A 115,343-nucleotide genomic window follows, 5' to 3' on the forward strand; every position below is an offset into this window, starting at 1 on the left:
AGAGTTGGTCTCCCTCTTTCTGGAATTTGCCACCTTTGAAAAATTACCTGAAAAGATGACTAATTCGGTCGGACAAATGCTAAAAGAAAAGAATTATTTTCACGGCTTTGTAGCCAGGGATAAGGATGGCTCCATTATCGGGTATGCGACTTACTTCTTCGCTTATTATACATGGACAGGTAAATCCCTGTACATGGATGACTTATATATCAGGCAGGCATACAGAGGAAAGGGCATAGGTACACTCCTTATCAATGAAGTGATCGCTTATGCTAAAGAAGAATGCTGTAATGGCCTGCGCTGGCAGGTTTCGGAATGGAACCATCCTGCGATAAAGTTTTATGAGGGTCTGGGTGCGACAATTAATGAAGTGGAACGAAATTGTGACTTATTATTTTAAGCCATAATTTAAACTCAAAATATAAACCATATAACAAAATATACTATGGAGAGATTACTGGATAAGGAAATAGTGGATAAGATATCGGCAACAGTGGGGGTAACTAGTAACTTCGACCCCGAACTGTTCCAGAAAATGAATGTAAAACGTGGCCTTCGAAACGAAGACCATACCGGGGTAGTTGTAGGACTTACCAAAGTGGGCGACGTTGTGGGATATGAGCGCAGTGAGGATGGCAAGCTGACACCGATCCCCGGCAAACTTATATACAGGGGAATCAGCCTCGAAGACATAGTCAGGGGTGCCCAAAAAGAAAACAGGCTGGGATTTGAAGAGGTAGTCTATCTTATCCTTTCGGGAAATATGCCTAAAAAGGAAGAATTGAAAGAATTCTCGGAACTGATGAGCTGCATTATGGATCTGAAACCGAAGATTGTAATGCATATACTCGACCTCGTAGGAAGTGACATTATGAATTATCTTTCCCGTTGTGTACTCGAATTATATACATTCGACGACAAACCGGATGAAACCACCCCCGAAAACCTGATACGCCAATCGCTGAACCTTGTTGCCACTTTCCCTACCATTATCGCCTATGCACACAATGCATTAAGGCACAGCAACGGCAAGTCTCTCCATATCAGACATCCGCAAGCGAACCTATCACTTGCCGAAAACTTCCTGTATATGATGAAAGGACACCACTATACACAGTTGGATGTGAAAATCCTCGATCTCGCGCTTATGGTACATGCCGATCACGGGGGAGGTAATAACTCCACCTTTACGGTACGTGTCACCAGTTCGACAGGCACGGATACCTATTCTGCCATCGCTGCGGGTATAGGTTCACTGAAAGGACCTCTGCATGGAGGCGCAAACCTGAAAGTCATCGATATGATGAAAAACATTAAGGCCAATGTGAAAGACTGGACAAGCGTTGAAGAAGTAGACTCCTATCTGCTAAAAATATTGAACAAAGAAGCTTATGACAAAACAGGCCTTATTTATGGCATAGGACATGCCATATATACAATATCCGACCCGCGAACCATGCTGCTCAAAGAAATGGCACGCGACCTTGCTATAGAGAAAGGACGGGAAGAAGAATATAATTTCTACAAATTACTTGAAGAAAGAGCTATCCTCAACTTTATGGAGAAGAAAGGAAAGAATGTCAACAAGCAGGTATGTGCCAATGTGGACTTCTATTCGGGCTTCGTATACGATATGATAGGCCTGCCTCAGGAAATATACACTCCATTGTTTGCGATGGCGCGTATCGTGGGCTGGTGTGCCCACCGGATCGAAGAACTCAACTTCAAGCAAAAGCGCATTATCCGCCCAGCATACAAGAATGCCGCCGACATAAAAGAATATATACCTATTGCCGATAGAAAATGAAACAAACGGTATTAATTATCGCTGCTATATACGGTATGCTCTCGGTAATACTGGGAGCATTCGGCGCACATGCATTTAAAGACATACTCACACCGGAAAAACTTATCAGTTTCGAAACCGGAGTACGTTATCAGATGTACCATGCCATCGTATTACTGGTTATAGGCCTAACCTTGTCGTTTACATCGCCACTGGAGAAATGGGCTGCTATCTGTATTATTACAGGAGTCCTACTTTTTTCATTCAGCATTTACTTTTTATCCTTTGCCGGACATTGGGGTATAAACCTGCGTTTCTTAGGCCCGGTAACGCCTCTGGGAGGATTATTCCTGATTGCAGGATGGCTGTTATTGATTATATTTTTTATTAAAAATAAAATTTTCTGATATTTTTTCCATTTTGATGTAACCAAATTAGAAAGGGATGCGTCATACCTATAAATAATCATTTCAAAAAAGAATATTAAGATGAAAACACTATTGTACACAATCGGTATTACGCTATTAGTTTTAAGCGCCCAGTCCTGTTCATTCAATTCGGTGAGAGGAAACGGAAACATAACAGAGAATGAAGTCAATATCTCAGATTACAAGGAGATAGAATTTAGCGGAGGCTCAAGCATTGTTTATGAGCAAAAACCAGATGCCGCACCATATCTAAGGATAGAAACAGATGAAAATATTTTTCCTCTGCTGATTGTAGAATCCAATGATGGCATTCTTTCTATCAGAAATAAGGAAAATGTGAGCCCTACCAAATATAATATTTATACCAATTCGTCAGCTCTGGCCCGGGTGAGCGCCAGCGGTTCTATCAAGCTCCACATCAAAGGTAAACTGGAAACTACCGACTTGGTGTTGTCTGTTTCGGGTAGTGCGAATATCCTTGGTGACAGCATCGTAGCACAAAGCGTGACTACAAAAGTTTCCGGCTCAGGAGATATTACAATGACCGGTAAAGCAAACCGGATAGAAAGCAGTATATCAGGTAGCGGCAAAACAAATACGATGGATATGCAAGCCGACACGGTTACATGTTCCGTATCAGGTAGCGGTAATTTCTCCGTATATGCCGAAAAGTTGCTGACTGTAAGAGTATCGGGCAGCGGCAATGTACAATACAAAGGTAATGCACAGGTAGACCAGGCCATCTCAGGCTCGGGAAAGGTTGTTAAAGTACAGTAATAGAGTAATAGTATATCTCAAAATAAAAAGGCCGTAAAAAACAAATGATTTCACGGCCTTTTGTTTTTTTAGGAGGCTTCACATTCCTATCTGAGTCTTGATGTAATGATTCGCATCATCTTCTGTCAAAAAATACAATAAGCCTTTAAACTCAAACGGGAACTTCTCAACAGGTATCGGAAATGATCTCGACTCTTTCTTCTCCATCACGAAGTTTTCATGAGTGGTCGGTATCTGCTGCTTCTCATCAGCATTACTTATCCGGAATACCTTTACTGACAATCTTTTGGGGTCTACTCTGTATAAAATATCCCCAACTCTTAAAGTTCCTTGTAATCTCATAGCGGCCTTCACTTTAAAAGATGAAACATAAATGGTGTATTAATTAAAAGGAACAAGGGATATAAATTGTTCATTCAAAGCGTCAATTTAACACTATATTTTTATGCAAACGAATTTATTTATCAATATATTTTCACATTTTCACCGTCCATTTAAAATATAACAGGTATTCATCGGATATTTCCAAGAGAACTTTATCTATGCATATAGCTGAAAGCTATGTGTTCTTTGAAAGATTGAACAAGCTCCCTTGTCCCAAGAAGGGAAATAAAAAGACTGAAAAGACTGTTACATATTTTCAATTTTTAAACTTTAAATTCTCGTATCAATCTTTCAAAGAGCGCTCAGGTATAAGCTGGCAGCTTTTCCTGTATAGATAAATGAATTTCATATTTACAATTTATTACGGTTTTACTCTTTTCGAAATACAAAATAAAGGGAAGAAAAGCCTGATAAAGCCAATTTCTGAAAACTTGAATTATTTATTCTTTAATTCAAAAAAAACTTTGTACCTTTGCGCCGTTCTTTTTTGAGTTATATATACAGACGTGGGAAAGTTTAGCTTATATAATATACCTCTCAGAGGTTTGTCGGAAGGAAAGCATGAGTTCAGGTACGACTTGGATAAAAGCTTTTTCGCTCTGATTGACGACGGTACAGCCGACGTTAAAAAGGGAGATTTGAAAGTTGTGGTATCTTTGAAGAAGACATCCGTTACTTTCGAACTGAATTTTGATATAACCGGAACAGTCCATGTTCCATGTGACAGATGTCTGGATGATATACCGATGGATGTTGATACAAAGAACAAGCTGATCGTTAAATTCGGAAAAGAATACTCGGAAGAGAGTGACGAAATAGTCATTATACCGGAAGAAGACGGCGAGATTAATATTGCATGGTTCTTATATGAGTTTATTGTATTGAGCCTGCCTGCCAAAAAGGTACACCCTCCGGGCACATGCAATAAAGCGATGTCTTCTAAGTTAAATAAACATAGGGCTAAGAGTGCAGATGATGATCCGGACGACGATTCAGATGATGATATATCACTGGATGAAGATGATTCATCATTTACCGATTCCCGTTGGGATGGCCTTAAAGATGTCCCTGTAGACGAAGATTGAATACTATAATAGAAAATTGATTTTTCTAATTCAGATAAATAAAAATAACTAAATAAAACAAGAAAATGGCACATCCGAAGCGAAAACAGTCGAAATCAAGAACGGCTAAAAGAAGAACTCACGACAAAGCAGTTGCACCTACATTGGCTGTATGTTCTAATTGTGGTTCTTGGCATGTATTCCACACAGTTTGTCCTGAGTGCGGATACTACAGAGGCAAATTAGCTATAGAAAAAGGAGCTGCAGTTTAATTTATATTTTACTAAAACTCCAGGCCCTGCATAGGGCATTTTTTTTATTAAGTACTCACAAAACCAGAAAATAATAATGATTCGAGCCGCAATTACCGGTATTGGCGCATATATCCCCAAGGATATTCTGACCAATGAAGAATTAGCGAAAATAGTTGATACTACCGACGAATGGATTATGTCGCGTGTAGGTATCAAAGAACGTCATGTATTAGGCAAAGGTCTCGGCACTTCTGTTATGGGAGCCGAAGCAGTAAAGGAGTTGTTGGAAAAAACAAATACGAAGCCGGAGGAAGTTGAGGTTGTAATTTTTGCCACCACTACTCCCGACTTTATATTTCCGTCTACAGCAGCAATGACAGCCGAAGCTTGTGGTATAAAAAATGCTTTAGGTTTTGATATACAGGCTGCATGTTCAGGTTTTATCTATGCACTGGAAATCGGATCTAATTTCATTCGCTCAGGACAATACAAAAAAGTGGTGGTGGTTGCCGGAGATAAAATGACCGCAATAACCAACTACAAAGACCGCACTACCTGTCCTCTGTTTGGTGATGCCGCAGGAGCTGTGATGTTGGAACCTACTACTGAAGAAGTCGGTATAATGGATTCCTCGTTACATATCGATGGTGTGGGGATACCACATCTGCATATGCGTGGTGGAGGTTCGGTTTATCCCGCTTCACACGAAACTGTGGATAATGATATGCACTATGTATATCAGGAAGGTCAGGTTGTATTCAAGCATGCAGTATCACGGATGGCAGACGCTTCCGTAGAAATAATGGAACGCAATAATTTGTCGAAAGAGGACGTGGCATGGCTTGTTCCTCATCAGGCGAATATCCGTATCATTGAAGCTGTAGGTAACCGTATGGGATTGTCTGCCGATAAGGTGATGGTGAATATACAGAAATATGGCAACACTAGTTCGGGTACTATTCCTGTGTGCCTGTATGAATGGGAATCGAAACTGAAAAAAGGAGATAATATCATCCTTGCAGCATTCGGTGCCGGATTCACATGGGGTGCATTATATCTGAAATGGGCATATTGATAGAAAATCATAATATTAAAAAAGGACAACCTGATGGGTTGTCCTTTTTTTGTGCTTAATATATGGTTCTATTTCTCTCTGATAATAATATTGATGGGTGTACCCGACAGGTCCCAGTTGTCCCGTATCCGGTTCTCCAGGAATCGTTTGTAAGGGTCTTTGATCCATTGTGGCAGATTGCAGAAGAATACAAACGTGGGAACCTGTGTGTTAGGTAACTGCGTGATATATTTTATTTTAATGTATTTTCCCTTGTTCGATGGCGGTGGAGTGTGCTCGATGATAGGAAGTAATACCTCGTTCAGTTTGTGAGTAGGTATCTTTGTCTTTCTGCGGACAAATACTTCTTTAGCAGTTTCCAGCACTTTTAGCACCCTTTGCTTAGTTACGGCCGAAGCAAAAATTATAGGGAAGTCGGTAAAAGGAGCCAGGCGTTCGCGTATAGCATGCTCGAACGTTTTGATAACGATCTGTTCCTTATTCTCCACTAAGTCCCATTTGTTTACACAGACAACCAGTCCTTTTCGGTTTTTTTGAATCAGGGAGAATATATTCAAATCCTGACTCTCTATACCTTGTGTGGCATCGAGCATCAGCACGCATACATCTGAGTTTTCTATCGCTTTAATGGAGCGGATAACCGAATAGTATTCGAGGTCTTCGGTAACCTTTCCCTTCTTGCGTATACCTGCCGTATCCACAAGGTAGAAATCCATATTGAAGCGGTCGAACCGGGTATATATAGAGTCACGGGTAGTTCCTGCTATATTGGTTACAATATTCCGTTCCTCGTCCATCAGAGCATTTACAAAAGAAGATTTTCCTGCATTCGGACGTCCGACAATGGCTATACGCGGAATGTCTTCGAGGTGTTCTTCCTCACTTTTCTTTGTAAACTTGGTGATGATCAAATCCAGCAAGTCTCCTGTTCCTGCTCCGTTGATGGCTGAAATGTTTACCGGATCTCCTAACCCCAAAGCATAGAACTCTGCCGATTGGTGGTGCAGGTTAAAGTTATCAGCCTTGTTGGATACCAATATGATAGGTTTCTTGGAACGGCGAAGCATATTGCCTACACTTGAATCCAGATCGGTGAGCCCATTCATTACATCCACAAGGAAAAGGATAACATCTGCTTCCTCTATTGCTATGGATACTTGTTTGTTTATCTCGCTTTCGAATACGTCATCCGAATTGACAACCCAACCTCCGGTGTCTACCAGAGAGAATTCCTGGCCGCCCCATTCCGTTTTTCCGTACTGGCGGTCGCGGGTTGTTCCTGAAGTTTCGTCTACAATAGCTTGCCGGCTTTCGGTCAAACGATTGAATAATGTTGATTTACCCACATTGGGGCGACCGACTATAGCTACTAAATTTCCCATAATATACTTGTACTCTTTAAATTTTGCTGCAAAGGTACGCATTTTTATCGGAATCTGAGATAAATAAAAAACGGCTTGTAAAATACAAACCGTTAAAAAATATTCTTCAGATTCTGTTATTTAAATATATATTTGGCGTTGAGCCACACAATGGTATCTCCTGTATTGGTCATAGCAGCTGTTCCTGAGAATCCCGCCAGCCGGGCCACTATCTCCGGTGTGAGAGGGAAATCATGATATGAGGTCGTATCATTCCCTGTCTTAGGGCTTATATAGCGGGCATAGCCTTTTGTCCTGTATAAGGTATCCATATTTCCCATAGCAATAAACAGATCTTTATTTCCGCCTTTCAGAACGAAAAGAGAGTCGTCTTTGAAATGATAGGTTGATACTATTTTATAATATCCCATCGAATCGACATATGTTACTTTGTCTTCATTGAAATAAACACTCATCTCTTTAAACAGGTCGGCATTGTATACAGAGTTCATTTTTCTTGTATAAAAAGCGTTTCTTGCACTATCGATTCTACCCATTGTGTCCAGCGCATATGTAATAGGTTTTGCTCCTCCGGTTGCACCTACATACGCCTGAAAGTCACTTATGTCGTTTGTTCCCGTCCATCTTTTAATCGGACTTATCCCATCGTCACTTCCGCAAGCAGCAAAAGCAATCATTACGGGAAGTATTAAAAATAAAAGCTTTTTCATTTCTTTACTTCTTTTCGGATGTAAAGATAAATAAAAAATTGCCTTATCAGCTTATAATTCTTAGTCCGGATATAGTATAACTGAAAAACTGTGGTAGGAGCGAACGAAGATTCGTAATCACAGTAAAGCAGATCAATAAATATTTACTATTTTTGTAAGTTAACAAAAGTTGTGTGTTATCAGAACAAAAAGTATGAATCAACCAAACATAAATATAAAGAACAAACGGGCTAGCTTCGACTATGAGTTTATCGAGACATATACTGCCGGGATTGTACTTACCGGAACAGAAATAAAATCGATACGTTTAGGAAAAGCCAGTCTGGTGGATACTTTCTGCATATTCGAGAAAAACGAATTGTGGGTTCGCAATATGTATATTGCCGAGTATTTCTATGGTTCTTATAATAACCACTCGGCACGTCGTGACCGCAAATTGCTCCTGAATAAGAAAGAATTGAAAAAAATGCAACGCCTTGTAAAAGAAACCGGCTATACCATTGTTCCTACCCGTGTTTTCCTTAACGACAGAGGGCTTGCAAAGGTAAATATAGCCGTTGCCAGAGGTAAAAAGCAATATGATAAACGTCAGAGTCTGCGTGAAAAAGACGATAAGCGGGCGATGGACAGGGCGATGAAACAATAATATATCAAAGATGGATTTATTTAGATCGATGCAAAAAAACAGTGATGCTTCATCGAAAGTATTGAAAGTTGTTTTTGCTTCAATTATACTTATATTGGGAGTATATTGCTTTCTTCTCAATCGGCTGTATCCTGTATATATGGACGATTGGGCATATGCATTCAGCGCTTGCGACGAAAGTGAGATTACTTCTGTTTGGGATATCTTTGTAAGTCAGTATTGTCATTATTTCACATGGGGAGGACGCTGTGTAGGCCATTTCATAGCTCAGTTTCTACTCTGGATAAATCCTCTATGGGCCGATATACTCAATGCTGCTGCATTTATACTCCTGCTACTGTTTATCTATGCTATAGCAAATAAGAATAACAAGACAAATATCATATTCTTCATTGTATTGCTTGTGTCGGTATGGTTTTTACTACCCGATTTGTCCCAGAATTTATTCTGGATAACAGGTAGTGCCAATTACCTTTGGGGATCGTTGATTATCCTGATGTTTATCTATCCGTTCGTCTCTTATTATTTAGATGCTCGGGAAAGGAATAATGCAGCATTCAGAAGTGTCTTTTTATTGTTATTCGGTGTTATTGCCGGATGGACCAACGAAAATACATCGTTAGCCTTTGTCGTCTTTCTGATTGCATTGGTTTTGATAATGAGGTATCAAAAGATTGCTGTTCCCAAATGGATGATATTCGGTATCATTGGATTTATTATCGGATGCATCATATTGCAAGTTTCACCGGGGAATAATATAAGGCGAAAGTTTGAACTACTGAATGTGCACGGATTTGAAGATGTTAGTCTGTCTTTCTATTTTTACCGTTTCGTTACAGTTATCAAACTGGCATATATATACTTGTTTTTGCCGATGGCTGTATATGCAGGTGTGTTGCTGATATACTTGAGGAAAGGGCCAAAAGATAAAATAGAGCGGAGGAAAAAATTAATTCTGTCTTTCCTGTTTCTGGGGGTAGCACTTATTGCCACAGTGGTTATGTCGGGCGCGCCATACTTTCCGTCTCGGGCATGGTGTGGTATCTTTATTTTCCTGATAGTTGCTATTATGATATTATATGCTAATATAGATATATCGTTCCTGCCTTTGAGAATAATAAACTATATTCTGGTTATAGTCGCACTTGTTACATTTATTTATTCGGCAAAAGAAACATATTCCGAGATGAAGTTGTTTGATATGCGGTATAAAGAGTGGGTTGTAGAAATAGAACGGCAGAAAAAAGAAGGAATACAAGATATAGTAGTATACACTGATTTCAACTCGGAAGCATCTCCTTTCGCTGCTTTCACGCTAAAAGAAGCCTATGTGGGAGAGGGGCATTTCTGGATTGAAAAGTTTGGTTTATATATGGGAGTCAATACCATAAGGATAAAGAAAATAGAAGATAAAAATGAGTAAAATACACGATATACTGAAGGATAGAATACTTATCCTCGACGGTGCCATGGGCACCATGATACAACGCTATAAACTGACAGAGGAGGATTTCCGCGGAGACAGGTTTAAAGATTCGACTACATTACTGAAAGGTAACAATGACTTGCTTTGCCTTACCCGTCCCGATGTGATAGAAGCTATCCACCGTGAATATCTCGAAGCAGGCGCCGATATCATTGAGACCAATACGTTTAATGCGACTTCCATATCCATGGAAGACTATCATATGTCCGATTTGGTAAAGGAGATAAATACAGAAGCGGCCAGACTGGCAAAGAAAGCCGCCGTCGATTATACGAAGCGCAATCCTGATAAACCACGGTTTGTTGCCGGCTCTATAGGACCTACTAACAAGACAGCTTCGATGAGTCCCAAAGTTGAAAATCCGATATTCAGAGCGGTGACTTTCGATGATCTGTATTATGCTTACAAAGAGCAGATTGAAGGACTTGCAGACGGAGGCGTGGATTTATTGCTTATCGAGACTATCTTCGATACATTGAATGCCAAAGCGGCTTTATTTGCAGCCGATGAGGTGAGGAAAGAACGCAATATTGACCTGCCGATAATGATTTCTGTTACTCTTTCCGATAAGGGGGGACGGACATTGTCAGGGCAGACAGTCGGCGCATTTGTGGCATCGGTCAGTCATATCGATTTCTTATCTATCGGACTTAACTGTTCATTCGGAGCATCAGATATGAAGCCATTCCTGAAAGAATTGGGACGCATAGCTCCTAATTTTATTTCAGCCTATCCGAATGCCGGACTGCCAAACCAGTTTGGAGAATATGACGAGACGCCCGAAATAATGGCAGGCCAGATAAAAGAATATATTGACGAAGGTCTTGTAAATATTCTGGGTGGATGTTGCGGTACAACCCCCGATCACATTGCAAAATATGTAGATCTCATACAAGGTGCGACTCCGCATAAACCTGCCCGGAAGCCTGAATATATGTGGCTGTCGGGACTGGAATTACTGGAAGCAAAGCCGGAGATCAACTTTATAAATATAGGGGAGCGTCTCAATGTGGCGGGTTCCCGCAAGTTCCTCCGTCTGATAAAGGAAGAGAAATACGAAGAAGCGTTGACTATTGCCCACAAGCAGGTGGAAGATGGCGCACAGGTACTAGATGTGAATATGGATGAAGGTCTGCTGGATGGAGTGAAGGAAATGACCACTTTCCTCAATCTGATGGCATCCGACCCCGATGTGTCACGCATTCCTGTAATGATAGACTCTTCGAAATGGGAGGTACTCGAAGCCGGACTGAAATGTGTGCAGGGTAAGCCGATTGTAAACTCTATTTCGCTAAAAGGTGGAGAAGAAGATTTTCTTCGCCAGGCACGACTGGTTAAGGCTTATGGTGCGGCAGTCATTGTCATGGCTTTCGACGAAACAGGTCAGGCCGATACATTTGCCCGCCGAATCGAAATCTGCAAAAGGGCTTATAATCTATTGGTCAATGACGGATTCAATCCATTGGATATTATTTTCGACCCCAACATACTTGCTATCGCCACCGGTATAGAAGAACATCGCGGCTATGCAGTCGACTTCTTAGAAACGATAACATGGATAAAAGAAAACCTGCCGCATGCCAAAATCAGCGGAGGAGTAAGTAATCTCTCATTCTCGTTCCGTGGAAATGATTATGTGCGTGAGGCTATGCATGCCGTATTCCTTTATTACGCCATTCAGCGGGGTATGGATATGGGTATCGTAAATCCGGGGCAATCTGTTGTATATGATGATATTCCTACCGATCTGAGAAATCTTGTGGAGGATGTTATCTTCAATCGTAGGGCAGAGGCAACGGATGAACTGATTGAATATGCCGAAAAGATAAAGAATGAAAATACAGGACAGACAGAGCAGAAAGTGGAAGAATGGCGTTCTTATCCGCTCGATGAACGTATCCAATATTCTCTGATAAAAGGTATCAGCGACTATTTGGAAGAAGACCTGACGGAAGCGCTTCAGGTATATCCGAAGGCCGTAGATATTATTGATAAACCGCTGATGGATGGTATGAACAAGGTAGGCGATCTTTTTGGTTCCGGTAAGATGTTCCTTCCGCAAGTTGTAAAAACTGCCCGTACAATGAAACGTGCAGTGGCTATCCTGCAACCGACTCTGGAAGCACAAAAGGCATCTTCGGCAGGAAGTAATAAAGCCGGGAAACTGGTTATTGCCACAGTGAAAGGTGATGTGCACGATATCGGTAAGAACATCGTATCTATTATCCTTGCTTGTAACAACTATGAAGTAATCGACCTCGGGGTGATGACTCCGCCGGAAGTGATTATTCAGAAAGTAAAAGAAGAACAGCCCGATATACTCTGTCTGAGTGGTCTGATAACCCCTTCTCTGGAAGAAATGAGCATCGTTGCGCATGAAATGGAAAAGGCAGGCTTTACCATTCCGCTGATGATCGGCGGGGCCACTACATCTAAGCTGCATACTGCAATTAAGATAGACCCGAAATACAATAACGGTTCGGTGGTATATGTCAAGGATGCTTCTCAAGCGCCTGCGGCTGTGGGTAAGTTGATAAATCCGAAAACAAAGGAAGACTATATAAAAGATGTACGCACCGAATATGCTTCATTGCGTGATACGGCGGGTGATAAGAAAGCGGATTTACTTCCATTGTGCGAAGTGCTGGATAAGGGCATGAAACTGAATTGGGGGGATTATAAAACTCCCGAACCACAGGTGAAAGGACGTCAGACGCTGAAACATATTCCCGTTGAGACTATTGTACCTTATATAGACTGGAAGTTCTTCTTCCACTCATGGAATTTGTCGGCACGCTATGCCACCGTGCAGAATATAGATGATTGCCCTTCATGCAAGGCTACATGGCTGAATTCTTTTCCTGAATACGAAAGGGAAAAAGCTGCCGAGGGTATGCAATTGTATAAAGATGCCAAGGCATTGCTCGATCAGTTGGTATATGACAAGGCCGGTTATATCAATGCTGTATTCGGCGTTTATGAATCATATAGCGATAATGAATCCCTGTATATCGACGGCATACGTTTCCCGATGCTGCGCCAACAGAAGAAAAATGACAAAAAGGAGTACCTCTCTCTATGCGATTTCGTTGCACCTAAGTCTTCAGGAAAGAAAGACTATGTAGGAGGATTTACCGTAACGGCAGGGGTAGGTGCGAATGAACTGATGAGCGAATACGAGCGTCAGGGCGATGAATATAAAGTATTGCTTCTCAAGTCGGTTTTAGACCGTCTGGCGGAAGCAACTACCGAATGGCTGCATGCCGAAATAAGGCGGAAGTACTGGGCGTTCGCACCCGATGAAAATATAAGTGTAAATGATATGTTTACACTTAAATATCAGGGAATCCGTCCGGCAGTGGGCTATCCGTCCATACCTGACCAGTCGATCAATTTCCTGCTGAATAAGGACTTGTTACAATCCGAAGAAATAGGTGTAGAGCTGACCGAAAACGGCGTGATGCTTCCGAATGCTTCGGTGAGCGGTATCATTATTTCACATCCTAAATCCAAGTATTTCAATATAGGCAACATACTCGACGACCAGTTACAGGCATATATAGAAAGAAGGGGTGAGGATGCTGAGCAGATTCGCAAGTTTCTGAGTGCAAACCTGATATGATTTAATGAAAGAATCTTCCGGTTATATATTGAAGGATAATAAAGTAAGGCTGTCGCTTATGCTTCTGGCCGGGCTTGTTATGTTTGTCCTGATCTATATATTGAATAGCTTGTATCCTCTCTATGCCGATGATTGGAATTATAGCTTTGTTCACGGGGAAGAAGCTACCAGAATAAAATCGTTCTCAGATATATTCACCTCGCAATACAATCATTACATGACCTGGGGCGGACGCAGCGTAGTCCATTTTATAGCTGAAACAATGCTGATGACAGGCTTTTTCTGGACGTGTGTACTAAACTCGCTTGCATTCGTTGCATTCGTCTATGTGATGTACATGATAGCTAACAGGGGTAATAAACCGAATCCCGTGCTGTTCTTCTTATTTAGCCTGCTTATCTGGTTTGCCCAGCCCGCTTTCTTTGCTACTATCCTGTGGAAGACAGGGGCGGCAAATTATCTGTGGGGAACGCTTATTATACTCTTGTTTCTGTATTCATATTATGCATGCTACCGTTCGCGGGAGGCCAATAATAATATCGCGAAAGCCGTTTTTTTCTTCCTGTTTGGTATTATTGCCGGATGGACGAATGAGAATATGTCAATAGCGCTTATCTTCTACATTATAGCTTCATTAGCCCTGTATAAATATGAGAAAATAGGAATTCCTACATGGGCTGTAACAGGGCTTGCAGGGACAATTCTCGGATGCTTTATTATGCTGGCCGCTCCGGGTAATTATGTCCGTCTTGAGGATGTTACAACCTCTTTCGGCCAGACTGAGATAATGTATAAAGACATATTCCTGATGGGTATTAATTATATATTGACCCATATCTGGAATCATCTGCTCATTATATTTGCTGTATATCTGGTACTATTATTCGTATATAATAAGTTTCCCAAAGAGAAAGATGATAAACAGAAGGTAATATACAGTTCTATCTTGTTTATCCTTACGGCGGCTGTTGCCCTTGCGGCAATGGTAGTTTCTCCAATCTTTCCCGAAAGGGCATTGTTCGGTATCATTGTCCTACTTCTTATACCGGTAGGGATTATGCTGGCCAATATAGACTTCAGGGCGAACTATTTAAAGGTTACTGCTGTTATTGTCTTCGTCGCATTGCTGGTGATATATGGCTTTCAATATAAAACGGTATATGATAACCTGACTTATGTGACATCTTTCTGGACTGAACGCGAAGCATATATTGCCGCACAAAAAGGGAAAGGAGAGTATGACATTGTCTTTACCAAGAGGTTCGAGTTGCCGGAGGAATACTATATATCCGACCTTTCGGATGATCCCGGATATTGGGAGAATGAGTGTTATTCACGTTTTTACGATATACAATCAGTTCGTCTGATAGAACCTGATTCAACTAAGTAGTTTTATCATTATAGTTATGGAATTTATAGACCTCCTTTCATATACTTTTTTCCAGAATGCCCTGCTGGGTAGCCTCTTTGCCAGTATCGCCTGCGGTATTATAGGCTCCTATGTGGTTATACGCCGTCTTGTATTTATCAGCGGGGGAATAACGCATGCTTCGCTCGGAGGTATCGGTATGGGTTTCTATTTCGGGTGGAATCCGATATTTGCCGCGATGGTCTTTTCCATCTTGTCGGCTTTTGGTATCGAATGGCTGTCGTCGAGGCAGGGAGTGAGGGAAGATTCGGCAATCGGCTCTTTCTGGTCGTTGGGAATGGCCGTGGGGATTATCTTTATATATCTCAAACCCGGCTTCGCACCTAATCTTTCCGATTATCTCTTTGGCAATATACTCACGATAACAAAGCCTGATATCACTTATCTGGCCATCTTGTCCATAGTCCTGATTATTGTCTTTTTGCTCTTTGGCCGTCAGATACTGTTCGCGGCTTTCGATTCCGATTTTGCTAAGACACGCAATCTGCCCGTCAACCTGATAAAGTATGCCATGATGATGGGGATTGCCATTACAATCGTACTTTCTATCCGCTTGGTAGGTATTGTGTTGCTGATGTCGATACTTACCGTTCCTCAGATGACAGCCAACCTGTTTACGTCCAACTTTGTAAAGATGATTATTCTTTCCATCCTGATCGGATTCTTCGGGTGTATTGTAGGCCTGTTCATGTCTGCGGTATTGGATGTTCCGTCAGGGGTATTTATTATCTTCACGCAGATAATTGTATTCCTTATATCGCGCTGGATAGTGAAAGCCATTCAGAAAAGCAGGCGGGAAAAGGCTCTTTCTTAACCCTTTCCTATCACATCTTTAAACGATATATTCTTCACACTCGACTTGCGAAAAAGCAGCGCTCCTATACAGATGCCTATCGCCAATGTAAACAGTAATGACATGGTAAGCATCAGGTTGTGCGACATCTCTATCAGTATATGCGGGTTTTGTTCCACTGTAGGCAGGTCGGTAACCTTTATTCCCGCCAGCATCGTTTTATAGGCAAACATACCCGGAATCATTGTAATACAGGCCGGCATGGTAAATACTACCGGCGGGCTGTCTACCCTGTGTGCCGCGAAAATGCCGATCAGCCCTATCAGTACCGAACCGGCTAATGTAGCCGTTATCATCCCGAAATCGAGCTGTATAAGGATGAAGCGGAGGGCATGCCCCATACCGCCAAGCAGTCCGGCAACCCACAACAGGCGTTTAGGCGAGCCGAACAGTATTGCCCAACAAAATCCGACGAGAAAAGCAATGATAAAGTCGCGGAATATATTTATGATTGTCAGTTCTTCCATTTGCTAATTTTCTGATTAAAAATTACCTATTCCCAACAGTGTAATACACAGGGTCATACCTGCTGCGATACAAAGCAGAATAAACCCGCCGAATAAAGCCCGGTTCAGTGCTGAAGGCAAATAGCCTTCTATCAGGTCTATGACGCAATTTATCAGAGGTACACCCGGTATCAGGTATAGAACTCCGGTTGCCATTGCTGCTTCGGGATGCTCTCCGAATCCGTATAATCTGCCGAGCCCGGCTATCAACGTTGTGATAAAAGCCGCGATAGATATGCATATCATCGGATTGAATTTCTTCTTGGCGAAGAAAACCCTTACCAGATAACCGATAAATGCAGCAACGAAAGCTACCAGTGCATTTTTTTCGTCCCCTGCCGAGAACAGACAAAGACCTCCGCACGAAAATCCGACAGCTACAGCCACTACAATATCTTTGTAGTTAGGCTTGGCTTTTATCCTGGTAAACTCCCTTTCCACGTAAGATATGGGCAGGTTCTCCTCCTGTACTTTCCACGACATGTGCGATACGGCTGTCAGTATAGCCAGATGTACATTGTGTGGAGGAGAGTTTTTATAGCAGGTGACGGAATTGGAAGGGTCGTTCTTGTCTTTCACTGTAACTGTGAGGCCATTGAAAGTAGGGCTCATATTTATATCGAACTCCCATGTCGTGGCCAGCCTTCCTATATTGCTGCTGAGACGTCCGCAATGCGCACCCGATGCCAGCAGGAATGTCCCTATATCGAGTATAAGATCGGCAAACCGCTGTGCTGATATTTTTTCTTTTTCGTTTATTTTTCTAAATTCCGGCATTGTTAAGGTCTCAGACCTTTTTATTACTTTGGTAGGTATAACAACCAAAGACTGTTATAGACTAAAAGTATATTATTAAATACTTTCTTTTACTTATATATAATTCTGATGCAAAGATAAGAATTTTCAGTTAAGAGTTAACAGACAACAGTTAACAACTTGTATTTCGCCTGTTTGTAACTCGTTAGCATGCTCCCTGCAATCGTTTGCAAGTTAATTTCGACTAAAATAATGAGGAGCCAGATATATTCTAACTCATTATTATGTAGATTTGTTTAGGACAAAGCCATGTACAAAGTGCATAAGTCTAAAAACCATAAAAAGCATCATTCATGAGACTAAAACTACAAATAGATTACCATACCGATTGGGGACAGACTGTATATGTTTGCGGTTCAGTGCCTGCTTTGGGTAATTGGGAGAAGGATAAAGCCGCGGAAATGAAAAATATTTCTCCATCCATATGGGAGCTGGAGATCGAAGCCGGTGATGTCACCGACATAGAATACCAATATCTGGTAAAAGACCAAAGCAACATAGTAGCTCACGAATGGGGAAGCCCGCACTGGTTAAGGACAGAGACTGATAAACAGTTCGATGTGCAGGATGTATGGCGGGGGGTACCTCAACAGAAATTCCTTTACACATCGTGTTTCTCGGAAAGTTTTTTTGCTCATGGTGACAATGCGAAAGTCAAATATTATAAGAAGACTATCCTTATTAATGTTACCTGTGTGAATGTGAAGAAAAATCAGAAACTGATACTTTGCGGAGCCTCGAAAGCATTAGGAGATTGGAAACCTGAAGATGCACTGTCTCTTACGCAGGTAAGATTCGGGAGCTGGCAGGTAGCAATCAATGCACCACAGATAAAAACCACATTGGAATACAAACTTGCGATCTATGATAATAGCACGAAGAAAATTGTACATTGGGAAGAGGGTTTCAACCGTGTCTTATCACCATTGCCTTCCTCTCCGGCAAAAGAAGATCTGGTTAAGGTGGAATCCATCGCCTACCGTTATGGCTGGCTGAACTGGAAAGCGGCGGGCGTATCCATCCCCGTATTTTCATTACGTTCGAACGACAGTTTCGGTATAGGTGAGTTCTCTGACCTGAGAAAGATGATCGATTGGGCTGTGGCGACCGGACAGAAAATAATACAGGTATTGCCGATCAATGATACTACTATTACATACACCTGGATAGATTCGTATCCTTACAATGCGATCTCCATTTACGCATTGCATCCCATCTATCTGGGGCTGAAAGCATATCCATTGAAAGATGAGAATCTATATAATAAATACGAAAGAGAAGCAGGCGAACTCAACGTTCTGGAGAATGTCGATTATGACAGGGTTCTGGCTTTGAAATGGCGTTATATAAAAGATCTTTTCACCCAATCAGGCACAAATACATTAAAAAGCAAAGACTACCTGGCCTTTTATGAGCAGAACGAAGAATGGTTGTTCCCGTATGCCTGCTTCTCTTATCTTCGGGATAAATATGAAACCGCCAATTTCAGAAACTGGAAGACAAACAGTGCTTTTGATAAAAAGAAACTTATTAAACTGGCCGAAACAGACAAAGAAGCAAAACATCATATCGAATTGTCATGTTTCACACAATACTTGCTCCACAAACAACTGGTAGATGTAAAAGAGTACGCACACCAGAATGAGGTCGTTCTCAAGGGTGATATCCCTATCGGTATCAGCCGCGATAGTGTGGAAGCATGGATGGAGCCGCATCTGTTCAACCTGGATGTACAGACGGGGGCGCCACCTGATGACTTTTCGTTTTTCGGACAAAACTGGGGATTTCCTACATATAATTGGGAAGAAATGGCAAAGGATGGTTACCGTTGGTGGCTGAAACGCTTCCGCAAAATGGCAGACTATTTCGACGCTTACCGTATCGATCATATTCTGGGATTTTTCCGCATCTGGGAAATACCTTTGTCATCTGTTCAGGGATTGTTGGGATATTTTAGCCCGGCTCTTCCCCTTACGGCCGATGAAATCCGTTCTTACGGCCTTTGGTTCGATGAGGACAGGATGCTGAAACACTATATTCATGAAAATTTCCTGGGTAATATATTCGGCAGCTATGTTCCCGAGGTAATTGAAAAGTACCTCCAGTCTACCGGATGGCAGCGTTTCGAGCTGAAAGAAGAATTCGATACGCAGGCCAAGATTAAGGCTCATTTTACCGGCAGGGAGGATGAAAAATCAAGTTTTATCCGGGATGGTTTATACAGCTTATGTAACGAAGTTCTGTTTGTAAGAGACAAACGCGAACCAAACAAGTTCCATCCGCGTATAACCGCACAGTACAACTATTCGTACAGGGACTTGGACGATAGCGCCAAAGAAGCGTTCAACAGGTTATATAATGAATTTTTCTATCGCCGCCATTCGCAGTATTGGCGCGATCAGGCGATGACTAAGCTGCCTACTCTTATTTCTTCGACTTCGATGCTTGTTTGCGGTGAAGATTTGGGTATGGTACCTGAATCTGTGCCTTCGGTGATGAACGAACTTCAGATATTGAGCCTCGAGATAGAACGGATGCCAAAAGAACGGGAGGTATTGTTCAACGACCTGCATCACCTGCCATACCTGAGTGTTTGCACAACATCTACCCACGATATGTCGCCTCTCCGCTTGTGGTGGAAAGAAGACAGGCAGCTGACCCAGCAATATTACAATCAGGTATTGTGGAAGCAGGGCGCTGCTCCCGAAGAATGTACATCTGATTTGTGCGCACAGATTGTAAGTAATCATTTATATTCTCCGGCTATGCTTGCTATCCTGCCACTTCAGGACTGGCTGTCGATAGACGATAAACTGAAACGTCCGGTTGCTGAAGATGAGCGCATAAATGTCCCCGCTATATCGCAACACTATTGGCGGTACAGGATGCATCTTACCCTGGAAGAATTACTTGAAGCTACAGATTTTAACCGGAGGGTTAAATCGATGGTAGGTTCATCGGGGAGGGAATAGATGTAATGGAAGAGTGAAAAATTAGATAATATCATACTGGTGACTGATGACTGAACAGGTGTTACTTTTTTATATAACTTTATCTATATTATTAGCCGTTAGCTATTAGCTTATAGCTCTTTGAAAAGATAATTAGCAGATTTGAAACATCGTTCAACGGAACGAAGCGTAGTTAAAATTAGTATATTAGCAAATGAGTGAAAGGTTGTAACTTTTGTAACCTTTTAACAAGTAATGAGTTTTAAGTAGTAAGTTGAAAGTTATATGAGATACGAGTAGACAAGACACGAGATACAAGTTGTTTACTGACGACTATTCACTGACGGGATATTTCGCTCTGATCGGTATGACAAGTTAATTATTAATTTTTCATTCTTAATTATTAATTGCTTTCCGTGTTACCTTTGTTACCTTTTAACTAAATGTAGTTAACGGATGCAAAAACGAGAAGGTGAGAACGATGAAAAAACTGTCAGATATGTCAGGTTTTAACTAAATGTAGTCAATAAACGTGAATTAAATGTCGGGGTTAGACTTTGCATTTTTGCGAGAGAATATTGTTTCAATTGTCTGTTAACTGAAAAAATGCAGGCGCGACAAAATCGACGTAAATCAAATATAAATTATATAGTACATGAAGAAAATCTATTTAGTATTATTACTTGTTTTTCTGAGTTTATCGGTTTTTGCAATCGATATAAAGACAGTAGATCCTGCTTTTTGGTGGTCAGGGATGAAAAATCCTGAATTGCAGGTATTGATACACGGAGAAGGTGTGGCTAAATCGGACGTAAGTATTACCTCAAAATCGGTAAGGCTGAAAGAAACTGTAAAGCTGGAAAGTCCTAATTATCTTATCCTATATTTCGACTTATCTGAATCTCAACCGGAAAAGTTCGATATTGTGTTACAGCAGGGTAAGGACAAAAAAATAATTCCATATGAAGTAAAAGAACGGAAATCAGGCTCTGCCGACCGTGAAGGCTTCAATGCTTCGGATGTGCTTTATCTGATTATGCCCGACCGTTTTGCAAACGGAGATACATCGAATGATGTGATTGCAGGGATGCGTGAAGCTAAAATAGACCGTAACGGACAATATGCCCGTCACGGCGGAGATTTTAAAGGAGTAAGCGACCGTGTGGATTATATACACGATCTCGGTGTAACTGCCATCTGGTTCAATCCGGTGATGGAGAATGATATGCCGGAGGGTTCATATCACGGATATGCAACAACGGATTATTATAAAGTAGACCGGCGTTTCGGTTCTAATCAGGAGTTTGCAGACTTAGTGGATAAGGTTCATGCTAAAGGGATGAAAGTGGTGATGGATATGATTTTCAATCACTGTGGCAGTGAACATTTCTTCTTTAAGGACAGGCCATCTAAAGATTGGTTCAATTATCCTGACGGATATGTGCAGACTTCATATAAGACGGTTACACAGTTCGACCCGCACGTATCAGCATACGACTTTAAGAGATCCGCGGATGGTTGGTTTGTAGAGACTATGCCCGATTTGAACCAACGTAATCCGCATGTAGCCAAATATCTTATCCAGAATAGTATCTGGTGGATAGAATATGCCGGTATCGACGGTATTCGCCAGGATACGCATCCGTATGCCGATTATGACATGATGTCGGACTGGTGCAGGGAAGTTACAGAAGAATATCCCGATTTTAATATTGTAGGCGAGACATGGCTTAATACCAATGTAGGAGTAGCTTATTGGCAGAAAGACAGCAAGCTGGCTTATCCGAAGAATTCGTACCTGCGTTCGGTGATGGATTTTCCTCTTACAGATATAATGAACAGTGCATTCGATCAGGAAACTACAGATTGGGGGCAAGGCCTGTCGCGCATACATGAATATCTGGCTCAGGATATAGTTTATGCCGATCCTATGGAATTGCTTATCTTCCTTGACAACCATGATACATCACGTTTTTACAGGACCGAAGAACAAACTTCGAATCTGAACCGTTACAAACAGGCTCTTGCATTCCTGTTGACTACCCGTGGAATCCCGCAAATATATTATGGTACTGAAATATTAATGGCTGCCGATAAAGGAGAAGGAGACGGGTATCTGCGTCGCGATTTTCCCGGAGGATGGCAGGATGATAAGACGGATCTGTTCGTTTCGGCTAACAGAACGCCGCAACAGAACGAGGCTTTCGACTACCTCCGTAAATTATTGCAATGGAGAAAGGGGAATGAAGCTGTGTCAAAAGGAACTCTAAAGCATTTTGTGACAAATAATAGTGTTTATGTTTATGAACGTAAATACAATGATAAGTCCGTTGTTGTATTCCTGTCAGGATCGGATAGTGAAAAAACGATAGACCTTTCGCCATATAAAGAAGTGTTGCCGAAGAGTCAGGCAAAGGATGTTATAAGTGAAAATATTGTAAACTTAAGTAACGGGTCTTTAACATTGCAGCCTCGAAGTGTCTTGGTATTAGAATTTTGATTACTTTTATACAAAGTAAATTCAAAATTTGGAGACGATGAAAAAAGGGCCGTTAACAATTAAAGATATTGCTAAAGATTTGAATATATCGCCCTCGACCGTGTCGAGGGCTTTAAAAGATAATCCTGATATAAGTCTCGAAACCAGAAAACTGGTACAGGACTATGCGAAAAAATATAAATATAAGCCAAATGCGTTGGCTTTGAGTCTGAGAACACAGCATACCAATATTATAGGAGTTATCGTTCCTGAATTGGCAAACCATTTCTTTTCCGGAGTATTATCGGGAATGGAGACTATTGCTGAGGAGAAAGACTATCATGTGATTGTATGCCAATCGTCGGAAGATTACCTGAAAGAGATACGGAATGTGCAGACTCTTATCAAAGCCCGTGTATGTGGCGTGTTGATTTCGCAGTCGAAAATGACTACAAAATACGACCATTTTCAGGAGTTGATAGATAATGATATACCGGTCATCTTTTTTGATCGTATTTGTACTGGAATTGACTCGGATAAGGTAGTGGTAGATGATTATTCGGGAACATTTACCGCTGTGGAATATATGATAAAGACAGGTTGTAAGCGTATAGCCTTTTTTTCGGCCCCGTTGCATCTCGAAATATCCAAGAACAGGAGAAATGGCTATCTGGATGCATTGCGCAAATACCATCTGCCCGTAGATGAAAATCTGATGCGTATAGCTGATACCAAGCAGCTCGGTTATGAGAGAGCAATGGAGATCTTGCAGGAACCTGACAGGCCGGATGCATTTATGGCGATGAACGACTATACAGCCTCGGGTATATTACTGGCTACAAAAAAGCTTGGGTTGAAAGTGCCGGAAGAGGTTTCAATCTTCGGCTTTTCCAATTCCAATATATCACAGGATACCGATCCCATGCTTACTACTATGGATCAGCATCCCAAAAAAGTAGGGGAGGAAGCGATGCAGCTTATGTTGGAGAAAATAGAGAATCCGGAAAATATATCGCGAAAGAACAGACTGATAAAGACCTCTTTAATAGCAAGGCAAACCACACGGGAACTGCCCGCCGAAGGAGGAGATTGATTAATACATACTAAATTATACCATGAAACAAAAACCAACACTTACCTTTTGGCAGATCTGGAACCTCAGTTTCGGATTTTTAGGCATTCAAATAGGATATTCATTACAGAGTTCGCAGACCAGCCGTATATTGTCGGCATTGGGTGCCGATCCTCATCATCTACCTTTATTCTGGCTTGCGGCCCCTATAGCCGGGCTGATTGTACAACCGATTATAGGTATGTCGAGCGATCGCACGTGGACAAAGTTGGGACGGCGTATTCCGTTTATCCTCGGAGGAGCAATAGTCTCGTCTATAGCTATGTTCTTTATGCCTAATTCGGAGTTCGTTGCAGCTATAATGCCTCCTGTATTTTTCGGGGCATTTATGTTATTGTTCATGGATTGTGCTTTTAATGTTTCTATGCAGCCTTTCCGTTCTTTAGTAGGTGATATGGTAAACGACAAGCAGCGGAATCTGGGTTATTCCACCCAAAGTTTCCTTACCAATGTAGGTGCGGTTGTTGGCTCTTTCCTACCTTTTATCCTTACATGGATTGGTATACAAAATATACCCGCCATAGGAGAAAAAGTAGCACCATCGGTTATCTGGTCATTCTATATAGGGGGGACGGCTCTATTGCTGACAGTTTTATGGACAAGCTTCAGGGTTAAGGAATATCCTCCAAAAGAATACGAAGAATACAATAACATCACTGAGGAAGAAAAGCTGAAGCGGTCTTTTATAGATATTCTTAAAAGTACGCCTAAGACAATGCTTCAATTGGCAGTTGTGCAGTTCTTCTCCTGGTTTGCCTTATTCCTGATGTGGGTATATTCCATTGGAGGAATAGCCGAAAATGTGTGGCATACGACAGATCCCCTGTCTCAGGCTTATAACGATGCCGGCAACTGGAATGGTGTACTGAGTGGGGTATATGGTGTTTTTGCAGTTGTATTTTCTGTTTTTATGGCTCGGATAGCAGATAAGCTGGGACGGAAGAAAGTATATTCGTTCGCGCTGCTTATGGGAGCGTTAGGGCTGGCTTCGATGTATATCTTCGATGATAAATATATGCTGCTGGTATCTATGCTCGGTGTGGGGATTGCCTGGGCGGCTATACTCGCGATGCCTTATGCCATCCTGTCGGCTGCGCTTCCAGCCAGTAAAATGGGTGTATATATGGGAATATTCAATGCAACTATAACTATTCCGCAGATTGTAGCGGGTATAACAGGTGGATTGATATTGAAATATGTTGTGGGAGGAAGCTCTGTTTCTATGCTGGTAGTAGCAGGCGTATCTATGTTGTTGGCAGCAATCTCTGTTGCATTTGTACAGGATAAGAATTCAGAGATACAACCGGAGAGTATAAAGTAATATCCATTTAAAATATAATTTATGAGAAATAAACTATTATTTGTGGTCGCTTTAATAGCCCTTATGAGCTATTCATGTAAACAAAAGCCACAGACAGCAATTGATGAACCACAGGAAAAGTGTACTGTACAGCATCCCGATTGGACGCGCAATGCCGTTATTTACGAAGTGAATGTAAGACAATATACCAAAGAGGGCACATTTGCAGCATTCGAGCAACATCTGCCACGGCTAAAAGAGTTGGGCGTCGACGTGCTTTGGTTTATGCCGATACATCCGATATCAGAGAAGAACCGTAAAGGAACTTTGGGCAGCTATTATGCAGTAAAGGACTATAAAGGAATAAATCCTGAGTACGGAACAAAAGAGGACTTCAAGCGGCTTGTCGATAAAGCGCACGAAGCCGGATTTAAGGTGATACTGGATTGGGTGGCCAACCATACAGGTTGTGATAATGTATGGCTCTCTGACCATCCCGACTGGTATGTAAAGGATGAGGCCGGAAATCCAAAAAGTCCATATGACTGGACAGATACTTACGAGTTGAACTACGATAATAAGGATATGCGTGCGGCAATGACGGATGCGTTGAAGTATTGGGTGACAGATTTCAATATCGACGGCTATCGCTGTGATATGGCACATGAAGTGCCTACTGATTTCTGGAACGATGTACGCCCTGCACTAGATAGTATCAAACCTGTATTTATGCTGGCTGAATCTGAAAACTATGACTTACTGGAGCATGCTTTCGATGCTAATTATTCATGGGAGTTGATGCATATGATGTCCGACGTGAATAAAGGAACTAAGACAGCCGAAGATATTCAGGCATACGTTCAGAAACTGGATAGCCTTATGTGTCCGGACGGGTATAAGATGAATTTCCTTACTAACCATGATGAGAATTCATGGAATGGTACCGAGTTTGAACGTTATGGAAAAGGAGTGGAAACTTTTGCCGTGCTCACTTATACTCTGAATGGCATGCCAATGATATATACAGGGCAGGAAGTTGGTTTGAAGAAGCGTCTTTCTTTCTTCGAGAAAGATATGGTACCATCGTGGACAACCAATGCAACCACCGCTTTTTACAAGAAGCTAAACGAACTGAAACATACTCACCCTGCCCTTCGTGCAGGAGAGATAGGTGGTAAGCTAAGATTTTACACATCATCTGCAAGTAAAGATATCTTAATCTATTCGCGTGAGGCGGCAGGTAAAGAGATAATGGTAATGTTAAACCTGTCCGGAAAGAACGTTACCTATCAGAGCAATGACGCTTTGAACAGGGATAACTATGTAGACTATTTCTCAGGGAAGAAGGTCGACAAATTGCCTAATACCCTGAAAGCATGGGAGTACAGAGTATTTACCCGCTAAAATGAAATTATAGCAATAATAAAGGCTCAGATGATAGATTATTCTGAGCCTTCATTATTCTTAATAGCATATATTATAGCTCTTTGGATACCTTATCCAGATGTGCCCTGTAGTTCTTTTCCGATTGTTCGATATTCGGATTCTTCATTACATCATAGAAATGAAAACTATCAAGAGGTTTTAAGCCTACGAATGCATTCATCCGGTGGAAGCCGAACATAACTCCTTTATCTACGCTATGTTGTTTAAAGAACTCATCCTCCAGGGTAAATGCTTCAACCGGAGCATTCCATGTCGTTGTCAGCATATATTTACGTCCTTGTAACAGGCCGCCTGTACCATAGTTTCGCGTAGGGTTGGCGGAGCGCCTGCCGTCACTGAAATAGATACCGTTCTGGTGACCTGCGGTAAAAACCTCGTCTATATACTTTTTCAAATCGTTCGGCAACTGGAACCACCAGATGGGAGTATGGTAGATAATGACGTCTGCCCATACAAACTTTTCTACCTCTTCTTCAGGTTTATAGCTGTCATTGATATCTGTAGTTTTTACTTCATAACCTTTATTATTTTTGAAGTAATCTACTGTCCAGTCTGTGAGTGTTTTGTTGAACTCTCCTCCCGAATGAGCAAACTTTGGTGCTCCGTTTATTACAAATATCTTTTTCATAATTGCTTTTCTTATTTTTAATTTTCTACTACAAAATTATAACCTTTTTATTGATAAATAAAATAATATAAATTATATATTTGCATCATAATTATAATAAATAAGTATTATGGTAAATCTGGAATGGTTCAGAACATTTAAAGCAATATACGAAACAGGTTCATTAACCTCGGCTGCCAATAAGCTCTACATATCCCAGCCCGGTGTCAGTCTTCATCTGAATTCTTTGGAAGCACATGTCGGGAATAAATTATTTGATAGAGGGACACGTAAGATGTTGCCGACCGAGTATGGGAATATGCTCTATAATTCGATTGTAGATGCCGTGAAGAAACTAGAGGAGGCTGAAGGGCATTTTTACAGGAATGCAGATTCAGTAAGGCCGAGTATCAGCATTGGAATGTGCTTTGAAACGTTCCAGTATGTGCTCGAGCCTTTTATCAGCGAGTTACCTTTCAATCTTATTACAAAGTTTGGAGTATATCAGGATATGCTGAATGATTTGGATAAGGGCTTACTCGATTTTGTTATTTCACCGCAAAAAGACGAAACGTTTAATATTCAGTATACGCCTTTTTCGAAAGAGCGGCTGATACTGATAGCGGGAAGTAAGAATGATGTATCCGGATTCAAAGAGGTTGTAAATACCGGCAATACCGAAACCGCTGAAGACTGGCTGAATAAGCAGGTCTGGTTTGGAACGACAGGGGATATGGAGCATCTCCGCAATTTCTGGCTGCATAATTTCAAGAAAAGGGCCGATTTTAAGCCAAACTATATTGTTCCCAATATGAGTTCGATTATACGTTGTATATCTGGTAAGGAAGGATTTGCTGTTATTCCCGATTTTTTATGTCGCAAGCAGTTGGAAAAAGGAAATATCCAACTTGTGTGGGAAGGTTTCAGCCCAATAGAAAATACGCTGTACTTTGCCCAAAGAAAAAAAACGATTTATAAAAAAGAATTGGCATTGTTACAAGATGTTTTTCTCAAACATATGGCCATCGATGTCAAAGATCAAATCTTACTTTTACAGGATACAGGCAAGTAATAAAGTAAGAACACTGTATAGATAAAATTATACAGTGTTCTTTACATATTTGGGGATATTTTTCTTTATCCTATCGCCAATAAGGCTACGCCTTCAAGCACTGAGTCACCGGCGTTCACATATATTTCAGTTACTTTGCCATCCATAGGTGCTTGTATCGCATTTTCCATTTTCATGGCTTCAAGCATAGCTACTGTCTGGCCTTTTTTCACTTCATCGCCCACATTTACCTGAACTCCGATAACGATACCCGGTAGTGGTGATTTCACTGTACCTGCGCCGCCTCCGGCAGGTTTGTTAGCACTTGGGGCAGCAGCTGTTGCTTTTGGTGCAGCTGCCGCAGGCGCTGGTGCTGCCTTAGCAGCAGGACGGGCAACGAAATTTACATCCTCGTCGCTGTTTACCAGCTCTACCTTGTAGTTAGTTCCGTTTACAGCTACTTCTGCAAGGTCGCCTTCCATTTTGTTTACGGCTACGATATATTCCTGGCCGTTGATTCTGTATATGAATTGTTTCATGATGATTTTCGAATTTTATTTTCTTACTGGCATTTGAAGCATAGCCTCCCTTTTGTCGGCCCAAGGCAAATAATCTTTCGATACATGTTTTATAGTAAGCACATTGCTTTCTATGTCATGCTGATGCTGTACATCATATATAGCCAGTGCTATCGCCGCCAATACTTCTTTTGATATATTCTGATCGCTCATTGTTATATTATTTTGAAGGATTACAGAGGTAGGTTGTCATGCTTTTTAGCAGGATTAACTTGCTTTTTGGTTCTCAGTTGTTCCAAAGCGCGGATCACACGGAAACGTGTATTACGCGGTTCGATAACATCGTCGATATATCCATAACGTGCAGCATTGAAAGGATTACAGAATAGTTTGTTGTATTCAGCTTTCTTAGCAGCAAGTGCTTCAGCAGGGTTTTCAGCCTCTTTGATATCTTTAGCATACAATACTTCAGCAGCACCATCAGCACCCATTACTGCGATTTCGGCAGTAGGCCATGCATAGTTGATGTCTCCGCGAAGTTGTTTACAGCTCATCACAATGTGAGAACCACCGTAAGATTTACGAAGAGTCACAGTTACTTTAGGTACAGTAGCTTCACCGTAAGCATAAAGAAGTTTTGCTCCGTGAGTGATTACGCCGCCGTATTCCTGTCCTGTTCCCGGAAGGAATCCCGGAACGTCTACTAATGTTACCAACGGAATATTGAATGCATCGCAGAAACGCACGAAACGAGCAGCTTTGCGTGATGCATTGATGTCAAGCACCCCAGCCAGATATTTAGGTTGGTTTGCTACCACACCTACCGATTGTCCGTTCATACGGGCAAAACCGATAATGATGTTTTTAGCATAATTACCATGTACTTCAAGGAATTCTCCATTGTCTACTACCGCTCCGATAACCTCAAACATATCGTAAGGCTTGTTCGGATTGTCAGGGATAATTTCATTCAATGAATCTTCCATTCTGGCAATCGGGTCGGTACATTCTTTGCGAGGAGCTTCTTCCATATTGTTTTGAGGAAGGAAGCTATATAAGTGACGGATAAGAGCAAGTCCATCGTCTTCGTTTGCTACAGAGAAATGAGCAACACCTGATTTTGTTGTATGTACACTTGCACCACCGAGTTCTTCCTGAGTAACGTCTTCACCTGTAACAGTTTTTACCACTTTAGGTCCTGTAAGGAACATATAAGACGTACCTTCTGTCATCAGTGTAAAGTCGGTAAGAGCCGGAGAGTATACAGCGCCACCGGCACAAGGTCCGAAGATACCTGAAATCTGAGGGATAACACCGGATGCAAGGATGTTGCGTTGGAATATTTCAGCATAACCCGCCAAAGCGTTCACACCTTCCTGAATACGTGCGCCACCCGAGTCGTTGATTCCGATTACCGGAGCACCTACCTTCATTGCCATATCCATTACTTTGCATATCTTCAACGCCATAGTTTCTGACAATGAACCACCGATTACAGTGAAATCCTGTGCAAAAATATAAACCAGACGGCCGTCGATAGTACCGCAACCTGTAACAACACCGTCTCCCAGAAATTTTTGTTTGTCCATTCCGAAGTTTGTACTGCGGTGTTCTACGAACATGTCAAATTCTTCGAAACTTCCTTCGTCAAGGAGGATAGCTATACGTTCGCGTGCTGTGTATTTGCCTTTATCGTGCTGAGAATCGATTCTTTTCTGACCTCCACCCAGACGGGCTTTAGCACGAAGTTCCATTAGCTCTTTTACCTTTTCAAGTTGGCTCATGTTTTAATATTTTAGATTCTAATAAATTAATCTGTTCAACATAAAAATGACCTTACATCATCATCGGGTGAGTAAAGTCATTCTTACTTTATTTGTTTGGATGTTCACACAGTTCAGTGAGGACGCTTCCTGTTGATTTCGGATGAAGGAAAGCTATACTCAGGCCTTCTGCACCACCGCGAGGAGCTTTGTCTATCAATTGTACACCTTTCGATTCCATTTCGGAAAGAGCGTTAGCTACTCCGTCTGCTACGCTGAATGCGATATGATGGATGCCTTCTCCTTTTTTCTCAATAAATTTAGCAATTGTACTATCAGGGCTTGTTGGCTCCAGAAGTTCAATTTTCGTTTGTCCCACTTTGAAGAATGCAGTTTTTACTTTTTGGTCTTCTACAACTTCAATGTTATAACATTTTAGACCTAAAACACCCTCGTAATAAGGTAGTTGTTCTTCGATGCTTTTTACAGCAATACCTAAATGTTCAATGTGTGAAATATCCATGATTTTATCTGAATAAAAAGTTATTATTTAGTTCCGCGCAAAGGTACTATTAAATTATAAGACAACGAAATTAAAATTGTAAAAAAACTTCGTTTTTGCACAGAATACCAAAAAGTGTGCAATGTTCATTTTTCTTTTTCTAAATGTTTGTTTTTTAACATTAAAGTATTACTTTTTTCGCGAAGTTTGTTGCGGTCAGTTGATAAAAATCTAGATTTTTCCAGTTGTATTTATTTTTTAATTCTGATTGCATTTCTTAAAAAAAGCAACAATATTAACGAAAGCAATTAAAAATTAATAATCATTAGTATCCGTTTAGGCAAATTTCTCAAAAATCCGATAATCACGATTGGCGTTAGCTCGGGATAGAGTAGAAAGAGCTATACTCTTTTCAAAACCCAAACGATGCGGTTTCTGGTAGTACGCATCGTCCAAAATGCACAAATCACGCATACTTTCGCAGTTTGAGAGTTGACCGTATAACATCATGAGTGGTTGATTCCAGAAAAAAAATCAATCAATTGGGAGAAAGCATATTTGTCTTGATTCATAACAGATTGCTTCAGTTGCCATATTACCTTTATTACTTTTTCTATTATCAAGCTCAGAATACCAATATTAGTAACAGCATTAGGAGCCAGACTCCAAACTTTATATAACTTTATGATGTTGATTTATATGAATCTCAAATTTAAGAATCATGGCAAACAATCCTGAAAATATTCTTAGCATATCGGACATCGAGAAAATAATAGAGGGTGAAGATATCGTAGATATATACAACCATAATCTGGCCGGAATCAGAAAAAATTGCGTTTATGCAATGTTACTCTGTATTCCCCTATTGATTATAGCTATATTTTTCAGTAAAATAAATTATGTCAATTATATCATGTGGTTGCTGGCTACTCCGGTAATCATCCTCTTCGGAAAACAATTCTTCATTAAAGCATGGGTGCAAATCCGCCACTTCACAACGAATGTAGATACATTGGTGGCACTGAGCACAGGTACAGCCTATGTTGTAAGTGTGTTCAATACTTTTTATCCTTCTTTCTGGACTGATAAAGGGCTGCAGGCACATGTATACTTTGAAGTATCAGCGGTGATTGTCGCATTCGTCCTATTGGGAAGATATCTGGAGTATAAAGCAAAAAGGAACATTACTGTAGCCATCAAACAACTGATAGGGTTACAGCCTGACACAGCCGCAGTAGTCAAAGAAGGACAACTGGTAAAGACTGCGATAAAAGACATCCGTATAGGAGATAAAATATTCGTAAAACCGGGCGAAAGAATTGCGGTAGACGGGAAAATTACCCAAGGTAGTTCTTTTATCAACGAAAGCATGATCAGCGGGGAAGCAATGCCCGTGGAGAAAAGTGAAGGAAAAAAAGTGTATGCAGGAACAATCAATGAAGCCAACAGCTTTTACTTCGAGGCATATAAGGTAGGTAAAAACACTCTGATCGGCCAAATCGTAAAAATGGTACAAGAGGGGGAAAGCAGCCGCCTCCCGGTTTCAAAAGCGGTGGATAGGGTTTCATCTATATTCATTCCCATTGTAGGGATTGTTGCCATCCTTACATTTTTGACATGGCTACTACTATCTCCCGAAGATGGCTTTACACAGGGACTTTCTTCGATGATAGCCGTATTGATAATGGCCTGCCCATGTGCATTGGGACTTGCAACCCCGACCGCGATTATGGCAGGAATAGATAATGGCGCGGCTAACGGCATCCTGATAAAAGGAGATGAAGCCCTCGAAAACGCCCGGAAACTAACAGCAGTTGTTCTGGACAAAACAGGAACAATAACCGAAGGCATATTCCGAGTTACAGATATGAAATGGCTGACAGGAGCTACGCCTGAACTGAAGGGTATATTATATGGTATCGAATCGTATTCGGAACACCCGCTTGCCGATGCTGTAAAAAACTATATAAGAGACGACATGCGAATAAAACCCGAGATGACAGTATCTTCTTTATCGGGACGCGGACTCATGGGAGAAACCGCGACCAATAAATATTATGTGGGAACATCTAAACTCTTGGGAGAATACAACATAAAGATTTTGGATAAAGAGAAAGAATGGATAGAACGGGAAACCGAAAAGTCAAATACAATTGTCCTCTTTGCAAATGAGAGTTCTCTATTAGCTATTATAGCTATAACCGATGCGGTAAAAGAAACGTCTATGAATGCTATTGAAAGAATGAGGTTGGCAAGATTGAAGCTGTATATGCTCACGGGAGACAGCAAACGCTCAGCCGACATGACTGCCAGAAAAGTGGGAATAGATACGGATAATGTTATGGCCGGAGCTTTACCGGCAGGCAAAGCAGCCTTCGTAAGAGACCTGAAGATACAAGGTGAAACTGTGGCCATGACCGGAGATGGCATCAACGATGTAGGTGCATTGGCAATAGCTGACGTAAGTGTGGCTATGGGCAAAGGCAGCGAAATAGCGATGGAGGTGGCACAGGTCACAGTCACCTCATCCGATCTGAATAAACTGATACAGACGATAAACCTATCTAAAATAACTACGAGAACGATACACCAGAATCTATTCTGGGCCTTTATCTTCAATGCTATCGGGATACCGGTTGCGGCAGGCATACTATTTCCCGTAAACGGTTTTCTGCTAGACCCTCTGTTTGCGGGCATTGTTATGGCATTGAGTTCGGTGAGTGTCATCTGCAATAGCCTCCTTTTGAGAAGAAAACCAATATAAAAAATTCGATACGCTTATAAACAGAACAGCATAAAGAGAGCTCTTCGACATATTAACCCATATCCAAAAAAACAAGACCGCTCTTTCGAGCGGCCCTGAAATAGTAGTTGTAAAGTGTAAAACTTTCCTTAATTTGCAGATGTGCAATAGTTGGCTTGTTTATCCCACCAGATCGAAGTACTTACATTATCTTTTCCTCCCAAAAGCTGAACACCTTTATCATATTCAGTTTTGTTTATCTGAATCTCATTCTGAGGATATTGTACACGTCTGATAAAATTTGCGGGTTTCTTAATATCCTTATCGCTATTATTATACAGCAATTGATCACGCAATACCGGTACATCCATACGAGGCAAATTCAAACGACGCTTATCGTTCCATGCTTCCATAGACATATCAGGGAACAAAGCAAAATACTTCTGTGTAATAATTTTTTCCAGTTGGGTATTACCCGCTCCGGCAATGTCCTCAAATTTAGCGCTAGTTCCTGCCTGATTCTTATCCATAGAAGTAAGATATTCGGTTACCCCTGAGACACCCCATGTAGTGAATGATGCCTTTACCCCCTTTTCGTATTCCTCTTTGGCATTTCCTGTAATGAATCCGCGTAATGCTGCCTCGGCTTTCAGGAAACAAACTTCTTCGTATAAGAATAGGTCATACGGGCGAGCCTTGTATGGAGCTCCAGCCTGTATAAGAATACCCAATTCAGAATACAATACTGTTTTGTATTGCCCTGTACCATATTCATTTGAAGGTAATCCCGCTGGGATTCCTTTCCAGTCTCCATTTTCATATCCAGGATCGAACATAACCGGTCCGCGCGGATCTACTTTTACCGGATGAACAGTTGAAACAGGAGTTGCAGTCCCAGCATTCAATGCGGCTCTTTTGTTTGATACACCTGTCGGCCAATCGAAACCTCCGATACCTGTCAATAGTTTTTCAAACGACGTCGTCATCATTAAAGGACCGCCCCAAGAAATCTGAAACATTGTATAATTATAATCCTGTCCCCAGTCGCCATTCGCCTTAGGTGGTAAATAAGCATTATCTGCAGGACTATCCAACACTCCGGCAGCAATAGCCGCCTTGGCCTGCTCTGAGCAGAGATTCGAATTCACTTCTGAAAGACGTAAAGCTAAACGCAAACGTAACGAATTCGCAAATTTCTTCCATTTAGCAACATCATTTGCATATATTATATCATAGTTCGAAGCCGTAAAAATAGGCTTAGAACCGGCTTTGCCCAATAAAGCAGCCGCCTCTTCCAATTCTTTAAAGAACTCTTTGTAAGAATCCTCTACCGACTTATACGGAGGATTGTCAACTACTTCCGAATATGGTGCAAACGGAATAGGTCCGAAACAATCGACTCCTTGCGATTGTACATATACACGCCAGATTTTAGCTACAGCTATCGAGTTTGCATATAAATCCGGACTTTCTTCGGAGAGATTTCTGATAACAATATTCAATTGAGCCACCGGAGACTGTATTCGGCGATACAAACGCTGTTGCCAATCTTCATTCATCTGATAATTCTTCGTCGTAAAGTTACCTCCCTCCAGCATTTGAGCGTAAAAATCAACCATAAGCGATTTCACACGTTGCTCATCATCACCTTCTATAGCAGGCATGCTCGTGCGGAAAACAGAAGCCAGTCTGGAATTATTCATATTATAGTCCACATCACCAGTCGGCTCATTCGGATTATCATTGAGGTTTGTTATATCGCATCCCACGAATACCGAAGTAAGGAGCAAACATCCCAGAAATATTTTTGTGATTTTCATATTGAATTCTTTTTTAAGTGAATAAATCCTTTTCATCAAAACGAAACATTAACATTGAATCCAAGGCTTCTCATTGTAGGCATTGAACCAAACTCAACCCCCTGTACAGTATTCCCGTTACTAAATCCAGCTTCAGGATCGAACCCTTTAGTCTTGCTGTAAATCATAAATAGATTACGTGCAACAAAGCCAACCTTAAGCCCACTGAAAGGAGTCTTCGTCAAAAGAGAGCGAGGGAAAGTATATCCTATATTCAATTCGCGTAAACGCGCATTTGTCGCATCATACATAAAGGCTTCGGTAATACCTGATATTTCGGTCCAATATTTTTGTGCAGTAACAGATGTGGAATTAGCTGTTCCATTAGCTAGCAAGCCCGGTACAACCATACCATCACGACCATCCAGAGTCATTGCCAAATTACCATAACGTGTACCTGTTTGTATAGATCCCATATATACATCCCCACCATAATTGAGGTCAATCAAGAAACTTAAAGACAAATTTTTGTAAGTAAAAGTATTTGTCCATCCCATCATCCATTCAGGCTGGTTATTACCCAGCTTTTTCATCTCGCTGGCACGCACAGGAATACCATTATCCCCGATTAAGATACTTCCATCTTTGTTGCGCTCGTAAGCATAACCGTAAATATCGCCATATGAACCGCCTTCCTCTGCTACTATCTGTAAGAAACTAATGCCGGTTCCATCACTTAAGATTTGTTTTTTTGTATCTTTTGACAATGAGACAATCTTATTTTCATTCTTCGACCAGTTCAACAATGTCTCCCATTGGAATCCGCTTGCCGTCTTTACAGGTGTACCGAATAAGGCTAGTTCCCAACCTTTGTTTTGTATATTACCTGCATTAATCATCTTATACTGGTAACCTGTAGCTGCCGGAACAGATATCTTTAATATTTGATCCTTAGCGTTCTTCTTGTAATAAGAAAGATCTACGCCGAGCCTATTATCGAAGCCTCTTAACTCTAAGCCCAGCTCCCATGATTCGATAGTTTCATTCTTAAGATCGGGATTGGCAATCCAGTTTTTATTTGTTACATTGTATATCCCTCCTTTTATATCATATAGAGTAGTGAAATAGTCCCGAAGCATATAGGGGTCTGTATCATTTCCTACCTGTGCCCATGATGCACGCAATTTACCGAAAGTCAGTGGCCCTGTATTATGCCCCATGTTTTCCAACATTTGCGTAAACACCCAACTAGCACCTACCGACGGATAGAAATATGAGTAATTATCTTTCGGCAAAGTAGAAGACCAGTCATTACGCCCTGTCAGATCCAGATACAAGTAATTGTCCCAAGACAAAGAAGCTGTTGCATACAAAGAATTAATCTCTTTACGACTCGTACTTGCCTCTACTGCCTGATGAGCTTTTCCATTTGTTATCGAATAGAAATCCGGAATTTCTAACTCTCCTGACCAACTATTGGTAAAAGATGTGGAACGGTACATAATATTTCCACCGAAAGTACCCAGCACTCCAAACTTACCGGCGTTGCCTTTAGCCGTAAACAGAAAGTCTGAATTCAACTCCTTAAAACCTTCTTGTTGAACACGGTAACTACCTCCCTGTTCCCAATATGGGTTACCTGTAGCACGTATAGTTTCATATCGGAAATTATAATTATCCATACCTGTACGTAATTTCAGGCTCAACCAATCGGTGAAAGTGAAGTCCAAGGCCGCAAAACTAATATAACGATCTCTCTTATCGGAGTTTCTGTTGCGCTCAGTAGACCAATAAGGACTGCGAGGAGCTGACCCATGATCCAGCACATAAGCTGCCGGTTTTCCATCAGCTCGTTTCCAATCATTTCCCCGATAAGGCTCCCAGTCGGAAAATCCTATACTGCGAGGCATCATCAGATAGTCATAAAATATATTGTTAGGGTCGGCGGCTAAAGCTATACGGTTCTTTGTATTCTGATTAATATAATTGACTTTAAAGTCGACAGACAACCATTTAGCCAGTTTAGCAGTCGTACGAACAGTAAGAGATGTACGGTCCATTCCGCTGTTAGGCACCACAGCTTTATTATCTAAGCGTGTCGCCGAAGCACGGAATGTCATATCTTCACTATTCTTACTTACATCCAAACTGTTTGTCCAACTAGATCCCGTACGCAAAAAGTCTTTGTACAGATTGTTATCCCTGGCTGAATAAGGATATTTCCCCAATGCCATTTCAGCTGTCTGACCGTCCATTTTAGGGCCCCAACTACCAAACTGATTATTATCAAAACTCCCATTAGATCCTTGCCCGTAAACATTTTGATATTCTGGTGTCTGCATCGGGTTATCGATTGTCAGGTTCGTATTAAATGTAATACCGACCCCTTTACCCGAAGTCCCTTTTTTAGTTGTAATCATAACAACCCCATTACCAGCACGGCTACCATAGAGAGCTGCAGCTGCAGGCCCTTTCAGCACCGATATGCTTTCGATATCGTCAGGCGAGATATCCGAGATCCCCGAGCCTTTATCGGCAAGGCTGTTTCCCCAATAGTCATCAGTCTTACTACTGAAGTTATCGATGGGCACGCCATCTACTACTACCAGTGGCTGATTGTTACCCGCGATAGAGTTATTACCGCGAATCACAATTCTTGTCGATCCACCGACACCAGTACCGCTTTGCTTGATCTGCACCCCGGCAATTTTTCCCGCAAGAGAATTGGCCACGTTTGCATCACGCGTTTCAGTCAAGTTATCACCTTTCACTTCTTGCATAGCATACCCCAAAGATTTCCGGTCACGCTTAATACCTAAAGCAGTAACGACGACCTCATCAAGCACCTTCGAGTCTTCAATAAGTGAGACTTTAAACGTTATTTGTCCGTTAACCTCCACTTCTTTCGAGTGAAATCCCACATAGGTCACAGTTAATGTTCCATTAGAAGCAACAGAAAGAGTAAAATCTCCATCAACGCCCGTCATTGTTCCGTTTGTAGTACCTTTTTCCGATACTGTAGCTCCGGCCAAAGGTTCTCCGGTAGCATCAGTAACCACACCTTTTACTGTAATCTTACTTCCTGTTTGTGAGTAAACAGCACCACTCAGCATCATGAAAAATGTAAGAAGATAAATGAAAGCATGGACATTACGCCCAAAAGGATTAATCCTTTTCCTTTTAATTTTACACATCATAGTTTTTTTTATTTAAGGGTTCAGCACATTTATATGCAAATGTATAAGAGAAAATAATACAAACATAATGCAAAGTGTTAATTAACATTTTGGATATTTTAAAACTTAAAAAACAATCACAAAACACCAACAGACTAATAATAGGACACTTAACAAAGTAAAAGTATGTAAAGAAAATAGTTAATTTGTGAAAATATGTTATTAAACATATTCAAAAAAACACAACAACCAAAAACTCGCACCCAAATCTTAATTAACATTTGATAAAAAGCATCTATACCTAGATAAACATAATCCATAAGATCTACACCTAAACGAATCTTACAAACAAAATACATTGAAATAATTGCATAAAAAAGAGCAAAACATAAAATAAAACTATAAGAAATAAAGCATTATAAACAACATCTATGAAGCACGTCTAAAAAAAACTCTTTAAACGCAATTTGCAATCTACACTGAACAAAATGCTATATTTTTGTCCCAGTGCGCATTTAATTACCAATATCGATAAAATATATGAGTCATTTTATTCTTTTTTGACAAATAAAAAAAGTATATTTGTGTCCTGTAAAACAAAGTATGTTAAAAAAGAAATTATGAGTTCAAATCTATATGATTTTTTACCCATATTGATGCAGATAGCTTTTTCTGTCGTATTTGTCTTTGCTACAGTACTTGCATCAAATATGTTAGGGCCAAAACGCAAAAATGCACGAAAACAGGCAAACTTCGAATGCGGTCTCGATCCCATAGGCAATGCACGTTCGCCTTTCCCTATTAAGTATTTTCTGGTTGCGATACTCTTCGTTCTGTTTGATATAGAAATCGTATTCATGTACCCTTGGGCTGTAAACTTCAAGGCTATTGGATGGGATGGATTATTGAAAATGGGCGGATTTATTGCATTATTACTTGTAGGTTATCTATACATCGTGAAGCGTAAAGCTTTAGAGTGGGAAAAATAACTAAAAGAAGATATATAAAGTTATAATCCAGAACCATTACCCGCTATTATTGTTATCACAAAAGAGAGGGTTAATAAGGTTTTAAGATTTTAATATAAAAGAAATATGAGCAAGTCTTCTAATATAAATGTAGTACCAGCTCCTGATGGATACACAGGACATGGATTTTTTGCTACAAAATTCGATTATGTCATAGGACTGGCACGCGCCAATTCTCTATGGCCTTTACCATTTGCCACATCATGCTGCGGCATCGAATTCATGGCTACAATGGCTTCAACCTATGATATGGGACGTTTTGGCGCAGAGCGAAACAGTTTTTCTCCCCGTCAGGCCGACATGTTACTCGTTATGGGAACCATATCAAAAAAAATGGCTCCTATTCTCCGTCACGTATACGAACAAATGGCCGAACCTAAATGGGTCATCGCCGTAGGGGCTTGCGCTTCATCGGGTGGCATATTCGATACTTATTCCGTGTTGCAAGGTATAGATAAGGTTATTCCGGTAGATGTATATGTGCCCGGATGCCCTCCCCGCCCGGAACAGATACTCGACGGAGTGATGCAATTGCAGGAACTCGTAAAACACGAATCTATCCATCGCAGAGGTTCGGACAGATACGACAAATTACTTGAATCATATAAATTTGAATAAATAGGCATAATGGCACTTGAAACTACAGTTATTGAAAGTAAGATAAGTGAAAAGTTCGGGTCAGAAGTTCTTAACTTCAGAATGGAACACGATATTTTTGTATTCGAGGCTACACCTGCTGTCATTAAAGACGTGATCCGTTTTATGAAAGAGGATGAAACGCTACGTTTTAACTTCATGACTGACCTTTGCGGTGTACATTATCCCGACAATGATAAAAGTGCGCAATTTGCTGTAGTATATTTACTACACAATTGGATAGATAATGTTAGGGTAAGAATAAAGACGTACCTGAACGGAGACGAACCGGAAATAGATACTCTGGTGGAAGTTTTTGCAACTGCCAACTGGATGGAACGCGAAACCTATGATTTTTACGGCATTATCTTCAAAGGACACCCTAACCTGAAGCGTATATTGAACGATGAAGGCATGATCTCTTTCCCTATGCGTAAAGAGTTTCCTCTCGAAGATTCGGGCCGTACAGACAAAGACGACCGTTTCTTCGGAAGAACGCCTAACAACTATGAACCAAATAAATAAAGCAAAGTAAGGAAATGTCAGACCAACTAATAAATCCCGAACATCGCTTTGCGAAAATAGTAAGAGAACAGAAGTTCGATGACGGAAGAGAGTTGAATATATTAAACTTCGGCCCTACTCACCCGTCTACCCATGGTGTATTCCAGAATATACTGCTGATGGATGGTGAACGTATTCTGGATGCAGATACTACGATCGGATACATACATCGTGCTTTTGAAAAAATTGCCGAACGCAGAACGTTCTATCAGATCACAACACTTACCGACCGGCTCAATTACTGTTCCTCCCCCATCAACAACATGGCATGGTGGATGACTGTAGAAAAAGCATTGGGAGTCGAAGTTCCGAAGCGTGCGCAATATATGCGTGTCATAGTTATGGAACTGGCTCGTATCACAGACCACCTTATATGTAATTCTATATTAGGTGTCGATCTGGGCGCATATACTCCTTTCCTCTATGTAATGAAGTATCGTGAGCTCGCATATGAAATCTATGAAGAAATCTGTGGAGCCCGCCTAACCACTAATATGGGGCGTATCGGAGGTTTTGAGCGTGACTGGAGTGAGGCTGCATGGCGCAAACTGGATGAATTCCTCGAAGGATTCCCTAAAGCATGGGGACAACTCGAAGCTCTTTTTGTTCGCAACCGTATATTTATGGATCGTATTGTCGGAGTTGGTGCAATCTCAGCAGAGAAAGCAATGAATTACGGCTTTACAGGCCCTAATCTCCGTGCTACCGGTATCGACTATGATGTACGTGTGGCAAAACCTTACAGTTCATACGAGGATTTCGACTTTACCGTTCCTGTCGGAGAATCGGGCGACACTTACGACCGCTGGTGTGTACGTGCTGCCGAAATAAAAGAAAGTCTGAAAATCATTCGTCAGGCACGTGACAATATGCCTGAAGGCTCATACCATGCAGATGTCCCTGATTATTACCTTCCACCGAAAGAAGAAGTATATACAGAGATGGAAGCACTGATACAGCACTTTAAGATTGTAATGGGTGAAGTACCCGTTCCGGTTACCGAAGTGTACCACTCGGTAGAAGGAGCAAACGGAGAATTGGGAGTGTACATAGTCACAGACGGTTCACGTGTACCATACAGGGTCCATTTCCGCAGGCCATGTTTTATCTATTATCAGGCATTCCCTGAAATGATAAAAGGAGGGCTGTTTTCGGATGCTGTAGCTACACTGTCAAGTATTAATGTTATTGCCGGAGAATTAGATGCATAATCTAATATGCCAATATGAGAATGTGCCGATGTGCCAATTGAATATATAAATATAAAAAAGCTAATAGCTAAAGGCTAACAGCTAACAGCTAAAAACAATGGAACAAGTAAGAGATTACAAACAAATAATAAACATGTCGGATGAATTGATGGCACGCATCAATGAACTGTTGAGCCATTATCCTGCCGACAAGAAAAAATCGGCGCTACTACCTGTACTTCACGCTGTACAAGATGCTCACGACAACTGGCTGAGCCTTGAACTCATGGACAAAGTAGCCGAAATCTTAGAAATTACTCCTATCGAGGTGTATGAAGTTGTGACATTCTATACAATGTTCAACCAGAAACCGGTAGCAAAATATATGTTCGAGTTCTGCCGTACCGCTTGTTGTGGATTACGGGGAGGAGAAGACCTGATGGACTATACCTGCCAGAAACTCGGAGTTAAACAGGGAGAAATTACCCCCGACGGTATGTTCAGCGTTGTGGGTGTAGAGTGTCTCGGCGCATGTGGCTATGGCCCGATGCTTCAATTGGGAGACAACTACCACGAAAACCTGACAAAGGATAAGATAGATACCCTCATAGAAGATTGTAAAGAAGGAAAAGTAAACCTATATTAATTGCGATGGCTAGAAAGATATTATTTGAGAAATTAGATATTCCCGGAATACAGGAATACGAGGTTTATCGCAAAAACGGCGGTTATGCATCTGTAGAGAAGGCTTTGAAAACAATGACTCCCGACGAAGTTGTTGAACAGGTAAAAACTTCTGGCATGCGTGGTCGTGGAGGAGCCGGTTTCCCTATGGGTATGAAGTGGAGCTTTATCGACAAAAAGTCCGGAAAGCCGCGGCATCTGGTAGTAAATGCCGATGAATCGGAACCGGGTACATTCAAAGACCGTTTTCTGATGCACCACATTCCTCACTTACTTATTGAAGGCGCTATTGTTTCCAGCTATGCATTGGAAGCAAATCTCTCTTATATCTATATCCGCGGAGAATACATGTGGATATTCAAGATACTGGAAAAAGCAATAAAAGAAGCCTATGCCAACGGTTGGCTCGGTAAAAATATATTAGGTACGGGATATGATCTGGACCTCTATGTACATTGCGGTGCAGGAGCCTATATCTGTGGAGAAGAAACCGCACTGATAGAATCTCTCGAAGGTAAACGGGGCAATCCCCGTATCAAACCGCCGTTCCCTGCTGTAAGCGGGCTTTGGAACGAACCTACTGTAGTAAATAACGTAGAATCCATCTCTACCGTTTCATGGATAATAAACAATGGCGGTGAAGAATATGCAAAAATCGGAATCGGCAGATCGACAGGTACTAAACTAATGTCAGCTTCGGGACATATCAAAAATCCGGGAGTATACGAAATAGAATTGGGCATGTCCGTCGATGAATTTTTTAATTCGGATGAATATTGTGGCGGTATGCTGGACGACCGCCCTCTCAAGGCTGTTATACCGGGCGGATGCTCCGTGCCAATCCTGCCTCCTCAATATATATTCAAAACAGCAAACGGAGAGGACCGCCTGTTATCTTACGAGTCTCTTTCCGACGGTGGATTTGTAACAGGTTCGTCACTGGGTTCAGGAGGATTTATCGTTTATAACGATACTGCCTGTATCGTTCGCAATACCTGGAATTTCTCCCGCTTCTTCCACCACGAAAGCTGCGGACAATGTTCTCCTTGCCGCGAAGGAACAGGATGGATGGATAAAATACTTCACCGCATCGAAACCGGTTTCGGCCGTGAAGAAGACATAGACCTTCTATGGAGTATACAAAGCAAGATAGAAGGAAACACAATATGCCCGCTGGGTGATGCCGCCTCGTGGCCTGTGGCTGCTGCCATACGTCACTTCCGTGAAGAATTCGAATATCATGTCCGTTTCCCTGAAAAGATTAAGGACAGGAACCACTTTGTAAATGAACCGATGGAAAAAGTCAGACATTTATTGAAGCCGTTAGCCAGTAGCCTTTAGCTGTTAGCAAAACGGATTATCATTATATATTTATATTATTCTAAAAATGCTAATAGCTATAAGCTAAAGGCTAACAGCTAAGAAAATGAAAGTTACAATAGATGGACATATTATAGAGGTCGAAGCAGGAACTACCGTTCTGCAAGCTGCACGCATGATTGGCGGAGCAAGCGTTCCTCCTACTATGTGTTATTACTCCAAACTCAAAGATTGCGGTGGTAAATGTCGCTGTTGCCTGGTAGAAATAAGCAAAGGCAGTGAGAGAGACCCGCGTCCTATGCCAAAACTTCAGCCATCGTGCGTTACAGCCGTACAGGATGGAATGGAAGTATTAAGCGCTAACTCTCCGCGCGCATTGGAGGCTCGCCAGGCTGTTACCGAGTTTTTGTTAATCAACCACCCACTCGATTGCCCTGTTTGCGACCAGGCAGGAGAATGTGATTTGCAAAACCTCGCATATGGCAACGGAAACTTCAAATCGCGCTATATAGAAGAAAAACGTACTTTCGAGCCCGAAAACATCGGCCCGTATATACAGTTGCACATGAACCGATGTATCTTGTGTTACCGTTGTGTAAAATTAGCTGACCAGCTGACCCCTGAACGAGTTCATGGCGTAGTCGGACGTGGCGACCATGCTGAAATATCTACTTACATCGAACGGGCAATAGACAACGACTTTTCGGGAAATGTAATCGACGTATGTCCTGTAGGGGCACTGACCGATAAAACATTCCGCTTCAAATCGCGTGTATGGTTCAATAAACCCTTCAATGCGCACCGTCATTGCACCAAATGTTCGGGTAAAGTTACATTATGGATGTTCGGAGATGCCGTTCAGCGTGTTACTGCACGCAAGGATGAATGGCATGAGGTAGAGGATTTCATCTGCAACGAATGCCGTTTCGAACATAAGAATGTAGAAGACTGGATTGTGGAAGGCCCTCGTAAGTTTGAGAAGCCATCTGTAATCAATGTCAATAACTATACCACTCATCTGAAAAAGGTAAAAATTGAAACCGAGGAGCTTGTACTCGAAGGCAGGGATGAAGACCGAAAGAAAATAAGTATGTCCGGTTCGCCTTATAATGAAAAGGAAAAAGAAGCTATAGAGAAAACAAAAGAAGAATGATATAAATGATGAGTTATAAGTTATGAATGATGAGTTCACATCATGATAGCTGTTAACTAATGACTGATAACTGAATTTATGGAAGTTGCATTTATTTTAGAAAAATTAATCTTCATCGTTCTCGTATTTGCGGTAACAATGCTGTTTGCATTGTATTCCACGTATGCTGAACGAAAAGTCGCCGGATTCCTGCAAGACCGCTACGGGCCTAACCGTGCGGGTCCATTTGGGCTATTGCAACCTATTTGCGATGGCGCTAAACTTTTCTCGAAAGAAGAGTTTATGCCAAACACGCCCAATAAAATACTCTTCGTTGTGGCTCCTGCCATTGCGATGTCTGTATCCTTGTTAGGTGTTGCCGTAATTCCCTGGGCAGAGAAGTTCGAAATACCGGGCTATGGTGAAGTAATGGGTTACATTGGAGATGTAAATGTAGCCGTACTCTACATTGTAGCTGTATTATCTACCAGTGTTTACGGTGTGGTAATCGGTGGTTGGGCGTCTAACAACAAATACTCGCTTATGGGAAGTATCCGCGCAGGTGCCCAGATGATTTCATATGAAATAGCGATGGGATTGTCTATCATTGCGCTGGTGATGATGACCGGATCGCTCAGCCTTGTAGAGATTACTCAACAGCAAAGTGGATGGAATGGATTGCAATGGAATATATGGTATCAGCCCCTGACATTTATCATCTTCCTTGTCTGTTCTTTTGCAGAATGTAACCGTACACCGTTCGACCTTGCCGAGTGTGAGTCGGAGCTGGTAAACGGTCACCATACCGAATATTCATCGTTGGGAATGGGATTCTTCATGTTCTCGGAATATGCAAGTATGTTCTTCTCTTCGGCGTTCATATCCGTACTTTTCTTCGGGGGATATAACTATCCGGGAATCGACTGGGTAAATGAAAACTGGGGATTAAATATAGCAAATGGGCTTGGAGTACTGACTTTATTGGCAAAAACAACATTCTTCATATTCTTCTATATGTGGGTACGTTGGACAATACCGAGATTCAGATACGACCAGCTAATGAAACTGGGATGGAAAATGTTGTTCCCGCTGGCTATCGTGAATATCTTCCTTGTGGGAATAGCTATTCTGATTTTTAAATAAAAAATAAGGATTTGAGATGTCATCAATAAAAGATATATCGTTATCAGGCAAGAAAGTAGAAGTTACCGATAAAAAAATGACTTTTATCGAAAGCATTTATTTGCCTGCTATTGTGCAAGGGATGTGGATTACGATAAAGCATTTCTTTAAAAAGAAAAACACAATCCAGTATCCCGAGCAGCAACGTGAGTTCAGTCCTGTATATCGCGGCCAGCATGTACTGATGCGCGACGATCAAGGACGCGAACGCTGTACTGCCTGCGGACTATGCGCTCTGGCTTGTCCGGCAGAAGCTATTACAATGGTAGCTGCGGAACGTAAAAAGGGCGAGGAACATCTTTACCGGGAAGAAAAATATGCCGCTACATATGAAATCAATATGCTGCGCTGTATATTCTGCGGACTGTGCGAGGATGCCTGTCCTAAAGAAGCGATTTTCCTGACCAAGTCAAAGCTTCTGGTAAAACCTAAGCTGGAAAGAGAAGATTTTATCTATGGCAAGGATAAGCTGGTGATTTCAGTAGAAGATGGTAAAGCACGGAAATACGATTAGCCCCCTAATCCCCCTAGGGGGACTTAGAATGAAATAATGAAATGACGACAAAATATAATAATATAACGCTCTCCATCGTGGTTTTACCACACCTCCCTCTGGGGAGGTCGGGAGGGGCTTTAACTAATAATATATGATATCTGTAATTTTTTACATTCTGGCAGCCATTACAATCGGTACAGGTATTTTGACTGTAATATCAAAGAACCCTATCCACAGTGCAGTCTATATGATTATCTGTTTCTTTTCCATATCAGGACATTTTCTGTTGCTGAATGCTTTGTTCCTGGCAGTGGTAAACATTGTGGTCTATGCCGGAGCAATTATGGTATTGTTACTTTTCACCCTCATGTTGATGAACCTCAGTGAGCAACACGAGCCTAAAAAGAAAGTGATAAGCCGTGTAGCAGCCACTGTATCATCCTGCCTGATGGGTATTGTATTACTGGCAGCATTGATAAAATCCGCGCCTGTGGTAGAGACATATAAGGCTGAAGGGCTGGATTACCAGTCGGTAAATATTATCGGACAGGTACTACTCGACGAATACCTTGTTCCGTTCGAGTTTGCTTCTATACTGTTGATAACAGCCATGATCGGAGCCGTATTAATTTCTAAAAAAGAGAAAAAAGCTTAAGCTATGCTGAATAATATATTAGAACAAGTAGGAATCGACAATTACATCTACCTCTGCATACTTTTGTTTACGGTAGGTGCGATAGGGTTGTTGTATCGTCGGAGTACGATAGTGATGCTGATGTCGGTAGAACTGATGCTTGCAGCTGCCAATATGTTGCTTGCAGTATTTTCGGTTTACCATCAGGATACCAGCGGACAGGTGTTTGTAATTTTCTCGCTGGCAGTAGCCGCCGCCGAGGTTGCCGTAGGACTGGCTATTCTGGTAGCCATTTACAGGAATATAGGCACTATCGATATTGATGAATTAAAAAACTTAAAAGGATAAACACGGATGGACACACTATTAGTATTAATACTTCTGCTTAGCCCCTTTGTTGGTTTTTTAATCAATCTGCTCGTTGGCAAAAAATTTCTGGGACGGACAATGCCCGGAATTATCGCCACGTCGGCTGTACTTGTCAGTTTTGTTATCTCACTTGTATTTTTTCTCCGTGTACTTTCTTCGGGTGAAGTTGTACATGTAGACTTGTTTCAATGGATTGCTCTCGGTGAGTTCACTACAAACCTGGCCTTCACGCTCGATCAACTGTCTTTGTTATGGTTGTTGTTTGTGACAGGTATTGGTGCGCTGATCCATATCTATTCGATGGGATATATGCACGATGACAGAAATATAGATCGCTTCTTCGCTTATCTCAATCTCTTTATCTTCTTCATGTCGGTACTGGTAGCAGGAAGCAACCTGCTGGTTATGTTCATCGGCTGGGAAGGCGTCGGCCTGTGTTCTTATCTGTTGATCGGATTCTGGTCGAGAAATCAAAAATACAACGATGCTGCAAAGAAAGCCTTTATAATGAACCGTATCGGGGACTTAGGCTTCCTTATAGGTATCTTTACACTGGCTTATCTGTTCAAGACAGTGGATTACGACACATTGAAAACGGCCGTATCCACAACATCCAATCCTGAAGCTTCCACATTACTCGGCGTTGCTACTTTAGCTCTATTTGTAGGAGCAACAGGTAAAAGTGCGCAGATACCTTTATATACATGGTTGCCTGATGCAATGGCGGGGCCTACTCCTGTTTCCGCACTGATACATGCCGCTACAATGGTAACAGCCGGTATCTTTATGGTGACACGTCTTAACTTCTTATTTGATTTAACAGAAGGTATTCGATTATTAATAGCCGTTGTGGGAGCAGTAACAGCATTATTCGCCGCATCGATAGCTGTTGCACAGACCGACATTAAGAAAGTGCTGGCATATTCCACCGTGTCGCAATTGGGACTTATGTTCCTCGCTTTAGGACTGGGAGCATATCATGTGGCAGTGTTCCATGTTATCACACATGCTTTCTTCAAGGCCTGTCTCTTCCTTGGTTCGGGTTCGGTTATCCATGCGATGGGTGGCGAACAGGACATGCGCAAGATGGGCGGACTAAGGAAAGCCATGCCTAAAACATACTGTACATTCTTAGTATCTACACTATCCATATCGGGAATACCTCTCTTTGCAGGTTTCTTCTCGAAAGACGAAATAATGCTGACAGCTTTCGAGCATAACAAGATACTATGGATACTCGGCGCTTTGGCATCACTGCTGACAGCCTTCTATATGTTCAGGGTACTGTACCTGACATTCTTCGGAAAATTCAGAGGAACAGAAGAACAGAAGCATCATTTGCATGAGTCACCGAATACAATGACAATGCCATTAATCATATTAGGATTCTTAGCTGTATTCGGCGGAGTTATCAGCCTTCCTTCTTTCCTTGGTGTTCATAGCTGGTTAAACGGATTTCTTGCTCCGATACTGCCAAGCGCAACAGCAGAACATCCGCCTCTGGACATGCAGCTGACAACAGTGATTATCTCATCTCTGATCGCATTTATAGGTCTTGGACTGGCTTACTTCAAATATATTAAAAAATCGGAAGTACCTGCCGAGGATAATAAAATCACAGGATTTGGGAAAGTGCTTTACAATAAATATTATATCGACGAAATATACAATGCATTATTTGTGAAACCAATCTATGCTTTGGCCAATTTCTTCGATAAATATATGGAACAATGGCTCAAAGGCTTCTTCAAAGGAGGGGGCGAACTTGTTGAAGCTGCTTCGCCGTACTTCAAGAAGTTGCAGAACGGAAGCCTCGGATTTTATCTGTTCTTCTTTGTGTTGGGTTTCAGCGCACTAATAATCTGTTTATTCCTTGTATAAAAATTTTTAAAGAAACATGAATATCGCTATTATATTAATCATATTATTAGTAGGTGCAATTCTTACTTATTTTTCAGGGAACAGATTTGCCTCCAAGGTTGCTATCCTGTTCAGTGTCGCAGCGGCTATATTCTCTGTTGCCCTATGTCTAAAATTCGGTGCCGCAGGTACAAACTACAGTGCAGAGTGGATAAGCAATCCGAATATATCATTCTCACTCAAAGCCGACGGATTGGCCATCGCCATGATCCTGTTAACAACGATTCTATTACCCATCATTATACTGGCCGCGCATAACCGCGAGTTTAAGAACGAAAAGCTCTTATTCAGCCTTATCATGTTTATGGCTTTTGCCATGACAGGGGCTTTCCTGAGCAGTGACGCGCTACTATATTATGTATTCTGGGAAATGTCGCTTATCCCGATTTACTTCATCATCATACTATGGGGTAACGGAGAGATGGCCAAACGCCGCAAAGCAGCCATGACATTCTTCCTGTTCACATTCGCGGGCTCATTGTTTATGATGGCTGCAATTATATACATGTATACGACGACAGGCAGTTTCCAGTTAGAAGCATTCTATAATGCCAATCTGAGCAATACGGAACAGATATGGATATTCCTTGCCTTCTTCCTTGCTTATGCTATTAAAATACCTATTTTTCCATTCCATACATGGCAGGCTAATGTGTACCAGAAAGCTCCGGCTGTAGGCACAATGCTGCTGGCGGGTCTGATGTCGAAAATGGGGGCATACAGTGTTATACGCTGGCAGATACCGACAACACCTTATGCAGCACAGGAACTAAGAACGGTTGTTCTTATACTCTGTATTATCGGAGTGGTATATGGAGCAATAATGGCTTTGAGACAAGACGACCTGAAACGCTTTATGGCTTATGCCTCACTTTCGCATGTAGGCTTTGTGGCTGCAGGTTCATACGCGCTTACGTATGACGGATTGCAAGGAGCGGTGGTGCTTATACTTGCGCACGGTTTCGGTATTGTAGGGCTGTTCTACTCAGTAGACATAATACAAAACCGTACCAATACATTATCTATTAGCAAACTCGGAGGGATCGCATCTCATACGCCCAAATTTACAGTAGCATTCTTCCTTGCCATATTATCCTCTATCGGAGTGCCGTTGACATTTAACTTTATCGGAGAGTTTACTATTATGTACGGTCTCTATGAAGTAAATCTATGGTATGCCCTGACAATAGGCACATCATTATTCCTCGGAGCGCTCTTTATGTTGCGGATGTTTCAACAAGTAATGCTTGGAGAGCCTTCCGAAACTAAGTTCAGAGACCTGTCGAAAACAGAAATATTCGTGTTTAGTCTGATCGTAACCGTGCTGATATTCTTCGGGGTATATGTAAAACCGGTAACAGACCTTGTTTCTTCTAGTTTAGAGGATATTGTAATGCATATTAAGTAGCAGATAGTATTTAAGATACATTGTTGAATCATAATTTATTATTGCTGTTTTACATACTAAAATAACAAATAGGTCTGTGACCTTAATAGATAAAAATTTAGTCAGATATATAATGAGTACATTGATAGCCATCTCGGGATTAGGAATTATTTGCCTGTTATTAGAGATTCTCAATTTAAGAAAGATCCTTATACCTGTCACCCTTATCGGTTTGATAGCAGCATTGGGATTGACTGTTACCGAATTTTATCTGGGAGAGTCGTTCCTTGGCGCGGATAAATACAACATGGTGGTAACAAGCGGATTTTCGCAAGGGTTTTCCATCTTATTCATCGTCCTTGCCATTCTCATCATTACGATGAGCCCCAAATTCTATCAGGACAAGATGGTAAAAATTGCCGACTATGTAGCCCTGAAAGTATTTATGCTCGCGGGAGCTGTAGCAATGGTTTCGTTCGGTAATTTCGCCATGTTCTTTATCGGCCTAGAAGTGCTTTCCATCGCAGCCTATGTATTGGCGGCAAGTGAACCGAAAAACCTGAAAAGCAACGAAGCGGGTATGAAATATTTCATCATGGGAGCATTTGCTTCCAGTTTCATCCTTTTTGGTATCGCTCTGGTGTACGGTGCAACAGGCTCAGTCGATATAAATGAAATAGCTGTAAATTCGATGCTATCGGGAATGCCTGTATGGTTCAGCATCGGCTTTATTATGATATCGGCGGGTATGCTCTTTAAGGCATCTATCGTTCCGTTCCATTTCTGGGCACCCGATGTATATGAAGGCTCTCCCACCCTTGTCACTGCTATAATGAGCACGCTGGTAAAGGTAGCTGCAATAGGCGCTTTATACAAAATAGTAAGTATCCTTGCCGCAGGTATAACCCCGGCTTATCAGATAGCCCTGATCGTACTTTCGATACTGACTATGACAGTAGGTAATATCACCGCAATGAAACAGTCCAATATCAAACGTATGATGGCTTACTCGGGTATCTCGCATGCAGGATTCATGATGATGACATTGCTGGCTATAGGAAGCTCTGCCAATACAGTTTTATATTACGCTGCGGCGTACAGTCTTGCCGGAGTGGCCGCATTCGCTGTTATACTGGGTGTATGCAGAGGTAAGGACAACGAAGATGTTTCCAATTTCTTCGGGCTCATAAAACGGCAACCAGCGATGACAGCAGTAATGATATGCGCATTCCTTTCACTGAGCGGTATCCCCATCTTTGCCGGATTCTTCGCCAAATTCTTTGTATTCGGACAAATGTTGCAAACAAACCATCTGATACTGGTTATATTCGGTATAATCAACTCTGTAATAGCTGTATCATATTATCTGGGCGTTGCTAATGTAATGATTACAAAAGAACCTGAAACAACCGAACGATTGAGAGTACCATTCGAATATAAAGCGGTTGCTGTCGCAGCTATTGTACTCAATTTATTGCTGGGTATCTTCCCTAATCTTATTATGGGACTGACTTTGTAAAGAAGAAATAAAAATGATATATGGAAAGAGCAGGCCGGACAGTCTGCTCTTTTCAGTTTATGTAAATTCAAATATGTCCTCTATCGGTGCTTTAAGGACTCTGGATATATCAATTCCCAGTTTGAGAGACGGGTTATACTTGCCTGCTTCGAGACGAATAATCGTTTCACGGCGGACATTTACTTTCTCAGCCAGTTCTTCCTGTGTGAGACCTGCCAATATACGGTATTCCTTGAGATGACTTATAAATTCCGGCATCGGGTTAGGTATAACGCTCATAATAAAAGAAAGCACTAACATACGTTATAGTAAATCCTGCAACCCCAAAAGCACTTACCACAATAAAGAAAATGGAAGTCACTGGGAAATAGGCAGGGACAAGACCTATCACAAATAGAGTCAGAAAGGGTATTCTACTTGCCATTGTAACCGCCTTTTTATGATTTTCCAGCATTCTCTCGTCTTGTCTTTGCCTGATTATATAATTTAAGAAATAATAGGCAAAGAAAGCAAAATATGAAAATAAAAATAACTTACTCACATCTCCTGTCTTAAAATAATCCAAGCCTTGAAAGCCTATAATTCCTAATATCCACATCCATTTGGCCGGATACTTTACTTGCTTATTATCATCTTTCATAATGTTATATATTTATGATTTGTGACAAATATATCACTTTTTATTGTAGTGACAAATATATCACATAAAAAAGTTAGAATATAATAGAAAAACTTTATCTATGAATAGGAACCATCAGCCTTCAGATTAGAGTTATTAGTTCTTTGAAAAAATAATTAGCAGATTAGCAAATGAGTGATAAGTGTAACCTTTGTTACCTTTTTGTAAAAAATATGAGTAGACAAGATACCAGATCAGGTAAAAATACTGTAACCTTTGTTACTTTTTTAAGAGTTACGATTTACTTCGCCTTGCGCAGTTACGGGTTATAAGGAAAAGAGTTCTTAATTTTTCATTCTTAATTATCAATTGTTTCCCGTGTTACTTTTGTTACCTTTTATACTTTAGTGAAACAAGTAGAAAATATTCAATTATTCTTAACAAATACGTGCTGTTATTTAATTAGTATACCTGTTACTTTTGTTACTTTTTATTTTTACCAGTAAAAAGAATCTTATAATAAATATCTTTAATATAGGATATATTGGCGCTTATAGTCTGTAATTAGCTAAATAATAATTTGTAACTTTGAGAGTCTTAATTAAACGAAAAATCTAAAAAAACAAATGAAAAAAGTAAGTGTGGGCTTATTGCTCTTCTTTGTATTTTCGATAACTATTTTTGCCCAGCAGCAGTATCGAAGACCTGTAAAACCGACAAAGAATGTCATAGTAATGATACCGGATGGAACATCTATCGGAGTTGTTTCTGCTGCACGCTGGTATCAGATTTATAATAAGCTGGGTGGAGATAATCTGGCTGTTGACCCTTATCTGTGCGGTACGGTGAAAACATTTTCATCCAATGCACCTATTGGTGATTCTGCCCCTACTACCTCATGTTATATGACAGGAATGCCACAGCAAACCGGTAATGTAGCTATTTATCCGGTTGCTGATCCTGAAAACGATCTGATTCCTGTAGATCCGGCTATGGCCTACCAGCCTTTACCTACTGTATTAGAAGCTGCTAAATATCAACAAAATAAAGCAACAGGCCTGGTAGTAACAGTGGAGTTTCCTCATGCTACTCCTGCTGATTGTTCGGCACATTATTATGCACGTGGCAAATACGAATATATAGCGTCTCAGATGGCATACCAGAATCTGGATGTAATGTTTGGAGGGGGAAATTCCATACTGACAGACGATATCAAACAGCATTTCAAGAATACCGGCACCACGCTGATTCAGGATGACATCAAAACTTTCAGGTCTTTTAATGGAAAAGAAAAAGTATGGGCATTATTCAATGAAAGGGAATTACCGTACGATCTGGACAGGGACCCTGAAGTAATCCCATCGTTACAGGAGATGACCCAAAAAGCACTAGACAGGCTGTCTCAGAACGAAAACGGATTCTTCCTTATGGTGGAGGGCAGCAAAGTAGACTGGTCGGCACATGGAAATGATGCTGTGGGATGTATTACAGAATACCTGGCCTTTGACAAAGCAGTAACTACAGTAATGGACTTTGCAAAGAAAAACGGTGAAACAACAGTTATAGTACTTCCCGATCATGGAAACAGTGGATTCACTATCGGTCGCAGAGACTTGAAAAGCTATGATAAAGCAACCCTTGACGACTTGTTTAAGAATGTATCGAAATTCAAGAAGACAGGCGAAGGGCTAGAAAGAATCTTGCTGAAGTCTAAACCGGAAGATTTTAAAGCGATATTCAAAGAATACACGGATATTGATCTGAACGAGGAAGAATTAAATCTGTTGTTGAGTTCAAAGAACTATAAAGAAGCAGATTATATGAAGGTCAGCAACAGCGTAAATATGGGTTCCAGCATTATTAACATTATGGATTCACATACTTACTTTGGCTTTACCACCGGAGGGCACACCGGAGAAGAAGTATTTCTTGCAGCTTATCATCCCAATGGAGATATACCTGTAGGTATGAATACAAATGTAGAGATCAATCAGTATCTGTGCGCTGCGCTGGGATTGAAAACCTCTTTACCTGAGATGAGAGAAGAGATATTTGCAAAGCATACAGATGTGTTTAAAGGTATGGACTATACAATAGATAAGTCTGGCGATTTTCCCGTATTGAAAGTAAAGAAAGGGAATGTGACTCTATCTGTTCCCGCCTTCAAATCGGTAGTGTACTTAAATAATCAGCCTATTGCACTGCCTTCCGTAGTAGTCTATATAGATAAGAATGATACATTTTATCTGCCGAAGAGCCTGGCCGCTAAGTTATAATTAATATAGTGATAAAATAAAAGGACTGAAAAATTCAGTCCTTTTATTTTATCTTCCTAAACTTGCTATGTTTATCGAATCCAGGACGGTTGCCATCTTCCCTTTATGGAGATAGTACCAGACAGGATTTTTACTTACAGGTTTCACAGTAGCATCCGGCTTATAGAACGTTCTTTCTATATCGTTATCGCAGGTAAAATATTCAGCCAGATCGATAGGCTCATTGCCTTTGGATGTTACGATGAACATTCTTCCACCGATAACAAAATAGCCATACGGGTTTTCGTCGGCACGGAACATATTGCACCATGAGTTATCTATCGCTGTGACGTCAAAGTAGAGTTGACCGTTTTTCCTGGAGAATGCTATTTTTGTAGCCGGCCATAAGAATCCTTTATTCTTCCGGAGAATCATACTATGTATATCGGAAGCTGCAAATTCAATAGCTTCGTCTTTCACTTCGATATAGGTCAGAGTAACCTTGTCTTTCTCTATTTTTGTACGGGGAGGTGTAGCAAATGTTTGTAATGAACAAAATGTGATGAGGATAAATAGAAGTCTTGCTTTAATCATAAGTAATATAAGTATATAATTAGTTCCGGTGCAAAAGTATAAAACTTTATTAGTTTTATCTATACTAAAATCAAAATGCTATAAATAGTTAATGTTTTTTTTCAAGTCAAACTATTATTTTACATTTGCGACAAGGAAATTAAATAATCATAACTTATTAAGAGTATGCGTAATATAATACAAAATATAAAAAAAATAACGCTATTCCTTTTCGGTGTTATTCTCATTATATGGGGTTACAAGGTAAATGCAGCGAATAATACAGCTAAAGCTGAAGAAGAGAAAGATAAGGCAACTAAGGAGGTAGAGATTCTGCCTGTCGCTGCAACTGAAAAAGAAGAAGACAAACCTCAAACGGAACAGCCTGCAGAACCGCAAGCAAAAGAAGTGAAGAAGGAAACCCCGGTGAAACCGAAAGCTGTATCTACTGTACCCGCTGTAAAAAAAGAAGTGGAGAAGAAAATAGAAGAAGAGCCGAAGAAAGTAGAAGAACCAAAACAAACAATAATAGAAAAAGCGACTCCGGAAGAAGCTTCGGGAACCGAGTAATAAATAATGGAGTTATTATACAAGGCACAGACGCGTTTCCTGTTTCATGCTCATATAAAAATTAAAATATCTGCTTTTTATGAGGACGATATTTTCGATGAGTTGTATACTGTTTTGGAGGATATAGACAAGAAGTATAACTCCTATCAGCCGGATTCATATATTGACCGGATAAATAAACACGCAGGACACTTTGTTGAGGTTGACGATGAAACGGTTAAGATATTAGGGCAGGTCATTAACTTTTGCGATTATTTCGATGGTACATACGATATTACTATCATGCCGCTGCTTCGTCTATGGGGTTTCTACAAGGATAGACAACGAGGAATACCCTCTTCTGAGGAACTCATAGCGGCAAAGAAACTAATTGATTACCGCAGAATTGAAATAGAAGGAAACCGTGTCAGGATAGCAGAAGGTCAGGAGATTATCACAGGTTCGTTTATCAAGGCTTTTGCAGTTGACAAACTTGTGGAAAAGATGGCCAATATTGATATTACGGATGCTATTATCAATGCAGGAGGAAGTACTATACGGGCAATCAATAACGAATCGCATCCGGCTTGGCAGGTAATAGCAAGAAACCCTGATGATGAGCAACTGCTTTTTAACTTGGATATCAGTAACCAATGCTTCTCAACTTCATCCCAAGACAAGACTTTTGTGAATATAGAAGGGATAAAGTACGGACATATATTGAATCCTAAAACTGGATTTCCATCCACCACTAAACAAATTGGTATAATAAGCGATAGTTGCATGGTTGGAGACATACTCTCCACCGCATTGTTTAATGAAACGGCGGAAGGATTTCTGCAAAAAGCAGATATGCTGGCTCCCTATTTCACGTTTGAAGGCTTCATTATAGATGAGAATAACAGGATGACCTGTACTAAAGGATTTGATGCTTTAGCTCATCATTTATAATTCATAACTTATAATCAATATTCTGCTTATGATGCATATTTTTTCGATGAAGAGCAAGACTAAGAAGCTAAAGATTCAGCCTCTCGAAGATGCCACTGTTCTTTACATTCCTTTACTCAGATCCTATGGCAGTATGCCCGAACCGGTTGTGAATGTAGGCGACAAGGTAAAGAAATACCAATTGATAGCACGGAGTATAAACCATATGCCGGCTAATATGCATTCTCCCGTTTCGGGAATAGTGACCGATATAAGGGAAGCTTTGCAGGCTGACGGTTTTATGGCGACTACAATTGTGATAAGTAACGATTTTGAAGAGGCCGAGGTCGAACTGCCAAAAGATAACACTGATCTATACACTTCCGGGCAATTGATAGAACTGATAGAAGCTGCCGGAATAGTCGGCGAAGGTGGAGCACAGTTTCCTGCCTCTCTGAAATATAAGCTTGAAGGGCACAAGATAAATACCTTTATCATAAATGGAACAGAATGTGAACCGTACCTGACGGCCGATTATGCTTTGATGGCAGAACGTACAGAAGAACTATTCAAAGGGATTGGCATAGCAAACAGAATACTTCAGGCAGATGATATTGTCATCACTATAGAAGAACAGAATAAGGAGCTTCAGAAGATATTCAGTCCATTTCTTCAAAAAGCCGGATATAAGAACTACCGTGTTGTAGTTCTCCCGAATGAATATCCTCAAGGTGGCGAACTCCAGCTTATCAGGTCGGTAACGGGAATTGAGCTGCCCCGCTCTCAACGTCCCCGTGATATAGGAGTTATTGTCAGTAATGTAGGAACTATTTGTGCCATGTATGACGCAGTGGTAAACCGCCATCCGGTAATCAGCAGGACAATAACCATATCGGGAGAGGAATCACTCAACGAAGGTAATTTCGAGGTTAAGATCGGTACTCCTGTCGGTCATTTTATAAGCCTGTTTGGCTTGTCTGTTACAAATAAGACAGTTGTATTAGGAGGCCCTATGATGGGACGGGGTATTACAGATTGGAATGTACCTGTCTCGAAAGGCTCGTCCGGAGTACTATTCTTCCGTAAAGAGAGAATTAAACGAAGCAATTGTATATCCTGCGGCTATTGTGTCGATGTATGTCCGATGCATTTGATGCCGATGAAGTTCGAAGAGAATTTCCGCAGGGGAAAATACTTCAATCTCGAGAAATATAGCATTAGCAGCTGTATAGAATGCGCTGCTTGCGAATATATCTGTCCGAGTAATGTGCCCCTGATCGAGAGTATAAAGGAGGGAAAAATCAAATTAAAACAACTGGCAGATGCAATACGATAAAATGATATATGCTCCTTTTGTAAGGAAAGATGTGAGTACCAGCAAAATAATGACCGACGTCATTATCTCTTTACTACCCTGTATAGCCATATCATATCTGGCCTTCGGCTTTGTTCCATTGATGGTGATACTCGTAGCAGTGGGCAGTGCATTGGTTACCGAATTTATCTTTTCCTCTATTTTTTTCAAACAGACTGATTCTATTGCTGATGGTTCGGCCATTATAACGGGTATCCTGTTATCGTTTACCATTGCGCCTTTTACACCGCTGTATGTTGTTGCGTTCGGCGGCGCTATGGCTGTTCTCTTTGGAAAGTTGCTATGGGGCGGAGTCGGACGTAATATATTCAATCCGGCATTGGTGGGGCGCGAGTTTATGGCGATATTCTTTCCCGTGGTAATGACTTCCCGTAGCATATGGTATGATAAAACAGCCGTTAATATAGCCGAACTTAACCTTATCGGAGATAATTTTTTCGACCAGTTGATATATAAAGCATCGGGGGCAATAGGAGAATACTCTGCTTTACTGCTAGTCACAGGAGGGATATTTCTTCTGATACGTCGCCGGATTTCTTGGCATATACCTACTGCTTTACTAATCGCATTCACCGCTTTATTATTAATATTCTCTACATATACTTCATATAGAATACAGTTTTCTCTTGGAGGCTTGTTATTGGGGGCTATCTTTATGGCTACCGATATGCCCTCCAGTGCCTCTACTAAATGTGGGAAACTCTATTATGGCGCAATGATAGGTATTGTGGCTATTATCTGCATTCTCAATGATGTGAAATACGAATATATGTCTTATTCGATTCTTCTGCTCAATGCTTTTGTACATCCAGTCAACTGGGTATTCCGCCCAAAGGTATGGGGAGAGAAGCTGGATGTATATACACGTCTGTGGCAGGCATTATCCGTCACAGCTGCTATTCTGATCGCTACATTTGCTGTAATATACCTACATCACTTAGGAGCTATTATGTATCTGATATTTATCTTCATCCTGTATTGCGTGGTGAGATTCATTGCTAAGGATATAAGGCGGGATACAGTTAATGATTAACAGTCGCCATAGAACAAATAAGATCATGTATTATATACAAAATACTTAAAACATATATCATTAATCAGAGCAGAGATCACACAGAGCATATGTACAACAAAAGATTTAAAAATATTGACGTATCTTTGTTTCTTAACAAAACAATGATAAATATAAATTCAAAATAATGGTGAATAAGAAGCCTCTGATACTGATAACAAATGATGACGGATATCAGGCAAAAGGCATAAATGAATTGATAGAAAGCGTAAAAGGATTAGGTGAAATAATAGTGGTGGCTCCGGACGGCCCCCGTTCGGGAATGTCGAGCGCAATAACTTCGTTACAACCATTGCGGGCGCATTTAATTAAAGACGAAGCAGACCTGAAAATATACAGTTGTACCGGAACTCCGGTCGATTGTGTAAAATTGGGTATAACCGAACTCACCGAACGCCAACCCGACATTGTACTTTCTGGAATCAATCATGGCTCGAATGCAGCTGTTGCCGTACTATACTCAGGAACAATGGGGGCTGCAATGGAAGGTGCTGTATTTAAAATACCATCTGTCGGTTTTTCGCTTTTGGACCATGATCATCATGCGGATTTCTCTGCCTGTCATAAGTATACACGCATGCTTACATCTCAGGTACTAAAGGACGGATTACCGACGGGAACATGTCTTAACGTAAACATACCGAAAGGACATGATATAAAAGGGCTAAAAATATGCCGTCAGACATCAGGGAAATGGACGAATGAATTTGTTCTATCGAAGGATGGCGCCAACAAACAGATATATTGGCTCGCCGGGGAATTTACCAATGATGAGCCACACGATGAAAATACTGATGAATGGGCGCTATCTCACAATTATGTTGCGGTTGTTCCCGTAAAAGTGGATATGACGAATCATGATTACCTGGAACCGATAAGGGCTTGGGAGAATTTAATTTAGTTATAAATTATAAGTTATGGGTTATGAGTTGCTGTCATTCATACCATGCATGACTGCTAACTGTTGACTGCTGACTGTTAACTGATATTTATGAAATATTTTCTTGTAGCGGGAGAAGCCTCCGGCGACCTGCACGGGTCGAATCTGATGGCGGCATTAAAAGAGCAGGATGCAAATGCAGAGTTCTGTTTTCTGGGCGGTGACCTCATGCAGGCACAGGGAGGCAGACTGGTAAAGCATTACAGAGAAATGGCCTTTATGGGCTTTATACCTGTATTGCTTAACCTCAGGACTATTCTGCGCAACATGAAAATGTGCAATGAGGAAATTATCAGGTTTCAGCCTGATGTACTTATACTTATAGATTATCCGGGCTTTAACCTTAAAGTGGCCAAATATATAAAGACACATACACAGATACCTGTCTATTATTACATCTCGCCGAAAGTATGGGCATGGAAAGAATACAGGGTCAAATCATTCAAAAAGTATGTGGATGAAATGTTGTCTATCCTTCCGTTCGAAGTAGACTTCTATAAAAAGCATAACTACCGGATCGACTATGTAGGTAACCCTGTAGTGGACGCAGTGGCAAATTTCAGAGAAGAGAACAAAGACGACACACGGGATAAATTCATCTCAGAAAACAAGCTGGATAATAAACCTATTATTGCGCTGTTAGCAGGAAGTCGGCAACAGGAGATAAAAGACAACCTGCCGGCAATGCTCGAATCGATAGAAAAATTTACCGATTACCAGCCTGTCATAGCCGGAGCACCTGCAATAGAAGCAGATTACTATAAGAAATACATTGGAGATAAGCCTTGTAAGATAATTTTCGGACAAACATACCGTTTACTTGAATATTCAGAAGCAGCTTTGGTTACCTCAGGTACGGCAACACTGGAGACGGCCCTGTTCCGTGTTCCACAGGTTGTATGCTACGAAACCCCGATACCTCATGTCGTATATTGGGTATTTAAGAACGTACTTCACACAAAATATATTTCGCTGGTGAATCTGATTTCCGATAAAACAGTGGTACAGGAATTGTTCGCCAAATTCTTTTCTGTCGAAGCTATAAGAAATGAAACTGACAGGCTATTGAATGACATTCCTTATCGTAACAGGATGTTATCGGAATATGATGAAATAATAAACATACTGGGTAAGCCGGGCGCATCCGGACATGCAGCAAAGATTATTATAGATAAATTGAAAAAGAGGAAATAGATTCCCCTTTTTTCTACTCTCTATCTATTTATATTTAAGGCAATGGCGTTAATGTCACGTTCCTGAACTCAACATCTTTACCTTCGCTCTGTAAACCAATGTAACCTTCCTTGATTTTATTTGTACCCTTATTCTGGAAGGCTCCGTTGATATATACCGTGATCACTCCGTTACGGCAGTATACATCAGCGCAATTCCATTCTCCGGGAACTTTTTCCGTCGAAGCCTTATCCTTCGCTATCACCGGAAATTTAGGACGTCCGCTTTCAGGATTCTTGTATTCAGCCAGATCGGAACCGTTGAGTAATACAAAATCACCTGCGCTTCCAGCTTTTAGCTGACATTCTATACCGTTTGGAAAAGGATTCTCCGGTTTTTCTATCAATAAGAAAATACCGCTATTCGATGCTACACCCTCAGGCCAACGCCATTCTGCATGTAAATGATATTCACCGTATTTCTGCTTAGTATACATATATCCAAGTGGCTCACCCGTAATGTGAATCAACCCATCTTTTATATAGAACACCTTTTCGGCAGACACACTGTTATTCTCCAGCACAAAATTCCAGTTAGATAAATCTATTCCATTAAACAACTTTTGCACCTCCTGAGCTTTCGCCTGCCCAGAGAACAATGCCACAGACAAAAGGGCTGATACGACCACACTAAAAATCTTATTCATTGGTTTTTATTTTAAGAAATCACTTATTTTATCGAAAGTTAAACGGAACTGCTTATCCACCTCATCGGCAATCTTCGGAAGTGCCGGGAACGGGTCTTCATGGATATATTTATACGGATAATCCAGCGTCTCTATCCTGATAGGAATATCCCTGTCCGAACCCTGTAATGTATTAATAACCTCATATGCAGGCACAACTTCATCTTTAGCTAATGTAATAGCGTAGAATTGATGGCTCATTTCCCTGAAGCGGTTTTCTCTGGCTATCGTTTGTGACCGGTAGTTGAGCATACTTCTGAAATTATTTCCCTCGGGATGGGTATGCATATAATGGCGAAGTACTTCGTCGCGTTTCATATGACTTTCAAGATGCTCCACCACATAAGAATACAAACTTACATTGGCTTCACTGTCCAGAATGAACTTCGATACGGGTGATAAACGATTAAATACCGCTCCCCCGCAGAAAGTCGCGTATTTTGAGTTCGTAAAATGCCCGTCCTTATTACTCATCATAAGTATCTCCCCAAGGAATGTACCAATGGAGTAAGAAAAGAAATCTATTGAAGCATCTTTTTCTATTGCCGGGTGTAAGCCGTCTTTAAAGGCTTCGACAAAATCAATTACATCATAATAAGTCTGTAGGCCCGACCAGAGAAACCGTTGCGGCTTGTTATGAAGCCGGGTACTGATAGCAACATTAGACAGGCTGGAACAGATAACATCGGGATGGCGTTGCTTACGCTGTTCGCTCACATGATACATTTCCCTTGAATTGCTCCATGTGGCAGGCGCACGGTTCATATGGAAAGCTATAGGAAACATCACGATGGATTTACCTGTTTTCTCAGCTATATGTTTTGCCCAAGGCAGGTATTTACTCCAATATTTTTCATTAAAGCCATGAAATATAAATATAATACCTTTAGCCTTCAGCTCCTTCTTTGGCATTATCATATGATAGCGGAACTTTATATTTTCCATAATCTCCGCATCCTTCTTATTCAGCATTTGCTGAATGACATCCGGTTCATAATCTTCAGGTATACTTGGAATATACTCATAGTCGTCATTATTACCTAATCCGCCCGGAAGAATAAAGCGGTAATTCGACTCGAAAGTAAAATTACGCATAACCAGATTGTCATCAATTTCAATCTCGCTATCTGTATAATTCTCTATTTTTTTAAGATGGTTAAAAAGGTCTATATATTTCATTTCAGTCATAGGTTAATTGATTTTCTAACTGTTAACTGGTTAATAGTTGATGTCCTACTCTACAAAATAAACATTTCCTGGGCTCACAATACTCACGCTTCAGTTGAATCATTGCCTGCGAATCGGCTGCATTATTTAATGGCATTTTGAGTTTTTCGAAACGTTTCGTTATTGAATTTCTCTCCGGCTTCAGTATCTCGAGAAAACGAAGTGCCCGTTCGCAGTGTATTTCACTATCGATAGTCCTCCCATAAATAAACAGAATCGGAGCTACCGTGTTTATAAGTATAATGTCGAGAGAGGCATCTCCAAGGTATTTTACCTTTCGTTCGGATGAAACTCCGAATGCATAATGCGTCTGCCAATATTCAGAAGCGTTTACATGAAACATCAACCTGATGCGCCCCACATCATCGCAAGCCGTAATTTTAGAAAATAATCCATGTGAACTGTGTAATAAAGCTGCTAACTGGGCTATCCGAATCTGAGGAAAAGCAGTTGGCCGCGTTCTTAAACTTTTGAATACATAAGATTCTAACGGGGCCAGTTCATATTTATTTTTCAGGAAAGCATATTCTTTTTGTAGTAATGAATAATAATCATCATTTACTTTAAGATTGTCCAGCATGCCTGACTGCCCAAACAACAAGGCTTCTATCTGAATAAGGTTATCTCCCTGCTTCCGGATATATTTCAATGGCAGACTCAATGCTAATCTCTCGAAAGAATCGGAATTTAACCCAAACCCGAAATTACGCGAAAGAATTACATAAAATACATCCTCCCACGAGTTATTATACCGCTCGAGTAATTCCTGTATATGTTTTGATTTTCGTTCCAAACGTTCTATCAACAACGTATTCATCCACGAATTAATATGAAAAGAAGGCATAGAGCCGATATAATTGCAACAAGGAATATCTGTATTGGAATGAATGAGGAAATCATAATTCTCCAATATATGTTCCGGATAAGTTATTTCGCATTGCATAACCGGTTGCCCCGATTCGTTATACACCTCACAATTGGCTTTTTCCACAATATGGAGTATAACAGAGTTGTAATTCTTGTTTACATCATGCTTATGCTTCACCCACTGATCCGACGATTTATGGACTTCTACATTACCAGCCCAAATCTTATCTCCTATCTTAATCTTAGCATTAAAGAAATCAGGGCCTTCATTTGTGTTAGGCAAACCAACATCAATCACTTCTACTGGCTGACCTGTAGTCGTTTTCAGTCCTTTCTGGAAAAGCCTGAATTTCCATATGTAATGTAGTATATCTTCCATAATGTATTAGCTGATAACTATTGGCTTTTAGCCTTTAGCGCATTGTTATTTCATTGGCACATTTTCTCATTAGTCCATTAAAGTCCTGTTATCCCCATTTTTTTCATCAGGAAACTTGCGTTCATATTCTGAGCCACCCCTTCTCTTATCTTGTATGTAAAAGATAATTGCTCATCCTTTATATCAGCCTCAAATCGGTAATTCTTTATCACATCGGGGAATTCTTGTTCCAGATTACCCAATACGAGATCGTGTGTGGCAATTATACCGTTACCATCGAGCGAAACCAACTGTTTCATCAGGGCAATAGAACCTTTTTGTTTATCTTCCGAGTTGGTTCCTTTCAGTATTTCATCCAGAATAATAAACAGTTGCTCTCCTGATTGTAAGCGATCGATAATCATTTTCAACCGTTTAAGCTCTGCAAAGAAATAAGACTCGTTATCTGTCAACGAATCGGAAGTCCGCAAATTTGTAACCAATTTATAAGGATAAAACCTTAGCGATGTCGCACATACAGGCGCGCCTGCACAAGCCAGAATTAAATTTATACCGACTGTACGCAGGTAAGTACTTTTGCCGGCCATATTCGCCCCCGTCACTACCAGAAAATAAGGATGACGGCTTATTGTCACATCGTTACGCACACAAACACATCTGTTAAGCATCGGATGGCCTAAATCTTTACCCTCCAGCATAAAAGTATCCGCAACTTCCGGATATGTGTAACCAGGGTTATTATAGGCAAAGATTCCGAGAGAAACAAGGCTGTCGAATTTAGCTAATACCTTAAACCAACTGATAATATTATCTTTATGTAAAGTTATCCATTTTTCTATCTTTATAGAATAGATAACATTCCAGAAAAAGAAAGGATTCAGGAAAAGGAGTCCCAGAATATTCGATGACTGGTCAAGGTTATTGCTATACGATTTCAGTTGATGTATAGCGAGAGAAGCCGATTCTCCGCTGCTTATCTTGTTTTGGATGTTAATCAGTAACGTAGATTCAAACTTTTCATTCTCTATTATTTTAAATAGTTTGGAATATGTCCCCAGTGTTTCGATTTTTTTTTCAAACAAACTTTTCTTTAGGTTAATATCTTTTAATGGAGCAAGACTCAGCAGGAAAAAGATTGTCCAGACCAGACCTAATACTGCATATGGAAGCAGACCGGCAATACACAGAATAAGAACCGTAACGGATACAACAGGAGCGATATATATAAAATACCGCCAGAAGCTCTTGGATAACAACTTTGTCTGCATAAACTGCTGCGAAAAGAAATGAATATTCAAATCCTCAGCTCCGGTCATTTGCCCTATTGCCCTGAAGTGGTCGAGTAATTCGGTTTTTCCCCTCAACTCTTTTAATGCTTCCTGTTGAGCTACAATATCTTCTTTCTTTTCGAAAGGGTAAAGCAGTGTATCTGCCAGCCTGTCTTTTCCAAAAGATGTCACAGTCCTGTTTATTGATTGGAAGAATGAATGATTTCCAAACAAGTCCATATCTACACTGTAACTATGGTTTGCATCTGCTTTTTCAGGAGCGCCATCGAATGCAGAAAAGTCATAATCGATCCCTTTCAGTTCGTTCTCTGTATTTAGAATAAGTAATTCGCAATATTTTTTTTGAAGAAATAACCGGTTATGATATTTCATAAAAAAGAGATAAATCACTACGGACATACCTATTGCAACCAGCACAACAGGTGTATCGCTCCAGAAGATATAACTTATGGCAATACAAGCCAATACGATAACCAACCGTATTGTCCCTACCTGAAATATAACCCTCTTTAGTCGGGATAACGTTGCTTTCTCTTTATCGATACGACTTTTATACGAATTCTTTACTTCTTCCAATGTCATAGATGTTAGTTATATATTACAAGTTACGAATATATGAAATTCCATTTTGAAATTTAGAAACCCTATCAAAACAATTCATGCAATACATCCAACGACTTCAAACCCGGAAAATCGTAAAGATGCAAGCGATAGTACTCCAGCACCTTATTTATTATATTTATTCTGTCTTGGCGCGAAAAGACAAAATGATGCATATTTTCATATGAGATACGAGCTAATAACGAAAGTGATCTGCTATCTGTCCTGTTCAGGAAATGTTTATGTAGAGGCTGATAGAGCACAAATTCTCCGTTCATCATATCAAACATGCTATTCTCCCTGTATTCTTCCAAATTAGGGTAAAAGCCTAAAAAATGGCTGAGCTTAAGCATGAATACCAAATGAAAGTTAGAAATGCTCTTATCTGTCATTTCCAAAATCTGTACCGATTGTTCCAGAAAGCTAAATAGTATACGGCTATCATTTGTATCCTTCAATACGCGGGTGAGAAATTCGGAAAGGAAAAAAGCCATTGATGTCTTGCTCAAATCTCCTGATATATCGTATAAATACATATCGGCGCGGGCCTCACGTATTCGTTGTATATCACGTGAAGCCTGGTGCTCTACTTCCATATCGAGGATAGCAAGCGGCGAAAATAAAGATTTGGGAACTTTCGAACTCTTACCTCTGGCTTTCGACACCATATAAGTTACCCGCCCGAATGATTCTGTGAAAACCTGGGCAAGAACATATTTATCGTTATAGTTAATGGTATTAAGTACCAAACCCCTTGTTTTATAAAGCACTTCATTATAAATTTATATTAACAAAAATACAAATACAAAATTGAAAATAATGGCTCTTAAAGAATAAATAACTAACTTCGTACTATTATAGCACAAAATGTAATTTAAGAATTTTATGAGCAAAGACATTAAGAACATCCTGTTCGACTTTGGTGGTGTGATAGTAGGCCTGCACAAACAAACCGCATTAGATCGTTTCACAGCACTGGGATTTCCTAATATTAACGAATATCTGGGAGAATTTCGTCAAAAAGGGATTTTTCTCGAATACGAAGAAGGTAAGATAAACCGTGAAGATTTTGTTACCGAATTTCGCAAATTGTCAAATAATCCGGATGTCACCGCGGAACAGATAGACCATGCGTGGTTAGGTTTTTTGGTCGATATACCTGAATATAAATATCAGTTGCTCAAAGACCTCCGTAAAAGATATAAAGTTTATTTACTTAGTAATACCAATCCTTCAGTAATGGGATGGGCCATGACACATGAATTTTCTCCGGAAGGTTTACCTATCAACGCCTTTTTTGACAAGTGCTATTTATCTTATGAGATAGGACATGCCAAACCTGACCGGGAAATTTTTGATTTCATTATAGCCGATTCTAAAATGGATCCGGCCGAAACCCTGTTCTTCGATGACGGAAAGGCAAACGTAGAAATTGGTGAAAAACTGGGATTCCGGACTTATCTGACCGATCAGGATGAAGATCTGCGAAAAGTATTTACAGATAGGGGATTACTATAAAGAGTAGCCATATATGTTGCTTATAGACAAAGATCATAAACTTCAACATGCGCCACTAGTAGCTACAATAGGCTTTTTCGATGGCGTGCACACCGGGCATCGCTTCCTGATAGACCAGGTAAAAGAGGAGGCGGCCAAGCGTGGACTACCTTCTGCCGTTATCACATTCCCGGTACATCCGCGAAAGGTTTTGCAAAAAGACTACCAACCGGCATTGCTTTGCGGATTTGATGAAAAAACAGAACGTCTGGCTACTACCGGAGTCGATTATTGTGTATGCCTCGATTTTACAACGGAGATTTCCCAGCTATCAGCCAGAGAGTTTATGAAAGACATACTAAAAGATAAACTTTCGGTAAACACTTTAGTTATCGGATACGATCACCGCTTCGGACATAACAGGGAAGATGGTTTTGCCGACTATAAACGCTATGGTAGTGAAATCGGGATCAATGTTATCGAAGCCCGGGAACTTCCCGGAGAAGAACATGTAAGTTCATCGCGTATCCGCAAATTACTCGCCGAAGGATATATCCGTAAGGCAGCTAAATTGCTCTCATATAATTATACTATCTCGGGAAAGATAGTGGAAGGTTTCAAAGTGGGACGGACAATCGGCTTTCCTACAGCAAACATCCAGGTATGGGAAACGTATAAAGTAATCCCGGCGTTTGGGGTATATGCAGTATATGTGCATGTAGAGGGACAAAGATACGATGGCATGCTATATATAGGCAAGCGCCCTACCCTCCACAATGGAGATAATATCAGCATAGAGGTGAATCTGTTCAACTTCGACGGAGACCTATACAATAAGAATTTAACAGCCGAATTTATTGATTTTGTACGTCCTGACGAGAAGTTCATCGACATCGATACGTTAAAGAAACAGATCGGGAATGATAAAGACACGGTAATCAGCGTTATTGAAAATTACAAAAGGTTCAATACCTGACATTTTCAGTCATAATCATACAATAAAATATAAAAAAGCAAGGCGCAACAAAAAAATAATTGGTTAAAATGCTAAATAACTGATTTTTATTTTTACATTTGCTATCGCATAAGAGTTCTTAAGTGTAGTTTAAATTTTTCTTTTCAAGTCATTTCCCTTCTTTGGTAACCTTTCTTGTCTAGTTTCTTTTAGCTTTCCTATTTATTTACATCTTCTGCATAGAGTATTTATTATTTAATTTTTATTTTTTTACAATGAACATTTTTATCGCAGGGTTGAGCTACAGCATCAACGACAATGATTTGAAGGATCTATTCAGTGAATACGGAGAAATCACTTCAGCAAAAGTTATTATGGACAAAGCTACTGGCCGTTCTAAAGGTTACGGTTTTGTTGAATTAGCTGATAATGCAGCTGGCCAAAAAGCTATTGAAGAACTGAATGGTGCTGAATATGACGGAAGAACTATTTCCGTTTCTGAAGCTCGTCCTCGCACAGAAGGTGACCGTCCTCGCAGAAGCTATGACAACAACAGAGGTGGTGGCAATAATGGTGGATACAGAAGACGTGAATATTAATATTCACAGATAAAATACATGAGGAGCCATACTGTATAGTATGGCTCTTTTGTTTTCTTAATATCAACTATTGCCCTCCTTTTCTACAACATACGTACAAATCCTACCCATATCTTTCCCAAATGCTCTCTATTGAAAAACCAGCCGACCGAAGTAGGCCGGAGGGTATTTCTCTTTCGGCTTTTAGGGCAAACAACATTTATTTTCTTGAAAAAGTTTATCTATATGTATAAGCTGTTAGCCGTTAGCTAATAGCTGTTAGCTCTTTGATGTATTGATTGGCCCCTCCATTGACTACACTTCGTTCCGTCGAACGTTGTTTCTCTCTAAGGGGCAGGGCTACAGGGAGAGTAAAAAGTAACAGGTAGAAAAAGTGTTACCTTTGTTACTTTTTAACAAGTAAAGCGAATCAGTAGTTGAGATTTAATGTTCAATTATTTTGAGCTCCACTTCGTTGAGCTCAAACGTTCATTTTGGCATTGCCCAAAACGAACCAAAAGGCTAGCGCTTCGTTCCTCGGCGACCCAAAACCGTTTTGCCGTCTGAATCAAACACACGGGCTATCGCCCCGTTTGATTCTACGCCGCCTGCAACGGATTGGGTACCCCGCCTGCGTCACTAATGCGCAAGGGCTGACGCACGTGGGGCTAAAGCCTGAAAAGACACAGTCTTGTCGCCGCATCGCGATAACGGCCTCATTCCGCAGGCGGGGTACCCAATCCGTAAAGCGGAGGTGTAGGGCAAAATAGGGTAGCTGCTATACACGGCTGATAATCCAACTAAAAATGACTCCGTATTATTTTGCCCCACCGAAGCTGCGGTTTTGGGTCGCCGGAGGGATGTAGCCTTGATTTTTTGTTTCGTTTTGCATCAAGGCAAAATGAAAAACAAGCCGGATGGCGCGTTAGAAAAAATAGAACGTTTTAAGTAGCGAGAGCAGAAGCTAAATTTATTTTGCTTATGCCGAGTCACGAAAAACGACTAATGGAATTGAACAATTTTATACTACAATAGTTACTTTAACTACTGATTGGCATAAGTAGTAAGTTTTAAGTATTAAGCTGAAAGTTATACGAGATACAAGTTGTTAACTAATGACTGGTTACCGTAAAGTCACTTATGTGATAGCTTAAGCTAACGGCTAATAGCTATCAGCTAAAAGCCGAAAATATGTCAGAAGTGTCAGGTTTTAACATTATACAGTTAATTAATATAACAAAAACGAGAAATAATTAACCTTGCCAATTTTCAGGTTTCATCTATCCGACATCAAAAATCTATTTTCAGATAAAATTTTTCAATATAAGATATGGAAATATCTTTTCAAATTTATCTATACATATGAAATGCATCCATGAGAGATCCGGTAAAAAAGTGTCACTTTTGTAAAGTTTTTACATAAAAAGAGTAAATAATTTTATATAATAAAAAACAACAGAAAGAAATTCTATTATTCCGGCTTCAAAAGCGTATAAAATGTCAGAAATATGCTTTACGACATACTTTCAGCAAATTAATATTAATAAACATTTTTATACATTTACTCTAATTTAATTAACCTAATATTATGAAAAAGATTGCCCTCTTTATTCTATTTATTTTTGCATTTATGAATAGTTACAATTGCTATTCACAATCAAAGTATGGTAATGCCACAGTTGAAGAATTGTCGATGACTTCATATCCTCAGGATACAACTGCCGCCGCTGTTATGTTACTGAAAAAGGGGGATACCCGCTTCGTCTATAACAACCTATATGGTTTTCAGTTTGAATACACACTTCAGGTAAAGATCAAAATACTTAAAACCGAAGGCCTTGAGTGGTGTGACCAGGAGATCTCATATTATCAGGCGAGCAGTTCCTCAAAAGAAGATATCAGAGGGCTATCCGGAACAACTTACAATCTGGAAGGCGGAAAAGTAGTGAAGACAAAATTATCAAAGGACTTTATTTTTGAAGAAGATACCGATAATAAATGGAAAGTACGGAAATTTACGATGCCTGCCGCAAAAGTAGGATCTGTTATCGAATATAAATACACAATCGTATCCGATTTCTTCTACGATCTCCGCGATTTCAATTTTCAATCATCTATACCGATTCTCTACACCTCATTCGATGTCACGTTGCCTGAATACTTCCGGTATCATCTAAACACCCAGGGATACATTGCATTAGCACCAAAGAAAGAGCCTGTAAATGAGACATTCCACATTCAATACAAAGATGAAAACGGGCGTTCGCAAGGGACCCAGGTACGATGTTCTGCCGATCGTTATACCTTTGTGGGGACTGATGTTCCGGCCATAAAGAACGAATCCTATTTATGGACAATAAACGATTATATATCAAAAGTTTCTTTTGAACTCCAAAGCATACAAATGCCATACTCCACAGTAAAAAACTATTCTTCGTCGTGGAGTAATATCGATAAAGAAATTATGGAATCCAGTATGTTTGGAGGAAATCTGAAGAAAGCAGACCTATTCAAAGACGAAATAACTAAAGGGAATGTAAGTGTCGACAGAGCAAAAGAAATACAGGATATGGTCAAATACAAAGTGAAGTGGAACGACCAGAATGCTTTCTATCCCAAAAACCTGAAAGATGCCCTAAAAAACGGTATTGGCACAAGCGCAGAAGTAAACTTCCTGTTAATAAACGCACTCCAGGCGGGAGGATTCGATGCATTCCCCGTAATATTGAGTACCAGAAGTAATGGGCGTATGCCGATATCGCATCCGAGTATATCCGCATTCAATTATGTAATTACAGGTATCAAAATAGACACTACGATGTACTTTACCGACGCAGCAGCCAAATACGGAGACTGGAACTTGCTTCCCGAAAAATGCATGGTACCACAGGCACGCATCCTGAGGGCAGATTATTCCAATTGGGTAGACCTTACCGGGGTTTCGAACGGTTCTGTATTGAAAACAATAAATTTAACGATTAATGACTCTAAACTTATCGGCAAATCAACTGATACACGTAAGGGCAACGCGGCATACAATACCAAGGTCAGCTACTACAACCATAAAGATCAAAATGACTATATAGAATCGATAAGCAAGAGACTTTCTTGTGAAATAGACAGTTTTTCGATATCAAATCTGGATAATACAAGCGAGGCCTTAAGGATGAACTATATACAATCCTCAGATATCGATATGGCTGATGAATATATATATATCACCCCACTTACGGACAAACCATATTCCGAAAACCCATTTAAGAAAGAAACTCGTGAATATCCTATCGAATTCGACTACCTGATCAATTTTGTACAAATAATAGATTTTATTGTACCGGAAGGATATACTGTAGAAGAGTTACCCAAAGGCGAAAGGATGGTACTCAACGATAATGATATGAGCCTCACCTACCGGGTTGTTCAATCAGGTAACCAGGTCCGTCTTCATTACCAGTACCAATTGAAGAAGATACAATTCTTACCTGCCGAATATGAAAATTTACGTGATTTCTTCTCTAAATTAATCGCTAAGAATTCAGAACAGATTGTACTCAAAAAGACATTAAGTGCGGAATAAATCAGAACCGGAACTATTATGTACAAACACTTCATTTTAACTCTATGCATATTATCATCTGTAATAGTATGTGCAAATGGTAATTCGATAAATCAGGCTTCCGACAGCCTCCGTGAGAATGCGGTTGCGATTGTTCAGAACTCCGATATAGTGATAATCCAGTCGGATATGAACAACGCCACATGTAAGGTAACGAAAACAATGACAATACTCAGCAAACAAGGAGAAGGTTTTGCTCATTTTTATGCTTTTAATGATAAGTTCAGGGAAATGAAAGATTTTTCTGCTGTCGTAAAAAATGCATCAGGTAGTGTTATCCGGAAAATCGGAAAGAAAGACCTGACGATATCTTCCATGTCGGACCAAATGGCTACAGATGCATACTCAATTGTCTATGAATACAAGATTCCCACATATCCATACACGATAGAATATACATATGAGGAAAAATGGAAGAACGGTATAATCTCATACCCTGCTTTCACACCTATTCAAAGTTATATGCAATCGCTGGTCAATGCGAGTTACAGGATAGAACTGCCTGTGGATATGAATCTGAGATATGATGCAAATTTCGATTGCAATATTAAAGATGAAGTTGTAGGAAATAAACACATATATTCATTTACGGCACACAACCTTAAAGCAATTAATAGTGAACCTTTGGCTCCGGCGTTAAGGGATATATATCCGAGAGTTCTGATTGCTCCAGCTGATTTCTGCTATGATTCCTCTTGCGGGAATATGTCAGATTGGAAGAACTATGGCACGTGGGTGTCCGGTTTACTCAAAGGACGTGATACTTTGCCAAATGATATTGTCGACAAGCTTAAATCGCTTGTAAAGGATGCCAAAACGGACAGAGAAAAGGTCGAGATATTATTTAAATATCTACAAGAGAATTCCCGGTATGTTAGTATTCAATTAGGTATCGGAGGATTCCAGCCAATAGAAGCATCCAATACAATGAAAACGGGTTTCGGTGACTGCAAAGGTTTATCAAATGAAATGAAAGCCATGTTAAATGCTATTGGTATCCCTTCAAATTATTGTGAGATATATTCCGGCAACAGGAAGTCTTTTACTAAAGGCTTTTCAAATATAAGTGAAACTAATCATGCTATTTTACTTGTACCTCTTCAGAATGACAGCTTATGGCTCGAATGTACCTCTCAAACAATACCTTTTGGTTATATCCACGATGATATAGCCGGTCATGATGCCCTCGTTGTAACTGAAAACGGAGGTAAAGTTTGTAGAGTATCCAAGTATCAGGACAAAGACAATAAACAGGAATCAATAATCACTATCAATGTCTCAGAAGATGGAACTGCAAATGGTACCTTAGCCTTTGTTGAACACCTGCATGGATACTTTTACAACGTATTTGCAATGACATCGAAGGACAGAGAAAAGGTGATCGGATACATCAACCGTAACATTAAATTTCCTAAAGTGCAAATAGACAACATAAGTACAAAAGAAGACAAGTCATCATTACCGTCCTGCTCTTTATCTGCAGACTTTGTAGCTACTGATTTTGTAAATAAAACAGGTACGCGTTTATTCATCCCGGCATGTCCTCTGGAAAAAGGAAGCTATAATATGCTTTCATCCAATACGCGCATTCAGGACATTGTGATTAACAATGGGTTTTCAGAATCCGACTCTATCATTATCAATATTCCTGAATCATATACGACTGAATCTTTACCCAAGAATCTATCCCTGACAACTCCCTTTGGTAAATTTGAAACAGAAGTAAAACAAAATGGGAATAAGATTATATATATTCAAAATATTGATATCTTTACAGGACGGTATGATAAATCGCAGTATAAAGAGATTAAGGCTTTTTTTGCAGAAATTACTGCTGCAACTAAAAGGAAGTTAGTATTAAGGAAATCATGATCAATAATTATAGTAAACACTAAGCATCTTAACTGAGCATCAAGACTAAGCTAAAAAGCTGAGAACAAATGATCTCAGCTTTTTATTTTTTTCTCTATCTCGGCTATCTCGTCCCGGAAGACTTTGTCTACCTCCATTTGCTCTTTTACTGTCTTACAAGCATGCAGCACTGTAGCATGGTTCTTCTTTCCTATGAGGGATCCGATCTGAGCCAGCGACATTTCAGTATAACTCTTCGACAGATACATAGTCACCTGCCTGGCTTGAACTATCTGCCGCTTACGTGAAGCGGTATGAATTAACTCACTCTTTATATTATAGAAGTCACAAACAACAGATTCTATCGCACTAATTGTTATCTTCTTTGCTTCAATCTTCTTAATAGCTTGACCTATAACACGTCTGGCCAAAGGTAAATCAATCTCTTTATTGTATACCAGTGAATGTGCCATTATAGATACAATGATTCCTTCCAAATCGCGGGCGTTATCGGTTACATTCTCTGCTATATAATCAACCACATCTTCTGGTATGGACAATCCATCGTGAAGAATCTTATTTTGAAGGATCTTTAGCCTTAACCCCTTATCGGGATGATCTATTTTCGTGGTCAATCCCCATCTGAAACGTGTAAGCAATCGCTCTTCCACTCCCTGAAGCTCAGACGGAGATTTATCTGAAGTAAGAATAAGCTGCTTATTATTCTGATGCAGGTGATTGAATATATGAAACAGTGTATTCTGAGTTCGTTCTATTCCGGCCAATTCATGTATATCATCTATGATAAGTACATCAATACCCTGATAGAAGTTGATAAAGTCATTGGTCGTATTATAACGTCCAGCATCTGCATATTGAATTTTAAATAGATGAGCCGATACATATAATACCCGTTTTTCGGGATACAGTTCTTTGATACGCGTACCTATTGCATGGCAAAGATGAGTCTTCCCCACACCTGATGTTCCATGGAGAAACAGCGGATTAAACGCTGTTTTACCAGGATTCTTTGTTATCGTTTCACCAGCTGTACGGGCCAGCTTATTACTTTCCCCTTCAAAAAAGTTATCAAATGTATACTTTAGATTCAGTTGCGAATCAAAATCATCTGCTACAACTTTTTGAAAAGGATTAGGCACCTTATTAGTACTTTTGACAGAACCTTTATCTACCGGTAGTGTTTTTGCATCACCTCTATAATCTACAACTGTATTTGTTGTATTTTCCATCAGTATGCGATACTGCAATATAGTATCCCTGCCTATTTCGCGATGCAGAGTAGTTTTAAGTAAGTCGACAAACTTATCTTCGAGATACTCATAAAAAAATTGGCTTGGTACCTGTATCGTAAACACCTTATTTTCATAAGATAAGGGAACAATAGGTAAGAACCATGTTTTGAAAGCCGCCTCAGGTATATTGTCCTGAATGACCGTTAAACAATTAGCCCATAATTTTTGAGTTGAAGAAGAATCCATTTAATAGTTTAGTTATATTTGTCTATATTACTCTCTCGATTTCGTAATGTAAATTTCATAATTAATTTCATAAAAAAAAAGTGCCCCCAAATTTGGATTTCTAGTTTTAGAAACATCTCTTTTAATTTCAATGACTTATGACGTTATTATAAAATCACCCCTTTCAATACAAACAACTAACTAATTATCAAACAATTGTGTTTTTAATAGCATTTTAATTACGTTTTAACAATTTCGTAATACTGCCCGAAAAGTATAAGGGTGACACTATTAAGCAAAAAAAATATTTTTACTTATTTAGATCAATTCTAAATAGAATACTTTAAAAGACCTTTACATTAATATAACGGGATGGATTTTGCCTTACATCTTTAAGTAACAACGAAGCATTACTAATTGTTCCGTTAATACTATCATATAATTGACGATCATTCAATAATAATCCCAAAGAATTATCTTTAGATGTGATTTTCGTAGAAAGATATTCTATATTTTTCATGGTAGAATCTACAGACTTGAATGTAGAAGCCAAATCCATCTGATTGATCTTACCCGATACACTACTTAGGTCGTTAGACATTTTCCCCAGATTCCCGGTTATGGTGGGAACGTCCTTATTTAATGTAATCATCATCGAATTTAGCTGTTTGGTCGATTTAGCCAGATCGCCCGTAATCTGATTGATATCTGTAAGCGACTGATTCAACGCCGGATTGTTTACCAAGGTCTGAAGACCGATAAGTATTGAATCAATCTTTGGTATGAGCTGTTCTACCTGAGGCAGCATAGTACCAGCAGCATCTAACATACCTTTTACCCGGACACCTTTTATAGTATCGGTGGAAGTAAGATTTTCCTTTGTATAAGGGTTGGTCTCAAGCATGATCGTAGCCGATCCCAGAACAGAGACATCCAGCGACATCTTGCTACCTTTTGGTATCTCCATACCTTTGTCCATATTCAGATATACAATCACACGTTTTTGATTTTTAGGGTCTAGCTCCATGGAAGATACCAGACCTACCTGAAATCCATTCAGCGTAACAGGTGTCGACTGGGTTAGACCTGACACATCGTCAAAGACGACAATATATGAATTTGATGGTTTAAAAAGATTTACACCTTTCAGAAAACTGATACCGTAATACAAAAGGAAAATTGCAATTACAAAGGCTATACCTATCTTCACTTCTTTCGATATTTTACTCATAACTATTAAATTATGTAATTCTAAGGTCGCGGACCTATTTATTATTTTGTTAAGTTTAAATACTACAAATAGCGTTATTGAAATAATATAGTATCAAACACCATATTCTATCCAAAAAGTGCTTCGTCATCATCTATTTAACTCGTTCCCCGTTTCTAAATTTAACGACAAACGCATCTTTAAACTTAGCTCTGACTTGGCGTTGTATTTTAATTATCTCATTATAATCAGTGGTCGAACCACATGTATATTTATAGCTGCCACCATCTTTATAGAACATTACAGGCGAAAGACCCTTAAATTCCTTCGAATTATCCGGGAGTTTCTTTGGTGACACCAAGAACTGTACCCGGTATTCCTCCTTGCTACTAACATTTTTCGTCACCGTACTATTTCCCTTCTTTGTGGTTTCAGCTACATTTCCAGAGGTTTCACCAATTTTCTTAGGCGATTTCTCTCTTTTCTTTGGTACCTCTACTATGTTTTTCACTCTGGCTGACTCTTTCACAACCGGAGTATCAGCATCCTCTACAACATAAGTATCTTCTTCGATAGCCACTTTTTCTTTTATGATAGCTTCATCGATTATGTCATCAGGTTCTTCGTTTTTATCCGGCGCAGAAACATAACGGCCTTGTTTTTTATCAAATTCTCGTTTATATTTTTTGAATCCGGAGTATATCGCAGTCGCCATCGCCCTTTGCCCCAACCTCGAAGACAAATATTTAGCCTCAGCCTGATTGTTTATAAAACCCAGTTCGATAAGCACACTTGGCATACTTGTTTTCCTTAACACAAGAAATCCGGCCTGACGTACGCCTCTGTCTGTACGCTTTGCTATACTTCTAAAATCTTTCTGTATGTAATCTGCAAACTGCAGGCTTTGTTCCATATACTTATTCGACATAAACTCGAATATAATATACGACTCCGTCGAATTAGGATCGAAGCCCTCATATTTTGATGTATAGTTATCCTCCAATAAAATCACAGAGTTCTCTCTCTTTGCCACTTCCAGGTTTTCAGCGCTACGGGCTAACCCTAATATATAGGTATCGGCCCCGGAAGCACTTGTTGTCTTTGCAGCAGTTGAGTTTGTATGAATGGATATAAACAAATTGGCTTTTGCCTTATTGGCTATCTGCGTCCGCTTGTCTAAATCTACAAAAACGTCTGTCTTTCGGGTATAAACGACTTTGACATCATTAAAGTTTGCTTCTATCAGTTCGCCTAAAGTCTTAGCTACTCCCAGATTTATATCTTTCTCCTTATATATACCTCTCACAGCTCCGCCGTCCTTACCTCCATGCCCTGCATCGATAACAACAACGAACTTAGAATCAGCAGCAACGATGATCCCAAGAAATGCGAATATATAAACAAAAAGAATAAAGAACCGTTTCATACCTACAATTCTAACTGTATGAAATTTACACTAAGCTTTATTATATACAACCTCGTTTTTCAACTCTTTACCGTTGAAGAAATCAAGAATATTATTCATAGTTGTATGTGCGATATTCGACATTGCCTCCTGAGTAAAAAAGGCCTGATGAGATGTCACTATCACGTTATTGAAAGACAGCAACCGGGCAAGCACATCATCAGTCATCACACTATCCGAATGGTCTTCATAGAAATAAGCCCCTTCTTCTTCATATACATCCAAACCGGCATAACCAACCTTACCGTTAAGTAATCCTTCTATCAGATGCCTGGTATGGATCAACTTTCCACGTCCGGTGTTGATTATCATCACCCCTTCTTTCATTTTGGCGATGGATTCGTCACAGATAAGATATTCAGTTTCTTTTGTCAGCGGACAATGTAATGTAATAATATTGGCATTGGCATATAGTTCGTCCAGTGACACATATCTGACACCTGTAGCATCAGCCCATTTTGTATCCGGATATAAGTCATAAGCAAGTACATTCATACCCAGTCCCTGAAAGAGACCTGTAGCGACCTTTCCTATCTTACCGGTACCTATCACTCCGATAGTCTTACCATACATATCGAATCCCTGAAATCCTATCAAAGAAAAGTTACCGTCGCGTGTACGCAAAAACGCACGATGAACCTTTCTATTGAGACAAAGCATCAAAGCCAATGTATGTTCGGCGATAGCATGGGGGGAATAATCAGGAACACGTACGACCTTTATACCCTTTCTGGCAGCAGCAGCTATATCTACATTGTTAAAACCGGCACAACGTAGTGCAATCAGCTTTACACCATAGGAATGAAGTTTGGACACAACTTCCTCATCTACTTTTGCATTCACAAAAATACAAACAGCATCGGTTCCACTTGCCAAAAGCACATTATTCTTATCGAGATGTTCTTTATGATAGACCAGTTCGAAGCCATATGCTTCGTTAGCCTTATTGAAAGTAGCCATATCATAAGGCTTTGCGTCAAAAACCGCTATTTTATATGCCATTGCTTTACCTACTATATATATTATTAATCTTTTATACCTGATTGCAAAAGTAATTAAAATAACCTTTATCCTCAAAAACTACATTGATTAGTTCTTTTTCAGTCTGTTTTTTTCATTTTATTTACATACTGTTTACCTAAAAAGGTTACAAAGGTAACACGGAAATCAATTAATAATTAGCTTGTCATGCTGAGCAGAGCGAATCATCTCGTCAGCGAACAGTCATCAGCTAAGAACTTTTATCTCGCATCTTATCTACTCGTGCCTCATTCAACTTTCTCCAAAAAGGTAACAAAGGTAACACTATTTCTACCTATTACTTTTTACCCTATCTGTGGCCTCCTCCCGGGGAGAAACAACATTCGACGGAACGAAGTGTAGTCAATGGAGGGGCCTATCAATACTTCAAATAGCCAAAAAGCTGACAGCTCCTTATATAGATAAACTTGCCGCCAACTCTTGCATTCCTCTCCTCTCCTTCAAAAAAAATATACTCAGATTGTGACCTTTTTGGAATATTAGCGACTTATATAAAACACCTCTGAGAGATCAGGGCTACACACACTTCTTTTCTTAAAACAAAAAAACGGAGACAATGTTTGCCTCCGTTTTTTATTGTATCAAGCATCAATCTTTTGCCAACTCCTCATTCAGCTTATTCCTGATGACGGCAGCACCTGCAAAGCCAACCGAAAAATACACCTGCTCTCCTTTTTTATTCAATATAAGATATGAAGGAATCCCCTTTACTCCAAATTTCTTCTTCAGATATTCAAACTGAGGCGTTTTTATGCGATAGTGTTCGCCTCCTATATTGGGAATCATATTTCCCCATGCTGTTTCCGGAGAACTTTCGTCTGTCAGGTACACAAATACAACATCTTTGTCGGCAAAAGATTTCTTTGTCGGTTCAAATTCCTTCATTGCCGCACGACATGGGCCGCACCATGTAGCCCAAAAGTCTATCATGACCACTTTTCCCGCAAAAGGTTTTATTATTTCATGAAGAATTTTGTCGTCTTCTGTCTCCGGTAATTCATACACATTGAATCCTTTCTTATTCTTATTTGCTTCTATTTGTACCAAAAGCGCATCATTCTTTTTTATGATATATGACAAATAAAAAGGATTATCCAATTCCGCTATCTCCTGCAATTCCAATTTACTCAAAGGGTTTAGTTCTTCCATCTGATGGGAATAAGTCTGCGTAGTCATCAGGTCGAAAGCTATACCTTCATCTACTCCTAATATTTCAGCTAAATAATTCTTTTGCTTCTCTAAGCGCACCTTTACATTAAGCGTCATCATCCGATCCTGATACTTTTCGTAGAATGAATCAATTTTTGCCGACAATACCGAATCACGTTCTAGAGGGGGTATAATCAGCCATTCTTTTATTCCATTATCAGAGAGAAGTCCCTCTCCATCGAGAGTAGATCTCAAATATGTAGCCGACTCCACTATCGAAGATATATCACTTTGTTTATCCGAACACAATTCTAATAAAGCATTTGCATCTTTCAGGTTTTTAACTCCGAGTTTTCCTGAATCAATTAGTTTTTGGACATTATATTTATTAAGTTCTTTTGTCTGCGAAACTCTTTCGGTACTCCAGTTTTCATATACCTCTTCCTTTAGTTGGCTGATAGCTTCTTTATCATCGTCCGACAGACCTTCAAACTTTTCATACTTACCAAGAAGCTCAAATGTCGGTCTTATTATATAGAAACTTTTGCGATCCAGATACTTACAAGAATTAATCATATTCCCGAAATCGGAGAAGTAAAGCGATATGGGATCATTAATCGGAGAATCCTTGAGAAACGAATAATACTCCACGCCAAATACAGGTTCCGTATATCCTGTAAGTTCATCTTCATAGTTCAGATTATGCTTCTGACGATAGGCACTCTTTAGAGAATAATCCCCAAACAGAAAGAACATCATCCCCGAATATTTTGCTTTTAATATAGCATATTGTTTCGCTTTTTTTGTCAGGTCGGCTGCTTCCAATTTCGATATAGCCTCGTACATACTTTTGGTTATGTACTCTTTATATTCCGTTGCCGACATCCCGTATATTGCATCCATATTATTACCATGACTCATCAATTCACCCAAGACTTGTTCCACCTGTGGCTTATTCATCTCGTTATTTATTTCGGCATTCGCCCCTGTAAAAAAAATATATTGAGCAGGCTCGCACTTATCTACTCTGTTGCGTGATTCCTGACAGGCTTTTTGCTGAAGGTCGATGTAAAGCGAGGTTTCTTCTCCGGGAGACAACAATATAGTTTTAGAAAATAAACCGGGCATCCAGAAATACGCCTCCATTGTTGTTGCCAATGGTACCTTTACTTCATAATTACCGTCCTCCGAAAAACGGCATTCCAACTTATCGGAAATTCCTGTTACAGGATTATGGATATAAATATCAGTCTTTATATTCATACCGGGACGGTAGCCCAATGCGTACATTTTAAATACAGCAACACCATCTTTTAGTTCCGGAACTTGCAATGGCTTATTATCCTCCTTTATCAAGGCTGCATCCTTTACCCATTGCGGAACCTCTATACGGTTAGCCAGCACAGGAGATTTTAGTTCTATACCCCACGTCTTGAAACAATTATCACAGTCTCCTTCTATAAAATCCAGCCGGCTTGTATTTTTATCTATTGGCGCAAAGGTCAGGGTAAAAGCTTTCTGTCCGGTCTCATTCATAAATTCTTCCTTATCCAGAGTGATTCCATCCGCACTCTTCACTATATACCTCTGTCCGTTGGCTTTTATGTACGTATCTGAGGCTATCTTTATCCAGTTGTTTGGCATATGATATCCGGTGATATAGAATACGGTTGCATCATTTCTAAGCACTATTTTCTCTATCTCCAGAGATCCGTGATTCCTAACACTGAAAGGTGGGCGCTCAACGACTATATCCTGTGCAGGGAGAATAATCGTACAAAATAACAATAAGATACTAGTTAAGATTTTTTTCATAGTGTGCATTGCGTTCATAATAAATATAAGATTCTATACAATAAGCTATTAGACTGTCAATCAAGTTAATTTAAAGATAGTATTTCTAATAGAACAATACCAATCTGACTAACACATTTTCTAATATTTAACATTTCTGTATCAAAACAAAAAGAGGATTCTGATTACAGAATCCTCCCCTCTATTTTATCTTGTTTTTCTTACTTAGCGTAACTTACGGCACGGGTTTCACGTATTACAGTAATCTTAACCTGTCCAGGATAAGTCATCTCGTCCTGTATCTTCTTTGCAATATCAGCCGATAGTTTTTCTGTCTCCACATCATCTATCTTATCCGCACCTACTATTACACGCAGTTCGCGTCCTGCCTGAATAGCATATGTCTTCAACACACCCGGATATGAAAGAGCCAGTTGCTCAAGGTCATTCAACCGTTTGATATATGCTTCTACAATTTCACGGCGTGCACCCGGACGTGCTCCTGATATAGCATCACAAACCTGTACAATTGGAGCCAGAAGACTTGTCATCTCCACCTCATCGTGGTGAGCCCCGATAGCATTGCAAATATCCGGTTTTTCCTTATATTTCTCTGCAAGCTTCATCCCAAGTAATGCGTGAGGCAATTCCGGCTCATCATCAGGCACCTTACCTATATCATGTAACAATCCTGCTCTTTTTGCTTTCTTTACATTCAGCCCAAGCTCTGACGCCATAATAGCACACAGATTAGCTGTTTCGCGGGCGTGTTGCAACAAGTTTTGTCCGTATGATGAACGGTATTTCATCTTACCTACAAGACGTATCAACTCAGGATGTAAACCGTGGATACCCAAATCGATAGTCGTACGCTTACCGGTTTCGATAATTTCTTCTTCGATCTGCTTCTTCACTTTAGCTACCACTTCTTCGATACGGGCAGGGTGTATACGGCCATCTGCCACCAACTGATGCAATGCCAGGCGGGCTACTTCGCGTCTTACAGGGTCAAAACCTGAAAGCACTATCGCTTCCGGAGTATCGTCCACTACGATTTCAATGCCTGTGGCAGCTTCCAGCGCTCGTATATTACGTCCTTCACGGCCGATAATACGTCCTTTTATTTCGTCAGACTCTATATGGAAAACTGTGATCGCGTTTTCTATAGCTATCTCTGTGGCCACACGCTGTATAGACTGTATTACGATCTTCTTCGCTTCCTTATTAGCTGTCATCTTAGCCTCTTCCATTATCTCATTGATGTAAGACTGGGCATGCGATTGCGCCTCGTCTTTCAACGCCTCTACAAGTTTTTCTTTTACTTCTTCGGCCGACAATCCCGAAAGAGCCTCCAGTCTCTCTACCTCTTGCTTGTGAAGCCTGTCGAGATCCTGTTTCTTCTTTTCTACTATCTCCAGCTGACTTTCCAGATTGGCTTTAACCGTGTCAGCTTCGCTTTTCTTACGTTGGAGTTCCTCCTGTTTTTGATTCAGGCTCAACTCGCGTTGCTTGATCTTGCTCTCTGCTGCCTGTATTTTAGAGTTCCGTACATTAGCCTGTTTCTCAAACTCAGATTTCATCTGCAATGCCTGCTCTTTTACTTCCAGCAATTTATTTTTCTTGATTACTTCAGCTTCCAGTTCCGCCTCTTTCACCTGACGTTTGAACTTCGAATTCGCCATAGAATTCAAAGCTACCCACGCCACGGCTGCTCCGGCAAGGAAAGCTATTACATAAAATAATATATCCATAATTTATTTTTCATTATTTAAAAACTCAATTTATATAAACTAAAAAGCACTAATTTAAGTATGAACAATACTCTCATACTTAAAATTAGTGCTCTAGATATTTCTCAGTACTATAATTTTATTTTACATGACCTCTCAGATAATTTTCCAATTCCTGCGTCAGTTCTTTCATCCTGGCCTCAAATTCATCCGCCCGTAATTGATGCTCAACCTTCTCTGCTACAGCCTGTATTGCTGTCATTGCCATATAATCGCTATTCTGCAATGAATGGGATGAATCTCCTGTAAAATAATTTTTATATTGAACTATTTTATAATCTATTTCCTCCGCAGCCTTCCTGAATACTTCTTCCTCCTGCCGTTTTATCCGGAGAGGATATCTCATATCAGCTACGCGTAGATTAATTATTAAATGCTCGTCCATAACTTTGCCTTTATTCGTTAATTTTTCAGCATGGCGATACACTTATCTACATCTCGCACTAATTTCGACAATCGCTTCTTCGCTTGTAATGTATCATCCTTATTCTCCGAAGAGAAAGATTTTACAAATTTCAGATTGTCATATTTTGCTTTCAACTCTTCTACTTCCGATGTTAAACTTTCAATTGTCACGTTTCTTTGTATCAATTGCTGCTTCAACAGGGCGTTCTCTTCCTTTAACGTATCGCAGAGGTACATTAATTGCCGCATCCTTATTTCAAATTCGGCCAGAAGTTTTTCATCATTTTCAGTCATAAAGTAGCCAAAATGCTAGACAAAAATAAATAATACCAACGAATTAACAAAATTATTACTCTTCTAAATTTATTAAAAAGAAACCGGATCTATACAAATGAAAAAAAGAGCCACTTATGCGAAAGATAAGCGGCTCTTTTATCTGAAAATGTTGTTTCTGCTTTTTTACAACAAAACGACCTGCAAGTCGTCTTTTAGTTCATTGAAAGCGATTTTGCCTTCTCTTGCTAACCAGCCCAAAGCAGCATACATATCTTTTTCTGTCAATTTGCACGCTTTTTTGATGTCTTTAAGAGGTTTGCTTCCTTCTGCATCTAGGTAAGTCCAAATAATACCTGCGTTTGATCCAATTTTTTCTTTCATAATGGGTGCTTGTTAAAAAATTAAACTCGTTATTATTTTGATGACAAAAGTACATAAAATGAACCATCTATACAATTATATATTATAAATTTTAACAGAAATGCGGGATTATGACATTTTTGTTAAGCCTCCAAACTGTTTGATTATTAATTAAAATCTTGTAGATTTGTGTAAAAATGAATTCCCTTGCAATTCTTTAGCCTACATAAGAAAAAAGAATCGGATAGCGACGAGATACTCTTGTCAAAATTTAAAGAAACGCGTAAAGCTGAATATTTCCAACAGCTTTACGAACGCTATATTCCCCTTATTTATGGTCTTTGCCTTAAATACCTGCAAAGTCCGGAACAATCGCAGGATGCAGTAATAGATATTTACGAGAACCTGTCTCAAAAAATTCAGGATTACGAGATCAAGGTATTTAAAAACTGGCTTTATAGCGTTGTAAAGAATCACTGCTTTCATATACTGAAAGAAAATAAGAAGGAGATTATTGTTAATTTCGATTCCCAGCTTATGGAATCCGACAGTTCTTTTACTCTATTTGATGACAGCAGGGATGAAGAAAAGGAAAGCGCTCTGAATGAGTGTCTGGAAAAATTGCCGGAACCTCAACGGATAGCTGTAGAAAAGTTTTTTTACGAGGATAAATCGTATGCGGACATCGTGGATGAAACAGGCTTTCATCTCAAAAGTGTAAAGAGTTATATACAAAACGGAAAACGGAATTTGAAAATTTGTATCGAAAAAAATCTGAAAGAATGAAATTCTTAGATTACATAAAAGGACAAAGGAAAGGTAAAGATGCCCATCGGATAGAAAAAGATTCGATGAAGGATCCGTTTTTGTACGAGGCTATAGACGGTTTCGACAGTATCGACGACAACCACATCGAACGTATCAACAATATACAAAACCGGCTAAAAGCCAGATCGAAGACGAAAAACAAAACAAACGGCAGACAGATGTGGCAAACGGCCGCTGCGGCTATTATCATTATAATAGGCATCGGAGGGTATTTTCTGACCGACTATCACAAATCGGGACTATATGCTCAGCAAGCTAACGAAAATTCCATCATCGAGATCTATGTGCCTGAAGAATATTATGCCGAAAACATCGTAGTGATCGCACAAAAGAATGCTGAACTCGCAAAGGCTTATAAGCCGGACATTTCCCGTTTCAAAATAGAGAGCGAAGAAAGCGCTTCGATGAGTAAAGCCGAACAGGAAATCTTGTCGGAAGACGCCAAGCGTATAAATGAAGTTCCGATAGAAATATATGTACCCGATGATTTCGAGAGCAGAACATCTACTCAGGAAGAAACAAATAGCGGTAAACCCGAACCTATAGGCGGCTACGAAAAATACAATGAATACCTGAAAAAATCACTGCGGCGGCCAACAGACGATATTTGTAAAGACCGTAAGGGTAAAGTCGCCGTAGAATTCTCGGTCAATTCATTGGGCCGACCATTCCTGTTCGATGTAAAATATAGCCTCTGTGGCGCATCCGATAATGAAGCCATACGTCTGATTCAATCAGGCCCACGCTGGACTACAGGGAGCAAAGAACGGGTGACAGTAAAGGTCGAATTCTAAACATCAACTATTGAAGATTTATTCTTCACTTTTTAATAAGTCGGGACGCAACCTTTCAGTTCGTTCCATAGCTTGTTGTAGCTTCCACTCATCTATCTTAGCCTGATGACCCGACAATAATATATCAGGTACCCGCCATCCTTTATATTCGGCAGGACGGGTATAAACGGGCGGTGCAAGTAAATTGTCCTGAAAAGAGTCAGACAAAGCCGACTGCTCATCTCCTATTGCGCCCGGAATAAGCCGCACAATGGCATCTACCATCACAGCAGCGGCAAGTTCTCCTCCCGTAAGAACATAATCCCCTATCGAAATTTCACGTGTAATCAGATGTTCCCTAACACGATAATCAATTCCCTTATAGTGCCCGCATAATATAATGATATTTTTATACGCTGACATCTGATTGGCAATCTTCTGATTAAAAACTTCACCATCGGGCGAAGTATATATTACTTCATCATATGTCCGTTGTTGTTTTAATGATGTAATAGCATTATCAATCGGTTCTATCTGCATCACCATTCCGGCTTCTCCGCCGAAAGGATAATCATCCACATTACGATGCTTATTGGTAGAATAATCTCTCAGGTTGTGAAGTACAATTTCCGCAAGTCCTTTATCTTGGGCCCTTTTAAGAATGGAACAATCTATAAGACCGCTAAACATCTGAGGCAGAACACTTATAATATCTATACGCATATTCAAATTATTATAACGCACAAAGGTAAAAAAAAGAGTGTGCCCGACAAAGGCACACTCTCTTATCCTGATTTATTTTATATTACTTCTTCTCTTCTTTATGGAACATACTGCCATTGGCTTGTGCTGTCGGCATCACCAACATATCCTGTATATTTACATGGGGAGGCTGGGATACTGCATAAAAAACAGCATCGGCAATATTTTCAGCTGTCAGTGCATCGTACCCGTCATATACCAAATCGGCTCTATCCTGATTTCCTTTGAAGCGGACAAGCGAGAATTCTGTATTCACTGCGCCCGGACACACCTGTGTAACACGTATTCCATATGGCAACATATCCATACGCATGCCCTGGCTCAATGCATCTACAGCATGCTTGGTAGCACAATATACTGCTCCGTTAGGATAAACTCCTTTTCCTGCAATGGAACCAAGATTAACGATATGCCCCGATTTTCGCACCACCATACCTGGGGATACTACACGGGTTACATATAACAGACCTTTTATATTAGTATCTATCATCCGCTCCCAATCATCAATTACTCCCTGCTGTATAGGGTCTAACCCTACGGCAAGCCCCGCGTTATTGACAAGGATATCGATTTCCTTCCATTCTTCGGGCAAACTAGCAATAGCCTTCTCTACTTCATTGTATACCCGTACATCAAAGCAAAGCGAATATACCTTCGATTCATATTTTATTTCAATCTCCCGTTCCAGTTCTTCCAGTCTATCCTTGCGGCGTCCGGCTATGATCACATCATAGCCTTCCTTTGCCAATCGCAAAGCTATCGCTTTGCCTAACCCGGAGGTAGCTCCGGTGATTAAAGCTATTTTTCTCATGAGCTTTTATTCTGTGGTTATTTTATCCAAACATTCAATATTTCACCCAAATATGTTTTATCCGATGCGGTCTTTGAATCGGAAGACGGCATTACTCCTGCTTTTTTACATTCGATAACCATCCATGCTTCTGAAAAGACAGGTGCGCCTGAAGGTGCGATAACCGGCGTAAGTCCGGAAGCCTTTATTTTGTCATTAATATTTCCTTTCGCATTTTCAAATTCTTTCAATGCATCACCATACACCTCGGTATAAAAAGATATCGTATAGGTTCCGGCTCCATCCGGCAATCCTGTATATTGGGCAGTATTGACATTACTCAATGCTACCGGTTTTTCCATCAATGAAGTGACACCTCCCCACGATGCAGGAACAATAGAAGGACTACTCACCGATCCCGAAAGTATCAAGGCCTTACTTCCTTGCAGGCTGGCAGGTACTTTACCCGTATCAACCTTTTTGAATCCCGCAAACGAAACTTCAGCAAGAGCATTTTTCCCGGCCAAGACTGGAGCAACGGCCTCCTGGGTATTTGCAACACCCGCCGACACAGCCGCGGGAACTGCCGAAGATACAACACCTGTTGTAACTGTACCATTCAGATATTTATCGATAGAATTAAATATGCTATTGATACTGTCAACTGTCTGTCTGCGGAATTTATCATAATACCTGTTCAGTTTATCTCCTTTTTTACTCAATGCAAATCCATCTGTTATCATTTCTTCGGCAGACAGAGGCGTTTTACTGTCCGGATATTCATATTTAATATAACGTACAGTAGCATTACATTTACCTCCTTCTATATCCAGAATCAGCTGATAGACCATCTTAGCCTGATCCAACACGAAAGCGCTCTTTTTAAACACAAGATACTTTTCGCCCAGACATGCTATATCTTTTTCTTCCGGATTAGATAACAAAACCCTGTTATCCAAATCTTGTTGAAGATTAATCCCATAATTGTCATTTGCCCATTTATCCATAACATTGAATAGATCGGCATCAGATATAGAGTTCTTCACTGGTATAGATTTGGAAAAAATGACTTTACCGTCAACCTCAGGTACTGCACCTGCTAAATACTTCGCATCCTCCTGGGCATATGCCAGAACCGAGATAATTGCACATAACGAGATTAAAAGGAATTTATTCATATTCGCCGGGTTAAATTTGTTTATTGTATAAAATTAGCATAAAATCAGAAACCGACAAACAAAGTCCCGGCCTTTTATCATTTATTAAAGCCGGATTCTATTCAAAAAAAAATGGCATCAGCAAAATGCTGATACCACTTATGTTGAGAATTATTTAATAAATTAAAAGTTATAAGCAATCCCTACTCCTATCATTTCCTTAAATTGAACTTTCGGACCGCCGGTAGTACCGTCTTCATTCACGATTTTCACATCATCGTCATATTTCAATGTCGTGTTCACACTGGCTGATAGAAATTTATTAACCTTCATACTAATCAATAAGTCCCAGTTCACATCCACATTACCAAAAGACTTATCATATGCTGTAAAGAAATCGAGCGTCGATATAGCTTTTACGTTTTCCATCAATGTTTTTTCGGCACGGGCCTTGAAGTAAGCTCCCAATTCTGCTTTGAACTTATCCCCGGGATCTACTCCGAATGCTCCGATACTGGAAAGATAATCATCTTCTACAAACGTCAGTTTTCCGGCGAGTGGTGACAAGTAAAGTGAATAACTTGTATTGGGTCTGTACTCGAAACCTATTGATATGTTGGAATAAGCCGGCGCAAAAAATTTCGATATGTAATGTGTCTTATCCGGATAATTATATCCTTTGTAGAACTGTGATTTAAAATCACCCATTATAGTATAGTACCATTTGTTATTGGTAGAATACCCCAATTGAGTGGTAAAATCTATTTTATCGCTTGTTTTTTGAGTCCCCAGCGATTTAGTATTTGTCAGTCCGTATTCCAATGCAAGTGCATTTGAAAAAAGCCAGTTTCCGCTTTTACGAACGAGAGATCCATTAAGATAGGCTGTTCCCGCCATTGCATTTTCACCCCCGGCCGACCAGTTGCTTACTGCTGTCTGCGAAGCATTGAGACCTGTAACCCCTTTCAAATACCATTTTCCATCTTCAAGTTTATTCTTATCATCCTGTGCATAAACACCCATTGCCAATATAAAAAAGGCGACTGTAAAAAATAATTGTTTCATTTCTAATAAAAATTCAAGTTTTGTGTTTTAATTTTCATCTTAACTTTAAAACGTCTCCTTCTTCAGGAACATATTCAAAGTCCTTTTTGTTCATTTTGTAAAGGTTCTTGACTTTTATACCATATAATTGCGAGATACTATGCATAGACTCCCCTACCTGTACCACATGGTCGTAATAAGGCTTATCTGCTTTTGATTTCTTCTTCTCAAAGTAAACTAAATCCCCTTGTTTGAGAGGAAAACCTTCCGGCACTTCATTGTATTTGTACAAATCTTTGGGTTTAAACCCAAATTCGGCAGCTATGGCTTCATATGTATCCCCATCTTCCGCCCTCACATAGATCAGATTATGCGTTTTGTAAGGAGTATGCTTGTACTCTCTTATTACTATTTGCTCTTCCTTCTCTTTTTCCTTGTCCTTTCCGCCTTTTTTATCATGTTGGTAAAGTTCATAATCTTCAATAATCTTTATCAACTTGTTTGCATACGCTTTGTCTGTAGCATATCCGCATTGCTGCAATCCTTTGGCCCATCCCCGGTAATCTGTTATTTTTAGAGAAAAAAGGGATTTATAGCGTGGCTTCTCTGCCAAGAAGCGGGAATGGTCTTCATAAGATTCTTCCGCTTTTTTATATTTCCTGAAACAATCATTCGGAGTATCGTCTGCCTTATATACCCGCCCGCCTTTCCAGTCATTATGGCATTTTATGCCAAAGTGATTATTAGAACTCTGGGTCAAAGAGCTTTTACCTGCACCCGACTCCAATAAACCCTGAGCGAGCGTGATACTTGCGGGTATTTTATATTTTTTCATATGATCTATCGCAATACCCTTGTAGGTATCGATATAGTCGTCGTAAATTTTATATCGTTTGGCCTGGGAAAAGGCAGATAGAGAAGGGAATAAGATAAGCAGAGATAATATAATAAATTGGGATAAAGTCTTCAGACAATAAGCTTTTTTCATATATTTATGATGTTTAATTAAGGTCTCGGACCTTTTTATTACATTTGTAAGTAAAACAACGATAGAAGGTTACACCCTGCAAACAGATCGTCAAATGTTTTCTTCTACTAATTAACAACATTCGCTATGGAAAGTTTAAGTTTAACTACAAAGATACTTGTTTATACCTTTGATGAAGGCACTGAAAATATAAAAAAGCTTATAAACGAAGCTAAATTAGCTACAAAAAATGCATATGCCCCCTATTCCGGCTTTCATGTAGGTGCAGCAGTACTTCTATCCGGTGGCGAAATCATATCAGGAAATAATCAGGAGAATGCCGCCTACCCATCGGGATTATGCGCTGAACGGGTGGCAATATTTGCTTCAAATTCTCAAAAACCGGATACTGCTATAGAAGCGATTGCCATAGCTGGATTTCACGATGGAGATTTTACGGATTTACCCTGCTGTCCTTGCGGAAGTTGCAGACAGGTTATGATAGAGGTGGAAAATAGGTTTGAAAAATCTGTAAGAGTAATTATGTACGGAAAAAGTAAAATTTATGAAGTGGAATCAGCAAAAGACCTGCTGCCTCTCAGCTTTGGAAAGGAATCGCTGTCTGAATAGTTTGTTATTTAATTAACAATGGCGAAGGTAACTCAAAATAGGTTATTGAGATTTTCGTTAACTTTTTTACTCGCAACTAAATTCTATTTACCAGCCAGTATGGAAAGATTTCAGTTCTTTCGTCAGTTCTTTTGCTTTTCCATCAGAGACCTTATCCAACAATAGCCAGAAACGCTCTCCGTGATTCATTTCTTCGGTATGGCAAAGTTCGTGGAGTATAACAAAATCAACGAGATATTCGGGCAGCAGCATACAATGATAAGACAGGTTTATTCCCTTCTTTGACGAACAGCTTCCCCAACGGGTACGACTCTGATTGATTTTCACATTCGAAAAAATAAAACCATGACGATGTGCCAATACTTCTACCTTCTGAGGAAAAAGACGCTTTGCTTCATATCGCAATGCTTTTTCTATTAACCCCCTTATTGTGGCTTGCACAGCGGAGCTGTCATAATCGGTATCCGGCGGACAAGATATAGATAGAATCCCATCTTTCAGTTTCAGGTAATAGTTGCTCGTCGAGTTACTTTCGAATATCTTCAGCGTGAAACTAAATGTTTTGAATTCTGTTTCCGGGGTGAATAGAGACTGTACCTTCTTTTTTTCCAAAAGTTTCAACAAACGGGGCTTCATTTCCTCTATTGTTTTTTCTATATAGGACATACTTACCCCCGGTGGGTATGTCAATTGCAGGTAATCATCTTTGCGACGGACAATAATCCTTCGAGCCTGTGCATTCTTCACAAGCTTTATATCACCCAGATCTTTATCTTTAATCACCATACTTTATACAAAAAAAGCTTAACTGTCCGGTTAAGCTTTTCTTTTCATATATCTCAATAACTTATTTTGCTTTATGATTCTCTTTTATGAAGCTTTCCAGGGCAGCAGTCATTGATGGTACACCCGGAAGCGGTGCTTCACAGTCGAGCCTCAAACCTGCATCGCGAACAGCTTTTGCCGTAGATGCTCCAAAACAGCCTATTGCTCTTTCGTCCTGTTTGAAGTGAGGAGCATTCTTAAACAGGGATACAATCCCTGAAGGGCTGAAAAATACCAGCATATCGTATGACAGGATTTCTTCTTCGGTAATATTGTTACTTACCGTCCTGTACATGATAGCTTTTGTATAGTTTATCTTCTTTTCGTCCAGTACTGCGGTTAGATCTTCCGTATGTACATCAGACACAGGCACAATAAACTTTTCCTTATTATGCTTGGCCAAAGCAGTTGATAAGCCATCCATTTTACCTGTGGTACTGAAAAATATTTTACGCTTTCTGTAAACAATATATTTTTGCAAATATAAAGCAACTGCTTCCGAAATACAAAAATACTTCATTGTCTCAGGCATTGTAATCCTAAATTCTTCGCACAAGGCAAAAAAATGGTCTATTGCTGTTTTTGCAGTGAATACAACAGCCGTGTAATCCTGTATATTTATCCGTTGTTGTCTAAATTCTTTAGCGTCTAATCCCTCTACTCTTATAAACGGTCGGAAATCCAGTTGCATATGATATTTTTCAGCAATATCATAATATGGAGATTTCTCCGTGGTGGGCGCAGGCTGCGAGATCAAAACCTTTTTTACTTTTAAAGCCATAGTGTGTTAAATACGTCAATTCTATATAAATAAACCAAGCCTATCATTAAAAATATATATGGTAATATTTCAAAGGTGCAAAGGTACGCAATCAGATACAAAAAGTTAAATTTTTCCCTAATAAAAAAGACTATTATTTGGTAAAAAAGTATTAATTGAACTATTAGAAATAAAATCAACATAAAAATAATAATCTGCAAATGATAGTAATTGGAATAGATAAGGAGTAACGTAGGTATAAAATAAAGCATACCCAGAATTTCTATACCAATAATGTACGTCCGCCTCCATACTCCCATCCGTTTCTGCTCATCGAAAATATATCCCAGCATAAGATAGAGGACATCTTTTATCCCTAGAAACAAACCAATCAGCACAATATAAGATAAAATGGAGATGAATGGCCGTTGAACAGCTTCCGACCGCGCATCAAATTCAATAAAAATATTGTATATACAGATAGAGATCAGAACTATTGTCTGAAAAATGAGGAAATAACTATACAAATATTCCCTTACAGTTGTCTGGCGATGTATCTTCTGGCCTTTTTCCGAAGAGAACAGCAAAGATACGTTTTCTTTAAGGAAAGCAATTCCTCCGTTGTATATATGCGCAAAGAATAGAAAGCACACTAATAGCAACCCGAATACACCATCAGCCTGCTCTATATGAAATGGGATATGAATACCGTCATGCCCGGCTTTCTCCTTTCCGGTACTTTTCTCTGTATACAGATTATAATTGGTATTTCCATCTGCCACATCAAATACTTCTCCCTGAACCGACCGGAGTCCGAAGTAGTCCTGACGGGTAGAATCGATTAAAGCGACACTATCCCTTGCAACAGTGATATGAGGTATGGAATCTTTTACCAAAATAGTCCGTTATTATATATTACCACAAAGGCGCAGACCCTGTATGTACGGAATCTGCACCTTCTGATTATTCTTATTATAAACCAAATTCTTTCTTCACTACATCGACATAATCCAGTTTTTCCCAAGTAAATAGTTCTACTTCACGAGATACTCCTTCCGGATTGTAGCGCGACTTAAACAATTTAGTGACCACTTGCGGCTCACGTCCCATATGACCATAAGCAGCAGTTTCGGCATATATAGGATTGCGCAATTTCAATCTCTGCTCGATAGCTTTAGGGCGCATATCAAAGAGTTTTTCCACCTTCTTGGCTATCTCCCCATCTGTAAGATTCAAATTGCTCTTACCGTATGTATTTACGTAAATATTCATCGGTTTGGCTACACCTATGGCATATGATACCTGAACCAATATTTCGGAAGATACACCTGCTGCCACCAGATTCTTCGCAATATGGCGGGATGCATAAGCTGCCGAACGGTCTACTTTAGACGGGTCTTTCCCTGAAAAAGCTCCTCCACCGTGAGCACCTTTTCCTCCATAGGTATCGACAATAATTTTACGACCGGTAAGGCCGGTATCTCCATGAGGTCCCCCGATAACAAAACGTCCGGTAGGATTTACGTGATAGGTAATATTGTCATTGAATAATTTAGAAATATCCTCTCTGAACTTATATTTTTCTTTTACGCGAGGTATCAGGATATTTATAACATCACTCTTAATTCGAGACTGCATGGCTGCATCGTCCCCAAACTCATCATGCTGTGTAGAGATCACAATAGTATCTATGCGCAACGGCGTTCCGTTATCATCATATTCTATCGTCACCTGAGATTTCGCATCAGGACGAAGATAAGGCATCAATTGAAGTTCATTCTTACGGATTGCTGCCAGTTCCAATAAAAGAGCATGAGACAGATCTAGTGCCAGAGGCATATAATTATCCGTTTCAGAGGTTGCGTAACCAAACATCATACCTTGGTCTCCTGCGCCCTGATCCATCGGATCAGATTTGCCGTCTACACCTCTGTTTATATCGTCGGATTGTTCGTGTATAGCTGATAAAACGCCACAAGATTGTGCCTCAAACTGATATTCGCTTTTTGTATAACCGATACGTTCGATCACTTTACGGGCAGTCTCCGGTATATCAATATATGCTTTTGATTTAACTTCTCCGGCCAATACGACCTGTCCGGTAGTAACCAGCGTTTCACAAGCTACTTTGGAGTTTGCATCATATGCAAGAAACTCATCCAACAGAGAGTCTGAAATCTGGTCTGCAACTTTATCCGGATGTCCTTCTGAAACAGATTCAGATGTAAATAAATAACTCATTTGTATATAAGAATTTTACTGTTAAAAAAACAGGAAGGATATGTATAATGCAGTGCAGAAAATGGTTTAGCATTTTTTCATGTGGTTGCAATCAATACAAATCTATCCACTTAATTGGCTGCAAAGATACAGTTTTTTCTCTATTTAATCATTTTTTTTACAAAAAATAACCCGGACTTAATCAAGCCCGGGTCATCTCAACTATATTTGAATGAATTATTTACCGTTTGCAAATTCAAATAATGCCTTACCGTTTGCATTTTCAGGATCCAGTTCCAGAACCTTCTCTGCATATAATTTCACATTAGCTTTATCTTCTGCTTTTTTAGTTTTATCAAACTGCAGATAGTAATAGTAACTCAAGTAGCTGTATGCTTCTATCAATATTCTGGTATTCTCCCCATCGTTTTTAGCCAGAATAACTTCAATTGTCTTCTCGTAATGAGGTCTGGCTAAACCAAGTTCACTATCCGGGTCCAACTCAAAGTTTGTACGTGCTCTCTGATAAAAACCAAGATAACTATCAGGCATTCTTTCGCTAACTGTAGCAAAAGCCCCATCTGCTAATTTATAGAATTCATCTGATTTAGCTTTAGCTTGTTCAGCACTCACATTGATAGTATCAGCCTTTGCTGCCCTACCTGCATTTGTATAATAAAGGCCTAACTGATAGAAATCCTGAGCATCAATTTTTTCGCCTCCAAGTTCAGTGTATTTTTTGTAAAACTCTGCTGCTTCCGGATACATTTTCTCGTTTGCACAGATAGTTGCGATTTCTTTGTATATGTCCACATTAGAAGGATCCAGTTCTATCAGTTTCTTATATTGCTCGATTGCTTTAGCTTTATTTCCGGTTTCACTCAAAGAATTTGCATAAGCCAGATAGTCCTGTTTCAGATATTTGATTGTATCATTTGCTTTAGGCAGGCTAAAGAATTTGTCTCCGGCTGATACTGCTGTTGCATAATCCTTCAAATCTGCGCTGGTATACATCGATAGACGATTCAATACAAAGTTATTTGGCTCTTTGCTTAGACCTTCGCTAATCAGTGTTTTTGCTTCATTGTACTGTTGGGTAAAATACTCTGCTGCAGCATAACGGGTAATATCTTCAATTGTATAATCACCACCTTTGAAATATTCCTTATAGGCAGCAATAGCATCCGGGTAGAAACCATCACGATACGATACGTCCGCCAAAGCTTTGTAAGCGATGCTATAGTTCGGATTTATTTCAATTACTTTCTTCAACATATCCGTAGCTGTTTTACGATTGATAAACTCGTAAACTCTGGCACCTTTCATATAGGCAAGGACACAGTTAGCATCGAAGTTGATAGCCTGGTCGTATTGCATAGCAGCATCACCGGGTTTATTTTCTTTAGCTAACATATCACCTTCAAATATGTATATATATGGAGATTTTTTATCCGCCTTACGGGCATCCTGCAATTTCTCCAAAGCTTTTTCTTTCATGCCATTATCAAGATATGCCTGAGCAATAGCAAGAATTACTGTTACATCTTTCTTATTTTTCTTCTGAATTTCCTTCAGTTGATCTTCTGCGCCTTTCGGATCCGATTTTAATTGTAATTTAGCTAAACCGATAGCACCTAATGCAGACTCCGGATTACCTGCTATAGCTTGTTCGTAATAAGACTTAGCTTCAGCTGTCTTACCTTCCTGGAATGCAATTTCACCAAGATAGTAATTAGCTTCTGCCGGAGATTGTCTTAATACTTTTTGAAAATATTCTTTCGCTAACTTCAATTCTCCGAGACTCAAGTAATCCGCCCCGGGGCTATTTTGCGCTAAGGCCGAAATGCTGATCATAAGGCTCAGAAAAGAGCCTAAAAAATACTTCATTTTCATCTTTCTAAGTAATATTTTTGTGATTAATGATTTCTATTTTATATTAGTTGCCATATTATATCTACAGAGAAGGCCTTACACTCACGACTCTGGTTAAACCATATGCAGGGTAAAGACCAGCCTTATATACAATACGTTGCCCTCTTTCACCAGCTGCAAAGTTAACAAAACCTGATGGTAATCCGCCTCTCACATCTGAAATTATTATGTATAGACTCCGGCTTAAAGGGTATTTTTCTAATCCTATATAAGCCGCTAAAGGCTGATAACTGTTTCTATCAGTAGCCTCTTCAGCCCTACTGACAGCCATTACATTGATTTTATTAATAAAACTTAAATTGGTTGTATCGGACGGATTGCTAATCCAGTTCACCCCTATAATGCCTAAAGCATTGGGCGTAGATGCAACATAATCTATCACCTGTTGGTTAGGCGTACGCTCCGACAGATCAATCGTTCTGGTACTATCTGAAGCTCTTGCTTTCAGGTTATTCCCGAGCTTACCTCCACAAATAGAGTCTCTGAGATACCTGACTGTACTTGAATTGGGGCTATCGAACGTCACGGCTATTTCACCCAACGATGATTTGGGATTAAGCTCTTTCCATGTACGAACCTCTCCTGTCATTATTCGCTTTATGTCTGCTACTGTTATCAGTGTATCAGTATTCGCTTTATTCACAATCAAAGCAATGGCATCTGTACCATACTTCTGCGAACGAACAACCCGGTTTCTTTCTTTTATTATCAGCCCTTCATTCGGTGTCAGTTCGCGAGCTGCTATAATAACACGCACACTGTCTTTCATGAATAAGTCGAAGGCTTGATTTTCACCGGTATAAATAGGGATAATAGTAGCATCTCTGTTCAATGCTTCGAACACATCGACTTGTTCCTGGACGATAGGTGCGAAACATTCATCAGCAACTATTGCTGCCAAGCCACTAGTTGGGGTATCGGTACGTGTAACCTTAGGTCCACTGCACGAATACAGAACCAATGATAAGATGAATAAAATAAAGCTCAACCTTTTCATAAACCTTTTTTTAACTGTCAAATTTATTCTTTCCAAGCTCTGTAAGCTCTGAACAAACCATATACAATAAGTAAAACTCCTCCGATGGTACGAGGTACTCCAACCGGAATAATATTTTCTAATACTGCTGTAAACGACAATGCACAACCTATTCCAAAATAGAATAGAGACATAAAAAATCCATATATTTTTTTTACGGGAGTCTTGTTTTCTTCTTTCATATCTTCTATTATTGGAAAAGAAGAGAAGATGACTTTTAATATTCAAACTTCTCTTCTTTTGTTAGTTTTATGTTTGTTATTTAAACAAATACTTCAAAAACATGCATTATTGTTTCAAGCGGAATACAATCGGAAGGGTAAAGTAAACCGGTACATTCAAACCGTTTTGCTTACCTGGAATCCATTTAGGCATCGCTTTTACAACCCTTACAGCTTCTTTATCACAAGATGGGTCGATACCACGAATTACCGTTACATCAGAGATTGCACCTGTTTTGGTAACAACGAAACGAATAGTAACACGTCCTTGTATTCCTGATTCCTGAGCTACAACCGGATATTTCAGATTATCATTGATAAATCTGTGCATCTCAGTTTCACCTCCGGGGAAGCTAGGCATCTGCTCTACTGTAACGAATGGTTTTTCTTCCACAGGTTTTTCTTCCACAATTTGCTTGTGCTCTCTCAACTCTGCGATATCGATACCATGTTTGTCGTCAGTACCTTTTACATCAGCTACTGAAATCTGGATTTTAGTTTCCTGAATCTCATCCTGGCCTACCATTTTCTCTTCAGCTACTTCTTCGTCCTTCGCAATTGTCGGTGGAACGAATTTCACTGTTGTTTTCAACGGTGGTGGCGGTGGAGCTGTTTCCTGTTTAATAATGTTCTCTTCCGGAATTTCTTGTTCTACCGGAATATTAGACATCTCATATGCCTCATCCATTGGTCCGCCTTGGTTCTGCGTAAGCTTTTTGATTTCACTTACCAATCCTGGTAAAGCAGAAACAAAACCCGCAAATACACAAACGACAAGGAATGCTACGATATGCCTCTTCGAAGATGATTGACGTAGTCTGTAGGCACCATACTGTTTGTTTTTCCCTTCAAAAACTACATCACACCATTCTGCGGAATTTAATCTGATATCTTTTGACATAATTTACTCCTTTTTATAATGTGATTACTTTTTTGGTGGTGCTGCCTGTGCCCCATAAGCTCCCTTAGTCTTGAGATTCTCCAGAAGGAATTGGTCCCCCTCGGTCATATCCACGATAGCATATTTGTCAATACTGCAAATCTGCATTTCATCCAGAGCATCTACAAGATTTGCATAATTAGCGTCGGCAGTAGGTTTTATTACAACAACCTGTCCATCTTTATCGCCTTTTATTTCTTTAGATCTTGTTTGAAACTCTTCGTCAGACATTTTTTTGTTAGTCACAAATTTTTCATGTTTGAGTTCCTTCATTTTTGCAACAATACTTTTGTTTCTGTCCAAAAGCAGCGCACGAAGGCCTTCCGGTGAAAAATCCGTTTCTTTCAAAGTTGTATAATCTTCATAATTCGGTATACCTGTATAATAATATACCTTATTATTTTCTCCTAATATAAGGGTGATTGCTTTTGATTCCTTCACCTTTACTTCTTCATCTTCGTTCAGTTTCTCATTGGTAGGCATCGCGATATCCATCACCTGCGGTTTACTCAATGTTGTACAGAACATAAAGAATGTGATCAAAAGCATGTTCATGTCTACCATGGGGGTAAAGTCTACCCTTAGGGTCTCTTTTTTAGGTTTCCCTTTTTTTACTTCTCCTCCACCGGTATCTATTGAAGCCATAATCTTTTCTTTTTAAAAATTTTTAAATTTGATTATTACAAGCCTTCCGGCATTTTCTTGAGAGTCGTAATTAGGCTATATCTGTTCTCTTTCATTCCTACCAATATCTTCAGTACTTTATCCACTTCAGGATATGCAGTCTGCTGATCTGATTTGATAGCAAGTTGTAGATTTTCACCGCCTATTTCGCGTGCATGTTTCACCCAACGGGTCAACTGATTGTTGGTACTGTCGGTTGGAACACCCATTTTTTTGATTTCTTCATCTTGCGCACTCAATGGCTTGTCTAAGAAAGCAGACATTCTACTCATAGGCACCCCGATATGTGATTGCTCTACGAAAGATCTTATCTGTTTGTCGTTAAACGTAATACCATAGTCTTGCCCCATCAACTGTAATACCGATTTTTTGGTATTAGCATCGTCTAAATTCAAAAATACCCGTCCTTCTGTGTCTATTAATATTGTTAATACATTACTTTCAGAGACCTTACGTTCGGATACTGATGCCGGCGTCAATACTGTTACCGGTTCTTTAGGGATAAATGTTGCTGTAAGCATGAAGAATGTGAGCAAGAGTACAGTAACATCACTCATCGCGGTCATGTCGATGAACGTGCTCTGTTTTTTTACCTTAATCTTTCCCATCTTCTTGTTTTTACTTATTAGAGTAGAATTTCACAGAAATTCCACAAATTATTCCGAAAAATTTTAATTATTTAGCTAAGCCACCGTGTAAATTAGTGTAAGTCTGGCCAATAGCAAAACCCACTTCGTCTACAGCGTTAGTCATATCTTCAACTTTTCCGGAGAAGTAAGAATAAGAAATAATAGCACAAGCACCTGTACCGATACCCATTGCAGTATTCATAAGTGCCTCAGAGATACCGAGTGCCAATACTGTAGAGTCTGGAGCTCCTTCTTGCGCCATCGCACCAAACGACTTGATCATACCAAGTACCGTTCCGAATAGTCCCATCAACGTACCTAATGTAGAGATAGTAGCGATAACTGACAAGTTTTGTTGTAAATATGGAAGTTCCAATGTTGTAGCTTCTTCAATTTCTTTCTGAATGATTGCAGCTTTTTCGTCATTGTGCAGGTCTGTCAATTTCTCAACATCTGCATATCTGATCAAACCAGCTTTAAGGATATTAGCAACCGAACCTTTTTGCTCGTCACAAAGCTTAGATGCACCAGCGATATCACCAGCTTCTAATTTAGCTTTTGCGTTCATCACAAATTTAGCTGTACTTCCTTTACCGCTAGCTCTGTTCAATGCGAAAAATCTTTCAACAGAAAGAGTAAATACTGTAAGCAACAATGTGATTACGATTGGAATTACCCATCCACCTTGATAAAGGGTACCCAGTATGTTTCCTCCTATCGGATGACCTTTTTCGTCGAAGTTACTGTCTGCACCTGCTACCAGATAGAAGAATAGGTGAGCTACGATAGCACATCCAATAACTACTACAAAAGCTGAAACACCTTTTGATCTAGGCTTTTTGTTCGATTGTTGTTTTTTAGTTTCCATAATGATAATAAATAATTTAAGTTTAGTGAATCAATTTTTTGTTTTATAATTGTTATACATTCAATATTTCAAACTCAAAAAAAGCCATTCAGGGCGTCAATTTAGGTTACAAATATACTATTCCGTTTTATCTTTCAATGTATTTTGTTCCAAAATTGCACTCCGACTAACGCTTTCAGTTAAATATAACGTAAAAAATAGGTTTTTATTTTTCGAAAAAAACAACTCTATAAAAATTATTACTAATAAATTCAAAGGTCTATATATCTGTATACGTGGAGTTTCTACATCTAGATGTGTCCACTAGGTATTAAATCTGCAAAATATTCCATTATTCCAGCTAACAAAAATAGAATTAAAAATGATTCTACACAATTAAAAAATATAAAAAAAGTCTTATTAAATCTATTTATCTATGCATAATTCATCATTAAGCGCTATTACAGCGTCATTGTAAAATTCTCTTTTTATTACAAACTGCATATTTACCTGGCGCAATGACTGCCCGAAACTTTCCACATTAATACCCCTGTCAAACAATGCTTTTGCCGCTCTGTATAAAAATCCCGGCAATGCGATATTGGTACCCATGGCACAAACCAAAGCCACCCGCTCAACGACTACCTGATAGAAATTCTGCTCTAGTTCGGCAATCAGTTCACGCGATTTATAATTATCCCACACTATGTTAGTTATAGAGTTGGCGTTAGTCGATTTTAGTATATAACTTACTCCATACTTGGCAAATATCTGCATTATTTTAAGGTCGAATCCGACTTCTCCTACCATCATGGGGTCGTGTACCTCGATTGCCAGTACTTTATTTGTACCTGAAACGATCTCTATTTTAGGCACTTCCGACACATAATCCCTTGTTATTAAAGTACCGGGATGCTCCGGCTCGAATGTATTCTTTATACGGATATCTATATTAGCTAATTCCAATGGTTTAGCTGCCTTTGGATGAATTGCCTCCATCCCGATATCAGCCAACTGGTCTGCTATAATATAATTTGTTCGCCCCACAGGAACGGTTTTTTCAACCCCCACAATATTAGGATCGGCACTCGAAAGATGGTATTCTTTATGTATAATAGCCTCATTGGCGTGCACCTCTACGGCCACTTTACTGAAAGTAACTTCTGTATAACCACGGTCGAAAGCACGCATAATTCCTTCTGTACCCTTAGTATATCCGGTAGTTATACATAAGTCTTTGCTAAAGTCAACCCCTTTGAATGCCCTGTGTATTCGTTCATCGATAGTCAGCGGCAATGAGTCGTTAAACCCACACAGGTCTATAAACCGCGCCGATATACCATTATTATTGAGTATATTAACTGAATTCCAAGCTGAATGCGCTTCACCCAGCGAAGCCAGGATCTCACGTGCAGCCAGACAGATATCATCTGCGTTTACATAACCCGATGCCATCACTTTGCTCAAGCTGTGCAACATGGTCTTAGCCTGCTTGATACGATAAGTGATAAACTCACGGGCTTCGAGTTGGTCCAGACCTATTTCTTCGAAACCTTTATTTATCAGCAACAGGCGCTGACACAGACTATCGAGTCCTATACTATAATCGCTGTTTTCGAGAAATTGCACATACACACCAGGCTCACCCGTTTTTTTGTGCTCCAACAGCCAGTTAGTCACATTATTATACGCCGACACCACAAATATACGGCTATACATTTCGTCAGGTGTTCTTTTTCCCACAATCACGTTTTCCAGTACATCTTTAAACTGGGACATGGAGGTTCCGCCAATTTTCTCTACTGTAAGCATTTTATTATTTAAGACTTCAACTTTTTTAAACTGCGCAAAAATAATAAAATTATCCTATTCTCTACTCATTTATAGAATATTGTCATCTTTTTATAACAAAAATTTAACCTTAAGTGAAAATGATATACCCGGTAAATAATAATTCTGATATATTTGTAATCATTTTAACTATGTTAATTAACGAATATCCAGATGAATCACCTTTACATTCTCATTCTCTTAATCTTATCTTTCGCATACATACCTGTATCTGCACAGAATTTCAAAGGTAAGATCACTGACAAGTCGGGAGAACCATTGTATGGAAGCTCCATATATATTAAGGAAGTAAATCAGGGGCTGGTATGTAACGACGATGGATTTTATCAGACAAATCTCCCTATCGGCAGCTACAATGTAGAGTATAAATGCCTGGGGTTTAAAAGGGAGGAACGGAAAATACAAATAAGAGGGAATGAGACCCTCTCTATGGATATTACACTGGAAGAAAATCCATACACTCTAAAAGAAGTCACTGTCTCCAACAATGAAGACCCCGCTTACCCTATTATCAGAAAAGCGATAGAAAAGGCACCTTTATATGCAGGAGCAATAAAAGAATACACCGCTGATGTATATATAAAAGGAAACGGGGAAATATTAAAAGTCGGCTCTCTGGTCGACAGATTGTCGAAAAATGCAGAAGGAATTAAATTATCGGAGTTACAAAACCAGATATTTGTGCAGGAATCTTTTAGTGAAGTACAATTCACCTCCCCGGATAAGTATAAACAAACGGTAAAAGCATTTTCGAGCAGCATTCCCGACAATCTGGATGCAAAAGATGCGATGGGTGTCATACAATCATCCCTATATATGCCTAAGGCCGGTATGTTTATATCCCCGCTAAATCCCAAAGCCTTTACTTACTACAGGTTCAGGTATGAGGGCTTCTTCGAAGACGGCGATGCAACCGTAAATAAAATCAAAGTAGAGCCGAAAATGAAAGACCCCATATTATATAGCGGATATATCTATATTGCCGATAATACATGGCATATTTATTCCGCCGAGCTGACCAGTAATGTATATGGTGTAAAGGAGGATCATTCCATCACTTATCAGGAATTGAAAGAGAATGCTTTTCTGCCCGTTTCTTATCTTATAAATTCGAATATAGATATATTGGGTAATAAATTCACATTCAACTACTACGCCTCACTGAGATATAAGGATATAGAGATTAATAAAGAAATAGCCAAAGAACTTGCTGAAAAGAAAAAAACGAAGAAAAGAGATTTCGAGATAAAAAGAGATTCTCTTTACAAAACGGAATCAGATAGCCTTGCCACCAAACGTGACTCGGCATATTGGGCAAACATACGCGTGATACCGTTGGAAGAGAGGGAAATAGTAAGTTATGTAAAAAAAGATTCCATACAGCAGCATATCGATTCGGTACGCAAAGATCATCACAATTCCAAATTCTCTTTCACGGATGTTTTCAGCGGAGGTAAAATTGGCGGCGATTCTACCCGCTTCACATTCAAATTTGATGGTTTACTGCTCGGAGTACCGGAATACAACTTCGTTGACGGGTTATGGCTGGGACAGAAATTCGATCTGAGCACCAAAATCGGGAAAAATAACCGACTAAGTATATCACCTTATATATATTATACTACTTCGCGAAAAAGAATAGTCGGAGGTGGAGACATCAATCTGCTCTACTCCCGTATGAAGATGGGCGAACTGATAATTTCGGGAGGTTCGGTCAGTGAAGACTTCAATCCTACGGGTATACACAGGTTCAATAATGCAACTAACTCCCTGATAAAAGGGAGAAACTACAATCATTTTTATCAGAACGATTATATATCTGTGGTCAATAATATTGAGCTTATTCACGGACTGACGCTCATAACAGGAATTGAAACGGCAAAACGCTCGGGCTTGTCAAATCATACTGATTATACCTGGGGCAGGAAAAGCGGGATAACTCCCAATATGTTTTCGGGCGATCGCTTCGACAGAACAGCTTATAATATAGGAGTAGATTATATTCCATATGTATATTACACACTGAACGACGGCGTGAAAAAATATCAAAGGATCACCTCTCCTGTATTCTTCATCAGATATAGTGAGGCTTTTGCTTCGTGGCAGACAAATAATTCGAAATACAGGAAATTAAGGCTGGGAATATATCAGCAACTCAGGTTAAGCGAATTCTCCCGTTTCGGTTATCACATCGAAGGAGGAGCATTCTTGGGCAATAAGGATAAAATGCATTTTGCCGACTTCCAGCAGTTCAATACATCGGACATAACCATCAGCCTGAGATCGCCGTTCACTTCGTTTATGTTACTCGATAACTATACAGCGTCGACCAATAAGCACTGGCTAAAAGGCGAATTCAACTACGACAGCAACTATTTGTTCCTGAAACGCCTGCCTTTTCTGCAAGGTAAAATGTTCACAGAAAGCCTTCACCTGAAAAATTTATATACCCCGGATATGAAGCTATATTCGGAAATAGGCTATTCCATCAATATAACGCGCCTTTTAAATTTCGGGACATTCGCTTCTTTCAGAAAAGCCGAATATCAGGACTTTGGAATCCGTATCATGTTCGATTTGGAAAAGTCGAAGAAATTATTCAAGTAAGGATCACGAGGCATAAGGGAATTAAAAATTCAGGTTTGCGCTTACCTGTATTTTATTTCTTGTAAATTTGCACTTCATAAAATTCAGCAACAAATAATGGCTTCATTCAAATCGTGGATATCGGCACTCCGGCCCCGCACCTTATTTCTGGCTGTGGCAACGGCACTGTGCGGCAGCGGAATAGCATACAGCACCGGAAATTTCAGTATTTCCGTCTGCATACTTACTATGCTGATAGCAACCATCCTTCAGTTATTATCCAACATGGCAAACGATTTAGGGGATTACCAGCATGGTACCGATATCACCGGCGAACGTGTAGGCCCTCAGCGCACAGTGCAAAGCGGAGCTATCACTCCCGGACAGATGAAAAACGCCATTATGACAGCAATCGGCGTAGCTGCAATTGTCGGCATACTCCTTATATATATAGCACTCCAATTTATGGACTGGAAATATATCGTTCTATTCCTGGCTCTGGGAGCTGCCAGCATTATAGCGGCAATAAAATATACAGCAGGTAAAAATCCGTATGGATATAAAGGGCTGGGCGATATATTCTCTTTTACTTTTTTCGGATTGGTTTCGGTAGTAGGTACTTATTTTCTGCATACCCATGTAGTCGATTTTATGCCATGGCTTCCTGCAACCGGACTGGGGCTATTAACTATAGCTGTACTCAACCTGAACAATATGCGGGATATGGAGAATGATAAGAACTCGGGTAAAATAACGATTCCGGTACGTATCGGCTTCAGGAATGCGAAGTACTATCATGCTTTCCTTACATTCGGCGCGCTAGCCTGTTTTACTCTATATTCAATCCTCTATACGACCCACTGGTACCAGTATCTGTACCTGTTGTGCTTCTTTGTCTTCGTCAAACTGCTGATAAATATATTTCGTATCACAGAGAACCGCCTGCTCGACCCCTACCTCAAATATACATCTATGGGCACATTCGTTTTGTCCGTTTGTTTCATTATATGTATCAATCTGCAATGAAAAAAATAGGTCTTTTATCCGATACCCATAGCTGGTGGGATGACAAATACGAAAAATACTTTGCCGAATGTGACGAGATATGGCATGCCGGTGACATCGGCTCTATGAGTCTTGCCCTGCGCTTCGAAGACTTTAAACCATTCCGGGCTGTATATGGAAATATCGACGACAGCAAAATACGGGCAGCATACCCCGAGTTCCTGCGATTTACTCTGGAAGGGGTGGACGTACTGATGACACATATAGGAGGTTACCCGGGAAAGTACGATCCACGGGCCCGCTCCGTTCTATTCGCCAACCCGCCCAAGTTATTTATCTGCGGGCATTCGCATATATTGAAGGTGATGTTCGACAAAAAGCTGAACTGTCTGCATATAAATCCCGGAGCTGCCGGAAAATACGGATTTCATAAGGTAAGAACGCTGATACGCTTTGTATTGAATGAAGGTAATATTTCCGATTTGGAAGTAATAGAGTTGAAGGATTAAAGTAGTACTCCCTCTCAACCAGATAATTGAGAATGCCTTTGGCCAAATTGAAAAATCCCTGCCAATGGCATTTTCATATATAACTTTATCTATGTATATAGCTATTAGCCTTTAGCTGATAGCTATTAGCTCTTTGAAAAAATGAACTAGCAGATTTGAAACATCGTTCAACGGAACGAAGTGTAGTTAAAATTAGCATATTAGCAAATGAATGAAGTAGTGTTACCTTTGTTACTTTTTAACAAGTAGTAAGTTTTAAGTACTAAGTTGAAAGTTATACGAGATACAAGTTGTTAGCTGATGACTGTTTACCGGAAAGTCACTTATGCGATAGCTTAAGCTAACGGCTAATAGCTATCAGCTAAAAGCTGAAATATGTGTTATCTTTGTTACCTTTTAACAAGTAATGAGTTTTAAGTAATAAGCAATAAGTTGAAGAACTGTATTTCTGTTAACTGATGACTGCTAACTGTTGACTGTAAAAACTGTTACCTTTGTTACCTTTTTTATTTAAGTATAAAGGAATAACCCGGAGTTTTTATAACCCGGCGACATCAATACATTAATTTTTGCAACTTTGGCAAGCCTTTTGCTCTAAATAAAATACATAATTAGACAAAGGCAGATCAAACGACAAGGATTTGCCGTATATCTTTTTGTAATAAACTATGAATAAAATAGATACTAAGATATGAAAGAGGAATTTACCGAAAAGGAGTTTGATAACGGACAGCCTGCAGAGGCTGATAATATGACAAATAATCAGCCTGAAGAAACGGCTGAAGCAGAAAGTAGTGACAATCTGACCGACTGGGAGGCCAAATATAATGAATTGAATGATTCATATCTGCGCCTGAATGCAGAATTCGATAATTACCGCAAACGTACCTTGAAGGAAAAGGCTGAATTATTGAAATCGGGCAGTGAACGCGTATTAATTGACATAATATCCGTTGTGGACGACTTTGAGCGTGCTTTGGAAAATATATCCAAGACAGAAGATATAGAAGCGGTGAAAGAAGGAGTCGATCTGATTTACAGTAAATTCACTACCTTCCTGACAAGACACGGTGTAAAAGAAATAGAAACAATCGGGCACACTTTCGATACCGACAAACATGAAGCTATTACCACCGTTCCTGCACAGTCGGAAGATGATAAGGACAAGATTGTAGACAGTGTGCAGAGAGGATATACGCTGGATGATAAAGTTATCCGTTATCCGAAAGTAATCGTTGCAAAATAAAAAAGAAGGCATCCCAATGGCAACCACAACAAAAAGAGACTATTACGAAGTATTGGAAGTTACCAAGACCGCAACTTTCGAAGAGATAAAAAAAGCTTACCGCAAAAAAGCGATTCAGTTCCATCCCGATAAAAACCCGGGTAACAGCGAAGCTGAAGAGAAGTTTAAGGAAGCGGCAGAAGCATATGAAATTCTAAGCGACGAGCAAAAACGTGCCAAATATGACAGATTCGGACACGAAGCTCCGGGCGGATTCGGCGGACATCCGGGCGGATTCTCCATGGACGATATATTTTCCCAGTTCGGCGATATCTTCGGAGGTCATTTTGGTGGGGGCTTTGGCGGTTTCGGCGGACAACGAGGTCCAAGACAAAACCGTGGTTCAGATTTACGAGTAAAAGTTAAGCTGACTTTAAAAGATATAGCCCAGGGGGTTGAGAAAAAAATAAAGGTAAACAAATTTGTTGCCTGTTCGCATTGTAGAGGGACAGGTGCAGATGGTGGCACAGCATACGAAACCTGTTCGACCTGTAAAGGTTCGGGAGTAGTAACCCGCGTCATGAACACTATTCTGGGACAGATGCAAACACAAACTACTTGCCCGACCTGTAACGGAGAAGGCAAAAGCATTACCAAAAAGTGCAGCCATTGCGCCGGAGAAGGCATCGTTCGCGAAGAAGAAGTAATCTCCATCAATATACCTGCCGGAGTTGCCGAAGGAATGCAACTTTCGATGAGCGGTAAAGGAAACGCGGCCCGTCACGGCGGTGTAAACGGCGACCTGCTGATCCTTGTAGAAGAAGAACAACACCCGGAACTGTTCAGAGACGACAACGATGTTGTTTATAACCTATTGTTATCCGTGTCTACTGCTGCACTGGGAGGTAATGTGGTAGTACCGACAATAGACGGAAAGGTAAAAGTGACGATAGAGCCGGGAACACAGCCGGGTAAAGTGCTTCGCCTCAAAAACAAAGGATTACCGAGCATCAACAGATACGGCACAGGAGACCTGCTTATAAACATAAGCGTATATATTCCTGAAAATCTTACTGATAGCGAGAAATCAACATTAGGAGGACTCGAAAATTCACCGAATTTTCAACCTAGCAAATCAGTAAAAGAGAAAATATTCAGTCATTTCAGAAAGATGTTTGATTGATAAAAAATCTGAAAGCAGTCTCTTATCGACTGCTTTCATTCGATAAAATCGGGTAATATTTAATGGTAGTTTTTAACCGTAATCAGTTTTGACTGTTATCCTAATTGAAAAAATAAAGAGGTTTGTGACCTTAATATCCTGTAAAACTATAACTTTGAGAATCTAAATACGGGAGATCATGAAAATAAAGGAAATCTTACATACCATAGAACAACTCGCCCCGATACCATTGCAAGAAAACTTTGATAACAGCGGTATCCAAATAGGAGATGTAAATCAGGAGGCCAAAGGCGCCGTAGTATGCATCGATGTAACCGAGGCTGTGATGGACGAAGCGATCGCTTTAGGATGTAATCTTATTATCTCACACCATCCCCTCGCCTTCCGCAGCTTCAAATCCCTGACAGGGAAAAATTATGTAGAACGCTGCATGATAAAAGCCTGCAAGCACGATATCGTAGTTTATGCGGCACACACCAATCTGGACAATGCCGCGCAGGGAATCAACCATTATCTGGCAGAAATGCTTAACCTGCAACATGTGCGGATTCTCGACCCACAAAAAGGTAAGTTGCTAAAACTGGTCACTTTCGTTCCACACTCGCATGCCGAGCTTGTGCGCAACACCTTATTTAATGTAGGGGCGGGGAATATAGGAAATTACGATTCATGTAGTTATAATGTATCAGGAGAAGGGACTTTCAAGGCCGGAGAAAATACAAATCCTTTCACCGGAGAAATAGGAGAATTGCATACCGAGCCCGAAGTACGGATTGAAATAATCCTTCCCATATATAAGCAATCGGAGGTAAAACGCGCACTGATAGCAGTACACCCGTATGAGGAGCCTGCTTATGATTTCTATTTATTAGAGAATACATGGTCGCAGGCAGGAAGCGGGATAGTAGGCACATTGGCCGAAGAGACAGAAGAGGAAGATTTCCTTTACTTACTGAAAGATACATTTCACCTGAAGACAATACAGCATTCCGCCTTAAGGGGAAAGCCTGTAAGAGACATAGCCATCTGTAGCGGAAGCGGATCATTCCTGATACCGAAAGCGATATCATATAGTGCCGATGTATTTATTACAGGTGAGGCTAAGTATAATGATTATTATGATGTGGAAGATAAGATTCTGCTGGCAACAGTAGGACATTACGAGTCCGAAATTTTCACAAAGAATATATTTTTCGATATTATCTCAAAAAAATATCCTACCTTTGCGGTATATATGTCAGGATTTGATGTAAATCCTGTGAACTATTTGTAAATGAGCGGTGACATACTCCTGCTATTTACGGATGATGTAGTAAGATAATAGTGGGATGCTGTTTGATTACTGCATTTTTTTATGATAATCATCTTCAATTATAACTTATATATTATATAAACTTATGGCTAAAAAGCAAGAAAAAGAGATCACTGTAGAGGAAAAGCTGAAGACGCTTTATGCTCTGCAACAGAAATTATCCGAAATAGATAATATAAAGATTCTTCGCGGTGAACTTCCCTTGGAAGTAGCAGACCTCGAGGATGAAATTATCGGTCTGGAAACCCGTATCAAGAAATACGAAACTGAGTTGAAAGAAGCAGACACTGCCGTTTCTTTTCAAAAGCAGAAAGCAAAAGACAGCACACTGAAAATTGAAAAATACAAAGAGCAATTGGACAATGTGCGTAATAACCGTGAATTTGACCACCTGAGCAAAGAAATCGAATTCGAAACACTGGAAATCGAATTATCAGAAAAACGCATTCGTGAATTCACTCAGGATTCCAAGAATCTGACAGAGCAGGTAGAGAAGAGCAAAACTTTCTTACAGGAGCGTTCTGCCGACCTGGGACAGAAAAAAGAAGAACTTGACAACATCGTATCCGAGACTAAACAACAGGAGGAACAACTCCGTGAAGAGGTCAAGGATATAGAGACAGAAGTTGAACCTCGTCTGTTGCAGGCATTCAAGCGCATTCGTAAAAGTGCACGTAACGGTCTGGCTGTAGTATGTATCGAACGTGGTGCTTGCGGAGGTTGCTTCAATAAAATACCACCTCAAAAACAGATGGATATTAAGATAGGTAAGAAAATCATCGTATGCGAATATTGCGGACGTATTATGATTGATCCTGAATTAATTGGAGCGGCGGAATAACATAAGTTATAAAAAAACTGATAAAAGCAAAAAATCGGAAAGGTTAAATGTAACTTTTTCGATTTTTTTTATCTATATATTGTGAACTTTGCTATTTGTATCGTGTTATATATTTTACAGTTCAAATTTTAAAACGGAAAACTTTTTTCCAAAACAAAAACACTATGTCATTAATAAACAACGTATTAATTTTTATTTTGGAAAACTTTTATTTTTATTCAAAAAATATTGTTACAAAATTTGTTTCATCTTTCTGAATTGAGTAATATTGTACTGTAAAAAATATCGCAGACTTTTCGTCATAAAACAAGGACTGAAATAATCTAAAAAAAATATAAGACAAATGGCACAAAAGGTTTATACTTTTGATGAGGCATATAACGCCGCATTAAATTATTTTAATGGCGATGAACTCGCTGCAAAAGTATGGGTAAATAAGTATGCATTGAAAGATGCTGCAGGTAATATCTACGAACAATCGCCTGAAGATATGCACTGGCGTTTGGCGAATGAGATCGGACGCATAGAGTCTAAATATGAAAAGGGACTGACAAATAAAGAATTGTATGATCTCTTCGATCATTTCAAATACATCGTACCTCAGGGTAGCCCTATGACCGGTATCGGGAATGACTTTCAGATAGCTTCTCTATCAAACTGCTTTGTGATAGGCCTGAACGGCCCTTCGGACTCTTACGGAGCTATCATCCGTATCGATGAAGAGCAGGTGCAACTGATGAAACGTCGTGGAGGTGTAGGCCATGACTTGTCACATATCCGCCCAAAAGGTTCTCCTGTTAAAAACTCGGCTTTGACATCTACCGGACTAGTGCCATTCATGGAAAGATATTCAAACTCGACCCGTGAAGTTGCTCAGGATGGACGCCGTGGAGCCCTTATGTTGAGCGTATCCATCAAGCACCCTGACTCTGAATCGTTCATCGATGCTAAAATGACCGAAGGAAAAGTTACGGGCGCAAAC

The 115,343-nt window shown here is 40.0% G+C and carries 102 protein-coding genes (2 of these 102 only partly in view); 56 read left to right on the top strand and 46 right to left on the bottom strand.

Annotated elements, in window-relative coordinates:
• The 4 genes from HMPREF9455_RS05120 to HMPREF9455_RS05135 form a co-directional block, all read left to right on the top strand.
• On the top strand, positions 1–400 hold the 3' portion of the coding sequence (locus HMPREF9455_RS05120) for a GNAT family N-acetyltransferase (protein WP_006798549.1). The gene continues 41 nt to the left of window position 1, outside the view; the window shows 400 of its 441 coding nt (coding positions 42–441); its start codon lies off the left edge, out of view; it ends in the stop codon at positions 398–400.
• Between the two features lie 45 nt (positions 401–445).
• Complete coding sequence (locus HMPREF9455_RS05125; RefSeq protein ID WP_006798550.1) at positions 446–1,807, top strand: citrate synthase; 1,362 nt, start codon at positions 446–448, stop codon at positions 1,805–1,807.
• Positions 1,804–2,193, top strand: coding sequence for a DUF423 domain-containing protein (locus HMPREF9455_RS05130; protein ID WP_006798551.1), 390 nt, complete (start codon positions 1,804–1,806; stop codon positions 2,191–2,193). Before HMPREF9455_RS05125 ends, HMPREF9455_RS05130 begins: the two co-directional genes overlap by 4 nt.
• Positions 2,194–2,274: 81 nt before the next feature.
• Positions 2,275–2,991, top strand: coding sequence for a head GIN domain-containing protein (locus HMPREF9455_RS05135; protein WP_006798552.1), 717 nt, complete (start codon positions 2,275–2,277; stop codon positions 2,989–2,991).
• Positions 2,992–3,069: 78 nt separating this feature from the next.
• Here HMPREF9455_RS05135 and HMPREF9455_RS05140 read toward each other — a convergent pair whose 3' ends face one another.
• The gene (locus tag HMPREF9455_RS05140) at positions 3,070–3,333 is read right to left on the bottom strand and encodes a hypothetical protein (protein WP_006798553.1); all 264 of its coding nucleotides are present in this window, start codon (positions 3,331–3,333) and stop codon (positions 3,070–3,072) included.
• Between the two features lie 548 nt (positions 3,334–3,881).
• Here HMPREF9455_RS05140 and HMPREF9455_RS05150 point away from each other — a divergent pair.
• From HMPREF9455_RS05150 to HMPREF9455_RS05155, 3 genes are all read left to right on the top strand, one after another.
• A complete protein-coding gene (locus tag HMPREF9455_RS05150; RefSeq protein WP_006798554.1) occupies positions 3,882–4,460 on the top strand; it encodes a YceD family protein in 579 nt (192 codons plus the stop codon).
• A gap of 65 nt (positions 4,461–4,525) precedes the next feature.
• Positions 4,526–4,711, top strand: a complete 186-nt coding sequence (gene rpmF, locus HMPREF9455_RS20965; RefSeq protein ID WP_006798555.1) for a 50S ribosomal protein L32 — start codon at positions 4,526–4,528, stop codon at positions 4,709–4,711.
• A 76-nt stretch (positions 4,712–4,787) separates the two neighbouring features.
• Positions 4,788–5,768 carry a beta-ketoacyl-ACP synthase III gene (locus tag HMPREF9455_RS05155; protein WP_006798556.1) on the top strand — a complete coding sequence of 327 codons (981 nt, stop codon included), beginning with the start codon at positions 4,788–4,790 and terminating at the stop codon, positions 5,766–5,768.
• Positions 5,769–5,836: 68 nt separating this feature from the next.
• Here the strand turns inward: HMPREF9455_RS05155 and der are convergent, their stop codons facing one another.
• Together der and HMPREF9455_RS05165 are read right to left on the bottom strand one after the other, a co-directional pair.
• Entirely contained in the window at positions 5,837–7,150 is a 1,314-nt protein-coding gene (gene der, locus HMPREF9455_RS05160; protein WP_006798557.1) for a ribosome biogenesis GTPase Der, read from the bottom strand.
• A 116-nt stretch (positions 7,151–7,266) separates the two neighbouring features.
• On the bottom strand, positions 7,267–7,860 hold the full coding sequence (locus HMPREF9455_RS05165) for a hypothetical protein (RefSeq protein ID WP_044215470.1): 594 nt from the start codon (positions 7,858–7,860) through the stop codon (positions 7,267–7,269).
• A gap of 193 nt (positions 7,861–8,053) precedes the next feature.
• On the opposite strand from HMPREF9455_RS05165, the gene smpB reads away from it, so the two are divergent.
• The 5 genes from smpB to HMPREF9455_RS05190 are packed head-to-tail and all read left to right on the top strand — an operon-like array spanning position 8,054 to position 15,857.
• The gene (smpB, locus tag HMPREF9455_RS05170; RefSeq protein WP_044215471.1) at positions 8,054–8,506 is read left to right on the top strand and encodes an SsrA-binding protein; all 453 of its coding nucleotides are present in this window, start codon (positions 8,054–8,056) and stop codon (positions 8,504–8,506) included.
• Between the two features lie 10 nt (positions 8,507–8,516).
• Positions 8,517–9,929, top strand: a complete 1,413-nt coding sequence (locus tag HMPREF9455_RS05175) for a DUF3329 domain-containing protein (RefSeq protein ID WP_006798560.1) — start codon at positions 8,517–8,519, stop codon at positions 9,927–9,929.
• On the top strand, positions 9,922–13,614 hold the full coding sequence (gene metH / locus HMPREF9455_RS05180) for a methionine synthase (protein ID WP_006798561.1): 3,693 nt from the start codon (positions 9,922–9,924) through the stop codon (positions 13,612–13,614). Before HMPREF9455_RS05175 ends, metH begins: the two co-directional genes overlap by 8 nt.
• A gap of 4 nt (positions 13,615–13,618) precedes the next feature.
• Complete coding sequence (locus tag HMPREF9455_RS05185; RefSeq protein WP_044215473.1) at positions 13,619–15,004, top strand: DUF3329 domain-containing protein; 1,386 nt, start codon at positions 13,619–13,621, stop codon at positions 15,002–15,004.
• A gap of 16 nt (positions 15,005–15,020) precedes the next feature.
• Positions 15,021–15,857: a metal ABC transporter permease gene (locus HMPREF9455_RS05190; RefSeq protein WP_006798563.1), complete on the top strand. Its 837-nt coding sequence runs from the start codon at positions 15,021–15,023 to the stop codon at positions 15,855–15,857.
• On the opposite strand, the gene HMPREF9455_RS05195 is transcribed toward HMPREF9455_RS05190, so the two are convergent.
• Both HMPREF9455_RS05195 and HMPREF9455_RS05200 read right to left on the bottom strand, forming a co-directional pair.
• Entirely contained in the window at positions 15,854–16,363 is a 510-nt protein-coding gene (locus HMPREF9455_RS05195) for a threonine/serine exporter family protein (protein WP_006798564.1), read from the bottom strand. The genes HMPREF9455_RS05190 and HMPREF9455_RS05195 overlap by 4 nt on opposite strands.
• 15 nt (positions 16,364–16,378) lie before the next feature.
• The gene (locus HMPREF9455_RS05200) at positions 16,379–17,179 is read right to left on the bottom strand and encodes a threonine/serine exporter family protein (RefSeq protein ID WP_044215474.1); all 801 of its coding nucleotides are present in this window, start codon (positions 17,177–17,179) and stop codon (positions 16,379–16,381) included.
• A gap of 332 nt (positions 17,180–17,511) precedes the next feature.
• On the opposite strand from HMPREF9455_RS05200, the gene HMPREF9455_RS05205 reads away from it, so the two are divergent.
• The 5 genes from HMPREF9455_RS05205 to HMPREF9455_RS05225 all read left to right on the top strand — a co-directional run bounded on the left by HMPREF9455_RS05205 (position 17,512) and on the right by HMPREF9455_RS05225 (position 26,484).
• Positions 17,512–20,190, top strand: a complete 2,679-nt coding sequence (locus tag HMPREF9455_RS05205) for a 4-alpha-glucanotransferase (RefSeq protein ID WP_006798566.1) — start codon at positions 17,512–17,514, stop codon at positions 20,188–20,190.
• A gap of 634 nt (positions 20,191–20,824) precedes the next feature.
• Positions 20,825–22,669 (top strand): glycoside hydrolase family 13 protein, encoded by a 1,845-nt coding sequence (locus HMPREF9455_RS05210; protein ID WP_006798567.1) that lies wholly within the window; start codon positions 20,825–20,827, stop codon positions 22,667–22,669.
• A 37-nt stretch (positions 22,670–22,706) separates the two neighbouring features.
• Positions 22,707–23,741, top strand: a complete 1,035-nt coding sequence (locus tag HMPREF9455_RS05215; RefSeq protein WP_006798568.1) for a LacI family DNA-binding transcriptional regulator — start codon at positions 22,707–22,709, stop codon at positions 23,739–23,741.
• Between the two features lie 22 nt (positions 23,742–23,763).
• Positions 23,764–25,101, top strand: a complete 1,338-nt coding sequence (locus HMPREF9455_RS05220; protein ID WP_006798569.1) for an SLC45 family MFS transporter — start codon at positions 23,764–23,766, stop codon at positions 25,099–25,101.
• Between the two features lie 21 nt (positions 25,102–25,122).
• Positions 25,123–26,484: an alpha-amylase family glycosyl hydrolase gene (locus HMPREF9455_RS05225; RefSeq protein ID WP_006798570.1), complete on the top strand. Its 1,362-nt coding sequence runs from the start codon at positions 25,123–25,125 to the stop codon at positions 26,482–26,484.
• A gap of 73 nt (positions 26,485–26,557) precedes the next feature.
• Here the strand turns inward: HMPREF9455_RS05225 and HMPREF9455_RS05230 are convergent, their stop codons facing one another.
• On the bottom strand, positions 26,558–27,154 hold the full coding sequence (locus HMPREF9455_RS05230; RefSeq protein WP_006798571.1) for an NAD(P)H-dependent oxidoreductase: 597 nt from the start codon (positions 27,152–27,154) through the stop codon (positions 26,558–26,560).
• 109 nt (positions 27,155–27,263) lie between these two features.
• Here HMPREF9455_RS05230 and HMPREF9455_RS05235 point away from each other — a divergent pair, with 109 nt between their 5' ends.
• The gene (locus HMPREF9455_RS05235; RefSeq protein ID WP_006798572.1) at positions 27,264–28,205 is read left to right on the top strand and encodes a LysR family transcriptional regulator; all 942 of its coding nucleotides are present in this window, start codon (positions 27,264–27,266) and stop codon (positions 28,203–28,205) included.
• A gap of 65 nt (positions 28,206–28,270) precedes the next feature.
• Here HMPREF9455_RS05235 and HMPREF9455_RS05240 read toward each other — a convergent pair whose 3' ends face one another.
• The 4 genes from HMPREF9455_RS05240 to mce all read right to left on the bottom strand — a co-directional run bounded on the left by HMPREF9455_RS05240 (position 28,271) and on the right by mce (position 30,988).
• Positions 28,271–28,723, bottom strand: coding sequence for a biotin/lipoyl-containing protein (locus tag HMPREF9455_RS05240; protein WP_006798573.1), 453 nt, complete (start codon positions 28,721–28,723; stop codon positions 28,271–28,273).
• Between the two features lie 15 nt (positions 28,724–28,738).
• Positions 28,739–28,915 (bottom strand): hypothetical protein, encoded by a 177-nt coding sequence (locus tag HMPREF9455_RS21500; protein ID WP_006798574.1) that lies wholly within the window; start codon positions 28,913–28,915, stop codon positions 28,739–28,741.
• 20 nt (positions 28,916–28,935) lie between these two features.
• Positions 28,936–30,486, bottom strand: coding sequence for an acyl-CoA carboxylase subunit beta (locus HMPREF9455_RS05245; protein WP_006798575.1), 1,551 nt, complete (start codon positions 30,484–30,486; stop codon positions 28,936–28,938).
• 88 nt (positions 30,487–30,574) lie between these two features.
• Positions 30,575–30,988: a methylmalonyl-CoA epimerase gene (gene mce, locus HMPREF9455_RS05250; protein ID WP_006798576.1), complete on the bottom strand. Its 414-nt coding sequence runs from the start codon at positions 30,986–30,988 to the stop codon at positions 30,575–30,577.
• Positions 30,989–31,688: 700 nt separating this feature from the next.
• Here mce and HMPREF9455_RS05255 point away from each other — a divergent pair.
• Positions 31,689–33,731, top strand: coding sequence for a copper-translocating P-type ATPase (locus HMPREF9455_RS05255; protein ID WP_006798578.1), 2,043 nt, complete (start codon positions 31,689–31,691; stop codon positions 33,729–33,731).
• 128 nt (positions 33,732–33,859) lie between these two features.
• Here HMPREF9455_RS05255 and HMPREF9455_RS05260 read toward each other — a convergent pair whose 3' ends face one another.
• Together HMPREF9455_RS05260 and HMPREF9455_RS05265 are read right to left on the bottom strand one after the other, a co-directional pair.
• On the bottom strand, positions 33,860–35,530 hold the full coding sequence (locus HMPREF9455_RS05260; RefSeq protein ID WP_006798579.1) for a SusD/RagB family nutrient-binding outer membrane lipoprotein: 1,671 nt from the start codon (positions 35,528–35,530) through the stop codon (positions 33,860–33,862).
• Positions 35,531–35,565: 35 nt separating this feature from the next.
• Entirely contained in the window at positions 35,566–38,625 is a 3,060-nt protein-coding gene (locus HMPREF9455_RS05265; protein ID WP_044215475.1) for a SusC/RagA family TonB-linked outer membrane protein, read from the bottom strand.
• 680 nt (positions 38,626–39,305) lie between these two features.
• Between HMPREF9455_RS05265 and HMPREF9455_RS05270 the strand changes: the two genes are divergently transcribed.
• The 14 genes from HMPREF9455_RS05270 (at position 39,306) to HMPREF9455_RS05335 (ending at position 52,746) form a co-directional block, all read left to right on the top strand.
• On the top strand, positions 39,306–39,674 hold the full coding sequence (locus tag HMPREF9455_RS05270; RefSeq protein ID WP_006798581.1) for an NADH-quinone oxidoreductase subunit A: 369 nt from the start codon (positions 39,306–39,308) through the stop codon (positions 39,672–39,674).
• 105 nt (positions 39,675–39,779) lie between these two features.
• Positions 39,780–40,331, top strand: coding sequence for an NADH-quinone oxidoreductase subunit B (locus tag HMPREF9455_RS05275; RefSeq protein WP_006798582.1), 552 nt, complete (start codon positions 39,780–39,782; stop codon positions 40,329–40,331).
• Between the two features lie 9 nt (positions 40,332–40,340).
• On the top strand, positions 40,341–40,874 hold the full coding sequence (locus tag HMPREF9455_RS05280) for an NADH-quinone oxidoreductase subunit C (protein WP_006798583.1): 534 nt from the start codon (positions 40,341–40,343) through the stop codon (positions 40,872–40,874).
• A gap of 14 nt (positions 40,875–40,888) precedes the next feature.
• Complete coding sequence (gene nuoD / locus HMPREF9455_RS05285; protein WP_006798584.1) at positions 40,889–42,124, top strand: NADH dehydrogenase (quinone) subunit D; 1,236 nt, start codon at positions 40,889–40,891, stop codon at positions 42,122–42,124.
• 97 nt (positions 42,125–42,221) lie between these two features.
• On the top strand, positions 42,222–42,749 hold the full coding sequence (locus HMPREF9455_RS05290; protein WP_006798585.1) for an NADH-quinone oxidoreductase subunit NuoE family protein: 528 nt from the start codon (positions 42,222–42,224) through the stop codon (positions 42,747–42,749).
• A 5-nt stretch (positions 42,750–42,754) separates the two neighbouring features.
• Positions 42,755–44,128 (top strand): NADH-quinone oxidoreductase subunit NuoF, encoded by a 1,374-nt coding sequence (nuoF, locus tag HMPREF9455_RS05295; RefSeq protein ID WP_006798586.1) that lies wholly within the window; start codon positions 42,755–42,757, stop codon positions 44,126–44,128.
• Between the two features lie 85 nt (positions 44,129–44,213).
• Positions 44,214–45,260, top strand: coding sequence for an NADH-quinone oxidoreductase subunit G (locus tag HMPREF9455_RS05300; protein WP_006798587.1), 1,047 nt, complete (start codon positions 44,214–44,216; stop codon positions 45,258–45,260).
• Between the two features lie 78 nt (positions 45,261–45,338).
• Complete coding sequence (gene nuoH / locus HMPREF9455_RS05305; RefSeq protein WP_006798588.1) at positions 45,339–46,382, top strand: NADH-quinone oxidoreductase subunit NuoH; 1,044 nt, start codon at positions 45,339–45,341, stop codon at positions 46,380–46,382.
• A gap of 16 nt (positions 46,383–46,398) precedes the next feature.
• Positions 46,399–46,935, top strand: a complete 537-nt coding sequence (locus HMPREF9455_RS05310; RefSeq protein ID WP_006798589.1) for a NuoI/complex I 23 kDa subunit family protein — start codon at positions 46,399–46,401, stop codon at positions 46,933–46,935.
• Positions 46,936–47,068: 133 nt separating this feature from the next.
• Complete coding sequence (locus HMPREF9455_RS05315; protein ID WP_006798590.1) at positions 47,069–47,572, top strand: NADH-quinone oxidoreductase subunit J family protein; 504 nt, start codon at positions 47,069–47,071, stop codon at positions 47,570–47,572.
• 3 nt (positions 47,573–47,575) lie between these two features.
• Positions 47,576–47,899: an NADH-quinone oxidoreductase subunit NuoK gene (nuoK, locus tag HMPREF9455_RS05320; RefSeq protein WP_006798591.1), complete on the top strand. Its 324-nt coding sequence runs from the start codon at positions 47,576–47,578 to the stop codon at positions 47,897–47,899.
• Positions 47,900–47,905: 6 nt separating this feature from the next.
• Positions 47,906–49,801 (top strand): NADH-quinone oxidoreductase subunit L, encoded by a 1,896-nt coding sequence (gene nuoL, locus HMPREF9455_RS05325; RefSeq protein WP_006798592.1) that lies wholly within the window; start codon positions 47,906–47,908, stop codon positions 49,799–49,801.
• A gap of 16 nt (positions 49,802–49,817) precedes the next feature.
• Positions 49,818–51,248, top strand: a complete 1,431-nt coding sequence (locus HMPREF9455_RS05330) for a complex I subunit 4 family protein (protein ID WP_006798593.1) — start codon at positions 49,818–49,820, stop codon at positions 51,246–51,248.
• A gap of 112 nt (positions 51,249–51,360) precedes the next feature.
• On the top strand, positions 51,361–52,746 hold the full coding sequence (locus HMPREF9455_RS05335) for an NADH-quinone oxidoreductase subunit N (RefSeq protein ID WP_044215477.1): 1,386 nt from the start codon (positions 51,361–51,363) through the stop codon (positions 52,744–52,746).
• Between the two features lie 57 nt (positions 52,747–52,803).
• On the opposite strand, the gene HMPREF9455_RS05340 is transcribed toward HMPREF9455_RS05335, so the two are convergent.
• Both HMPREF9455_RS05340 and HMPREF9455_RS05345 read right to left on the bottom strand, forming a co-directional pair.
• Positions 52,804–53,004 (bottom strand): helix-turn-helix transcriptional regulator, encoded by a 201-nt coding sequence (locus tag HMPREF9455_RS05340; RefSeq protein WP_044215596.1) that lies wholly within the window; start codon positions 53,002–53,004, stop codon positions 52,804–52,806.
• 4 nt (positions 53,005–53,008) lie between these two features.
• Positions 53,009–53,386 (bottom strand): DUF3796 domain-containing protein, encoded by a 378-nt coding sequence (locus HMPREF9455_RS05345; RefSeq protein WP_006798596.1) that lies wholly within the window; start codon positions 53,384–53,386, stop codon positions 53,009–53,011.
• 605 nt (positions 53,387–53,991) lie between these two features.
• On the opposite strand from HMPREF9455_RS05345, the gene HMPREF9455_RS05350 reads away from it, so the two are divergent.
• Positions 53,992–55,641: an alkaline phosphatase gene (locus tag HMPREF9455_RS05350; protein ID WP_006798597.1), complete on the top strand. Its 1,650-nt coding sequence runs from the start codon at positions 53,992–53,994 to the stop codon at positions 55,639–55,641.
• A gap of 48 nt (positions 55,642–55,689) precedes the next feature.
• On the opposite strand, the gene HMPREF9455_RS05355 is transcribed toward HMPREF9455_RS05350, so the two are convergent.
• Positions 55,690–56,214, bottom strand: a complete 525-nt coding sequence (locus tag HMPREF9455_RS05355; RefSeq protein ID WP_006798598.1) for a hypothetical protein — start codon at positions 56,212–56,214, stop codon at positions 55,690–55,692.
• Between the two features lie 165 nt (positions 56,215–56,379).
• Here HMPREF9455_RS05355 and HMPREF9455_RS05360 point away from each other — a divergent pair, with 165 nt between their 5' ends.
• From HMPREF9455_RS05360 to lpxB, 6 genes are all read left to right on the top strand, one after another.
• On the top strand, positions 56,380–56,763 hold the full coding sequence (locus HMPREF9455_RS05360) for a hypothetical protein (protein ID WP_006798599.1): 384 nt from the start codon (positions 56,380–56,382) through the stop codon (positions 56,761–56,763).
• A 6-nt stretch (positions 56,764–56,769) separates the two neighbouring features.
• Positions 56,770–57,693 carry an FAD:protein FMN transferase gene (locus tag HMPREF9455_RS05365; RefSeq protein ID WP_006798600.1) on the top strand — a complete coding sequence of 308 codons (924 nt, stop codon included), beginning with the start codon at positions 56,770–56,772 and terminating at the stop codon, positions 57,691–57,693.
• Between the two features lie 28 nt (positions 57,694–57,721).
• Positions 57,722–59,008, top strand: a complete 1,287-nt coding sequence (gene rsxC / locus HMPREF9455_RS05370; protein WP_006798601.1) for an electron transport complex subunit RsxC — start codon at positions 57,722–57,724, stop codon at positions 59,006–59,008.
• A complete protein-coding gene (locus HMPREF9455_RS05375) occupies positions 58,995–60,080 on the top strand; it encodes an RnfABCDGE type electron transport complex subunit D (protein WP_006798602.1) in 1,086 nt (361 codons plus the stop codon). The genes rsxC and HMPREF9455_RS05375 overlap by 14 nt, the downstream gene beginning before the upstream one ends.
• A 166-nt stretch (positions 60,081–60,246) precedes the next feature.
• A complete protein-coding gene (gene surE / locus HMPREF9455_RS05380; RefSeq protein ID WP_006798603.1) occupies positions 60,247–61,020 on the top strand; it encodes a 5'/3'-nucleotidase SurE in 774 nt (257 codons plus the stop codon).
• Positions 61,021–61,110: 90 nt separating this feature from the next.
• Positions 61,111–62,253, top strand: a complete 1,143-nt coding sequence (lpxB, locus tag HMPREF9455_RS05385; RefSeq protein ID WP_006798604.1) for a lipid-A-disaccharide synthase — start codon at positions 61,111–61,113, stop codon at positions 62,251–62,253.
• Between the two features lie 34 nt (positions 62,254–62,287).
• On the opposite strand, the gene HMPREF9455_RS05390 is transcribed toward lpxB, so the two are convergent.
• The 5 genes from HMPREF9455_RS05390 to recO all read right to left on the bottom strand — a co-directional run bounded on the left by HMPREF9455_RS05390 (position 62,288) and on the right by recO (position 68,109).
• The gene (locus HMPREF9455_RS05390) at positions 62,288–62,938 is read right to left on the bottom strand and encodes a 3-keto-disaccharide hydrolase (protein WP_006798605.1); all 651 of its coding nucleotides are present in this window, start codon (positions 62,936–62,938) and stop codon (positions 62,288–62,290) included.
• Positions 62,939–62,944: 6 nt separating this feature from the next.
• On the bottom strand, positions 62,945–64,165 hold the full coding sequence (locus HMPREF9455_RS05395) for a DUF6051 family protein (RefSeq protein WP_242052376.1): 1,221 nt from the start codon (positions 64,163–64,165) through the stop codon (positions 62,945–62,947).
• Between the two features lie 22 nt (positions 64,166–64,187).
• Complete coding sequence (locus HMPREF9455_RS05400; RefSeq protein ID WP_006798607.1) at positions 64,188–65,450, bottom strand: DUF2851 family protein; 1,263 nt, start codon at positions 65,448–65,450, stop codon at positions 64,188–64,190.
• Positions 65,451–65,527: 77 nt separating this feature from the next.
• Entirely contained in the window at positions 65,528–67,321 is a 1,794-nt protein-coding gene (locus tag HMPREF9455_RS05405) for a MutS-related protein (RefSeq protein ID WP_006798608.1), read from the bottom strand.
• 65 nt (positions 67,322–67,386) lie between these two features.
• Entirely contained in the window at positions 67,387–68,109 is a 723-nt protein-coding gene (gene recO, locus HMPREF9455_RS05410) for a DNA repair protein RecO (RefSeq protein WP_006798609.1), read from the bottom strand.
• A gap of 115 nt (positions 68,110–68,224) precedes the next feature.
• On the opposite strand from recO, the gene HMPREF9455_RS05415 reads away from it, so the two are divergent.
• From HMPREF9455_RS05415 to HMPREF9455_RS05435, 5 genes are all read left to right on the top strand, one after another.
• Positions 68,225–68,857: an HAD family hydrolase gene (locus tag HMPREF9455_RS05415; protein WP_006798610.1), complete on the top strand. Its 633-nt coding sequence runs from the start codon at positions 68,225–68,227 to the stop codon at positions 68,855–68,857.
• Positions 68,858–68,870: 13 nt separating this feature from the next.
• A complete protein-coding gene (gene ribF, locus HMPREF9455_RS05420; RefSeq protein WP_006798611.1) occupies positions 68,871–69,812 on the top strand; it encodes a riboflavin biosynthesis protein RibF in 942 nt (313 codons plus the stop codon).
• A gap of 254 nt (positions 69,813–70,066) precedes the next feature.
• Complete coding sequence (locus HMPREF9455_RS05425) at positions 70,067–70,390, top strand: RNA recognition motif domain-containing protein (RefSeq protein ID WP_006798612.1); 324 nt, start codon at positions 70,067–70,069, stop codon at positions 70,388–70,390.
• A 1,567-nt stretch (positions 70,391–71,957) separates the two neighbouring features.
• Entirely contained in the window at positions 71,958–73,946 is a 1,989-nt protein-coding gene (locus HMPREF9455_RS05430; protein ID WP_006798613.1) for a DUF3857 domain-containing protein, read from the top strand.
• Positions 73,947–73,964: 18 nt separating this feature from the next.
• A complete protein-coding gene (locus HMPREF9455_RS05435) occupies positions 73,965–75,857 on the top strand; it encodes a DUF3857 domain-containing protein (RefSeq protein ID WP_006798614.1) in 1,893 nt (630 codons plus the stop codon).
• Between the two features lie 74 nt (positions 75,858–75,931).
• Here the strand turns inward: HMPREF9455_RS05435 and dnaA are convergent, their stop codons facing one another.
• The 9 genes from dnaA to HMPREF9455_RS05480 all read right to left on the bottom strand — a co-directional run bounded on the left by dnaA (position 75,932) and on the right by HMPREF9455_RS05480 (position 86,825).
• Positions 75,932–77,335, bottom strand: coding sequence for a chromosomal replication initiator protein DnaA (dnaA, locus tag HMPREF9455_RS05440; RefSeq protein WP_006798615.1), 1,404 nt, complete (start codon positions 77,333–77,335; stop codon positions 75,932–75,934).
• Between the two features lie 322 nt (positions 77,336–77,657).
• Positions 77,658–78,545, bottom strand: coding sequence for an MlaD family protein (locus HMPREF9455_RS05445; RefSeq protein ID WP_006798616.1), 888 nt, complete (start codon positions 78,543–78,545; stop codon positions 77,658–77,660).
• Positions 78,546–78,678: 133 nt separating this feature from the next.
• The gene (locus HMPREF9455_RS05450) at positions 78,679–79,950 is read right to left on the bottom strand and encodes an N-acetylmuramoyl-L-alanine amidase family protein (protein ID WP_006798617.1); all 1,272 of its coding nucleotides are present in this window, start codon (positions 79,948–79,950) and stop codon (positions 78,679–78,681) included.
• Positions 79,951–79,980: 30 nt separating this feature from the next.
• Positions 79,981–80,991, bottom strand: coding sequence for a 2-hydroxyacid dehydrogenase (locus tag HMPREF9455_RS05455; RefSeq protein WP_006798618.1), 1,011 nt, complete (start codon positions 80,989–80,991; stop codon positions 79,981–79,983).
• 627 nt (positions 80,992–81,618) lie between these two features.
• Positions 81,619–83,994: a TlpA family protein disulfide reductase gene (locus HMPREF9455_RS05460; RefSeq protein WP_044215478.1), complete on the bottom strand. Its 2,376-nt coding sequence runs from the start codon at positions 83,992–83,994 to the stop codon at positions 81,619–81,621.
• A gap of 200 nt (positions 83,995–84,194) precedes the next feature.
• Positions 84,195–85,724, bottom strand: coding sequence for a ribonuclease Y (gene rny, locus HMPREF9455_RS05465; protein WP_006798620.1), 1,530 nt, complete (start codon positions 85,722–85,724; stop codon positions 84,195–84,197).
• 118 nt (positions 85,725–85,842) lie between these two features.
• On the bottom strand, positions 85,843–86,148 hold the full coding sequence (locus HMPREF9455_RS05470; RefSeq protein WP_006798621.1) for a cell division protein ZapA: 306 nt from the start codon (positions 86,146–86,148) through the stop codon (positions 85,843–85,845).
• 17 nt (positions 86,149–86,165) lie between these two features.
• Complete coding sequence (locus HMPREF9455_RS05475) at positions 86,166–86,462, bottom strand: hypothetical protein (RefSeq protein WP_006798622.1); 297 nt, start codon at positions 86,460–86,462, stop codon at positions 86,166–86,168.
• 165 nt (positions 86,463–86,627) lie between these two features.
• Positions 86,628–86,825, bottom strand: coding sequence for a winged helix-turn-helix domain-containing protein (locus tag HMPREF9455_RS05480; RefSeq protein ID WP_006798623.1), 198 nt, complete (start codon positions 86,823–86,825; stop codon positions 86,628–86,630).
• Positions 86,826–87,011: 186 nt separating this feature from the next.
• Between HMPREF9455_RS05480 and HMPREF9455_RS05485 the strand changes: the two genes are divergently transcribed.
• Both HMPREF9455_RS05485 and HMPREF9455_RS05490 read left to right on the top strand, forming a co-directional pair.
• On the top strand, positions 87,012–87,590 hold the full coding sequence (locus HMPREF9455_RS05485) for an RNA polymerase sigma factor (protein WP_006798624.1): 579 nt from the start codon (positions 87,012–87,014) through the stop codon (positions 87,588–87,590).
• Positions 87,587–88,426, top strand: a complete 840-nt coding sequence (locus HMPREF9455_RS05490) for a hypothetical protein (RefSeq protein ID WP_006798625.1) — start codon at positions 87,587–87,589, stop codon at positions 88,424–88,426. The genes HMPREF9455_RS05485 and HMPREF9455_RS05490 overlap by 4 nt, the downstream gene beginning before the upstream one ends.
• 18 nt (positions 88,427–88,444) lie before the next feature.
• Here the strand turns inward: HMPREF9455_RS05490 and trmD are convergent, their stop codons facing one another.
• The 5 genes from trmD to HMPREF9455_RS05515 form a co-directional block, all read right to left on the bottom strand.
• Positions 88,445–89,128, bottom strand: a complete 684-nt coding sequence (gene trmD, locus HMPREF9455_RS05495; protein WP_006798626.1) for a tRNA (guanosine(37)-N1)-methyltransferase TrmD — start codon at positions 89,126–89,128, stop codon at positions 88,445–88,447.
• Between the two features lie 82 nt (positions 89,129–89,210).
• Positions 89,211–89,978 (bottom strand): SDR family NAD(P)-dependent oxidoreductase, encoded by a 768-nt coding sequence (locus HMPREF9455_RS05500; protein WP_006798627.1) that lies wholly within the window; start codon positions 89,976–89,978, stop codon positions 89,211–89,213.
• 17 nt (positions 89,979–89,995) lie between these two features.
• Entirely contained in the window at positions 89,996–91,135 is a 1,140-nt protein-coding gene (locus tag HMPREF9455_RS05505) for a DUF4468 domain-containing protein (RefSeq protein WP_006798628.1), read from the bottom strand.
• A gap of 162 nt (positions 91,136–91,297) precedes the next feature.
• Positions 91,298–92,179, bottom strand: a complete 882-nt coding sequence (locus HMPREF9455_RS05510; RefSeq protein WP_006798629.1) for a DUF3078 domain-containing protein — start codon at positions 92,177–92,179, stop codon at positions 91,298–91,300.
• A gap of 34 nt (positions 92,180–92,213) precedes the next feature.
• On the bottom strand, positions 92,214–93,146 hold the full coding sequence (locus HMPREF9455_RS05515; RefSeq protein WP_006798630.1) for a glucosaminidase domain-containing protein: 933 nt from the start codon (positions 93,144–93,146) through the stop codon (positions 92,214–92,216).
• Positions 93,147–93,272: 126 nt separating this feature from the next.
• Here HMPREF9455_RS05515 and cdd point away from each other — a divergent pair, with 126 nt between their 5' ends.
• Positions 93,273–93,755 carry a cytidine deaminase gene (gene cdd / locus HMPREF9455_RS05520; protein ID WP_006798631.1) on the top strand — a complete coding sequence of 161 codons (483 nt, stop codon included), beginning with the start codon at positions 93,273–93,275 and terminating at the stop codon, positions 93,753–93,755.
• Between the two features lie 87 nt (positions 93,756–93,842).
• On the opposite strand, the gene HMPREF9455_RS05525 is transcribed toward cdd, so the two are convergent.
• The 12 genes from HMPREF9455_RS05525 to HMPREF9455_RS05580 all read right to left on the bottom strand — a co-directional run bounded on the left by HMPREF9455_RS05525 (position 93,843) and on the right by HMPREF9455_RS05580 (position 105,661).
• Complete coding sequence (locus HMPREF9455_RS05525; protein ID WP_006798632.1) at positions 93,843–94,541, bottom strand: M48 family metallopeptidase; 699 nt, start codon at positions 94,539–94,541, stop codon at positions 93,843–93,845.
• A 61-nt stretch (positions 94,542–94,602) separates the two neighbouring features.
• Positions 94,603–95,361 (bottom strand): uroporphyrinogen-III synthase, encoded by a 759-nt coding sequence (locus tag HMPREF9455_RS05530; protein ID WP_006798633.1) that lies wholly within the window; start codon positions 95,359–95,361, stop codon positions 94,603–94,605.
• Entirely contained in the window at positions 95,352–96,236 is an 885-nt protein-coding gene (locus HMPREF9455_RS05535; protein WP_006798634.1) for a DUF4271 domain-containing protein, read from the bottom strand. The genes HMPREF9455_RS05530 and HMPREF9455_RS05535 overlap by 10 nt, the downstream gene beginning before the upstream one ends.
• 76 nt (positions 96,237–96,312) lie before the next feature.
• Positions 96,313–97,581, bottom strand: coding sequence for a methionine adenosyltransferase (metK, locus tag HMPREF9455_RS05540; RefSeq protein WP_006798635.1), 1,269 nt, complete (start codon positions 97,579–97,581; stop codon positions 96,313–96,315).
• A 216-nt stretch (positions 97,582–97,797) separates the two neighbouring features.
• On the bottom strand, positions 97,798–99,447 hold the full coding sequence (locus tag HMPREF9455_RS05545; protein WP_242052377.1) for a tetratricopeptide repeat protein: 1,650 nt from the start codon (positions 99,445–99,447) through the stop codon (positions 97,798–97,800).
• A gap of 67 nt (positions 99,448–99,514) precedes the next feature.
• Positions 99,515–100,489 (bottom strand): PstS family phosphate ABC transporter substrate-binding protein, encoded by a 975-nt coding sequence (locus HMPREF9455_RS05550; protein WP_006798637.1) that lies wholly within the window; start codon positions 100,487–100,489, stop codon positions 99,515–99,517.
• Between the two features lie 23 nt (positions 100,490–100,512).
• Positions 100,513–100,710: a hypothetical protein gene (locus tag HMPREF9455_RS05555; RefSeq protein ID WP_006798638.1), complete on the bottom strand. Its 198-nt coding sequence runs from the start codon at positions 100,708–100,710 to the stop codon at positions 100,513–100,515.
• Between the two features lie 106 nt (positions 100,711–100,816).
• On the bottom strand, positions 100,817–101,650 hold the full coding sequence (locus HMPREF9455_RS05560; RefSeq protein ID WP_006798639.1) for an energy transducer TonB: 834 nt from the start codon (positions 101,648–101,650) through the stop codon (positions 100,817–100,819).
• Positions 101,651–101,674: 24 nt separating this feature from the next.
• Positions 101,675–102,334, bottom strand: a complete 660-nt coding sequence (locus HMPREF9455_RS05565) for an ExbD/TolR family protein (RefSeq protein ID WP_006798640.1) — start codon at positions 102,332–102,334, stop codon at positions 101,675–101,677.
• A 35-nt stretch (positions 102,335–102,369) separates the two neighbouring features.
• Positions 102,370–102,981: an ExbD/TolR family protein gene (locus tag HMPREF9455_RS05570; RefSeq protein ID WP_006798641.1), complete on the bottom strand. Its 612-nt coding sequence runs from the start codon at positions 102,979–102,981 to the stop codon at positions 102,370–102,372.
• A gap of 67 nt (positions 102,982–103,048) precedes the next feature.
• The gene (locus HMPREF9455_RS05575; RefSeq protein WP_006798642.1) at positions 103,049–103,870 is read right to left on the bottom strand and encodes a MotA/TolQ/ExbB proton channel family protein; all 822 of its coding nucleotides are present in this window, start codon (positions 103,868–103,870) and stop codon (positions 103,049–103,051) included.
• 405 nt (positions 103,871–104,275) lie between these two features.
• Positions 104,276–105,661 carry an aspartate kinase gene (locus tag HMPREF9455_RS05580; RefSeq protein ID WP_006798643.1) on the bottom strand — a complete coding sequence of 462 codons (1,386 nt, stop codon included), beginning with the start codon at positions 105,659–105,661 and terminating at the stop codon, positions 104,276–104,278.
• A gap of 192 nt (positions 105,662–105,853) precedes the next feature.
• On the opposite strand from HMPREF9455_RS05580, the gene HMPREF9455_RS05585 reads away from it, so the two are divergent.
• The 8 genes from HMPREF9455_RS05585 to HMPREF9455_RS05620 form a co-directional block, all read left to right on the top strand.
• A complete protein-coding gene (locus HMPREF9455_RS05585) occupies positions 105,854–108,307 on the top strand; it encodes a DUF5686 and carboxypeptidase regulatory-like domain-containing protein (protein ID WP_006798644.1) in 2,454 nt (817 codons plus the stop codon).
• A gap of 96 nt (positions 108,308–108,403) precedes the next feature.
• The gene (gene menA, locus HMPREF9455_RS05590; protein ID WP_006798645.1) at positions 108,404–109,312 is read left to right on the top strand and encodes a 1,4-dihydroxy-2-naphthoate octaprenyltransferase; all 909 of its coding nucleotides are present in this window, start codon (positions 108,404–108,406) and stop codon (positions 109,310–109,312) included.
• Entirely contained in the window at positions 109,309–109,800 is a 492-nt protein-coding gene (locus HMPREF9455_RS05595) for a metallophosphoesterase family protein (protein ID WP_006798646.1), read from the top strand. Before menA ends, HMPREF9455_RS05595 begins: the two co-directional genes overlap by 4 nt.
• Positions 109,801–110,491: 691 nt before the next feature.
• A complete protein-coding gene (locus HMPREF9455_RS05600) occupies positions 110,492–111,046 on the top strand; it encodes a nucleotide exchange factor GrpE (protein ID WP_006798647.1) in 555 nt (184 codons plus the stop codon).
• Between the two features lie 16 nt (positions 111,047–111,062).
• Positions 111,063–112,208 carry a molecular chaperone DnaJ gene (dnaJ, locus tag HMPREF9455_RS05605; protein ID WP_006798648.1) on the top strand — a complete coding sequence of 382 codons (1,146 nt, stop codon included), beginning with the start codon at positions 111,063–111,065 and terminating at the stop codon, positions 112,206–112,208.
• A gap of 178 nt (positions 112,209–112,386) precedes the next feature.
• Positions 112,387–113,481, top strand: coding sequence for a Nif3-like dinuclear metal center hexameric protein (locus tag HMPREF9455_RS05610; protein ID WP_006798649.1), 1,095 nt, complete (start codon positions 112,387–112,389; stop codon positions 113,479–113,481).
• 124 nt (positions 113,482–113,605) lie between these two features.
• Positions 113,606–114,361 (top strand): zinc ribbon domain-containing protein, encoded by a 756-nt coding sequence (locus tag HMPREF9455_RS05615; protein ID WP_006798650.1) that lies wholly within the window; start codon positions 113,606–113,608, stop codon positions 114,359–114,361.
• A 343-nt stretch (positions 114,362–114,704) separates the two neighbouring features.
• A protein-coding gene (locus HMPREF9455_RS05620) for an adenosylcobalamin-dependent ribonucleoside-diphosphate reductase (protein ID WP_006798651.1) crosses the window boundary here: on the top strand, positions 114,705–115,343 show its 5' end (the start). 1,908 nt of this gene lie beyond the right edge of the window; 639 of the gene's 2,547 nt are visible here — the first part of the coding sequence; it begins with the start codon at positions 114,705–114,707; its stop codon lies beyond the right edge, outside the window.

This window comes from Dysgonomonas gadei ATCC BAA-286, from assembly GCF_000213555.1.
Lineage (GTDB): Bacteria > Bacteroidota > Bacteroidia > Bacteroidales > Dysgonomonadaceae > Dysgonomonas > Dysgonomonas gadei.

Bases quoted from the DNA above. Each gene is read 5' to 3' on its own strand.
- trmD (WP_006798626.1), bottom strand. From the start codon at position 89,128: ATGCGTATAGATATTATAAGTGTTCTGCCTCAGATGTTTAGCGGTCTT.
- nuoL (WP_006798592.1), top strand. From the start codon at position 47,906: ATGGACACACTATTAGTATTAATACTTCTGCTTAGCCCCTTTGTTGGT.
- HMPREF9455_RS05575 (WP_006798642.1), bottom strand. From the start codon at position 103,870: ATGGAAACTAAAAAACAACAATCGAACAAAAAGCCTAGATCAAAAGGT.
- dnaA (WP_006798615.1), bottom strand. From the start codon at position 77,335: ATGGATTCTTCTTCAACTCAAAAATTATGGGCTAATTGTTTAACGGTC.
- HMPREF9455_RS05405 (WP_006798608.1), bottom strand. From the start codon at position 67,321: ATGACATTGGAAGAAGTAAAGAATTCGTATAAAAGTCGTATCGATAAA.
- HMPREF9455_RS05530 (WP_006798633.1), bottom strand. From the start codon at position 95,361: ATGGCTTTAAAAGTAAAAAAGGTTTTGATCTCGCAGCCTGCGCCCACC.
- HMPREF9455_RS05350 (WP_006798597.1), top strand. From the start codon at position 53,992: ATGAAAAAAGTAAGTGTGGGCTTATTGCTCTTCTTTGTATTTTCGATA.
- HMPREF9455_RS05210 (WP_006798567.1), top strand. From the start codon at position 20,825: ATGAAGAAAATCTATTTAGTATTATTACTTGTTTTTCTGAGTTTATCG.
- HMPREF9455_RS05480 (WP_006798623.1), bottom strand. From the start codon at position 86,825: ATGAAAGAAAAAATTGGATCAAACGCAGGTATTATTTGGACTTACCTA.
- lpxB (WP_006798604.1), top strand. From the start codon at position 61,111: ATGAAATATTTTCTTGTAGCGGGAGAAGCCTCCGGCGACCTGCACGGG.
- metK (WP_006798635.1), bottom strand. From the start codon at position 97,581: ATGAGTTATTTATTTACATCTGAATCTGTTTCAGAAGGACATCCGGAT.
- HMPREF9455_RS05355 (WP_006798598.1), bottom strand. From the start codon at position 56,214: ATGATTAAAGCAAGACTTCTATTTATCCTCATCACATTTTGTTCATTA.
- rpmF (WP_006798555.1), top strand. From the start codon at position 4,526: ATGGCACATCCGAAGCGAAAACAGTCGAAATCAAGAACGGCTAAAAGA.
- der (WP_006798557.1), bottom strand. From the start codon at position 7,150: ATGGGAAATTTAGTAGCTATAGTCGGTCGCCCCAATGTGGGTAAATCA.
- HMPREF9455_RS05275 (WP_006798582.1), top strand. From the start codon at position 39,780: ATGAGCAAGTCTTCTAATATAAATGTAGTACCAGCTCCTGATGGATAC.
- HMPREF9455_RS05280 (WP_006798583.1), top strand. From the start codon at position 40,341: ATGGCACTTGAAACTACAGTTATTGAAAGTAAGATAAGTGAAAAGTTC.
- smpB (WP_044215471.1), top strand. From the start codon at position 8,054: ATGAATCAACCAAACATAAATATAAAGAACAAACGGGCTAGCTTCGAC.
- HMPREF9455_RS05515 (WP_006798630.1), bottom strand. From the start codon at position 93,146: ATGAAAAAAGCTTATTGTCTGAAGACTTTATCCCAATTTATTATATTA.
- HMPREF9455_RS05205 (WP_006798566.1), top strand. From the start codon at position 17,512: ATGAGACTAAAACTACAAATAGATTACCATACCGATTGGGGACAGACT.
- nuoD (WP_006798584.1), top strand. From the start codon at position 40,889: ATGTCAGACCAACTAATAAATCCCGAACATCGCTTTGCGAAAATAGTA.
- HMPREF9455_RS05310 (WP_006798589.1), top strand. From the start codon at position 46,399: ATGTCATCAATAAAAGATATATCGTTATCAGGCAAGAAAGTAGAAGTT.
- HMPREF9455_RS05565 (WP_006798640.1), bottom strand. From the start codon at position 102,334: ATGGCTTCAATAGATACCGGTGGAGGAGAAGTAAAAAAAGGGAAACCT.
- HMPREF9455_RS05470 (WP_006798621.1), bottom strand. From the start codon at position 86,148: ATGGACGAGCATTTAATAATTAATCTACGCGTAGCTGATATGAGATAT.
- HMPREF9455_RS05545 (WP_242052377.1), bottom strand. From the start codon at position 99,447: ATGAAGTATTTTTTAGGCTCTTTTCTGAGCCTTATGATCAGCATTTCG.
- HMPREF9455_RS05365 (WP_006798600.1), top strand. From the start codon at position 56,770: ATGGAGTTATTATACAAGGCACAGACGCGTTTCCTGTTTCATGCTCAT.
- menA (WP_006798645.1), top strand. From the start codon at position 108,404: ATGGCTTCATTCAAATCGTGGATATCGGCACTCCGGCCCCGCACCTTA.
- HMPREF9455_RS05425 (WP_006798612.1), top strand. From the start codon at position 70,067: ATGAACATTTTTATCGCAGGGTTGAGCTACAGCATCAACGACAATGAT.
- cdd (WP_006798631.1), top strand. From the start codon at position 93,273: ATGGAAAGTTTAAGTTTAACTACAAAGATACTTGTTTATACCTTTGAT.
- HMPREF9455_RS05505 (WP_006798628.1), bottom strand. From the start codon at position 91,135: ATGAATAAATTCCTTTTAATCTCGTTATGTGCAATTATCTCGGTTCTG.
- surE (WP_006798603.1), top strand. From the start codon at position 60,247: ATGGTGAATAAGAAGCCTCTGATACTGATAACAAATGATGACGGATAT.
- HMPREF9455_RS05455 (WP_006798618.1), bottom strand. From the start codon at position 80,991: ATGGCATATAAAATAGCGGTTTTTGACGCAAAGCCTTATGATATGGCT.
- HMPREF9455_RS05490 (WP_006798625.1), top strand. From the start codon at position 87,587: ATGAAATTCTTAGATTACATAAAAGGACAAAGGAAAGGTAAAGATGCC.
- HMPREF9455_RS05270 (WP_006798581.1), top strand. From the start codon at position 39,306: ATGAGTTCAAATCTATATGATTTTTTACCCATATTGATGCAGATAGCT.
- HMPREF9455_RS05215 (WP_006798568.1), top strand. From the start codon at position 22,707: ATGAAAAAAGGGCCGTTAACAATTAAAGATATTGCTAAAGATTTGAAT.
- HMPREF9455_RS05225 (WP_006798570.1), top strand. From the start codon at position 25,123: ATGAGAAATAAACTATTATTTGTGGTCGCTTTAATAGCCCTTATGAGC.
- HMPREF9455_RS05475 (WP_006798622.1), bottom strand. From the start codon at position 86,462: ATGACTGAAAATGATGAAAAACTTCTGGCCGAATTTGAAATAAGGATG.
- HMPREF9455_RS05260 (WP_006798579.1), bottom strand. From the start codon at position 35,530: ATGAAAATCACAAAAATATTTCTGGGATGTTTGCTCCTTACTTCGGTA.
- HMPREF9455_RS05550 (WP_006798637.1), bottom strand. From the start codon at position 100,489: ATGAAAAGGTTGAGCTTTATTTTATTCATCTTATCATTGGTTCTGTAT.
- HMPREF9455_RS05125 (WP_006798550.1), top strand. From the start codon at position 446: ATGGAGAGATTACTGGATAAGGAAATAGTGGATAAGATATCGGCAACA.
- HMPREF9455_RS05585 (WP_006798644.1), top strand. From the start codon at position 105,854: ATGAATCACCTTTACATTCTCATTCTCTTAATCTTATCTTTCGCATAC.
- HMPREF9455_RS05220 (WP_006798569.1), top strand. From the start codon at position 23,764: ATGAAACAAAAACCAACACTTACCTTTTGGCAGATCTGGAACCTCAGT.
- HMPREF9455_RS05525 (WP_006798632.1), bottom strand. From the start codon at position 94,541: ATGGTGATTAAAGATAAAGATCTGGGTGATATAAAGCTTGTGAAGAAT.
- HMPREF9455_RS05555 (WP_006798638.1), bottom strand. From the start codon at position 100,710: ATGAAAGAAGAAAACAAGACTCCCGTAAAAAAAATATATGGATTTTTT.
- HMPREF9455_RS05200 (WP_044215474.1), bottom strand. From the start codon at position 17,179: ATGCCGGAATTTAGAAAAATAAACGAAAAAGAAAAAATATCAGCACAG.
- HMPREF9455_RS05510 (WP_006798629.1), bottom strand. From the start codon at position 92,179: ATGAAACAATTATTTTTTACAGTCGCCTTTTTTATATTGGCAATGGGT.
- HMPREF9455_RS05265 (WP_044215475.1), bottom strand. From the start codon at position 38,625: ATGATGCTGAGTGGTGCTGTTTACTCACAAACAGGAAGTAAGATTACA.
- HMPREF9455_RS05395 (WP_242052376.1), bottom strand. From the start codon at position 64,165: ATGACTGAAATGAAATATATAGACCTTTTTAACCATCTTAAAAAAATA.
- HMPREF9455_RS05375 (WP_006798602.1), top strand. From the start codon at position 58,995: ATGCAATACGATAAAATGATATATGCTCCTTTTGTAAGGAAAGATGTG.
- nuoK (WP_006798591.1), top strand. From the start codon at position 47,576: ATGCTGAATAATATATTAGAACAAGTAGGAATCGACAATTACATCTAC.
- HMPREF9455_RS05135 (WP_006798552.1), top strand. From the start codon at position 2,275: ATGAAAACACTATTGTACACAATCGGTATTACGCTATTAGTTTTAAGC.
- HMPREF9455_RS05175 (WP_006798560.1), top strand. From the start codon at position 8,517: ATGGATTTATTTAGATCGATGCAAAAAAACAGTGATGCTTCATCGAAA.
- HMPREF9455_RS05415 (WP_006798610.1), top strand. From the start codon at position 68,225: ATGAGCAAAGACATTAAGAACATCCTGTTCGACTTTGGTGGTGTGATA.
- HMPREF9455_RS05360 (WP_006798599.1), top strand. From the start codon at position 56,380: ATGCGTAATATAATACAAAATATAAAAAAAATAACGCTATTCCTTTTC.
- HMPREF9455_RS05345 (WP_006798596.1), bottom strand. From the start codon at position 53,386: ATGAAAGATGATAATAAGCAAGTAAAGTATCCGGCCAAATGGATGTGG.
- nuoH (WP_006798588.1), top strand. From the start codon at position 45,339: ATGGAAGTTGCATTTATTTTAGAAAAATTAATCTTCATCGTTCTCGTA.
- HMPREF9455_RS05315 (WP_006798590.1), top strand. From the start codon at position 47,069: ATGATATCTGTAATTTTTTACATTCTGGCAGCCATTACAATCGGTACA.
- HMPREF9455_RS05235 (WP_006798572.1), top strand. From the start codon at position 27,264: ATGGTAAATCTGGAATGGTTCAGAACATTTAAAGCAATATACGAAACA.
- HMPREF9455_RS05245 (WP_006798575.1), bottom strand. From the start codon at position 30,486: ATGAGCCAACTTGAAAAGGTAAAAGAGCTAATGGAACTTCGTGCTAAA.
- nuoF (WP_006798586.1), top strand. From the start codon at position 42,755: ATGGCTAGAAAGATATTATTTGAGAAATTAGATATTCCCGGAATACAG.
- HMPREF9455_RS05600 (WP_006798647.1), top strand. From the start codon at position 110,492: ATGAAAGAGGAATTTACCGAAAAGGAGTTTGATAACGGACAGCCTGCA.
- HMPREF9455_RS05330 (WP_006798593.1), top strand. From the start codon at position 49,818: ATGAATATCGCTATTATATTAATCATATTATTAGTAGGTGCAATTCTT.
- HMPREF9455_RS05195 (WP_006798564.1), bottom strand. From the start codon at position 16,363: ATGGAAGAACTGACAATCATAAATATATTCCGCGACTTTATCATTGCT.
- HMPREF9455_RS05430 (WP_006798613.1), top strand. From the start codon at position 71,958: ATGAAAAAGATTGCCCTCTTTATTCTATTTATTTTTGCATTTATGAAT.
- HMPREF9455_RS05165 (WP_044215470.1), bottom strand. From the start codon at position 7,860: ATGAAAAAGCTTTTATTTTTAATACTTCCCGTAATGATTGCTTTTGCT.
- rsxC (WP_006798601.1), top strand. From the start codon at position 57,722: ATGATGCATATTTTTTCGATGAAGAGCAAGACTAAGAAGCTAAAGATT.
- HMPREF9455_RS05580 (WP_006798643.1), bottom strand. From the start codon at position 105,661: ATGCTTACAGTAGAGAAAATTGGCGGAACCTCCATGTCCCAGTTTAAA.
- HMPREF9455_RS05240 (WP_006798573.1), bottom strand. From the start codon at position 28,723: ATGAAACAATTCATATACAGAATCAACGGCCAGGAATATATCGTAGCC.
- HMPREF9455_RS05190 (WP_006798563.1), top strand. From the start codon at position 15,021: ATGGAATTTATAGACCTCCTTTCATATACTTTTTTCCAGAATGCCCTG.
- HMPREF9455_RS05450 (WP_006798617.1), bottom strand. From the start codon at position 79,950: ATGAAACGGTTCTTTATTCTTTTTGTTTATATATTCGCATTTCTTGGG.
- HMPREF9455_RS05155 (WP_006798556.1), top strand. From the start codon at position 4,788: ATGATTCGAGCCGCAATTACCGGTATTGGCGCATATATCCCCAAGGAT.
- HMPREF9455_RS05290 (WP_006798585.1), top strand. From the start codon at position 42,222: ATGGAACAAGTAAGAGATTACAAACAAATAATAAACATGTCGGATGAA.
- HMPREF9455_RS05435 (WP_006798614.1), top strand. From the start codon at position 73,965: ATGTACAAACACTTCATTTTAACTCTATGCATATTATCATCTGTAATA.
- HMPREF9455_RS21500 (WP_006798574.1), bottom strand. From the start codon at position 28,915: ATGAGCGATCAGAATATATCAAAAGAAGTATTGGCGGCGATAGCACTG.
- HMPREF9455_RS05595 (WP_006798646.1), top strand. From the start codon at position 109,309: ATGAAAAAAATAGGTCTTTTATCCGATACCCATAGCTGGTGGGATGAC.
- HMPREF9455_RS05460 (WP_044215478.1), bottom strand. From the start codon at position 83,994: ATGAAAAAAATCTTAACTAGTATCTTATTGTTATTTTGTACGATTATT.
- HMPREF9455_RS05230 (WP_006798571.1), bottom strand. From the start codon at position 27,154: ATGAAAAAGATATTTGTAATAAACGGAGCACCAAAGTTTGCTCATTCG.
- HMPREF9455_RS05615 (WP_006798650.1), top strand. From the start codon at position 113,606: ATGGCTAAAAAGCAAGAAAAAGAGATCACTGTAGAGGAAAAGCTGAAG.
- HMPREF9455_RS05445 (WP_006798616.1), bottom strand. From the start codon at position 78,545: ATGAGTAAAATATCGAAAGAAGTGAAGATAGGTATAGCCTTTGTAATT.
- HMPREF9455_RS05570 (WP_006798641.1), bottom strand. From the start codon at position 102,981: ATGGGAAAGATTAAGGTAAAAAAACAGAGCACGTTCATCGACATGACC.
- HMPREF9455_RS05500 (WP_006798627.1), bottom strand. From the start codon at position 89,978: ATGAGAAAAATAGCTTTAATCACCGGAGCTACCTCCGGGTTAGGCAAA.
- metH (WP_006798561.1), top strand. From the start codon at position 9,922: ATGAGTAAAATACACGATATACTGAAGGATAGAATACTTATCCTCGAC.
- HMPREF9455_RS05400 (WP_006798607.1), bottom strand. From the start codon at position 65,450: ATGGAAGATATACTACATTACATATGGAAATTCAGGCTTTTCCAGAAA.
- HMPREF9455_RS05340 (WP_044215596.1), bottom strand. From the start codon at position 53,004: ATGCCGGAATTTATAAGTCATCTCAAGGAATACCGTATATTGGCAGGT.
- mce (WP_006798576.1), bottom strand. From the start codon at position 30,988: ATGGATATTTCACACATTGAACATTTAGGTATTGCTGTAAAAAGCATC.
- HMPREF9455_RS05300 (WP_006798587.1), top strand. From the start codon at position 44,214: ATGAAAGTTACAATAGATGGACATATTATAGAGGTCGAAGCAGGAACT.
- HMPREF9455_RS05390 (WP_006798605.1), bottom strand. From the start codon at position 62,938: ATGAATAAGATTTTTAGTGTGGTCGTATCAGCCCTTTTGTCTGTGGCA.
- HMPREF9455_RS05560 (WP_006798639.1), bottom strand. From the start codon at position 101,650: ATGTCAAAAGATATCAGATTAAATTCCGCAGAATGGTGTGATGTAGTT.
- HMPREF9455_RS05610 (WP_006798649.1), top strand. From the start codon at position 112,387: ATGAAAATAAAGGAAATCTTACATACCATAGAACAACTCGCCCCGATA.
- dnaJ (WP_006798648.1), top strand. From the start codon at position 111,063: ATGGCAACCACAACAAAAAGAGACTATTACGAAGTATTGGAAGTTACC.
- HMPREF9455_RS05335 (WP_044215477.1), top strand. From the start codon at position 51,361: ATGAGTACATTGATAGCCATCTCGGGATTAGGAATTATTTGCCTGTTA.
- HMPREF9455_RS05130 (WP_006798551.1), top strand. From the start codon at position 1,804: ATGAAACAAACGGTATTAATTATCGCTGCTATATACGGTATGCTCTCG.
- HMPREF9455_RS05255 (WP_006798578.1), top strand. From the start codon at position 31,689: ATGGCAAACAATCCTGAAAATATTCTTAGCATATCGGACATCGAGAAA.
- ribF (WP_006798611.1), top strand. From the start codon at position 68,871: ATGTTGCTTATAGACAAAGATCATAAACTTCAACATGCGCCACTAGTA.
- rny (WP_006798620.1), bottom strand. From the start codon at position 85,724: ATGGATATATTATTTTATGTAATAGCTTTCCTTGCCGGAGCAGCCGTG.
- HMPREF9455_RS05140 (WP_006798553.1), bottom strand. From the start codon at position 3,333: ATGAGATTACAAGGAACTTTAAGAGTTGGGGATATTTTATACAGAGTA.
- HMPREF9455_RS05185 (WP_044215473.1), top strand. From the start codon at position 13,619: ATGAAAGAATCTTCCGGTTATATATTGAAGGATAATAAAGTAAGGCTG.